Origin of the sequence: Nitratireductor sp. CH_MIT9313-5 (assembly GCF_037029545.1) — a bacterium.
GTDB lineage: Bacteria > Pseudomonadota > Alphaproteobacteria > Rhizobiales > Rhizobiaceae > Chelativorans.
The window spans coordinates 1-113,843 of sequence record NZ_JAYMER010000010.1; the positions used below are offsets into that span (position 1 = coordinate 1).

Consider the following 113,843-nt stretch of genomic DNA (forward strand, 5'->3'; position numbering starts at 1 on the left):
GCCGCTTAAGATGAAAACCCTGATGAGCCAGAGCCTCCACTAGATCAGGCCGCCGAACTGCTCAAAACCTCTGACGACGGACAGTATCGCCTGTCAGCAGCTTCAGGGCTTCTACTTTGCACGCCCACTCAATCCGGCAGATCTCGCACACTATTTCATAGATCATTTCCGCAAGACCAAGATGCGTGTTGCGGATGTTCCAGGTGAAGCAGACCAAGAGCTGATCGAAGCGCCTGGCGCAGCCTGATCCCGACTCTTCTGATCTTGCCCAGCCAGCGCCCCATTTGGCCGCTAAGCGCCGGACAACATCAGAAACATTTCGGGAATACACAATGAGCCAACGCAACTTTCGGCGCGCCGCCTTTGCCTTGAGTACCCTTGCCTTCACGGCAGCATTGCCGACGCTTGCTCAAGCCCAATGCGGCAGCGCCTCTTGGTATGCGCTGACATCCACGACAGCATCCGGTGAACGCATGAACCCGGCCGCAATGACGGCAGCCCACCGGAAACTGCCTTTTGGTACCAAGATCAAGGTTACCAATGCCGCCAATGGCAAAGCCGTCGTCGTTCGCATCAACGACCGCGGACCTTTTGCCAAAGGTCGAATTCTCGACCTCTCGAAGGCAGCCGCATCAAAGCTCGGCTTTATCAGAGCCGGCCACACCAAAATCTGTCTTGAAGCTGTGAAATGAGCCCGGCCGGGATCGGTTCCATCCGATCCCGTCTGATGCTTCAAACAACCACTGCGGGATCAAGCCTTCCATTGACGGGCATGTCGATGAGAAACAGCTTTCCCGCCTCGGGGTCAGCGCCGCGAGCGGCTTCGTCCAATCCCGCAGCCGCGGATGTAACAGCAAGCCGCTCGGCGTTGTCTCCTATAAAGACCGGACAGGTGGCCTGTCGTGCGGGAATGGTGACCGAGCGCAAGAACTGACCATCCGGTGACCATGCATCCAGCCGTGCACCGCCCCAGCGCGCATTCCAGACCGTGCCCTCCGCATCACAGACTGATCCGTCTATGCCGCCAACCATCTCGTTTCCTTCGACGGTTAGGATGGGCTCATCGACCGGCAGGCCGGTATCCGGGTTGCACGCAACGCGATACATACGGTTTGAACGGGTATCGGCGAAATAGGCGATCGCACCATCCGGCGAGAAACAAATCGAATTGGGTATCGTGATGCGTGGATAGAGCTGCCTCAGTTCGCCCGCGCGATACCAATAAATCGCTCCGGCCTCATCCTCGGCATTCTTGCCCATGGTCCCGAACCAAATGGCGCCACTCGGATGCACGCGTGCATCATTGGAGCGGGTCTGCGGGTTGTCTTCTTCTGCCGCACAGAGAACTTCCCACTCACCAGACTGGCGATTGCGCAAGTGCAGTCCATGCTCTGTCACGAACAACTGCTTTTCATCATCCACCCGCGCGATGGCGCTGGCCAGGAAGGGCAGTTCCAGAACATTGGTCTCGTGGCTTGCCAGATGCAGGGAGTGCAGGCGGCTTGCAACGATGTCAAACCAGTAGAGCGTTTGCGTTTCGGCCTCGTAGCTTGGCCCCTCGCCAAGCTCGCAAACGGTCTCGCAAAGCACGGATACGGCTGGTTCACTCACAGGATGCCTCCATCCACGATCATTGTCTGGGCCGTCATGCCGCTTGCGGCCTTCGACGCCAGGAACAGGCACGGACCGACCATGTCTTCCGGCTCAAGCGTACGCTTCAGACACTGGCGTTCAAGGGTGTTTTCGACCCCTTCCTTCGTGACCCAAAGCTCCTTCTGGCGCTCGGTCATCACCCAACCGGGCGCGATGGCGTTGACGCGGATGCCGTGCGGCCCCAATGCGCCTGCCAAGCCCTTCGTCAAACCGACAATGCCCGCCTTTGCCGCCGTGTAGGCGGGCATGGCATGGTGGTTGAGCATGTAGGACGTCGAGGTGAAATTGACGATGGCGCCGCGTCCGGCCGCCTTCATGCCGCCAACCACAGCCTGGACCGCAAAGAATTGCGGCTTCAGATTGATGGCGTGATTGTTGTCCCAATATTCAGGAGTTACCGCCTCGATCTCGTGACGGTCGTCCCAGGCGGCGTTGTTGACCAGCACCATGACCGGTCCATGAGCCTGTTCGGCCTTGGCAGCCGCCTCCTTCAGCGCGTCAATGTCACGAAGGTCGGCCTTGAGAAAAAGGGGCGTACGCGCGTAGCGCTTTTGGAGTGTTTCGCAGAGGTTGCGACTTTCATCTTCGGCAATGTCGATAAATGCGACCTTGGCACCCTGGGCGACAAACCCCTCGGTCAAGGCTGCGCCAATTCCTGAACCGCCTCCGGTGATCAGTACAGACAAGTCCTTGAGATCGGAATACTTCGTTTCCGGCTCCATGCGCCCCTCCTCGTTTGGAATGTAAACGGCACGAATGGCCGCCTGCGCACCGGTTCTAATCAACCGCGCAGCATTTGTCAGGCTCTCTCGGGCGAAACTAGCGGATCATTGCGTGCGGCAGTGGCGGCTTTGTACGCATGTTGCGGAGATTCTGGCGCAGAAAGGCCGAGGTATCTTCCGCGTTGCATGGCTTTCCGAACAGATAACCCTGTCCACCGGCACAGCCGAACTCCACAAGCCGTGCGGCCTGTCCTTCTTCCTCAATGCCCTCTGCAACGACCTCCATGCCCAGTCCCTCGCACATGGCAAGAATGGCACGAATGATGTGCTCGGAAGGACGGTCGTCAAGGATGGATGAGACGAAGGCGCGATCGATCTTCAACTTGTCGAAGGGGAAATCGCGCAGACGCCCCAGGCTCGACTGTCCTGTCCCGAAATCATCAAGCGAGACGCGGATCCCCATGCTCTTCAGCTCATGCACGATCTTTTCGGCCGATGCCGGATCGGTCATCAGGCCCGTCTCGGTGATCTCGATCTCCAGACGGCGTGCACTGAAGCCGGTCCGCTCCAGGATAGACAGCACCTGAAGGCCGGTATTGTGGTCGACCAGCTGTGAAGGCGACAGGTTGAAGGAGAGGAAGAGATGTTCCGGCCAATCGCGGGCTGCCTCGGTTGCTTTCCTGAGTACCAGTTGCGAAAGCTGGCCTATGATGCCGCGTTCTTCGGCAATCGGGATGAAGACGCCGGGGGAAACGAAGCCCAGATCACGATCAGTCCAGCGCGCCAGCGTCTCGAAGCCGATCGTTTCGCGGGTCGCCAGATCAACAATGGGCTGGAAATGCGGCTCGACCTCGCCGGCAGCTACGGCCCGGCGCAGTGCCTGCTCGATGCGGGTGACGCGTTTGGCGGCTTCCTCCATCTCGCGGGTATAGACGACCACCCGCCCTCGTCCCGAGCGCTTGGCCTGATAGAGGGCCGTTTCGGCCTTGTTGACCAGAAGGTCGGCTGTTTCTTCCTCCGAGTAATAGAGGGAGCAACCGGCCGATGCCGAAAGGCGGGCAGTGCGGTAGCCGATGTCATAGGGTGCCGACAGGATTTCAATCAGCATCCGCACATGGTCTTCGGCGGATTCCTCGCTAAAGACCATGGGATACAGCACCGCAAATTCATCCGCGCCGATGCGCGTCACGGTGGAGTGGTCATCCATTGCAGCCCGAAGACGCATTGCGACCTGTTGCAGGATTTCGTCGCCAGCGCTGCGCCCGAACAGATCGTTGATTGGCTTGAAGCCGTCGAGATCAAGAATGGCTATGGCGAAGGGAGCGGGATCGTCAGCACGATCTGCGATCAGCCGTCCCACCTTGTCATAGAAACGGCGCGCATTTCCCAGACCGGTCAGATGATCGGTCAGCTGCAACTCTTCTCCCGAAAGTGCAGAGGCTGAAGCAGCCTGGCTGGAAGGCATGATTTGTTCCTGCTTCTCATTTGTTACCGGTAACAATGAAGGCGAAATATTGACGAAACGTATCGCCCATAACAATTTCGTGAGATTTTCTTCGCTGGTGAATTTTTCGCCCGCGTTGCGGGCCTTTTTCGCGAAGCTGCCCTCCTTGACACGGAGGGTGCGGCGGCGTCATCTGCCGCCCAGTTTTCACGGAGCCTGCACGATGTCTTTGAAGATCGCATTCCAGATGGATCACATCTCCACCGTCTCCATCGCCGGTGACACGACATTTGCACTGGCCCTGGAAGCGCAGGCACGGGGACATCAGCTCTTTCACTACACGCCAGACCGCCTGTCGCAGCTTGGTAAAAAGGCGCTGGCCGTCCTTGAGCCGATGGAAGTTCGTGACGTCCAAGGCAATCACTTCACGCTCGGCGAAGCCCGGCAGATGGATCTGGCGGAAATGGACGTGGTGCTCTTGCGCCAGGACCCGCCCTTCGACATGAATTACATCACCACCACCCACATACTGGACCTGATCCACCCCCAGACACTGGTGGTCAATGATCCGGCATGGGTGCGCAACAGCCCGGAAAAGATCTTCGTCACCGAATTTGCAGATCTGATGCCTGAGACGCTGATCACCCGCGATGCGGAGGCAGTGAAGGCCTTCCGCAAGGAGCACGGGGACATCATCGTGAAGCCGCTCTACGGCAATGGCGGCGCGGGCATATTCCATCTGCAGGAAGCGGACCGCAACCTCTCCGCACTGCTCGAAATGTTCATGCAGGCCTTTCGCGAGCCGTTCATCGTGCAGCGCTATCTGAAGGAAGTGCGCGGCGGCGACAAGCGCATCATCCTGATCGAAGGCGAACCCGTCGGTGCCATCAACCGCGTACCAGCAGAGCACGATTCGCGCTCCAACATGCATGTGGGTGGCCGTGCGGAAGCGACCGAACTGACCGAGCGCGAGCGGGAAATCTGCGCACGCATCGGACCTGCACTGCGCGAGCGCGGCTTTGTGCTGGTTGGGATCGATGTGATCGGTGACTATCTGACCGAGATCAATGTGACTTCACCCACAGGCGTGCGCGAGGTGCAGAAATTCGGTGGAGCGGACATCGCAGCACTCTTCTGGGATGCCGTTGAGAAGCGTCGACAGGCCTGACCGCAACGAGCGCAGCCACGCAATATCTCCACTTCTACGAGAAGTTTGTTCCCATAACGTTCTTGCACCGACCCGCCTGACGTGCTTTCATCGCGCCGATTGCAACCACTTGTTGGCTGCTTGGGAGAGACCGGGGGCGGTTTGGGATGGTATCGCGGGTTAGAACGATCGCGTTTCAGGGCATCGAGGCAGTGCCTGTTGATGTGCAGGTCATGGTCGCGCCCGGAAAGATGGGCATGCAGATCGTGGGCCTTGGTGACAAGGCGGTGGCCGAAAGCCGGGAGCGGGTGCAGGCCGCACTTCATGCATCAGGCCTCTCCATGCCGCCCAAAAAGGTGACGGTCAATCTCGCGCCTGCCGATCTCCCGAAAGAAGGCAGCCATTATGACCTGCCCATCGCACTTGGCCTCATGGCAGCACTGGGTGCCATACCGTCCGACGCGTTGGAAGATTACGTTGTATTGGGCGAACTTGCGCTTGATGGCGGTGTGGCGCGGGTGGCAGGCGTGCTGCCCGCCGCCATTGGCGCAAATGCAATGGGCCGAGGTCTGATCTGTCCGCACGCCTGTGGCTCTGAAGCTGCATGGGCCGGTTCAGACATAGACATTCTGGCACCGCGCAGCCTGATCGCGCTGGCCAATCATTTTCGTGGCACGCAAGTGCTTTCGCGTCCTGAAGCCGCACTTGGGCCCGCGGCAACCGCGCTGCCCGACCTTGCGGACATCAAGGGGCAGGAGAGTGCGAAGCGCGCGCTGGAAGTTGCCGCCGCCGGAGGTCACAATCTTCTGATGGTCGGGCCACCCGGAGCGGGCAAGTCCATGTTGGCCCAGCGACTTCCCTCGATCCTGCCGCCGCTGGAACCGAAAGAGCTTCTGGAATGTTCCATGGTGGCTTCCATCGCAGGCGAACTGGCGGACGGACGTCTCACCGATCGGCGCCCATTCCGCGCGCCCCATCACTCGGCATCTATGGCTGCGATGGTTGGCGGTGGCACACGCGCCCGCCCCGGAGAGGTTTCGCTCGCCCATCACGGCGTGCTTTTCCTCGACGAACTGCCCGAATTCACGCCGCAAGTGCTCGATTCCCTGCGCCAGCCGCTGGAAACCGGTGAATGCGTGATCGCGCGCGCCAGCCACCGCGTCAGCTATCCCGCACAGATCCAATTGATTGCAGCGATGAACCCCTGTCGCTGCGGCATGGCAGGCGAGCCAGGCCATCGCTGCGCCCGCGGCCCGCGTTGCCAGAGCGAATATCAGGCGAGATTGTCGGGTCCCTTCCTTGACCGCATCGATCTGCGCATAGAGGTTCCGGCCGTTACCGCCGCAGACCTGATCACGCCTGGAAAAGCCGAGCCCAGCGCGCTGGTGGCCGAACGCGTTGCCATGGCGCGGCACATGCAACGGCAGCGTTTCGTGGAGCGCGGCTTGCCCGGCTGGACGACCAATGCACGCTGCTCTGCAGCGCTCATCGAAGAGGTTGCCGTTCCCGACAGGGACGGTGTGGCGCTTCTGCAGGAAGCAAGCGAAAAGCTGGCTCTCTCCGCCCGCGCCTATCATAGGGTCCTGAAGGTGGCACGTACCCTTGCGGACCTTGATGGTTCCGAACATCTCGGCCGCATCCATTTGGCAGAGGCAATCGGTTATCGCATGGCCGCGGGAAAAGTTGCGCAAGCCGCCTGAGTGAACCCTCTCGGTTACCTTACCCGAGGTGCACAATACACAGCCGCACGGGTCTGGCTGCGGAGGGCCTTGCGGTTTCGAGAGAGTGTGAAGCCGCACAACTCATCTCTGGCTCCGGCGAAGTGACAAGCGGCAGATCAAGAGCGCTTCGGCCTTCTGATACTGACGCGCTGTTGCCAACCCCTTTCGCCGGCATTCACTCTACAGGTAGCTGGCCGAGGCAACGAACTATTGCCTAACCGCAATAGTAGGCGCGCACGCCTCCCCGCCCGGGCTTCTCTTGACGACCCCTACAAGACATCCCGGTGGCCTTGTCAGGCAGCGCAACCGCTTGCTGTTTGCGGAGAACGGTCGGGCCCCTGCATAGCGTTAGACTCCGGAGCGATGGCTTTCGGTGTAAAGCGAGCGCGCCCGGGCCGAGAGCGAGTGCGGAGCGCTTCGGTGGTATTGGCAGCTCCGATGAGCTCGATTGCATCCATTTGACAAGGCAACGAGCTGTCGCATGGCCGCAAGGAAAGGGGGTGCAAGCTCTTAAGGTCACACGAGGCAGCCTGCCAAGTTCGGCCAATCGCTGGAAAGCTTCTGCAGTGCGTGTCTGCCGCTTGTGGCTCGTCCATTGGCAGTTCTCACCTCAAATACTGGAGCTACAAGACTGGCCGGTCAATTACATCCGGGGTTATCGGCGATTACCGTTCTGAAGTTTCAGATGAAGTGCGAGAACCTTCGCCTTCTCTCAGATCCAGAACGCAAACTTCTTCTGATATATTTGTTATACTCATTTGATTTTTAGGGCTAGGACTGACGGCATATCTGCTGACGATCAGAGGCTCCCGCAAGCAGACTGCAGCTTGCGTGTATAGTGTCGAGTTCGTCCTGAAGATCCGGAGGGTTTCGCTGCCTCTGCAAGATGACGTGCCGGAAGCACCTTCCGATGCACTTGATCTGGTTGGCTTCCTTGGCGAACGTGTCCAGGCCGTGAAGGAACTGCTCTCGCCTCACGGTCGGAAACGGCTGCCTCGGCAAGCATCGACCCGTGGCTTAGGATGTAGTTTCAGCAAGCAGCTTGGGGTCCAGGACTGACCCCATCCGTCTCCTTCAGAGCATAACGCGGCATCTCTCTCCAGCGTGAGGTGCAGCTTCGATGAAGCTGTATCACCGATGCTATACCAGCAGGGCAGGTTGGATCTGCGCCTGGCACTGTCCACGCGCCGAAAGCGATGTTGGAAATTGCTCTCGATCGCCAATGGCCCTCGTTGCGGGCCAAGGTGAACATTGCTTGCCTCTATCCTTTTATGCCCGCGCCTTGTTTGCAGTTGGCATTCCAACTGAAGCGGGGAGGCGCAGTTCTGACCGCAGCCTCACGCGTGAAGTGCCGTCGCTGCTCCAGATCTGGTAAAAAGCGCATCAGCGCCCTGTCGGAGTTGATATATCTCCGGTTTGGGAGCTTGTTCCGAGCGCAGAGCAGGCCGATGCGGCCAATGCGCAATCACCGCTATTGAAAAAAGGGCGCAGCCTGGCTGCGCCCTCTCTGCCCCACCCATTCAACGGATGAGCTACTGTCGCACTGCACCAACAAGTGGATTGGTGCTTTCGCGCAGGCTCACCCACTGCCCCGTATGCTCGCTCGACTGGCGCTTCAGGAAGCGATAGCCGGTCTGATTCCAAAGGCGAACATCATTGCGCAGATTGTCGAGAATGAAGTCGCCCTTGTCGGTGCGCACGGTCAGCACCGCATGGCCCTCTCCGTCACGCTTGCGGACGACCGTGATCAGGAGATTGCCCAGCGAGATGCCCGCACGATTGAGCATGCGGCGCTTCTCCAGAACGAAATCCTCGCAATCACCCACACCCTTGACCGGATAGGTCCACACCTCTTCACGACCATAGATGTCGATATCATTGAGAGGCTTCACCGCCCGGTTCACGCGGCTATTCACCTGCTGCAGCTTGCGCATCAAACCGTTTGTCATGCGCGCAGGCTGGATCTTGCCGACGCGCATGGCACATTCTCGTGGATTGGCCTTGCAAAAATCATAGTGGCCGATCGGCTGTGAGGTTTTGCCCCCGGTGGCCAAAGCGGATGTTGCGCCGGCACTGCCTGCCGACAAGGCACTTATGACCAATGAAAACGCAACTGCAAACCCAACCCTCTGAGAAGCCATTCCGCCGCTCCCAATTTATTTAGTTTCTTAACACTAAGTTAAGGAACCAAACGGAGGGGCTGTCAATTAGAGTGGCGGATTAATGTGCCTTTTGCGGCTGAAAGGCGGGTGGAAACAGTTCATCCCACAGCATTGTTGCATAAATGCTATAGATTATTGCCGTGCCTGAAGCTGATATTTCGCATTTACACCAGAAAGTAGCGAATCAAGAGGGATGACTACAAAACCACCCCGTTAACCTTTATTAATCATGACTGTTCATGAAGCTTATTATTCGGGGTGCAATGCTTTCTTTGAACCGACTTCCGTTGAAAACGCCATAATGCCCCACTTCGGGCTGCAGGTGATGGGCGCGTTTGGCTTGGGAGAGATTTCTACACAGCTCATGAGCGGCGTGGGTCTGCCCTACACCTGAGATGTCATCCATTTCACCCTCGACGGTCATCAGAGCCGTATTTGTGACCGCGGAAGGATCGACTGGTTCCCCGCGATGCGTCATCGCGCCGTTCGGCAGAGCGTGGCTGATAAAGACCGTTTCCACCGTCTGGAGATAGAACTCGGCCGTCAGGTCCATCACCGCAAGATACTCGTCATAGAACTCGCGGTGCTTCTCAGCAGGCTCGCCGTCATTCTTCACAAGGTGGAGAAAGAACTCGCGGTGCGCGTTGAGATGACGGTCGAGATTCATGCTCATGAAGCCTGAAAGCTGCAAAAAGCCTGGATAAACATCGCGCATCACCCCGGGATTGGGCCAGGGCACCTGCATGATGACATTGTTTCTGAACCAGTCGATGCCACGCTCCTGGGCGAGGCGGTTTACCGCGGTCGGGTTTCTGCGCGTATCAATCGGCCCCCCCATCAGCGTCATGCTGGCCGGAGCGTTCTCGTCACCGCGTGCTTCCATGAGGCTGACAGCGGCAAGAACCGGCACGGAAGGCTGGCAAACGGCCATGACATGTGTTCCTGGCCCCAGATGGGACAGCATTTCCATGACATAGTCGATATAATCATCCAGATCGAACTGCCCCTGTGAAAGCGGCACCATCCGCGCATCAACCCAATCGCTGATGTAGATGTCGGCATGAGGCAACATTGCCTCGACCGTTCCGCGGAGCAATGTCGCGTAGTGCCCCGACATCGGCGCAACGATGAGTACACGTGGCTGGTGCGGACCTTCAGCCTCCTTGCGAAAATGCAGAAGCTGACAGAAGGCCTTCTTCCAGACCACTTCCTGCCTGACAGGGACATCCTCTCCGCGGACCGTGGTCCGGTCTATGCCGAATTGCGGCTTGGCATAGCGGCGTGTCGTACGCTCGAATAGTTCGGCTGCAGCGGCCATGGAGCGGCCAAGAGGTGTAGCCGAAGCAGGATTTTCGGGATTGCCATAGAACTGGCGCATCGCTTCCGCGCAAGCACGGGCCGGCTGCAGCGCCGCATGGTTCATCTCAAAAAGGTGGTAGAACATGGTGCCCCTTTAGCAAAACCCTTCATAAAAAAGGGTTTGCGTGGCTGAGGGGCCGCTTCTTCCAACAGCTCAGCTTAATGAGGGAGGTTGGCCCGGATTTCCCGCAGACACTACCAGCTTTATGCTGCAATGCAACATACGGGCAAAACCAGCGGCTATTCGCCTATGCCTCATAGCCTTCGATGATGATGAGATCCGCCTGCGAAACCTCGCGGCGAATGGCTTTCGCGGCCTGGTACTCGGGTGAGGCATAGCAAGCGCGGGCGTGCTCCATATCCGGGAACTCGATCACCACATTGCGGCTTCTGCCCGAGCCCTCCATCACCTCATAGTCGCCGCCACGGATCACAAAGCGGGCGCCATAGCGCTCGAAGGCAGGCTTGGCGGTGGAGACATAATCCTTGTAGCGTTCCGCATCTCGAACATCGACACGGGCGATCCAATAGGCTTTCGGCATTATCGCCCCCTTCAGGCTGCTGCTTCCATCTCGGCAAGAATGGCGCTTGCTGCCGCCCTGGGGTAATCCGCAGCAATAATTGGGCGGGCAACCACGAGATGGCTTGAACCAGCGGCGATGGCATCGGCGGGCGTTACCACACGCTTCTGGTCGCCACGCGCCGCACCGGCGGGCCGGATGCCCGGCGTGACCACGGCAAGTTCATCGCCCACAATGGCGCGTACCGCCTTTGCTTCCGCAGCCGAGCACACAAGTCCACCCATGCGTGCTTCACGCGCCTGACGGGCGCGGCGCAGGACAAGTTCTTCCGGTGAAATGCTGTAGCCTGCATCTTCCAGATCGGCCGCGTCCATGGAGGTAAGAACACTGACGCCAAGAAGGCAAAGGCCAGACCCTTTGGCTGCCTCGACCGCGGCCTGCATGGCCTTGGGATAGGCATGGATGGTCAGCATCGTCATGCCCATCTTCGCAATGTTCTCGACTGCCTTGGCAACGGTGTTGTCGATATCGAGCAGTTTCATGTCGAGGAAGACCTGCTTGCCGTCAGCAGCAAGATCGCGCGCGAATTCCAGGCCACCGGCGAAAGCGAGCTGATAGCCAACCTTGTAGAAACCAACTGCATCGCCCAACTGATTTACCATGGCTTCAGCTTCAGCCACGGTCGGGATATCCAGCCCCACGATCAGCCGGTCGCGCATGTCAGCCGTCATAATTCAAGTCCTTCTCTGCCGTACCAGGCTCGCTGCTTCCAGAAGCGCGCGGCAAGTGGTTGCCATTTTTTTGGAGGTTGCTTCATCTGTCAGATTGCCTGCCTCGTCGAATGCCTCCTGCGCACGCCCTACGGAACATTGGGCAGAGACGATTTCGGCCTGGCAATGCACCAGAACCGCGCGCAGGTGGTTGGCTGCGCGGATGCCCGCGAAGGCACCGTTCGAGGATGAACATATGGCCCCTGGTTTGCCGGAGAATGCACGAATGGCGCGGCCGGAACTATCCTGCTTCACACGGCTGATCCAGTCGATCGCGTTCTTCAGAAGCGGAGGCAGCGAGGCATTGTATTCAGGTGTGGCAATGAGAAAGCCGTCATGCGATGCCACCAGCGAGGCGAGCTTGACCGCATTGTCGGGTACGCCCTTCTCACGCTCGAGATCCTGATCGAATATCGGCAGCGGGTAGTCGGCGAGTGAAATGCGGGTGACTTCCGCCCCCTGCAGGGCCAACTCACGCGTGGCGGCATCTGCTGTGATGCCGCTTAATGCGTGAGCGCGGATTGATCCGGCGAAAACGAGTATGCGTGCCGTCACGACCGCTCCTTTCAGCTTCCTGGCAGCCGGTATAGTAGCTGCCGGATGCAATGCAAGCCGTACAGATCAACTCAGCTGCGCAGATCCCGGCGATAGACCCAAAGATGCGCCGGCGGAATGTTGCGCACGACAAAGTCGAAACGCTCAACGCTGTAGCTGCCCCGATTGGCCGGTATTGGAGAAAGCGCCCCATAGGTGATTTGCACCACGGGTCTGCCGGCAGGCATCAGGTCCAGCAACTGCTCAAGCAGCGCCACGCGCTCTTCGGGCGGAAAGTTGAGCATCGGAATGGCCGAGATGACGCTGTCAAACCGGCGGCGGCCTTTCCAAGGCGCCAATACCTTATCAAGTTCGAACGCGCTGCCGTGGATGAAATTTACGCCCGGCATGTCGGACTTCAGGCGCTCTACGAAATCCGCCGAATATTCGACTGAGATCAGGTTTTCCGGCTTCACGCCGCGTTCGAGTATGGCCTTGGTGATGACGCCAGTGCCCGGCCCCAATTCCAAAACTAGGTCCTGCGTGTTTTCAGTAATGACAGAGGCCATGCGTCGGGCCGTGATACCGCTGGTCGGAGCGATAGCGCCAACCGCCTTGGGCTTGTCCATCCAGCCGCGGAAAAACCGCAACTCTTCGTCAAACCGCTTGGCGAGCGACTTGCGCATCCCGGTATCTTTACCCATTCATGTCCTCTCCCAAATCGCGCGCTCCGCACCCTACTCGCTGAATGACTCGAAGAAGTCCTTCATGCGCGAGAAAAAGCCGGTTGATTGCGGGCTGTTCTCCTTAGAAGATATTCTTTCAAACTCTTCAAGCAAGTCCCGCTGTTTCTTGTTCAGGTTCTGCGGCGTTTCTACGGCGACCTGGATGTAAAGATCACCAACCTGCGGCTGGCGCAGAATGGGCATGCCCTTGCCGCGCAGGCGGAACTGACGGCCGTTCTGCGTGCCTTCCGGCACTTTTACGCGTGTCTGCGTGCCGTCCAGTGTTGCAACCTCGAAGGCACCACCAAGGGCTGCTGTCGTCATGGAGATGGGAACCTTGCAGTAAAGATCGGCGCCGTCGCGCTGAAAGAATTCGTGCGGCTTAACAGAGAGGAAAATATACAGGTCCCCCGAGGGGCCACCGCGCAAGCCCGCTTCGCCCTCGCCAGCAAGGCGGATACGCGTTCCGTCCTCGATGCCGGCTGGAATATTGACCGAGAGCTGACGCTCCTCGGTGACGCGGCCCTGGCCGGAGCACTTGGCGCAAGGATCCGAAATCGTCTGGCCGCGGCCATGACATTGCGGGCAGGTGCGCTCGATGGAGAAGAAGCCCTGTGCCGCACGCACACGGCCGGAACCGTGGCACAGGCCGCACTGGCTTGGAGAAGTGCCGGGTTTGGCACCGGAGCCTGAACATTCGTCACAGGCAATGGAGGTCGGAACATGGATCTGGGCGGTCTTGCCGGTGAAGGCCTCCTCCAGACTGATCTCCATGTTGTAGCGAAGATCGGCGCCGCGGTCGCGGCTTGCGGAACGGCGCTGGCGCGCGCCCATCATGTCGCCGAAAATATCCTCGAAGATGTCGGCAAAGCCGCCACCGCCGAAGCCTTGGCCGCCGCCCATGCCACCATTCTCGAAGGCCGCATGGCCAAAGCGATCATAGGCCGCACGCTTCTGTGGGTCGCGCAGCGTCTCGTAGGCCTCGTTGATTTCCTTGAACTTGCGCTCCGCCTCTTCATCACCGGGATTGCGGTCCGGGTGATACTTCATGGCGAGCTTGCGAAATGCGCTCTTAAGTTCTTTCTCGTCGGCGTTTCGCGACACGCTGAGCGTCTCGTAAAAGTCTGCCTTCATGAATTTGCGACTCGCTGGTTAAGCGGGAGCGATTGCCGCTCCGTGTTTCGTGCACGCAATTTAGGTATCGCTGCAGGCGAATGCCATAGTTTCCGTGAGATTGCCAGCCGATCACGGCCTGCTTGCGCTCACAGACCTGGAGAAACCGCACCTTTGGGCTTGTGCAAACCAGACCAGACAAGAAGCCGGTCCGCGATCCGGTTCTCAAAAAGCACGAAGGAAAGGATCGCCACCCCCACCGTGATGACCATTACCGCCGCGACATAGACGAAGAAAACGCCTGCGGGCGCCCCAAGCAGGTACTTGTTCCAGATGTAGGAGAAAAAGATGCTCTCGGTGACCGGGTGCCACAAATAGACGCCGAATGAGACTGCAGCCGCAGGGCGAAGAAACGCCGGATAGGTATATCTTTCAGGCTCGACCAGTTCGGCAAGCGCCGCCAGGTAGACGGCCAGAGCAAGTACGGCGATGGAAACATAGACACTGATATCGAGCGTCATCAGCATGCAGGAGACAAGAAGCGCAATCCACGCCGCGAGACGGCTGCCGGAGCTGTGCAGCGGCCATTTGCGTGCCAGCATGGCAAGCAGAGCACCAAGGGCGAAATCCGCGAAGACCCTGTATGCGCCCCAGGTGTCGGCATAGACCCAATGCGTCTCGGGCATCAGCCCGCTGGCAACTAGAAATTCGAGGCCGCCATAGCTGGCAATCGTCATCAATGCCAGGCCCGCCAGCCCGGCAATCCGCCATGCAAGTGCCAGGATGGGCAGGAGCAGATAGGCCAGCCACTCGCCCGACAGTGACCAGGAAACGTAATTGAATGTCAGATTGTCGTTCAGGCCCCAGCCCTGCATGAGCAGGAGATTGGTGAGAAGCGTTTCCCATTGAAACAGATCCAGTCCGCCACCCGTGTTGGAAAGGCCCAGCTCCACGGCCAGACCCACAGCCACAAAGTAGCTCAGTGTCACAAGATGCAGCGGATAGAGGCGGACGAGGCGCTTGAAGAGGTATGCTCCATAAGCGCGCGCTTCCAGCACACGTTCGCCGTAGCGATCAAAGATCAAAAAACCGGAGATGATGAAGAACAGGTCGAGTAGCGGGCGCAGCAGCTCCAGACCATCCTTGACCCAAAGGGCGTCGGACGGCGCAAAATGCCCGAAGTGATAGAGCATGATCAAGAGAGCGGCCATGAACCGCCAGATCTCGAACAGGCGATAGCGGATCATCTGCAGCCCCGGCCTGACGTAACGGGAGCGGATGATCTGCCACAAATGTTAATTCCAAGATAAAGGCCCGGCTGCTCTCGCAACCGGGCCCGCATAGTACTTGTCGGAAACGACTTAGGCTGACTTCTTGTCGTCCTCGTCGATTTCTTCGAAGTCGGCGTCGACCACGTCGTCGTCCTTCTTGGCCTCGCCGGCGGCATCTGCGGAAGCGTCTGCTTCGGCAGCTTCCGTCTGCTGGGCCTCATACATGGCCTGACCGAGCTTCATCGAAGCTTCGGCAAGGGCCTGGGTCTTGGCAGTGATGGCTTCGGCGTCTTCGCCTTCAAGAGCCGTCTTCAGCTCGGCGATGGCGTTTTCGATGGCCTTGCGGTCTTCCTCGGAAACCTTGTCGCCGTAGTCCTTGAGCGACTGCTCGGAGGAGTGAACGAGGGCTTCACCCTGGTTCTTGGCTTCAACCAGCGCACGACGCTTCTTGTCGGCCTCGGCATTGGCTTCGGCGTCCTTGACCATCTTCTCGATATCATCGTCGGAAAGACCACCGGAAGCCTGGATGCGGATCTGCTGCTCCTTGCCGGTGCCCTTGTCCTTGGCCGAGACATTCACGATGCCGTTGGCGTCGATGTCGAAGGTCACCTCAATCTGCGGCACGCCACGCGGTGCGGGCGGCAGGCCCACGAGGTCGAACTGTCCGAGCATCTTGTTGTCGGCAGCCATCTCGCGCTCACCCTGGAAGACGCGGATCGTCACGGCGTTCTGATTGTCCTCAGCCGTCGAGAAGACTTGGCTCTTCTTGGTCGGAATCGTGGTGTTGCGGTCGATGAGACGGGTGAACACGCCGCCCAGCGTCTCGATGCCCAGCGAAAGCGGGGTCACGTCGAGAAGCAGAACGTCCTTCACGTCGCCCTGGAGAACACCGGCCTGGATGGCCGCGCCCATGGCAACGACCTCATCGGGGTTCACACCCTTGTGCGGCTCCTTGCCGAAGAAGTTCTTCACCGTCTCCTGAACCTTCGGCATGCGGGTCATGCCGCCGACCAGAACTACCTCGTCCACTTCACCGGCATTCAGGCCAGCATCCTTGAGCGCTGCCTTGCAGGGCTCGATGGTGCGCTTGATGAGATCCTCGACGAGGCTCTCGAATTTTGCGCGGGTGAGCTTGATTGCAAGGTGCTTGGGACCCGACTGGTCTGCCGTGATGAAGGGCAGGTTCACTTCCGTCTGCGACGAGGAGGAAAGCTCGATCTTGGCCTTTTCGGCAGCTTCCTTCAGGCGCTGCAGAGCCAGCTTGTCGGCCTTCAGGTCGATGCCGTTTTCCTTCTTGAACTCGTCGGCGAGGTAGTTGACCAGACGCATGTCAAAGTCTTCACCGCCAAGGAAGGTGTCACCATTGGTGGACTTCACCTCGAACACGCCATCGCCGATTTCGAGGATCGAAACGTCGAAGGTACCGCCGCCAAGATCGTACACGGCAATCGTCTTGCCGTCCTTCTTGTCGAGGCCGTAGGCGAGCGCCGCAGCAGTCGGCTCGTTGATGATGCGAAGGACCTCAAGACCGGCGATCTTGCCGGCGTCCTTGGTGGCCTGACGCTGGGCGTCGTTGAAGTAGGCCGGAACGGTGATGACGGCCTTCTCGACCTTCTCGCCAAGATAGGACTCGGCCGTTTCCTTCATCTTCTGAAGGATCATCGCGGAAATCTGCGAAGGCGAATATTTCTCGCCATGGGCCTCGACCCATGCGTCACCATTGTCGGCTTTCACGATCTGGTAGGGGACAAGCTTCTTGTCCTTCTCCACCGTCGGATCCTCGAAGCGACGACCGATCAGACGCTTGATTGCGAACAGCGTGTTTTCGGGATTGGTGACCGCCTGACGCTTTGCCGGCTGGCCTACGAGACGCTCATCCTGGTCGGAAAAAGCGACGATGGACGGCGTGGTACGCGCGCCTTCTGCATTCTCGATCACCTTGGCGTCCTTACCGTCCATGACGGCGACGCAGGAATTGGTGGTTCCAAGATCGATGCCGATTACTTTTGCCATTTTCTTCTCTCCACTAAGCAGACCGTCAGGACCCATTCAGGCGTTCCAGGCGACAGCCCCTGTCACAAGAAAACCCGCGGCGCGCAGGGTTTTGTCCCGCGTCAGTCCGCGACGTTGCGGCGTATATAAGAACCGTCATTTTATTGCGCAAGGCGATGAATGGCAGGAAATCCATCCGCGATGGGTGAACAGCCCGGTGTTTTTCCGCCAGCCGACACTGGTTACGAGGTGCTTAACACCGAACGTAAAATCACGACACCTGAAGTGACCTCATATTCAGACGAGTAATGCAACTTCCGCGCTAACAATATCTGTGTGCGGGAGTTGAAATGCGAAGCTTGAGGGCGCTTTGCATTGCCGCGTTTGCACTTGCGGCGAACGTTGCGAATGCATCACCTTTCATAGGCAGCCTGGCTGCCGGTGCGGTTCAGCAGGTTGTGCAGGAAGCGGTAGCGATGCCTTTGGCAAGGCGGCAGCTTGAAATTCCAACCGCCACCCGCATCGGTGCCGATATCGAAGCCAAATGTCTTGCGCTCGGGATCTATCACGAGGCACGTGGGGAAAGCGTTGCGGGCCAGGCGGCTGTCGCTCAGGTCATCCTCAACCGGGTTCGTTCAAAGGTCTATCCATCGAGCATCTGCGGGGTGATCTACCAGAACGCCTACCGGCTGAACCGCTGCCAGTTTTCCTTCACCTGCGACCGGGTCTCCGATATGCCGCGCAATGCGCGCGCATGGCAGAAGGCCTATGCGCTTTCGAAGGCAATGCTGTGCGCAGATTGCGACATGGCGGAGCGCGAAATTCTGGAGAGCATCGCGCCGTTTCACCGCGCAACGCATTATCACGCGACCTATGTGCGCCCGGTCTGGGCGCGCAAGCTGCGCCATGTAGGTCGGATCGGTACCCACATCTTCTTTGAAAGCGACCGTGTGCTGAAGCGGATGTGAGGCCAGACGGCGCTCAAACCGTCTCCCAGCCCTCATGCTCGCCGGCGCGGAAGATGGCGTCGATGAAGCGCTGGTTCTTCACCGATTCTTCCAGCGAGAAAAGCTGGACCTCTTCACCCTTCACGGCCTTGGCAAAGGCTTCTGACTGCAGGCGGTACTGACGGGTGTCGCCGAAGCGGAATGTCGTGGAGGTGCCATGCGTCAGGTCATGCAGGATCACGCGATCATCGCCATAGACACGTGAATTGAACGGCGTATCAACCTCGATGAAGCCCTTGTCGCCATGGAACGCCATGGTCTGGCGGGCAGCCATCTGGGTGGAGACGTAGAAGCTCAGTTCGAAGTCACCGCAATCCGCTTTGACGCTTGCATAGATATCGGTACCGAATTTCGGATCGCGCTCGACAACCGCCTGAACTCGCTGCGGCTCCGTCTTCGTCACGAAACGGGTGGTCACGGTCGGATAGACGCCGATATCCGGCAGGCCGCCACCGCCGAGCTCGGGCCGGTTGCGCATATTGTCGGGATCGACATTGTGATAGGTGAAGGCACCCTGCACATGGCGCAAGCGCCCGATCGCGCCGCCCGCGATCAGGTCATGCACCTTCTGCCATTGAGGGTGATAGGTCACCATGAAGGCCTCGGACACCACTACCTTGTTGCGGTCGCGCGCCTCGATCACCGGCTTGATATCGTCAGCATTCAGCGCGAGCGGCTTTTCCACCAGCACATGCTTGCCGGCATCCGCGGCCTTCACCGCCCACTCGACATGCTGGGACGTGGGAAGCGGAATATAGACCGCATCCACCTCTTCACTTGCCAGAAGCTCATCATAGGATCCGAAGACATGGGGAATGCCGAAACGGTCGGCCACCACCTGCCCGCGCGCAGCATCGCGGCTGGCAATAGCGGTCACCACATTGTCTTCGGCATCGATGATCTGCGGTATCACCTGATCCCGACCGATCTTGGCCGTCGACAAAATTCCCCAACGCAGCATGACTGCCTCCCTTATTCGTACAAATCAGCCGCGCAGCGAGCCGCCGGTTTGCTTGCCCACATTCTGGACGATCTTGCCCGCCAGCGCTTCGAAGTCCTCATCGGTCAACGTCTTGTCGCTGGGCTGGATGGTAACCTCGATCGCAACGGACTTCTTGCCTTCACCGAGCGACGCACCTTCAAAGATATCGAAGACATTTACGCCGGTGATCAGCTTCTTGTCGGCACTTGCCGCGGCGCGCGTGATGGTGGCTGCTTCCACGGTCTTGTCGACCACGAAGGCGAAATCGCGTGTGACAGCCTGAAGCTGCGAGATTTCCAGCTTTCCGCGCGAGCGCGTCGCCTTCTGCTTCGGCTCGGGAATCGCATCAATGAAGACCTCGAAGCCGCAGAGCGGGCCATCCACATCCAAAGCTTCCAGCGTCGAAGGGTGGAACTCGCCGAAGGTTGCCAGGATGATCTTCGGTCCAAGACGGATCGTGCCTGAACGGCCCGGATGGTACCAGGACGGGGCTTCCGCCACGACCTGCAGCTTGTCAGCCGGTGCGCCGCAGGCTTCCAGCACGGCCAAAGCATCTGCCTTGGCGTCGAACACGCCGACCGGCCCTGCATTGCCTGACCAGTCGCGGCCCTGACGTTCCATGTGAGCGGTGCCGCGGCGCACGCCGGATGCGACACGACGCTGGCCCTTGGGCGCGTCGCTCTCATAGGTGCCCGAGACTTCGAACATTGCGATGTCGGCACGGCCGCGATCCACATTGCGCTGCACAGCCTTCAGGAGACCCGGCAGCAGCGATGGCCGCATGTCGGACATGTCGGATGCGATCGGGTTCGACAGGCGCAGATTTTCCGCACCACCGCCGAAAAGTTCGGCTTCCTTGGCCGAGACGAATGACCAGGTCAGCGCTTCTGCCATGCCGCGCACAGCCAGCGCACGGCGCGCGAGGCGCGTGCGGATCTGGAGTGTGGTCAGGATACGGCTGTTCACCGCGCCAAAGGATGGCAGCGGCTCGGGTTTGATCTCGTTCACGCCATTGATGCGCAGAACCTCTTCAACGAGGTCGGCCTTGCCTTCGACATCGGGACGCCAGGAAGGGACCGAAACCGTTGCCGTTCCGCCATGATCTTCAACCTTGAAGCCAAGGCGAGTGAGAATGTCGGCGGAAGTCTTCGGCTCGATCTCGATGCCGCCCAGCCGGGCAACTTCCGAATAGGGGAAGGAGATGGTCTTGGGCTCGTGTGGCTTGTAGCCCTCGACCTGCCGCTCGCTTGCCTCACCGCCGCAGATTTCCTGCACAAGGCGCGTTGCAAGCTCCAGGCCATCCACCATGAATTCCGGATCAACCCCCCGCTCGAAACGGTAGCGTGCATCGGTGATGATGCCGAGCGCACGACCGGTGGACGCGATATTCATCGGGTCCCAGAGAGCCGATTCAATCAGCACGTCGGTGGTGTTCTCGTCACAGCCGGAATGCTCGCCACCCATGATACCGGCGATGGATTCAACGCCATTATCGTCCGCAATGACGCACATGTCGGAGGTCAGCTCATATTCGCGCTCGTCAAGCGCAAGCAGCTTTTCGCCGTCCTTAGCGCGGCGCACGGTGAGGTTGCCCTTCACCTTGGCCATGTCGAAGACGTGGAGCGGGCGACCGCGGTCGAAGGTGATATAGTTGGTGATGTCCACCAGCGCGTTGATCGGGCGCAGGCCGATCGCCATCAGGCGCTGCTGCATCCATTTCGGTGACGCGCCGTTCTTCACGCCGCGCACGGCACGCAATGCAAAGCCGGGGCAGAGTTCCGGCGCCTCGATGGCAACCTTGACCGGCGTGTCGCCGCTGCCGGAAACGGCCGCGACGCTGCCAGGCTTCAGCTTGCCCAGACCTGCTGCGGCAAGGTCACGCGCAATGCCGTAGACACCGGTCGCATCCGGACGGTTTGGCGTAAGTCCGATCTCGATGACCGGATCGTCCAGCTTGGCCCATTCGGCAAAGGCTGTTCCGACAGGCGCATCCTCGGGCAGATCGATAATGCCTTCATGGGCGTCGGAAAGAAGTAGCTCGCGCTCCGAACACATCATGCCGTGGCTTTCCACACCACGGATCTTGCCGACCGACAGCGTGACATCGATGCCCGGAACATAGGTGCCTGGTGCGGCGAAAGCACCAACGAGGCCTGCGCGGGCATTGGGAGCGCCGCAGACGACCTGAACCGGCTTGCCCTCGCCCGTATCCACCGAAAGCACCTGCAGCTTGTCGGCATCGGGATGCTTTTCCGCACTCAAAACCTTTGCGATGCGAAACGGCTTGAGCGCGGACTTGTCGTCCACCTCCTCGACCTCAAGGCCGATCTCGGTCAGCTTGGCCACCACCTCTTCAAGCGTGGCGTCGGTTTCAAGGTGATCCTTGAGCCAGGAGAGCGTGAATTTCATTCGTCTGTCTCGCGTCGTGAAAGCGGAGCTGAGGATATATTGAGCTCCATGAGGAATAGTCTTTTAGATGAGTTTGTTCAGGCTGCGCGTTGCGGCTCTGTTGCCCCGGGCGCTTTCCAACCGAGCAATACGGCTTTCACCGAAATGCCGTCGTCGAGGTCGGGCCACCATATGCCTGCGAATTCAAGTTCCGCTTTCGCACGTTGGCTGGGTTTAGCCTTGTAGAGAAATGGATACCACCAGAGTGGAGCGCGAATCTGCCGGCTGTCAGCGAGCGTGATGTAAAGGAACGTGTCATCGCATTGCACCGATACAGGACGCATGGCCTCCGTTTCAAAGTCCGAAGAAGTCATTCCATGCTCCAATCCATCTTTCGCGATGCTTTGCCACGACATCCTGGAGAGCCTTCATTTCCCGCTCATTATAACCCCGAACATAGGCAACCTCCAAACTGTGCAGCCAGATTTTCGCTGAAGCCCCGTCTTTTGCGATATGTATATGCGGTGGCTCATACATATCGGATGAATAGAAACGAAACTTGTAGCCTCTCCACTCGAGCAGCGTTGGCATAGCCTAGCTGCTCAATCCACCAAACAAAGTCGGCATGTCGAGCGGGCGGAAGCCGTAGTGCTCGATCCAGCGCAGGTCGGCATCGAAGAAGGCGCGGAGATCAGGCATGCCGTATTTCAGCATGGCGATACGGTCGATGCCCATGCCCCAGGCGAAGCCTTGATAGACGTCGGGATCAAGCCCTGCATGGCGCAGAACATTGGGGTGGACCATGCCGCAGCCCAGAATTTCCAGCCAGTCCGAGCCTTCGCCGATGCGTACCTCGCCCGGCGTCGAGCGGTCGCACTGGATATCGAGTTCGAAGCTCGGCTCGGTGAAGGGGAAGAAGGACGGGCGGAAGCGCATATTGATCGAAGGCACTTCGAAGAACGCCTTGCAGAACTCCTCCAGCACCCATTTCAGATGGCCGACGGTTGAGGTCTTGTCGACGACAAGCCCTTCGAGCTGATGGAACATCGGCGTGTGGGTGGCATCGGAATCCTGGCGATAGGTCTTGCCCGGGATCACGATACGGATCGGCGGCTCCTGCGCTTCCATCGTGTGGATCTGCACCGGCGAGGTGTGCGTGCGCAAAAGCTTGCGCTCGCCTTTTTCATCCGGCGGGAAGAAGAAGGTGTCGTGCATCTCGCGGGCCGGATGGCCTTCCGGGAAATTCAGCGCCGTGAAGTTGTAGTAATCGGTCTCGATATCCGGGCCTTCGGCGATGGAGAAGCCGAGGTCGCCGAAGATGGCGGCAATCTCGTCGATGACCTGACTGATCGGATGGATACGTCCGCGCTCGGCCGGGGCCTGCGGCACGGGCAGCGTGATGTCCACGCGCTCGCGCTCCAGACGTTCGGCAATGGCGGCCTCACGCAGCACTGAGCGGCGGGCGGCAATCTCCTCCATCACGCGGTTCTTCAAACCGTTGATCGCCGGACCCATTTCCTTGCGCTCTTTGGGCGACATGGAACCAAGCGTCTTCAGCTTTTCGGAGACGGAGCCCTTTTTGCCGACGGCCGCCACACGTACGGCTTCCAGGGCCTGCTCATCCGCGGCATTTGCAATCTCGTCGAGGATCGATTTTTCCAGTTGCTCGAGATCAGTCATCGTCTTTCCTTGAACCGCCCGTCTTCGGCGCTTCGGTGCGCCGGTGAATTTGCCTGCCACTGACTGCCCCGCAGCGGCCCGTATTTCAACCCCGCGCGCGCTCAAGGCAAGTCCTCAAGGGATGCGCGGCGTACGCAATTTCGCACCAGTCAAAGAAAAACCCGCGCCGGCAGAACCAGCGCGGGTTTCCCTTAAATCATCAGCTTGGGGAAGCGCTGGCTTAGGCTACAGCGCTTTCAAACTGGTTCGGCGTCGTGTCTTTCAGGTATTCGAGCGCCGTCTTGGCCTGCTTCACCAGCGCGCCAAATGCCTGCGGCTCGTGGATGGCCATGTCGGACAGGACCTTGCGGTCGATCTCGATACCAGCCTTGTTCAGACCGTCGATGAGGCGGCCATAGGTCAGGCCATGCTCACGTGCAGCAGCGTTGATACGCTGGATCCACAGAGCGCGGAAATTACGCTTGCGCGCCTTGCGGTCGCGGTAAGCATACTGCATCGACTTTTCGACCGCCTGCTTGGCGACACGAATGGTGTTCTTGCGACGGCCATAAAAGCCCTTGGCGGACTTCAGAACCTTCTTGTGCTTGGCGTGGGCGGTTACGCCCCTCTTTACGCGTGCCATTGCATGATCTCCTTAAATCTCGTCCGCTTTAATCAGAAGCTGTAGGGCATGTATTTCTTGATGATCTTGGTGTCCGGTTCGGACAGGACCATCGTGCCCCGCGCATCGCGGATGAACTTGTTGGAACGCTTGATCATGCCGTGGCGCTTGCCAGCAGCACCGACCTTGACCTTGCCGGTGGCGGTAACCTTGAACCGCTTCTTGACCGAAGACTTCGTCTTCATCTTGGGCATTTTGCTTCTCCGTTTTATGCGCTCGAACCCGTTTGTGTTCGGCCACCGACTTGCGGGGACATTGAACCGGAAATCGAGCATTTTCAGCATTTGGAACCGACACGGCATGCCCTGCCGGCCGGTTCGGGACGCGGCGTTATAGCGACAGGGAAAGCGGTACGCAACCGGATTCAGTGTCGCTGAACTCAAGAAAGAGCGAACCACCGTCCAAGGCGATCCGCTCTTTCATGTCTTGAAGATCGGGCGGCGCTGATCAGCGCGGCGCCAGGACCATCATCATCTGACGGCCTTCGAGCTTCGGCTCGGCCTCGACCTTGGCAATCTCTTCCACCTCTTCGCGTACGCGATTGAGCAGCTTCATGCCCAGTTCCATATGGGCCATCTCACGGCCACGGAAGCGCAGGGTCACCTTGACCTTGTCGCCAGCCTCGAAGAAACGCCGCGCAGCCTTCAGCTTCACCTCATAGTCATGGGTGTCGATGTTCGGACGCATCTTGATCTCCTTGATCTCGACGGTCTTCTGCTTCTTGCGCGCTTCGGCTGCCTTCTTCTGGCTCTGGTATTTCAGCTTGCCCAGATCGGTGATCTTGCACACCGGCGGTTCGGCATTCGGCGAAACCTCCACGAGGTCGAGCCCGGCATCCTGTGCAATACGCAGGGCTTCGTCAGTCGGGACGACGCCGCGATTGTTGCCTTCGTCGTCGATCAGCTGGACGCGCGGTACGCGAATCTCGCGGTTGGAGCGCGGTCCTTCCTTGACCGTAGGAGGCGCTTTGAATGGTCTGCGAATGGTCGTTGTCTCCTCAAATCATTGACGGATCTTGTCTACCCGGCGCAGCAGGTTGTCGCCTATGTGCGTTTTGCGGGATGGCTGTCAATAGCATAAGCATAGGCAAGAATCACGCTGCAAGCGCTATGTAGTGGCTGATTTTGTGCGCAAAAGGGTTCAAATTTCGATTCAACAGTCATGGAGAGTGCCGTGTCGGGAAGCGAGTTGCGACAGATCGAGGTGGATGGAACGCGCATCGCGGTGCGCCATCGCACCGGCGGCAGCCCCGGTCTCGTCTGGCTTGGCGGCTATCGATCCGACATGTGCGGCACGAAGGCCGTTGCGCTTGATGAATGGGCGGAATCGAAGCAGCTTGCGATGACGCGCCACGACTATTCCGGCCATGGTGAATCCGGCGGTGCATTCGAGGATGGCACGATCTCACGCTGGCTTGACGAAAGCCTTGCGGTCTTCCGTGAATTCACGTCCGGCCCCCAGATCCTTGTCGGATCGAGCATGGGCGCGTGGATTGCGCTGCGCATGATCCAGGAACTGCACAAGGCAAATGATGGAGCACGCATCGGAGGCCTTCTGCTACTTGCACCTGCTCCCGATTTCACGACCGAGCTGATGGAGCCTCAGCTCAGTGACGGCCAGCGCAAGATGCTGGAGGAGGAAGGCGTGCTGCGCGAGCCGTCCGACTATTCCGACGAGCCCAACATCTACACGCGCGCGCTGTTCGAAGATGGTGCGAAAAACCGCGTTCTTGACGGCATCATCGACACGCATTGTCCGGTTCACATCCTGCAGGGCATGAAGGATCCCGATGTGCCTTATGCTCATGCGATGAAGCTGGTCGAACACCTGCCCGCCGATGACGTTACCCTTTCCCTCATCCGGGACGGCGATCACAGGCTTTCACGCCCTCAGGACATCGAGATGATCCTGCGTGTCGCGGAAGGATTGATCGAGCAGGTGGAGAAGCGAGCGGGATAAACAGGAGGTGCGATTTGAGCGCGTTTACCTTGAAAACGCTTTATTCGCCCCCCATCTCATTCATGCGGCCGCGCCCGACTGAACGTGATTTGAGGAACCGTGAAATGACCAATTCTGCACTTATCCGTCCGGCGTGGACGCCGGCGACGATTGCCCTGATGGTGATCGGCTTCATGCTGTTCTGGCCGCTTGGCCTTGCGATGCTTGCCTATATTCTGTGGGGCGACCGCCTGAACGCATTCAAGAGCGATGTAAACCGCGCCACCGACGGCCTGTTCTCCAACTTCAAGCGCGCATCCCAGACCTATGCGTCGACCGGCAATGTCGCGTTCGACGACTGGCGCTCAGCCGAGCTGGAGCGCCTTGAGGAAGAACGCCGCAAGCTCGACGCCATGCGCGACGAATTCGATGAATATGTTCGCGAACTTCGTCGTGCCCGTGATCGTGAAGAGTTCGATCGCTTCATGAACGAGCGCAAGGCCGGGCGCGGAAACCCAGTTACCGAGGCCGGTGACGCGAACTGATTTCGCGACAACCAGCTCAAGCACATCGAGAACGGCGCCTTGGGGCGCCGTTCTTTTTTTTGGAGCAGCAAACTGTTCCCGTAGCAATGACTTGCATTATCATCACGAGATGATTCCCCGGATGCTGAAGCGCGCTCCTTCGCGAAAACCTGTCCCGCCAGAAGATCGGCACCTCGAGGTGCTCGGCCGATCCGTGCCACTGCGCGTGGTCGAAAATGCGCGCGCCAAGCGGCTGACGCTCAGGATCATTGCCGGGGGACAGCTGCGCGTGACCATTCCGCCGGGCATTACCGCCCATCAGGTGAATGATTTCGTTGAACGCCATCGCGGGTGGCTGGAAGAGCGACTGAAAAAACTTCCAGAACATCCCGTGGTTCGCTCCGGCGTCAAGATACCCATCAGGGGCGTGCCGCATCTGATCCGCCATGAGCCGGGGAAACGGGGCACCGTGTCCGTGGACGAAGAAGAGGGTCAGAAGCTTTTGATCGTCTTTGGCGATGAACGCCACCTGCCCCGCCGCATTGCCGACTTCCTGAAAAGGGAAGCCCGCAAGGAGATCGAACCGCTGGTGGCCAAGCATACACAAGTGGTCGGCCGACCGGCCAAGGCTGTTCGTTACAAGGACACGTCGAGCCGTTGGGGCTCATGCACCTCTGACGGGGTCTTGTCCTTTTCCTGGCGCATCATGATGGCACCGCGTCCCGTAATCGATTATCTCGTCGCGCATGAAGTGGCGCATTTGCGCGAGATGAACCACGGTCCACGCTTCTGGAAGCTGTGCGGGGAACTTTGCCCCGATACCAAGCGCTGCAAGGACTGGCTGAAGCGTAACGGGACGGCATTGCAGGCGATACGGTTTTCGGAGTGAGTAGTGAGTAGGCGGCGCGGATGGCAGCGCAAGCGGGATGCCTCACTTCCCACTATTTTACCATTCACTATTCACACCATAAGCGTTTCGTGCGAACTCCAGTGCCCATGACACTCGACATCAAGATATGCGGATTGAAGAGCCGCGAGGCCATTGCCACGGCACTGGATGAAGGTGCCAGTCATATCGGCTTCATCTTCTTCGAAAAGAGCCCGCGCCATCTCGAACCGGTGCAAGCCGGCTTGCTGCGCGATGCGGCTTCGGGAAAAGCCAAGGTCGTGGCTGTTACGGTCGATGCCGATGACGCCGCGCTCGACGAAATCGTCTCGGCCGTAAAGCCTGACATGCTGCAGCTTCACGGCCAGGAAACGCCTGAGCGCGTTAAAGCCGTGAAACATCGCTACAATCTGCCGGTGATGAAGGCCTTCGCCGTTCGTGAGGCGGATGATCTCGACAAGATCGAGCCTTACAAGTGTGTTGCCGATCGCTTCCTTTTTGATGCCAAGGCGCCGAAGGGGTCTGAACTTCCCGGCGGCAATGGCGTTGCCTTTGACTGGACACTTCTGGCTCGCCTTGACGAAAGTGTGGACTACATGCTTTCCGGTGGCCTCAATGCGGGCAATATCGCCGACGCGCTGAGCGTGGCGAAACCGGCTGGTCTCGATATATCGTCTGGCGTGGAAGACGCGCCCGGCGTAAAGAGCCAGCAGAAGATACGCGAATTCTTCCGCGCCGTTCGCGCCGCGGTCTAATCATTCAGGGAGGCGGGCATGAACAAGCCGGCTCAGCCAAATTCATTTCGTACCGGTCCCGACGAGCAGGGCATGTTCGGCATTTTCGGCGGACGCTTTGTCGCCGAGACACTGATGCCGCTCATCCTCGATCTGCAGGAGCATTGGGATGCGGCCAAGAAGGATCCCGAGTTCAAGGCCGAGCTCGAGCATCTGAACAAGCACTATACCGGCCGCCCCTCGCCCGTTTATTTCGCCGAACGCCTGACGGAGCATCTTGGCGGTGCGAAGATCTACTTCAAGCGCGACGAGCTGAACCATACGGGCAGCCACAAGATCAACAATTGCCTGGGCCAGATTCTGCTTGCCAAGCGCATGGGCAAGACCCGCATCATCGCGGAAACGGGTGCTGGCCAGCATGGCGTGGCATCGGCAACGGTTGCTGCCCGTTTCGGCCTGCCATGCGTTGTCTATATGGGCGCCACGGATGTCGAGCGCCAGGCACCGAATGTCTTCCGCATGCGCCTGCTGGGCGCGGAAGTGAAGCCGGTTTCCTCCGGTCACGGCACGCTGAAAGACGCCATGAACGAGGCGCTGCGCGACTGGGTGACCAATGTCGAGGATACCTATTACCTGATCGGCACGGCTGCAGGCCCCCATCCCTATCCGGAACTGGTACGCGAATTCCAGGCCGTGATCGGCAAGGAGACAAAGGAACAGATTCAGGAGATCGAAGGCCGCCTGCCGGATATGCTGGTGGCGGCAGTGGGCGGTGGCTCCAACGCGATCGGGCTCTTCCACCCCTTCCTTGACGACAAGGATGTGCAGATTGTCGGCGTCGAAGCTGGCGGCAAGGGTCTGGAAGGCGAAGAGCATTGCGCTTCGCTGACGGCTGGCAGGCCCGGCGTCCTTCATGGCAACCGCACCTATCTGCTTCAAAACGAGGACGGTCAGATCAAGGATGGCCACTCCATCTCTGCCGGTCTCGACTATCCGGGTATCGGTCCCGAACACTCCTGGCTGCGCGAGACGGGCCGCGTCGAATATGTGCCGATCCGCGATGACGAGGCATTGGAAGCCTTCCAGCTTCTGACCCGCCTTGAAGGCATCATTCCCGCGCTTGAACCCAGCCACGCGCTGGCCGAGGTCATCAAGCGGGCGCCGAAGATGGGCAAGGACCAGATCATCGTCATGAATCTGTGCGGCCGCGGCGACAAGGACATCTTTTCCGTCTCCAAACATCTTGGCATGGATGTGAGCTGATGACTGGCTTCATAGACATCTGGGTAACCTGTCCGGACCGGGATGTGGCCGGCAAGATTGCCAAGGCGACGCTTTCGGAGCGGCTCGTTGCCTGTGCGAATATCTTCGGCACGGTTTCCAGCATCTATCACTGGAAGGGCGCGATCGAGAGCGAGGAAGAAGTGCCGCTTCTGCTAAAGACGCGGGCGGAGCATTTCGATGCGGTGCGCAAGCTTGTTCGCGAGCACCACACCTATGATGTGCCCGCCATCGTGGCCACGCCCATCACAGAAATCGACAGTGACTATGCGGACTGGCTCCGCGACGAGACGAAAGACCCGGCATGAGCGAGACGCGTATCGACCGCCGCATGGCGAAGCTGAAGGCGGAAAACCGCCCTGCCCTTGTGACCTATTTCATGGGTGGCGACCCCGACTATGATACCTCGCTATCGGTCATGAAGGCACTGCCGAAGGCCGGCAGCGACATCATCGAGCTTGGCATGCCATTCTCCGATCCGATGGCTGATGGTCCGGCTATCCAGGCGGCAGGCCTGCGCGCGCTGAAGAACGGTCAGACGCTGAAGCGGACGCTGGAGATGGCCCGCACCTTCCGCGAAGAAGATGACGAGACGCCGATCGTCATGATGGGCTACTACAATCCCATCTATATCTATGGCGTGGACAAGTTCCTCACCGATGCGAAGGCGGCTGGCATTGACGGATTGATCATTGTCGATCTTCCGCCGGAGATGGATGAGGAGTTGTGCATCCCGGCCCTCAAGGCTGGCCTCAACTTCATCCGTCTGGCGACACCGACCACGGACGACAAGCGTTTGCCGAAGGTGCTCGAGAACACCTCCGGCTTCGTCTACTACGTCTCGATGACCGGCATCACGGGCTCGGCACTGACCAATGTGCAGAAGGTTGGCGGGGCGGTGAGCCGCATCAAGGCCCATACGCCTCTTCCAGTTTGCGTCGGTTTCGGCGTAAAGACAGCCGCCCAGGCGCGCGCCATTGGTGCGGAAGCGGATGGCGTCGTGGTGGGGACTGCCATCGTTAATGCAGTTGCAAATGTCATCGGACCGGACGGAAAGACCACTGCCGATCCCGCAGAAGCGGTTGCAACCCTGGTGCGAGGTCTGGCAGATGGTGTGCGAGAAGCCCGGCTGACGGCAGCCGAGTAAAAGTTAGAACGGTTTTCTGGGGAGCCTTGTGCTTCCTGTGTGTCTGTGAAGGAAGGCGACGGCCATGAACTGGATCACGAGCTATGTGCGGCCGAAAATCAACTCCATGCTGGGTCGGCGCGACATGCCGGAGAACCTCTGGATCAAGTGTCCGGAGACCGGCGAGATGGTCTTTCACAAGGACCTTGAGGAAAATCAGTGGGTCATCCCCGCTTCCGGTCACCATATGCGCATCTCGGCCAAGGAGCGTCTGCGCTTCTTTTTCGATGAAGGCAAATACGAGACGCTGGACAATCCCAAGGTAACCGTCGATCCGCTGAAATTCCGTGACGAGCGCCGCTACACCGACCGTCTGCGCGACGCGAAAGCCAAGACGAATATGGAGGATGCAATCCTCAATGCGGTCGGCACCATCCATGGCCAGAAAATCGTCGCCACCGTGCAGGACTTTTCCTTCATGGGCGGCTCGCTCGGCATGGCAGCCGGCGAGGCTATCGTGAAGGCGTTCGAAACCGCAGCCGAACGAAAGCTTCCACTGGTTCTGTTTGCAGCATCCGGTGGCGCGCGCATGCAGGAAGGCATCCTCTCGCTCATGCAGCTTCCGCGCACCACGGTCGCGCTTGATCGCCTGAAGGAAGCGGGTCTGCCTTACATTGTCGTCCTGACCAATCCCACGACGGGCGGCGTGACGGCGTCCTACGCCATGCTTGGCGACATCCACATCGCCGAGCCGGGCGCCCTGATCGGCTTTGCCGGACCGCGCGTGATCGAGCAGACCATCCGCGAGAAGCTGCCGGAAGGCTTCCAACGCGCCGAATATCTCAAGGAACACGGCATGGTCGACATGGTCGTTTCCCGCCTTGAGATGAAGGATACGGTTGCCCGCCTCGTCAAGATCCTGCTGAAGGTCGAAGAGAAGGTGGAGCTTCTGCCCCCAGCCTCGGAAAGCTCTGAAGCAGTGAAGGTGGAAGCCGAAGCGGTGCCAGCCGAAAAGACCAAAAACGAAAATCGTCCCAGCGCTTGACTCGCGATATTGACCCTGGGGCATCGGAGGCTTGCCCATGAGCCGTGCGGCGGCGGCGATCGAAGAGTTGATGAAACTTCATCCGAAGGGTTTCGACCTTTCACTGGAGCGCATCAGCCGCCTTCTGGAGCGATTGGGCAATCCGCAGGACCGCATGCCGCCGGTAATCCATATTGCCGGCACCAATGGCAAGGGCTCTGCCTCCGCCTTCGCGCGGGCGCTTCTTGAAGCTGGCGGCAAAACCGTACATGTCCATACCTCGCCCCATCTTGTAAACTGGCATGAGCGCTACCGGCTCGGTGCGGATGGCGGAGGCAGACTGGTCGCAGACGATGTGCTGGCTGATGCGGTGGAGCGTGTCGCCGCGGCAAATGACGGTGAAAGCATCACCGTTTTCGAGATCCTGACGGCGGTCATGTTCGTGCTCTTTTCCGAGCACCCCGCCGATGCGGCCATCGTAGAGGTGGGGCTTGGCGGGCGGTTTGACGCGACAAATGTCATCCATCACCCGGCTGTCAGCCTCATCATGCCCGTTTCACTGGATCACGAGGCCTATCTGGGCGACCGGGTGGAGCTGATTGCGGCAGAAAAGGCTGGCATCATCAAGACGGGTCGTCCCGTTGTCATCGGCCAGCAGGAATGGGATGCAGCGCGGGACGTGCTCGTAGCTACTGCCGAGCGTCTTCGCTCACCCATGCGCGTCTATGCGCAGGATTTCCTCGCTATCGAGGAAAACGGGCGAATGGTTTATCAGGATGAGGAAGGCCTGTTTGACCTTCCACTGCCTCGCCTGCCCGGCCGCCACCAACTGGCCAATGCTGCCGCTGCCATTGCCGCCGTGAAGGCCGCTGGTTTCAACGTGACCGCCGAACAGGCGGAAAGCGCGATGGGAACCGTCAGCTGGCCTGGCCGACTGCAGCGCCTGAATGGCGGAAGGCTTGTCGATATGGCACCGGCAGATGCGGAAATATGGATAGATGGAGGGCACAATCCGGGTGCGGGTTCGGTCATTGCCGAAGCGCTGGCCGGCGAAGAAGAACGACGCTCCATGCCGCTCTTCCTGATCGCCGGAATGCTGAACACCAAGGATCAGACCGGCTATTTCCAATCATTCGCCAGCATTGCGCGCCATGTCTATACGGTGCCGGTGAAGAACAGCGATGCAGGTGTGCCTGCAGATGAGCTGGCAGTGCGCGCTTCCGAGGCGGGTCTTTCGGCAGAGCCCGTGGCAACTGTCGAAAACGCGCTCAAGCTGTTACGCGAAACAGGTGGCGACGGCGAAGCGCCGCGCATCCTGATCTGCGGCTCTCTCTATCTGATGGGCGAGATTCTGGCAGCGAACGGAACGCCACCGGAATGAAAAAAGCCCGGCGACAAGGCCGGGCTCCTCTCGAAAAACTGGCGCGCTGATCAGGCGACTGCGCCGCTGACCCATGCTGAGAGTGCGGTCTTCGGAGCAGCACCAACCTTCATGTCGGCGACTTCGCCGTTCTTGAACATCAGAAGGGTAGGGATGGAACGAACGCCATACTGGGCGGCAAGCTCCGGGTTCTCGTCGATGTTCAGCTTGGCGATCTTCACCTTGCCGTCGAGTTCGTTGGAGATCTCTTCGAGTGCCGGGGAAATCATCTTGCACGGACCGCACCACTCGGCCCAGAAATCCACCACTACCGGCTCATTTGCCTGCAGCACGTCGGACTGGAAGTTGTTCTTGTCAACGGTGACGGTGGCCATGAGCCTCTCCTTGTCGTCATCAATTAAGCTGGAAGCGCATGTGGGGCATCCGCCCCACCTGTTCAAGTCCATATTTTTCACGCTCACGTGAGTCCCGCAAGGGCTTCCTCCATCGCTTCCGCACTGACTTCGATCAGCCGCGGCGCTTCGGTGAACAGGAGCGCTGCACAAATCTCGTGGTCGGGATAGAGCGGCTGCAGGAGACGGGCATAGAGCGCCATCTGCGCGATATAGGCCTTGGGCACTTCACCGATGTCGCGCGGGGGTGGGCGGTTGGTCTTGTAGTCCACGATCAGAACCTTCTTGTCCTGAACCACCAGCCGGTCGATCTTGCCGGCGACTGCGCGCTGTCTCCCTGCAAGTCTGATCTCGCCCATAAGGGAGACTTCCGCGCGCGATGCGGTCGAGAAAAGAGGCTTGAAGGTCTCGTCTTCCAGAATACCCAGAACCGACTCCACGGCAGCCTTGCGCTCTGCCTCACTCCAGGATGCGCCGGTGCGGGCGATATGACGCTGTGCAGCAGCAGCGCGTTGTTCTTCAGGCATGTCCGGCAAAAGCTGCAACAGGCGGTGCATGGCAGTACCCCGCTCCATGGCCCTGTTCGGCTTCTGCTCCGGCCCCAGCACGGGAGATGCCTGCGGCGGCGCGGAATTCGCATCCGGTTCGATCAGCGCGAATGCGCCGGACGGGCTCAAGGGCCGCGGCAGTTCGGCAGGACGCTCCAATGCATCGCTGAAATGCGCCGGCAATTCAAATGATGCTGCGTCCTTCCGCTCTTCCTGCTCCACCTCAAAGGGCGGTGTGGGCGTGACGCGGTAGCGCAGCACAGGTGCGCAATCGGTCGGTTCGTCACGCGTTTCCACGTCTTGCGATGCCGCGAAGGCATCCCTCACCATGTCGTGCCATGTCGGTTCGCTCGAAGCCTGCTTTCCCCGATAACCGCAGACGATGAGGCGGTCTTCGGCACGCGTCATGCCGACATAGAGCAAACGCCGATACTCTTCTTCGGCCTTGCCGGCGAGTTCCGCATCAATGGAACGGGAGAGGCTGTTTGCCAGGCTTGAATCACCGCGCCACAGATAAGCGGGAAGAGGCTCTTCGTAGGGGCGCTGCCTGAGCATGAACGGCATCAGCTCCGGTCTGTGGCTGTGGGTGAAAGCCTTGCTGCCGGGGTCCACGAGGAAAACGACCGGTGCTTCCAGACCCTTTGCCGCATGAACGGTCATTATGCGCACTTCGTCGCGGGCCTGATCCATCTCACGCTTGATCTCCGGCGCTGCTCCGCCAAGGACCGCCAGAAGGGCCTCAAGGCCCACAACACCGCTGCGCTCACTTGCCAGACAGTAGGACAGAAACTCGTCGAGTATGTCATTGGCCTCATGGCCAAGTCGTGCGACGAAGCGCTGACGCATTCCCGGCAGACGATCCGTGCCGGTGAGGATTTCGCTATAGAGCTCAAAGACGGGGCTGAAGCCTGCCTTGTTCTGCCAACGGTCAAGCGTCTCCACCACACTGGCCAGCCACGGCTCCTGCTGCGCGCGCCGATGGAGCGCCTGATACAGCGAATTGGACTTGCCGCGTTTCCACCCGATGCGAAAAAGATCATCATCGCCCAGACTGAAGATCGGGCTTTTGAGAACCGCTGCCAGGGAAAGATCATCATGCGGCTGGAGAAGGAACTTGCCCAGCGCCAGCAGGTCCTGCACGGCGATATGGGCTGTCAGGCGCAAGCGGTCGGCGCCGGCAACGGAGACATTGCGCTCCTTCAGGCTGCGCGAAAGCGCATGCACAAACCGGTCACGCTTGCGCACGAGAACGAGAATATCGCCCGGCTTGAGGCGGCGCTTCTTTCCTTCGAGAACCTCGCCATCCTTCAGCCACTGGCAGATGCGATCCGCCATGAGTTCGGCCAGGCGTGCGGCAGGAGCAGAGGTGTGGTCAACGGCCTGGGTCCAGTCGTCCGGCTCCTCGACCGTTTGTGGCGTGAGAGACTGCCATAGCTCGACATAGCCCGGCGCATTGTCCCGCACGGCCTTGTGTTCGAGCGGTTCGGGATCACGGGTAAGGCCGCGACGGGCTTCATCACGGGCAAACACGGTGTCCACGGCGCTCAACACGTCATAGGTGGAGCGGAAGGAGTGGGTCAGGCGGACGCGCTCGAACTGCGCTCCTGCTTCGCCAACCTGCCGTCCGAATTCCATGCCGCTTTCGGCGAAAGCGGCGGGTTCAGCACCCTGAAAGGAGTAGATGGACTGTTTCTCGTCACCCACCGCGAAGATGGTGCGCTCCACATCTTCCCGAGCGCCCTCGCCTGCGAAAAATTCTGCGGTAAGCATGCGCACGATCTGCCACTGCTCGGGGCTGGTATCCTGAGCTTCGTCAATCAGGACGTGATCAATGCCGCGATCAAGCTTGAACTGTACCCAGGGTCCCACATCCTGCCGCGCGAGCAGGTTGACGGTCCGCATGATGAGGTCATTGAAGTCGAGAAAGCCCCGCGCCTGCTTGAGCCGCTCATAGCGCGAAATCAATGCGTCCGCGATGGTCAGCGCCGAACGCGTGGCCTGCAGCATCGCGAACTGGTTGAGGCGGTCGATGTCCTGCTGGATCAGTTCCGCCGCAGCGCAGTAACGCTCGTAGATGCCCGGCAGAGCTGTGCGCAGAGCCTTCTTGAAAGTCTTGTCAGCATAAATCTCACCCTTTCCGGTCAACATCGCCCCGGCAAAAAGCTTGAGGCGCCGCGCAGGATCTTTTTCAGCATAGGCCGCGATGGCCGTTTCACCGATCTGCTTCAGAAATTGCTTCGCATCCGTCTCTTCGGCATGCGCCATGATTTCCCGGAAATCGGGCTCGGCGAAACCGGGATAGGGCCAGTTTCTCGCCGCGATGGCGTCGGCCGTCTCTTCGGCTGAAAACCCATATGCTTCGAAGAGTTCGGCATAGGGTTCGGGTGGCTGACCGATCCTGTCGATGAATCGGCGCAGCTTTTCGCGCTTGCTCACCACTTCGGCCAAAAGCTTGTCCAGCCCGGTTTCACCTGCCCGATCTATGACTTCGGCGAAGGCGTCGGCCAGATTTGCCTCGGCACCTGATGCGATATTGCCGAGGAGGTCGCGTCGTGCCTCCGCTATCAGCGCCTCTTCCATCTGCCCGTCAAGAAGCTCGAAATGGCCAGCGATGTTCGCTTCCAGCGGGAACTGGTGGAGGATTGCCTCGCAAAAGGCATGGATGGTCTGGATCTTCAGGCCGCCCGGCGTTTCCAGGGCGCGGGCGAAAAGCCTGCGCGCGCGGGCGATGGTCGCTCCATCGGGTTTTCGTCCTTCGGTGGCCTCAATGTTCCTGGCCAGTTCCTGATCATCCATCAGGCTCCAGCGTGCCAGGGTGCCGAAAACGCGGTTTGCCATATTGGCCGCAGCGGCGCGCGTATAGGTCAGACACAGGATGCGCGAAGGGTCCGTTCCTTGCAGCAAAAGCCGGATGACGCGCTGGGAGAGAACATGCGTCTTCCCCGAACCGGCATGGGCGGCCACCCATGCGGAGCGTGCGGGGTCGGACGCCATGGACTGAAGGCGAATGGTCTCGGGCGGAATGCGCAGCTTGTCGCTCATTCGCCACCATCCCCATTGGCATCATCGCCGCCGGCAGACCATTCGAGCACGCGGGCCAGATGATCGTAATAACCTTCGGTATCACTTTCCTTGAATGGCAGCGCTCTGGAGAGATAGCCGTGGTCAGGATTATCATAATAGGCGAGAAGGCGCTGGAGACGCTGCCAGGATTCTTCGGCCAGCTCAGCTGCCGTCTTGTCTGCCCCCTTCACGGAGAGCACCGAGTCGCCCTTCACCTCACCCTTTGCCTTTAGGCGCACATAGAGGAGGTCTTCCGCCTCCGGCGCTCCAAGTTCAAAGAAGGCACCCCGCGCCAACAGCGCCGCTTCAAGCGGAAGCTGCGGAGCCAGAAGGCGATAGGCCTGCGTGGTGCTGGGGTATGAGCCGGTTTTGTAGTCGATGATTTCCGCACTGCCATCAGTGCGGATGTCGATGCGGTCAGCCCTGCCTGAGAGCGTTTTCTCTCCCTGAACAACGACCTTGCCTGCCACCACCTCCACATGGCGTGCCGCGACATGCCTCGCGCGCTCGCTCTCCCAGCGAATGAACTCCCCCGCCGTACGCTCGAAGCGCGGCCACCATACGGCTTCGACGTCGGCTGGAAGTGCGGCCGCTGCAAACAGGTCGCGACCTGCCTGCAGAAGCTCTCCAAGCGCTTCAGGCCCTGCCGGATCTCTGCTTGTGGCGATGAAATGCTCCAGAATGTCGTGAAAAAGGTTGCCGCGCTCTGCCGCTCCCGGATCTCGGATGAGGGGGTCCAGGGGATAGAGCCCGAGTATGCGTCGGGCAAAGATGGCGTAGGGATCGCGCCGGAGCGTTTCGACTTCCGTCACGGAAAAATGCGTTGGCCTTGCCTCGATGGGCGGTTTGGGTTCGGGGCGTTTGACGAATGGTTCACGCCCCGCTGCTTCCAGATGGTTTGTCCAGGCAATGAAACGCTCCCCACGGTGGCGCAGTTCGTTGGCGGCTTCTTCACCGATACAGGCGGTCAGGCGTTGAAGCCATCTTGATGCAACTGCCGGGGCCTCGCCTGCGCGCGATGCCCTCGAGAGAATGACCTCGGGCGCACCCATCGCCATCATGAAATCATGGGCGGAGAGACCGATGCGCCGCTCCGGCGGTTCAAGCTCAAGATCCGACTTCATGACGCGGGACAGGAAACGGTCGGATGCCGGTACCTGCGGCCATGAACCTTCGTTCAACCCGCCCAGAACCATGACATCCACGTGCTGCAGACGTGCCTCCAGCGTGCCCCAGATGGAAACACGCTGATCGGCGCCAGGCGAGGGTTTCACCCCTTGCCCTGCGCTCAGCGCGCCGTAAACATCCTGCCACTCATCTGCCTGAAGCTCAAGTGGCGCTTCGGTGGAGACAAGCTTCGACAGGAAGCTGGCAAGCGCTTCGCCTGCATCTCCGCCATAAATGGCGTCCAGCTTTCCGTCCTGGGAGCAGCCCAGCGCCTCCAGGGCTTCAACGCTTGTACGCGCAATCTCTGACAAGGCAAGATGGCTTCCACGCAACGCCGCCAGCGGTCCAACGGCCTCTACGAGGCGCTTCAGCACGTCACGTGCGGCTTTAGCATCCGCTTCGCTGAACCTTTCCATCCAGAACGGCTTTCTTGGCGCAGCAGCCCACATTTCAAGCCGCTCTTCGAAAAGCTGATCGAGGCTTGCAATATCGGGTCGCCCCGTACCGCCACGCAGAGCGACCAGTTCCACCCACTCCACGGCATGTCGCGTCTTGCTGCGCGGCAATGACAGGTGAAGCAGGGGGTGCTTCAGCAGGCTGATGATCGGGATTGGGTCGCCGGGGCGCATCGACGCTTCCAGAAGCAGGCGCAGCAGTGTCGCGGGAGGCGTCTCGGAAAGTGGGGTTCCTGCGGAATCGTCGGCCTCGATGCCGAAGCGGCGCAATTCGGCTGCCACGCGGCGGGCAAGAGTCCGATCAGGCGTCACCAGCGCGGCGGTACGCCCTTGGGTCGCAATGGCGTCACGCAGCGCCACTGCAATGGCGAAAGCCTCCTCACGCTGGCTCGCCGCTTCAATCAGGCTCACACCATCAAGTGCCCCATCGGCCAATGTCCTGGCTATGAAGGGGCGGAGCTCGGCCCACAGATCAGTAGTGTCTGCCGGGCGCATCGCTTCTGCCATCAGCCTTCGGCGCGCCTCGAGTGCGGGCGACGGTTCTGCCAAGACCGCAATGTCCTGCTTCTGCATGCGGATGGAGGTGACGAGTTTTTTCAAACCGAACTGGGGATGACCGCAGGAGGCTGGCGACATTGCAGCATCCAGCGATGCCCAGGAATTATCATCCAGCGCCGTATCAAAACCTGGCAGCACCACTGCGCCATCGGGCAGGCGCGCAATGACGCCCAATAGTCTGGCGGTTGCCGGGATCGAGCCCGTCGAACCGGCTGCTATGACAGGACCCTGATGCCGCCCCTCACGCAACCGCTCGGCTTCGGCATCCAGCATGGCATTGCGGTGCGCCGCAGGATTGGAACGATCATAGGCTGCAAGCACATTGGGCCAATGGCTTGTGACGATGGAGAGGAAATCCAGCGTTACCTGCCACCAGCCGGCAAGTTCACGTGGAACAAGATCAGACAGGCGCGACCAGTCGGCCTGTTCGTTTTCGATCTCATCCATCAGATTGGCGAGGTCTCTGGCCAGCCAGAGGCCATCGGCCAGCGTTGCGGGAACCACCACGCCCTCCGCAAAACGTTCCGCCACATGCGCAGGCACGCGCGCTTTCCACGCCTGCACCAGCGGTCCGAGCAAGAGAATGCGGTCGAGGTGGGACATGGGCGGCGCAAGATCGAGCGCGGCCTGACTGCCTGTCGGGTCGAAGTCAGCGAGGTCGCTTTCGAATTCACCCAAAGCCCGGATCACCGGCAGGATTGCAGACCGGCCTCCCAGCCGATCTAGAAATGCACTGCGCAGGGCGCGCACCGCACGTCGTGTCGGCAGATAGATCGTTACATCGGACAGAGAGAGCGGCGAACCGTCATAATGAAACCCCTCGACAAGCTTACCCGAGAGCAGCGCGTCGACCAGCGTGGGCAGAAACGGAACGCCTGGCGGAATGGTGTGAACATTGGGCTTCTGGCGCAGCATCAGCCGCCTCTGATCTGCCTGATGGCCTGTTCGGCCGGGGCAATTGCATCGGGAGTGCCCACGGTGATCCAGTGTCCCTGCAGGGTCAGCCCGAAGAGCCGCCCAGCCTTGATCGCCCGATCAAAATAGATGTTGAGGGAATGCGGTTCTGCCAAAGCATCGGCGAATATCGCCGGGTTTACGATGCCGGACCCGGCATAGATAAAGCCGCTTGCACTATCGCCTGCGCGGCTTATGGGCATGGCAACTTCACCACCGGCCCGCTCCAGAACGAAGTCGATCTTGCCGCTATGGCCAGTCGCATTTTCCGGCGCGACCAGCAGAAGCAGCATATCCATCCGCGTTGGATCCCATGCTCGTGCCAAGCGCCTCAGATTAAGGCCTTCCTCATCAAGCCAGAAAGTGTCGGCATTCAGGATGTAGCAAGGTTCGTTTCCCAGAAGAGGAAGCGCCTTGACCAGACCGCCGGCGGAATCGAGCAGTTTTTCGCGTTCATCTGAGATGGTGACGGTCGGTGAGCGGCGCCCGGCCAGATGCGCTTCCATCTGTTCAGCCAGATGATGCACATTCACCACCGTTCGGCTGACACCTGCGGCCTGAAGCGTATCAAGGCCCCAATCAATCAAGGGTTTGCCGCCAACCTTGATAAGCGGCTTCGGCGTATGCTCCGTCAATGGGCGCATCCGCATGCCCAAGCCTGCGGAGAGAACCATCGCCTTTTGGGGCACTTCAGTCATGTTCGTCCTCATCCAGCAGGCGATGTGTCGCGTAGAAGTCGGCCAGTTCAACAAGCGCTGGATGCTGCAGCGCCTCGCGCAGATATGCGAGGATACGCGGCAGATGTTCAAGATATCCAGGCTTTCCGTCGCGACGGCACAATCTGACAAAGGTACCAAGGAGCTTGGTATTGCGCTGGGCTGCGGTCAGGGCGAACGCCTCTTCCAGATCAGCCCTGACGAATGCTTTATCACTTCTCGCGGCACAATAGGCGTCCACCATGCTCTGGCGAAGCGCCAGAGGAATATCGACGCGTGCATCGAAGGCCAGTGATGCGAGATCATAAGCTGCGGGACCGCGTACCGCATCCTGTACATCAATCAGACCCAGACGGGCGTCACCCTCCTGCTCTGCCCGCCAGATTATGTTTGGGGAATGATAATCTCGCAGCACCAGGCTCTGCTCTGCGTCCGCCAACCGGTCGAACAATCGGTGCCAAATCGCAAGAAATTGCTGACGCTCCTCCCCCGAGACATCCCGATTGAAGCGGTAGGGCAGATACCAGTCCAGGCAAAGCTCGATTTCCATCCCCAGCGCCTGCCGGTCGTAAGGCGGCAGCACATGCTCTCTCTGCTCATCCACTGCAAAACGGTTCGGCCAGGTCTTCTGATGGAGGCGCGCCAGCAAAGCGGCAGCAGCCTCGTAGCGCTCGGCGACGGGCTCACCGTTTTCCAGAAATGAACCTGTGCCCAGGTGTTCGATCAGGAGAAATCCGTCGTCCAAAGACTGGGCGTAGATTTGCGGGGCGGAAAATCCGTTAGCGCGAAGGCCGTTTGCTATTCCCACGAACGCCGAAACTGATTGCGCCAGACGTGCAATCTGACTGTAAGGCTTCCCGTCACGTACCAGCGGTTCATCCAGACGCGCAGGCGCATCCATGAGGATGGCGGGCTCCCGCCCCTCTGTCTGAATGGTTTCATAGGCACGGATCGATGCGTCACCCAGCAGAAACCGACGCACGGCGCCGGGACGACCTGACTCGTGCAAAAATTCGCGAATGGCAAAACTGTGCGCGAGTCGCTGGCTGGTATCCTCGCGCGCAGTGATCTTCGCCTCACGCCCCTCACCTGCTTCCTGAAGGGTGATCGAAATGTTTGCCTTCAGGCCCTCTCCGGCACGCTCCGCCCATTCGATAAGCAGTACCCCGTCGTGCTGAACCTCATCGACGCCCAACTCGTCGAGTTCCTCCGGATCGCCGAGCCGGTAGAGATCGAGGTGATAGACCGGGATGCGCAGATCGTATTCCTGAACCAGCGTATAGGTGGGGCTGGGCACTTCGAGTGTTTCGTCAGCCGCGATAGCGCGGATGATGGCACGGGCGAGCGCGCTCTTGCCCATGCCGAGATCGCCTTGGAGAAAAACGATGTCGCCCGGTTTCAATACTGCGGCGATATCATCACCCAGACGTGCGGTGGCTTCGTCGTTCTCCAGGTGACGGATAAATTCCCGGCCCCGCATCAGGCTCTATTCCGCAGCTTCGCGAACGCCCTTGGGCACGAGGGGAAAACGGCAGGTCACGGTCGTGCCGCGGCCTTCGCCCGTGTCGATCTGCACCGTTCCGCCATGGAGTTCGACAAAGCTTTTCACGATTGAAAGACCGAGGCCTGCGCCACGGCGACGCCCGCCATTGCTGCGCGGCTCGAAGCGACGGAAAATCGTCTGCAGAACTTCAGGTGACATGCCTGGCCCTTCATCATGTACCTGGAAGGCAATCCCGTTTCCGGTATCATTTGCCGTCATCGTGATGCGGCTGCCTTCAGGCGCATGATTGGCCGCATTGGACAGCAGATTGTAGAGGATCTGGCGAATGCGGTTTTCGTCTGCGTGAAACACCGAGGGCGCATTTTCGGCATGCAGGTCGAGCATGATGCCGTGCTCGCGTAAACGCTCCGAGATCAGCTCTGCCGCCGACTGCATCGTCTCGCGGATCGGAACCTCGCCAACCTCAAGCTCCATTATACCGGCATCCACGGTTGCCAGGTCGAGAATGTCGTTCACGACCGTCAGAAGCATGGACGAGGATGATCCAATGTGATCGACATATTCGCGCTGCTTCTGGCTGAGCGGTCCGGTCGTCTCGAGCGCAAGCAGCTCGGTGAAGCCAATGATGTTTGTCAGAGGCGAGCGCAGTTCGTAAGACACATGCTGAACGAAATCGTTCTTCAGCTTGTCTGCCCGCTCCAGCGCCTCGTTCTTTTCTTTCAGCGCCCGTTCGACATTCACACTGTCGGTGACGTCGACGAAGGTCATCATCACCTGACCGTTCGGCAGATGGATGATCGCGTAAGAAAGGATCGTGCCATCATTGAGCTCGGTGCGCCCATGGCTGTCGCGGCGCTCGTCGTCGAAGCCGGTTGCGGCGGCAACGAAGTCGTCCCACGGGCTCTCCAGGGCTGCACCATCACATGCGGCCTTGAGGATCGAGATATGGACGTCGCTTTCCACCAGACGCTCCGGAATGTTCCAAAGCGTACGGAATGCCGGGTTTGACAGACGCAGACGACCGTCGGGGCCGAAAACGGCCACACCTTCAGCGAGATTGTCGAGCGTTTCGCTCTGCACCCGAACCACGGTGTTGTAGCGCGTTTCGAGATCGATCTTCTCGGTGAGGTTTTCAAAGATCCAGGTCACGCCACCCTTCGGCTGCGGATTGGCGATGACACGGATTGTGCGTCCATCAGGCAAATGCCACCAATGCTCTTCGGGCTCGACGGCGCGATAGGCTGCAAGGAGCTGTTCCTTCCAGCGACGCCATTCGGGCTGCTCCGCCAGTTTGCCATCCGACCTGAGCCGGTCGAGAAGGAGAGCGTTTTCCGGGGAGTTGTCGAGGAAGCCAGCTTCCAGTCCCCAGAGCTTCTGGAAGGCCTGATTGTAGAAGCGCAGCTTCTGGCCGTCATCGAATATGGCAACGGCGGTGGTCAGCTGGTCGAGTGTGTCCGCGTGATTTCTGACCGTGCTTTCATATTCGCGCTCAAGTGTTTCGATCGCGCTGGTGTCAAAAGCGATACCGGCACTGCCTTTTTCGCTGACAACATCGGTTACCGTGAAGGCGCGACGATCACCACCAACCACCGTTGCCAGCCGCGCGGAGAAGGAGGACTGGACGGAATGAACCTTAGCGATTTCCTCCCGCGCATTGGTCGGTAGAAACTCGCGCTGTTGCGTCACAACCTCATCGCCGCTGGCGATATCGACGGCACGTGCATAGGCCTGGTTCACCCATTTCAGCGCGCCGGTTTCGTCGCGCAGCCACATGGGGGTTTCCAGAACCTCTGCCAGATCCAGAAGGCTCTGGTGATCCTGCAGGATGCGCTGGTGCTCCAGCTTCAGCCGGGCATTCTGGCGCTGTGTTTCCGAAAGAGATAGGAAGCGCACAACGGCATGAAGCGCCGATTTGCGCCCCTGCGCTTCCAGGAGCAGTCCCTCGCGCGTCTCCAGAACCAGTTCAAATGGTTCACCATCTACGCGGAGAGCCTTGATGGCGCGGTCCAGGCTCGCAGCCGATTTGGCGGTCAGCCAGCGACCGAAGGCAAGGAAGGTGCTGCGCTCCAGCGGCGCGCCGCTTTCTGCCGACAATTCACCGACCACGGAAGGCCGGGCGCCCTCACCTGTCCAGAGGACAATGCGCTGATCCTTCAGATTGAGAAGCGTTTCCGAGCGCGCCAAGGCGTTTGTGAGTTCCGCAACACGTGACTTCAACGCCACATTTTCCGCTGCCGTGCGCTGGCGAAGGCGGATCAGAGCGATTGCGGACAGAAGCGCTGCCCCAAGAACACCGGCAACGATGGAAAAATGAATGACTTCAACCACACCTACGGACAAGGAGCCCAGGCCCGGGATCTCGACGGTGTTTTGTGCCTTTGCAACTGCAGGTGTGAGCATGCTGCCGCCGAGCGCCAGCGAAAGCGCCCGTGCAAATCTGCCGCCCTTTTTGCATCTACGGCCTTGAAGCCTTGCGCCCCCGCAGTCTTGCGGGTCCAGCCCCGGCATATGATCCACCTCTCCGCCGCTCGAAATTCCGGCCACCCCGTTCACGCCCAACCGCTACTTACCGTGGCACCCCTCGAATCACCGCACTGTACCGTCCCGAGGATTCCTCGTGAAGAAGGGCGCACGACAAAAATCGCGCGCCCTTCGGGCTGAAATGCCCCAGAATCAAGATGTTGGGGTACGAGCCGATAAACCTAGTATCTGTAGTGGTCCGGCTTGAAGGGTCCTTCCGGGCTCACGCCGATATAGGCAGCCTGTTCTTCCGACAGGGTGCTGAGCTTGGCACCCAGCTTGTCGAGATGCAGGCGAGCCACCTTTTCGTCGAGGTGCTTGGGCAGCACATAGACCTTGTTTTCGTAGTTTTGCGGACGCGTCCAAAGCTCGATCTGCGCAAGCACCTGGTTGGTGAAGGACGCCGACATGACAAAGCTTGGGTGTCCGGTGGCATTGCCCAGATTGAGCAAACGGCCTTCCGACAGAAGCAGGATGCGCTTGCCATCGGGGAAGGTGATCATATCGACCTGCGGCTTGACATTGGTCCACTGCAGGTTGCGCAGGGCCGAGACCTGAATCTCGTTGTCGAAATGGCCGATATTGCCGACGATCGCCATATCCTTGAACTTGCGCATATGGTCGAGAGTGATGACGTCCTTGTTGCCGGTCGTCGTGACGATGATATCGGCATCCGGGCCTGCCTCGTCCAGGGTCACGACCTCGAAGCCGTCCATGGCTGCCTGAAGTGCGCAGATCGGGTCGACTTCCGTCACTTTCACACGTGCGCCGGCACCGACCAGCGACTGCGCACAGCCTTTGCCCACATCGCCATAACCACAGACAATTGCGACCTTGCCAGCCATCATCACGTCGGTGGCGCGTCGGATGCCATCGACCAGCGATTCCTTGCAGCCATATTTGTTGTCGAATTTCGACTTGGTGACGGAGTCGTTCACATTGATGGCAGGGAAGGGAAGCAGGCCCTTGTTCTGAAGCTGGTAGAGACGGTTGACCCCGGTTGTGGTCTCTTCCGTCACACCCTTGATCGCGTCACGCTGGCGCTTGAAGAAGCCGGGCGTCTCAGACATGCGCTTCTTGATCTGCGCGAAGAGGATTTCCTCTTCCTCATTGCCCGGATTGGACAGCACATCCTCACTTTCCTCGGCGCGTGCACCCAGAAGGATGTACATGGTGGCGTCACCACCATCGTCTAGAATCATGTTGGACGGCTCTCCGTCGTCCCACTGGAAGATCTGGTCGGTGTAGGACCAGTATTCCTCAAGGGTCTCACCCTTGACCGCGAAAACCGGGATGCCTGTTTCGGCGATGGCAGCCGCTGCGTGGTCCTGGGTGGAGAAGATGTTGCAGGAAGCCCAGCGCAGCTCGGCGCCCAGTTCGCGCAAGGTCTCGATCAGCACAGCCGTCTGGATGGTCATGTGCAGCGAGCCGGAAATGCGCGCGCCTTTCAGCGGCTTGTCTTCGCCGAATTCGCTGCGGCAGGCCATCAGGCCTGGCATTTCGGTTTCAGCAATCTCGATTTCCTTACGGCCCCAGGGGGCGAGCGAGATATCTGCAATAATGGAAGATCCGTGGGCCATTCAAGCGCTCCAATTCCGCGGTTGCGGCAGAAATGCCGCCATAAACATGGAAGCCTGCCTAGCAGAAAGCAGTGCGTGCGACAACGGACATAAAGAAATCTTTATTCGTGCATATGGAGTGAAAGAGGGGCGGGCTGAACTAGACTTCTTCGCCGAAGCGTTCGGCTATCAGCGTGCCCAGAGCATCGAGCACTGCTTCAGCCTCGGGACCTTCAGCCTTGACCTTGATGCTGCATCCGAGGCTCGCGGCCAGCATCATCAGGCCCATGATGGATGTGCCTCCCACCGAGATGCCATCCTTTTCGACCGAAACCCTGGCGTCATAGTCTTCCACGAGCTGGACGAATTTTGCCGAAGCGCGTGCATGCAGGCCCCGCTGGTTCACGATTGAAAACGTGCGCTCATGCATGGTGGTGGCAACGGGATTGGGACCGGCACTCATTTTCCGTTCAGGACCTGACTTGCGACATTGATGTATTTGCGCCCGGCGGACTGCGCTTCTTCAAGCGACTGCTTCATGTCGTTGCCTGCGCGGATGCTTGCGAGCTTGATGAGCATAGGCAAGTTCATGCCTGCCACCACTTCAACACGCCCCGGTGCCATGACAGAGATAGCGAGATTCGAGGGAGTGCCGCCGAACATGTCGGTCAGGATGATGACGCCGGAACCGGTGTCGGCCCGGCCGACGGCATCGACGATATCGCGCCGACGTTGCTCCATGTCGTCTTCAGCACCAATGGACACGGTTTCCAGGTTTTCCTGACGGCCCACCACGTGTTCAACTGCATGACGAAATTCTTCTGCCAGTTTGCCGTGGGTGACGAGTACGAGGCCTATCATGTGCCGGTCACCTTCTTATCGTATTTAGCGCCTACCCTTGGTAGGCTTGGCGCATTCCCTTCAAGGGACATGATGCACGAGGCTGCCACGTCAATCTGCTCCACGAGTTCCTGTCCTGCACGAAATGCAAGACAGCATCATCCTGCCTCACGACAAGAGCGCTATCATGTCAACGCACAAGTCGTTGACAAGCCCCTAACTGCTGCAATTTGTCCGAGGTGACGGTCAGGCTGGAGACTGTTCGGACCAGACCGAGTGGCCGAGACGAGCCAAAATGGCTAGAGCGCTGCCTGCGGCGTCTTCTCGGGGCAAGGTCAGCTTTCCGATGGATACGCCGCATATCTGAGTTGCGGCATCATCATCCGGCATCCTTTCAGCCTGCTCCCTGGCCACCAATTCGACAGCCAGATCCATCACGGCAGCGTGGATGTTGCGGGCTGCGGCGAGACCAAATCCCCGCATTTCAATAAGGCCGGAAATCTCTGCTGGCGCGCGAACGACAAGATGTTTGCCCTTGGCCTCGGGCAGAACCTGGTCGTCGGAGACAAGCAGGCACGGTAGATGCAGCAATCCGCACTGCAAATGCAGGGCATGGGCGAGGCGGCTTTTTCCCGATCCGGATGCGCCCATGATCAAAACACCCTTGCTGCCGACTACAAGTGCCGTGGCGTGAAGATTGCGCATCCGCCTAGCCGACATTGTCAGCCGGAAGTGTCACGACGAAGCGGGCCCCGGCATAGTCACCGGGTTTAGAGCCTTGGATATTCTCCGCATTCAGCGTTCCACCATGAGCTTCCACGATCTGTCGGCTGATGGACAGGCCAAGACCCGAGTTCTGCCCAAAAGCCTCGCCTGCCGGGCGATCCGTATAGAAACGCTCGAATATCCTCTCGATATTCTCGACGCGGATGCCAGGCCCGTTGTCCTCCACCGTCAATATGATGCGAGTGGGGGTGCGGGTGAGATGGAGGGCAATGCGTCCCCCTTTTTCCGGAACAAAGGAGCGCGCGTTCTCGATAAGATTTGTGATGACCTGTCCCAGGCGCAGGTCATGCCCGGAAACAAAGCACTTCTTGTTGGCAAGCTTGGGATCAGCCGAGAAGGTGATGTCTACCTTCTTCTTGTGCTTGCCACCCATCTCCCGAGAAGTGCGTACAAGATCTTCCACGAACTGCTTGAAATCAAAGCGCTCGGCATCCTCACGTACAAGCTCGGCATCGAGACGCGAGGCATCTGATATATCGCTGATCAACCGATCCAGTCGGCGGACATCATGCATGATGATTTCCAGAAGGCGCTGGCGGGATTCCTCGTTTTTCGCCAGAGGCAGGGTCTCGACCGCACTGCCAAGGGAAGTAAGCGGGTTTTTCAATTCATGCGCCACATCAGCCGCAAAGCTTTCAATGGCATCAATGCGCGCATAAAGCGCCTTGGTCATGTCACCCAAAGCGATGGAGAGATTTCCGATCTCATCCTGACGGTGGGAGAAGTCGGGGATTTCCTCGCGGGTACGCACGCCGCGACGGACGCGGATCGCGGCGGCAGAAAGACGGCGCAACGGATTTGCTATGGTTGAGGCGAGGAGCAGGGAGAGTATCGCCGTTACCACTGCCGCAACGCCGAATACACCGAGAATGGCGCGTCGTTCTTCGGCAACGATCTCGTCGTAGTCGCCCTGCCTTGAAAGCTGAACAGCACCGAACACGGCACGAAAGCGCTGGATCGGCACGGCCACGGAGATGATGGTTTCGCCGTTTTCTGCCTGCCATTCCTGATAGGCGGGCGTGCCGGTGGTCAAGGCTGTGATGACTTCCGGATAGGCAGTGCCGCTGCCGCCGGGGACCTCCTTATAGATGGGAAAATTGTTGAACCTGAACAGGCGCGACAGCCATTGGCGAGCCCGGCGCAGAAAATCAAGCGGCTCGTCTTCCACTGAAGGCAGGTCGTAACGAAAGACCTGGCCGCTTGACGAATAAACCTTGGAGTCGCTCAGGAGATTGCCGTCCGGATCATAGACGCGCGCGCGGGTCCGCGGCGAAGAGATCAGACGCTGTAGCAAGGGCGCGACCTGTTCCGGATTAATCGTGAAATCCAGACTGGACAGATCATTGCTGCCCGGCCGCATGCTCTGGCCTGCCTGGAGCTCCAGCAGTTTCTCCGGATTTATCATCACCGCATCCGGCTCGACGGTAGCCGCGCTGGCGATGGCGCTTGCGACGATGCCACCTTGCGTGCGCAGGCTCTCGATCTGAGCCTCGATCAGACCGGTACGGTACTGATTGATATATAGAACGCCGACGACCAGAACGCCGATGGCGGCGAAGTTCAGCGTCAGAATGCGTCGGGTCAGGCTGGAAAAAAGATAATGGCCGAGCATGCGCCGCAAGGGGACGGCCAGGCGGCTGGACAGCCATGAAGACTGGCGTCGCGTGCCCGCTTCGCCTGCCCGCTTCTCGCGGGAGCGCGTCTCGCCCTGTCGCTCCATAGCCGTCATATGCCGCTGATCAAGCCTCGCGGAAGCGGTAGCCCACGCCGTACAGCGTCTCGATCATGTCGAAGTCGCTGTCCACGGCCTTGAACTTCTTGCGCAGGCGCTTGATGTGACTGTCGATCGTGCGATCGTCCACATAGACCTGCTCGTCATATGCCGAATCCATCAGCGCGTCGCGGCTTTTCACCACGCCAGGGCGCTGGGCGAGGGAATGGAGAATAAGGAATTCCGTCACCGTCAGCGTGACGGGTTCACCCTTCCAGGTGCAGGTGTGGCGCTCTTGGTCCATGACGAGATGGCCGCGCTCCAGGGAGCGGCTCTGCTTCTCGGCCTGCTTTGACGCAACCTCGCGGGTGGCGCCGCGGCGGAGGACGGCACGAACGCGCTCTGCCAGCAGGCGCTGGGAGAAGGGTTTGCGCACGAAATCGTCTGCGCCCATCTTCAGCCCGAACAACTCGTCGATCTCGTCATCCTTGGAGGTCAGGAAGATCACGGGGATATCGCTCTTCTGCCGCAGACGACGTAGAAGCTCCATGCCATCCATGCGCGGCATCTTGATGTCCAGAATAGCCAGATTGGGCGGACGTGTGGTCAGGCCCTCAAGTGCCGATGCGCCATCGGTATATGTCTCGACGCGATAACCTTCCGACTCCAGCGCTATGGAGACTGAGGTCAGGATGTTGCGGTCGTCGTCAACAAGCGCAATCGTTGCCATATCATTTGGCTCCCTCATGAGCATATGTCCCTTGCGTGCTTCGGTGCATCGCAGATGCAGGACAAATTGGGTACAAAATGTGGCACATTCTCCCGGCCAAGTCACTCCAATGCTTCCGGCCGGGCATGCGGCAGCTCAGACCCACACATGGGGTTGTCGCGCAACTATTACAGGCCTGACCAATCTATCTAAACGATTTAAACGATTTTGAATTTTTTTAAATCGATTAAACGTTTGATATTACTATGCTTTTCTGTTTCTGACCAAGGGGCAGAACATCACAGTTTCTGCGAATTTCCGTGCAGCGACCCGGTAACCCCTTGATTGGAAAGACTATGAACGAGTTCGGCCAGCGCAATCCCGTTAACGGGATAGAAAAACAGCTCCTGAAGACGACAGGCGGCGTTTTCTATAATCTGACCGAGGGTCAGCTCTATCAGGAAGCCATTGAGCGCGGCGAGGCACGCATTTCGGCGCACGGCGCTCTCGTGGCGGAAACCGGGCAGCACACCGGTCGCTCGCCGAAGGACAAGTTCATCGTCCGTGATGGGGATACGGAGGATGCAGTCTGGTGGGACAACAACAAACCGATCACGCGAGAGCAATTCGATACACTTTTCGCCGACTTTCAGGAGCATGCCGCTGACCGCGACCTGTTCGTGCAGGATCTGATCGGTGGTGCAGACAGTGAAAATGCTCTTCCCACCCGTGTAGTAACGGAATATGCGTGGCATTCGCTGTTTATCCGTAACCTGCTGATCCGACCCGAACGCGCAGCACTGGCTGATTTCGTGCCGAGCATGACCGTCATTGATCTACCCTCGTTCAAGGCTGATCCTGCGCGTCATGGCTGCCGTACGGAAACGGTCATCGCGATGGATCTGACGCGCATGATCGTTCTCATCGGTGGTACGTCCTATGCAGGCGAGATGAAGAAGTCGGTCTTCACAGCGCTCAACTACCTGTTGCCCAAGCGTGGCGTGATGCCGATGCACTGCTCGGCAAATATGGGCGATGAAGGTGATGTCGCCGTGTTCTTCGGATTGTCCGGCACCGGCAAGACAACGCTTTCCGCAGATGCAAGCCGCACGCTGATCGGCGATGACGAACATGGCTGGGGCGAAGACGGTATTTTCAATTTTGAGGGCGGCTGCTACGCCAAGACCATTCGCCTTTCCGAAGAGGCAGAACCAGAAATCTTCGCCACGACCCGTCGCTTCGGAACGGTTCTGGAGAATGTGGTACTGGATGAGAATGGCATCCCGGACTTCGATGATGGTCGTCTGACCGAGAATACGCGCTGCGCCTATCCGCTGCACTTCATCCCGAATGCCAGCGAGACGGGCAGGGCAGGACAGCCAACGAATATTGTCATGCTGACGGCCGATGCTTTCGGCGTGATGCCGCCCATTGCAAGGCTGACACCGGCCCAGGCCATGTATCACTTCCTCTCCGGCTACACGGCCAAGGTGGCCGGCACGGAGAAGGGTGTGACCGAGCCCGAGGCTACCTTCTCCACCTGTTTTGGTGCGCCTTTCATGCCGCGGCATCCGTCCGAATACGGCAACCTGTTGCGCGACCTGATCGCTCGCCACAACGTGAATTGCTGGCTGGTGAATACCGGATGGACGGGCGGTGCCTATGGAACGGGCAAACGCATGCCGATCCGCGTGACGCGCACACTGCTGGGCGCAGCCCTCGATGGCTCGCTCAACGGCGCCGATTTCCGTCTCGACCCGAATTTCGGCTTCGAGGTACCGGTTGCGGTGCCCGGTGTTGAATCCGGCATCCTGGACCCGCGCTCAACCTGGGCCGACCCGGCTGCATATGATGCGCAGGCACAGCGCCTCGTCAGCATGTTCGTCGAAAATTTCGCACGCTTCGAAGCGCATGTGGATGCAGAGGTACTTCAGGCTTCACCGGGGCTGCGCGAAGCAGCCTGAGGTCTTCAAAAACAAGACGCACTAAGCCCGGCATCCTCGTTGCCGGGCTTTTCTTTTGCCGCAGGACGACCCATGTTGCGGCTATGGCAGAGCGGCTGGAAATACGTCCCAATATCGTGATCGAGCCGGAGGAGCTTGAAGAAAGCTTCATCCGTGCATCAGGGCCGGGCGGGCAAAATGTGAACAAGGTGGCGACTGCAGTTCAGCTCCGCTATCGGCTCCGTGACGCCCATCACCTGCCTGAGCGTGTGCGCGAACGTGCGCTGAAGCTGGCTGGAAGCAAGGCCACGAAAGACGGCGAGATCGTCTTCGAGGCCAGCCGTTATCGCACGCGCGAGCAAAATCGTGCAGATGCGCGTGGCCGCCTTGTGGATCTGATGAAACGGGCGTCGGAGCCTCCGCCCAAACCCCGCAAGAAAACAAAGCCCACCAAAGGTTCCATCGAACGTCGGCTGAAAGCCAAAACGGGACGGGGCAATGTGAAGAAGCTGCGAGGCAAGGTCAGCCTGGATTGAACGCGTCGGATCAACCTTAGTGACGCTGCGTCTCTGGCGCGGTTGTGAAGTTCAAACACGCGCAATAGACTTCGTTTTGCGGTTGAAACATTTCTTGGCTACACGTCAAATGCACCCCCGCGATTCATATCAGGAGATATTCAATGGGCATTTTCGATTTCGTCAAATCCGTCGGCAAGAAAATTGGTGTGGTTGACGACGAGGCTCCGGAGCCGGACGCGCTGAAGAAGGAGCTCGACTCCCACAAGCTCGGCACCGACAAGGTGGAAGTGGAAGTACAAGGCGACAAGGTTGTCCTGAAGGGCGAAGTCGCAGACCAGTCTGCCTTCGAAAAGGCCGTTGTTGCAGTTGGCAACACGCTTGGCGTTTCCAAGGTGGAAGCCGGCGAGCTGAAAGTCGCCGAAGCAGCCTCGGCAGCCAAGGAGCCGGTATTCTATACCGTGCAGAAGGGCGACAATCTCTGGAACATCGCCGAATCGCAGTATGGCAAGGGCCATGGCGCGAAGTACACGAAGATCTTCGAAGCCAATCAGCCGATGCTGGATCACCCTGACAAGATCTATCCGGGCCAGGTCCTGCGCATTCCCGAGCTCGACGCCTGAAGCACCAGCACTACATGATCGGGTGCGGGTCGAAAGCCCGCGCCCGTGGCCACCGGGCACCGTGGCCGAATGCAATGAGGTGACCCATGCTCGTCCTGCCGAAGGGCGTGAAGCATATTCCGCAGTTCCTCGACATCAATGAACAGCGTGCGCTCGTGGAGGATATCCGCGACGTTGTACGCGCTGCTCCGCTTTATGTTCCGGTGATGCCCAAAACGGGCAAGCCGATGAGCGTGCTAATGACGAATTGCGGGACGCTTGGCTGGGTGACCGACAAGGAGCGGGGTTACCGCTATCAAGGCAACCACCCGGTGACCGGCCAGCCGTGGCCGGCGATGCCGGAAAGTCTTTTGCGCATCTGGAATGAAGTGGCTGGCTATCGCTATCCGCCGGAAGCCTGCCTTGTCAATTTTTACGAACCCACCGCGAAGATGGGGCTTCATCAAGACCGCGACGAAGAGGACTTCGACGCACCTGTGGTCTCCATTTCACTCGGAGATTCATGTCTGTTTCGAATTGGCGAGCGAACGCGGGGAGGGCGGACCGTGTCATTGCGCCTGGAAAGCGGTGACGTGGTCATATTGGGCGGCGAAGGGCGTGTTTGCTATCACGGCGTTGACCGGATCTATCCGGACACCTCACCGCTTCTGAAAAAACCCGGTCGCATAAATCTCACACTGAGACGCGTCACCATACCTGCCGAAACTGGCTGAAAGCGCAGCCGCCTCAGAGCTTGCGCAGCGCAACTTCCTCGATCAGATGATTGGCTCCCTTTCGCAGGATCAGGTCGGCACGCGGTCGGGTCGGCAATATGTTCTCACGAAGATTCTTCAGGTTGATATTTTCCCAAAGCTGCTCGGCGATCGCCAGCGCACTCTCGGTCGAAAGCTCCGCATAACGATGGAAGAATGAGCGGGGATCGCGGAATGCGGTGTCGCGCAATCGCATGAAACGATCGACATACCAATTATGAACGAGCTTTTCGGGCGCATCGATATAGATGGAGAAATCGAAGAAATCGGAGACCACCGGAACCGCCTTGCCGTCGGCTGGCAGCTCACGCGTTTGCAGCACATTGATACCTTCGAAGATAAGGATGTCCGGCCGGTCAATGGTCACGAACTCGCCTTCGAGGACATCGTAAGTCAGGTGCGAATAGAGAGGCGCGCGCACATTGGGCATGCCCGCCTTTATTTCTGACAGAAACTTCAGCACCGCCCCCTGATCGTAGCTTTCGGGGAAGCCTTTACGGTCCATCAGGTTGTTTTCGCGCAGCACCGCGTTCGGGTAGAGGAAGCCATCGGTGGTGACGAGATCCACCTTCGGGCTGGACGGCCAGCGCGCCAGAAGCTCCTTGAGCACGCGCGCGGTCGTGGACTTCCCGACCGCTACCGAGCCCGCGATGCCGATGATGAAGGGGGACTTCTGCGCGTCGTCTGTGGAGAAGAACATCTTGCGCTGCTGAAACAGAAGCTGGCTTGCTTCGACATGAGCGGAAAGCAGGCGTGAGAGCGACAGATAGATACGCCGCACTTCTTCCAGATCGACGGGATCATTGAGGGAGCGCAGTCGGCGAACCTCGTCCTCGGTGAGGGTGAGGGGGGTGTCTGCCCGAAACTTCGCCCAACGTTCGGCGGAAAAGAAACGGTAGGGCGAATAGCGTTCGCCTGGTGCAAGCTGGTCCATAAGCGTCTCTTTCGCCGCCAAGGCGGTCCTAGTCCCCTTGCCGCGCGGCCTTTTCCTCGATGCCTGAACGGCCGGTGCGTCGCGCCAGTTCAGCGAGCACTTCATCAAGGCTCACGCCGGATAGCGCCAATACGACCAGCCAATGATACAGGAGATCAGCACTTTCGGAAATCACGCCATCCCGATCGCCACTGACTGCGGCTATGACGGTCTCGACTGCCTCTTCACCCAGCTTCTGGGCGGCCTTTGGCGTGCCTGCCTTGAACAGCTTTGCAGTCCAGGAAGATGCATCGGCGGAATTGCCCCGCTCGGCAATTACCTGCTCCAGATCCTTCAGATCGAAATTTGCCATTGTCAGTTCTTCTCGCTCGTCGGGTCGAGGCGCATGGGTATGCCGGCTTCGGCCATGTAGCGCTTGGCTTCACCGATCGTGTAGGTGCCGAAATGGAAAATCGAGGCAGCCAGAACAGCTGCAGCACCGCCGTCGCGCACGCCTTCCACAAGGTGATCCAGCGTCCCGACACCGCCAGACGCGATGACAGGCGCGCGCACCGCATCCGAGATCGCGCGGGTCAGTTCCAGATCATAGCCGGCCTTGCTGCCGTCCCGATCCATGGAGGTCAGAAGCAGCTCCCCTGCACCGAGGTCGACCACGCGGCGTGCGAATTCAATAGCGTCAATACCGGTCGCGTTGCGTCCGCCATGGGTGAAGATTTCCCAGCGCAGTTCTTCGCCTTCTGCTGAAACGCGCTTGGCGTCAATTGCCACGACAATGCATTGATTGCCGAATTTGTCGGCGCCGCGCGCCACGAATTCCGGATCCTTCACGGCAGCCGTATTGATCGAGACCTTGTCGGCGCCGGCAAGGAGCAGTTTGCGTATGTCGCTCACCTCGCGCACCCCGCCGCCAACCGTCACGGGCATGAAGCACTCATCGGCGGTTCGCGCCACCACATCGAAAATCGTTTCACGATTGTCGCTGCTTGCGGTGATGTCGAGAAAGCAAAGCTCGTCCGCGCCCGCGGCATCATAGGCCCGTGCGGCCTCGACCGGATCTCCGGCGTCAATGAGATCGACGAAGTTCACGCCTTTGACGACACGGCCGTCTTTGACGTCGAGACAGGGAATGACGCGTGCCTTCAGGGACATGATATTCTTTCCATGACTTTCTGCCTGCATGTCATGCGGCATGGCCAAGTCAGCCCTTGGCTTCTTTCAGGATTGCAAGTGCTTCTGTGGGATCAATCCGTCCGTCATAAAGAGCCCGGCCGGAAATTGCACCCTCCAAACGCGCCGCGTCAGGCTGCGTCATGCGGTGGATATCGTCCAACGAAGCGAGGCCGCCGGATGCGATAACCGGAATTGAAACCGCATCGGCAAGCTCGATTGTCGATTCCCAGTTGATGCCCGTCAGAATGCCATCCCGGTCGATGTCGGTATAGATGATTGCCGAAACGCCAGCGCCTTCGAACCGGCGGGCAAGCTCCGTGGCGGAAAGGTCGGAAGTCTCTGCCCAGCCCTCGACGGCCACCTTGCCACCGCGCGCGTCGATACCGACCGCGATCTTGCCGGGGAATTTGCGGCAGGCTTCACGAACCAGATCAGGGTCGCGCACCGCGATGGTGCCGAGGATGACGCGGGCAAGGCCCTTTTCCAGCCACTTCTCGATATGCGCCAATGTGCGGATGCCGCCGCCAAGCTGCACTGGATTCTTCGTTGCCGAAAGAATGGCTTCGACAGCCGAGGAATTGACGCTCTCACCGGCGAAGGCGCCGTTCAAGTCCACGACATGCAGCCACTCGAAACCCTGGCGCTCGAATGCGAGCGCCTGATCCGCTGGGTCTGCATTGTAAACTGTCGCCTGGCTCATCTCGCCAAGCTTGAGGCGCACACACTGGCCGTCTTTGAGATCGATGGCGGGAAAAAGGATCATGGCTTCCACTTCAGGAAATTTGAGATCAGAGCGAGACCGAGGGCCTGGCTCTTTTCGGGGTGGAACTGGGTGCCGGCAAGGTTGTCGCGCGCAACCGCAGCGGTCACGGGCCCGCCATAGTCGGTGGTCGCCAGTACCTGTTCAGGCTCCTTCGCGGCGAGGTGGTAGGAGTGCACGAAATAGGCGTGCAGTCCGTCCGGGCCGGTCGGGATATCATTAAACAGTGGATGGGGATGTTTCACGTGAATCGTGTTCCATCCTATTTGCGGAATCTTAAGATCTGGGTTCGCGGGCTGCATCTCCTGCACGTCGCCTGAAATCCAGCCGAAGCCTTGCGTCACTTCCTTTTCAAGGCCGCGTTCGGACATCAGCTGCATGCCGACACAGATGCCCAAGAAGGGACGTGCCTTGGTGATGACCGCTTCGTTGAGGGCTTCTTCCATGCCGGAGACGGCAGCCAGCCCACGTCGGCAATCGGCGTAGGCTCCGACGCCGGGCAGCACCACGCGATCTGCCGAAGCAACCGCAGACGGATCAGCCGTCAGATCTATTTCGGCATCAAGTCCGGCTTCACGTGCCGCGCGCTCGAACGCCTTGGTGGCTGATCTCAGATTTCCCGAACCGTAATCGATTATGGCAACGCGCATGCCGCATCAGCCCTTTCTTGGATAGTCTATCAGCCCGAATGCGGCGGAGCCTGCATCCGGCGCTCGGTAGCCGGTAACAGTTCCGGCCGGGCGAAGCGCAGGTGGCTGAGCCTCCTCGCTCTCATTCTTCCATGTCACATAGCGCAGTTCCGCCTCGGCGGCATTCGCGGCATCCAGGACGCTGACAAGCCGCCAGCCGCGCCGCCGCAGATTCTGCACATGCAGGTTGCGCGCCTCCAGCCCGATGAAAAGCGATACCAGCAAGGAGAAAACCGTACCGAGCAGGGGCAATCCGGCAAAGGTGCCCAGAGCCGTGGCGGCGAGCGCGATGACCAGGGCTGCCAGCGCTTCCAGCCACATGCGATGCCAAAGGAGCCAGAATACGGTCAGCAGGAAGGCGGCGAGGGAGAAGCCATCGCGCAGAACGATCGCTTTTTCCCCTCGTTGCGTGGCTGGAGCATCCGGCTCCAGGACGAGATAGCTGGCCATTCCTGCTCCTAGCCGTTCAGGGTACCCTTGGTGGAGGGCACGGCGTCGGGCTGGCGAGGGTCAGGCTCCATCGCCGCGCGCAGCACCCGTGCCACCGCCTTGAAACAGGTCTCTGCAATATGGTGGCTGTTGGCACCATAGTGGTTGGTGATGTGCAGCGTGATGCCTGCATGCTGCGCCAGTGCCTGAAAGAATTCGCGCACCAGCTCGGTATCGAAGGTGCCGATCTTCTCGGTGGGAAACTCCACGTCAAAAACCAGGAAAGGGCGCCCGGACACGTCAACTGCAGCACGGGTCAGGCACTCGTCCATGGCCAGGTCGAGCGAGGCGTAACGCATGATGCCACGGCGCTCTCCCAGCGCCTGCGCAAGCGCGCGGCCAATGGCGATGCCGCAATCTTCCACCGTGTGGTGATCATCGATATGGAGGTCACCTTCGGCTTTGATGGTCATGTCGATGAGGCTGTGGCGGGAAAGCTGGTCGAGCATGTGGTCGAAAAAACCGACGCCGGTGGCGATCTCCGCCTTGCCGGTCCCATCAAGCGCGACCTTGACCTCGATGGAGGTCTCGTTGGTCTTGCGGCTGACTGATGCCTCGCGTGCCGAATTGCTGGCCATGGCTTTTCCCCTTGCCTGAGAAGGCCAGCCTTCTAGCAGCATGTTACCCTATTGACCAGATGAGCGATTGAGGGTGCGCTCAGCGAGCCACTTTGCAATCTGATTTGTCAAACATACATAAGCCCCTCAGCGGTAGCCGACCGCGGTGCAAAGGAGCAGAACCGGATGAGCGAAAACAATTCCATGCACGCAACGACAATTGTCACCGTGCGCAAGGGCGGCAAGGTGGTCATTGCCGGCGACGGGCAGGTCAGTCTTGGCCAGACGGTGATGAAGGGCAATGCGCGCAAGGTGCGCCGCATCGGCAAGGGCAATGTGATCGCGGGCTTTGCCGGAGCGACGGCAGACGCCTTCACGCTGCTGGAGCGGCTTGAGGCAAAGTTGGAGCAATATCCCGATCAGCTCATGCGCGCCTGCGTGGAGCTGGCGAAAGACTGGCGCACCGACCGCTATCTGCGTCGGCTTGAAGCCATGATGCTGGTTGCCAACAAGGACATCACGCTTGCGCTGACTGGCAATGGCGATGTTCTGGAACCGGAGCAGGGCGTCATGGCCATCGGCTCGGGCGGGAACTTCGCGCTGGCAGCCGCAAAGGCGCTGATCGACACCGACAAGGATGCAGAAGAAATTGCCCGGAAGGCGATGGAAATTGCCGCCTCCATCTGCATCTACACCAATGACAATCTGATCGTGGAAACACTGGATGTCGAAGGCTGACGCCATCGTCCTGAAGCCGGTCGGTCCGGAGCACTACGCACTTCTGCGGGAATGGCTTGTGCGTCCCCATGTGCAGGAATGGTGGGGTGATCCGGACGAGGAACTCGGCTTCATCAAGGACATGGTCGAAGGACGTGACACGACGCGGCCCTTCATCCTGGAATTTGAGGGCAGGGACATCGGCTACATGCAATACTGGTTCGTGGCCGACAACCGCACCCCGGCGCTGGTAGCTGAACATCCATGGCTGACGGAACTGCCAGCGGACGCTGTGGGCGTCGACATCACCATCGGTGAAGAGCAGCTCGTTTCCAAAGGCATCGGTTCGGCCGCGGTTAACGCGATGGTCACTCTGCTGCGCAGCCTTGGGCATGAGACGATCATCATTGATCCCGACCCCGCCAACAAGCGCGCCGTCCGGGCCTATGAGAAAGCCGGGTTCAAACCAATTCCCCATCTGGAGGGACGCACGCACGACGTCCTTCTCATGCAGCATCACGAGAGTAACGAGATCCATTCATGACCAATTTTTCTCCCCGCGAGATCGTTTCCGAGCTCGACCGCTTCATTATCGGCCAGAAAGACGCCAAGCGGGCCGTGGCCATTGCACTTCGCAACCGCTGGCGGCGTCAGCAGTTGCCCGACCAGTTGCGCGATGAGGTCATGCCGAAAAACATCCTGATGATCGGGCCGACGGGCGTGGGCAAAACCGAAATCTCCCGCCGGCTTGCCAAGCTTGCCGGCGCACCCTTCATCAAGGTCGAGGCGACGAAGTTCACCGAAGTGGGCTATGTCGGCCGCGATGTGGAGCAGATCATTCGCGATCTGGTCGAGGTTGCAATCGGGCTAACCCGCGAAAAGATGCGCGAGAGCGTGAAGGCGAGGGCGCATGTGAACGCCGAGGAACGCGTGCTTGAAGCGCTGGTCGGCAAGACCGCAAGCCCTGCCACCAAGGACAGCTTCCGCAAGAAGCTGCGTGACGGGCTCCTTGACGACAAGGAGATCGAGATTGAGGTTTCCGATACCGGCGGCGGTATGGGCGGCTTCGAGATACCCGGTATGCCCGGCGCCAATATCGGCGTTCTCAACATCAATGACATGCTCCAGAAGGCCATGGGCGGCGGGAAAACGCGCACGCGCAAGACGACGGTCAAGGAGTCCTACAAGTTCCTGATCGACGACGAGTCCGACAAGCTTCTCGATGAGGACGAGGTCGTGGCCAAGGCGCTGGAAAGTGCGCAGAACGACGGGATCGTCTTTCTTGACGAGATAGACAAGATAGCCGCGCGTGAGGGTGGCATGGGTGCAGGTGTATCGCGTGAAGGCGTTCAGCGTGATCTGCTGCCCCTGGTCGAAGGCACGACTGTCGCGACCAAATACGGGCCGGTGAAAACCGATCACATCCTCTTCATCGCTTCAGGCGCATTCCATGTTTCGAAGCCCTCTGATCTCCTCCCGGAACTGCAGGGTCGCCTGCCGATCCGTGTCGAGTTGCGGGCGCTGGAGAAGGACGATTTCCGCCGAATCCTCACCGAAACCGAAGCCAGCCTCATCAAGCAATATGTTGCTCTGATGGAGACTGAAGGTGTCACCCTGAACTTCACCGACGACGCCATAGACCGTCTGGCGGAAATTGCCGTCGATCTCAATGCGAGCGTTGAGAATATCGGCGCGCGCAGGCTGCAGACGGTGATGGAGCGCGTTCTGGACGATATTTCCTACAACGCACCGGATCGCTCCGGCAGCGAGGTGGAGATCGATGGCTCCTATGTCGATGAGAATGTGGGCGACATGGCAAAGAACACGGATCTGTCGCGCTTCATTCTCTAGGCACATTGCGTCGCAGCAGGGGGAATCTGCTCGACTCCGATTCCCCCTTCCCGTAAAAGCAGGGCTCCCCAAGGTCACAGAGCGGATAAACAGGTTGCGACACAGCATCGTCTTGAGCGCCCTACTTTCCATAGGCATCGTCAGTCAGGCGAGTGCAGCCACAGCCGTGCCGCCTGGCAATCGCAACGAGGTGCAGCCGAATATTCCGCGCGGATCCGCCGTGCGCACCAATGCGAACAAGACCACCTATGACAAGAAATACGAGAAGGTCCGCACGCTTCTGGAGACGGACCGCAAGCTGCAGCAGAAGATAAAGGCAACGGCGAAAGCTTACGGCATTGAACCGATCCACATGGTTGGCGCCATTGTCGGCGAGCACACCTACAATGTGGATGCCTATGACCATCTGCAGACCTATTACGTCAAAGCGGTCTCCTATCTGAAAAGCAGCTTTACATTCTCCTACGACGGGGAATTGGTGGACGACTTCATCAACCGTCCTGAGTTCGCGCCTTGTGAGGAAACCAGTGGCAGCCACGCACTCTGGTCATGCCGCGAGAGTATCTGGGAATCCCGGTTCAGGGGAAAGATGGTGGACGGCAAGCGCTTTCCGAACGATCGGTTCAGCGCCGTATTCTTCCAGCCTTTTTACGCCGGCCAGACATTTGGCATTGGTCAGTTGAACCCGTTGACCGCATTGCTGATGACGGACACCGTGAACAAGATCTCGGGTTTCGAGAGGCTGAGCCATAAGGACCCCCAGGGGGTCTACAAGGCCATTATGGATCCTGATGTATCGCTCGCCTATGTGGCAGCGACGCTCAAGCACGGGATCCAAGCCTATCGGCGCATTGCAGGCTTCGATATCAGCAAGAACCCCGGCGTTACCGCGACGCTTTACAATCTCGGAAATCCCGAGATGCGGGCAACACGGCTTGCAACCGAAAACCAGAAGCGCAAACAGCGCGGCGAGCCGATGAAACTGCCTGAAGAGAACTACTATGGCTGGCTGGTGAATGATCGGCTGGATGAGTTGCAAGAGCTCGTCGCCAAGTTCTGAGAGTTCAGTTCTTGGCTTTTGCCTTCAGCATCTTGTTGAGTTCGCCGTAAAGCCTCTCGAGCTCATCCGTGGTCAGGTTTTGGATGTTGTGCGCCAATAGATTGGCGAGTGCCGTCGCCTTTTGCGGCATTCCCGCCGTATCAACGGTTACCCGCGGATGTGAGAGTGCAGCCAATTGCTGCAATTCATCGGCCTCATCCCAGATGATGTTGAAGTAGCCAATGATTTTCTGAACCATCGGCCAGGTGGGTGGGCTGCGCCGGCCGTGCTCCAGCGCGGACAGATAGGCAGCACTCACGCCGATATCCTCGGCCATTTTCTTCTGGCTGATGCCACGCTCGCGGCGCAATTCCCGCACGCGCTCTCCGAAGGGAGTCATTTCCTTGGTCCCCGCTTTCGAAGCCTCACATAGAGCGCACCCGCGCCGCCATGATTTCTGGCAGCCTCTTCATAGCCGCCGACGATCTCACGAAAGGGGCTGGTCGCAAACCAGCGCGGAACCGATCGGCGCAGCACGCCTTCACCGCGCGAGGAAGTACCTTTTCCCGTAATGACAAGAACGTAGCGGCGGTCAGCTTCATAGGCGCGGCGCAGGAACGAGAAAAGAAGCATATGGGCTTCTTCCTGCGTCATCCCGTGAAGATCAACACGTCCCGCGATCTCGAGACGTCCGCGAGCAAGCTTGCCATAGGTAGGCCGGTCGATGTGACGCGGGTCCTGAATGGCGGGAGCGGGCGTACGTTTTGTCGTCTTGGGCGCCTGGCGGTCATCAGCAGCCGGTGTGGGAACAGGCGGCTGTGGATCGTGGCCGACCGCCTCCGGCCAGTCGGGAAAGCTTTTGCCTTCAAGTGGTTTCGTGGTGCGCGCCACGCGTCCCCACAATACCCTGTCCTCCTCGGTCAGCTTTTCCTTTTTGCGCTTCACCGTCCCGGCTCCCCGGCCAGTTTGGCGGGAAGCAGGGCAAAAAATCTGGCTTCATGCTTGATCGTGCCGGCAATCCCGCCCGCCTTATCGCCACTTCCCAGAAAAAGATCGGCCCGCGCCGGACCTATGATTGCAGAGCCTGTATCCTGTGCGATCACGAGCTGGCGAAATGGTTTGCCGGTCGGGCAGGTCAATTCCGGCGCGTCCAGAAAGAATGGCGTCGGATAGGTATGCAAAAAGCGATCGACCGCTATGGATCGAAGTGGTGTGAGTTGCACCTTGGCTGCGCCCACAGGGCCGAGCGCGGGATCAGTGGTTTCCATCTCCTGAAAGAAGATGAAAGAACGATTGCGCCACATGATCTCCTGCTGACGCTCCGGATTGGCCTTCAGCCAGGCCCGAATGCTTTGCATCGTAACTTCTTCGAGCGGCAGTTCTCCGAGCTCGGCCAGCGCTCTGCCTATTCCGGTAAAAGGATGGCCAGATTTGGCTGCGTAGCCGACCCGCATGATCTGCCCATCCGGCAGTTTGAGACGAGCCGAACCCTGCACATGGATGAAGAAGGCGTCGATCGGATCTTCCAGCCAGCAAAGCTCGAGCCCTCGGCCTGACAGCGCGCCCTCTTCTATTGCTTGTCGGTCGAAATAAGGGCCAAGGGAGCCGCTGGACGAGCGTGCAAACGCGAAACCCTTCTCCATGCCGGCGGGGGGAGATTCCGGATCAATCTTCACGAGATCACCCGGCTTTCGGTAGAGAGGGACCTTGAACCGATCGGTTGGATGTAGCGAAGCTTCGACTTCCGGCTCGTAATAGCCGGTCACAAAGCCCCCATGCCCAACTATCCTGTGCGGCCGGAACCAATACTCGAAAAATTCACGCGCCTCAGAGCGTGAAATATCGGCGGCCATGGATCGGGCCGCAGCGAATGCAGCGAGAAAGGCGGACTGCCATATGCCGAGGCTTCCGGACTTGTATGGTTTTTCGGCCGCCTTTAACGCGCTACGGCGGAAGGCGGCGAAAGCCGCAACATGATCATCATCCAGCCATGCTGGGAGATCGGCAAACCGGACCGGTTGAAACAGTGGTGAGAGCGGCGGTGTCGCCGAGCTGACGGGCGCGCGGGCGTCCACGTCAGTCCTCGGCTTCTGTCGCCACCAGTTTCCAGTTGGGATCACGCGAGCGGGTGTCGCGCGCGAAGGTCCAGACATCCTTCACTTCGGCGACGGTTTCTGGATCGCCGTCGACAATCTCGCCGCCGCGATCGCGGGTGGCCGAGATCAATTCGCTGACGATCCGCAGCGTGATATGGGCTTCCGTGCCCTTGAGCTCAGCACCGACGATGCTGGCCTTGTCGATACCGACGAATGAGGATTCGATCTTCTGGCCCTGGCGTTCCCGTTCGTCGATGGCAGCCACGAAGCCTTCGTAGACCTCCTTCGAAAGAAGGTTCTTCAATGTCCGGCGGTCACCATCGGCGAAGGACATCACGATCATCTCGTAGGCCATTTTTGCGCCTTCGAGGAATTTCTTCACATCGAATTGTGGATCTGCCTTGCGGATTGCCTTGAGCCCTTCATTGACCGGCGTGCCCGGCTGGGTCAGCGCATCGATGGCAGCGAAGCTTTCCTCAATGTCAGGCCCGGTTTGCGGAGCGGTGGAAGCGCCATTGCGCTTGGGCAGCGAGACGACATTGTCCTTGGTTTCCGCAGGTGCGGAGCGCGAGCGATTGGAATAGGGGTCGAAGGGCGGACGTTCGTTGCCCGTGCGTCGTCCCAGAACATTACGCAGCTGGAAAAAGATCACGACTGCCGCGACCAGGAAGAAAATCGTGCCAAAATCAAAAAATTGCATAGTGTTCAGCCAAACATGTCGCTCTGTCCTGAGAAGCCGGGACATTTTTCGGCTTCCGGCGGGGTAGTCCGCGTCATTTCATATAGAACGCGCCATCGAATCATTCAAATTGATTGCCATCGTTCCTATTTGGGTAAAGACGCGGCCTTAAGGTCGCATTAGCGCGAGGTTCGTAAAGAAAGTGCCGTTCTCCATCATACCTTTCATGCTTCTGGCCATTCCATTGCTGGAAATCGCCGTTTTTGTGGTCGTGGGCGGCGAAATCGGCGTGTTGGCCACAATGGGCCTGATTTTTGCCACTGCCGTAGCAGGTACCTTTCTGCTCCGCTCACAGGGCTTTGGCGTGGCGCGGCGAATCCGAGCGACAATGGAACAGGGACAGATACCCGGGCGTGACCTCGTGCACGGCATGATGATCATGGTGGCAGGCGTGTTGCTCCTAACACCCGGTTTCGTAACTGATACGCTCGGTTTCCTCCTATTTGTCCCCCAGTTTCGGGACGCGGGGTGGCGATTTTTGCGCAGCCGCATCACCATTATCACGCCCGGCGGCGAAACCCGGTCGCGATCTCGGGATCCTAATGTCATCGACCTTGAAAGCGAGGAGTATACGGCCGGACCACGTGATGACACGCCGTGGCGCAACGACAGCAGCCTGAACAAACCGCAGTGAGGCGGCGCAAACTTGTCTTGCGGATATGCCCGTGCTAGCCAACGCGACAGATTTCAAGTGGCTTAAAGCCGCGTAACGAGTGGATGAGGACTGAAGGCGGATGGCCAAGAACCCGCAGGAAAACGATCAGAACAAGGAAGCCGGTCAGCAGGCGGCAGGCAATGGCAAGCAGCCGAGCCTGAATGTGTTGACCCAATATGTGAAGGATCTTTCCTTCGAAAGCCCGGGCGCACCTCAGTCGCTGCGCAATCGCGGCGAGAAGGCTCCGGCCATCAATATCAATGTCAATGTGAACGCCAATCCGCTCGGTGGCTCGGACTATGATGTCCTTTTGACGCTCAATGCGCGCGCTGAGTCCGACAAGAACGTGATGTTCAATGTGGAGCTGCTTTACGGCGGCATCTTCCGCATCGAAGGCTTCCCGCAGGAGCACATGCTGCCGCTGCTCTTCATCGAGTGCCCGCGTCTGCTTTTCCCCTTCGCACGTCAGATCATCGCGGACGCTACCCGCAATGGCGGCTTCCCGCCGCTGATGATCGATCCGATCGACTTCGCGCGCATGTTCCAGCAGCGCATGGCTGAAGAGCAGGCCAAGTCGAAGGTACAGGCTTCCTGATCAACCGATCAGAACCGATCTCTTGCATGAAGCCGGGCAGTTGCCCGGCTTTTTGCTTTCTATTCGGCTGCTTCGAGGGTGGGGCGGATCTTGTTCCAAAGCGCATTCTCACCCATGGCCTGAACCATGGCTTCATGCGCTTCGCGCTCGCCCGCGGAAAGGCGCGACGGCAAAGGTTGAGGCCGTGGCTCTATCTTGACCTGGATCTGCCGGTCCTGACCCCGCTCCTCGGTTTCACCCGTGGATATCTCCAGGCCGAATGCAGCCTGCTTGCCACCAACGAGCTCGATATAGACTTCGGCCAGGAGCTCGGCGTCGAGCAGAGCGCCGTGCTTCGTGCGTCGTGAGTTGTCGATGCCATAGCGTCGGCAGAGCGCATCAAGCGAGTTCGGCCCCATGGGATGCTTGCGCCGGGCAATTGCGAGCGTATCCACGATCAGCGACGGGTCAACCACCGGCTGATTGAGGCGTGCGAATTCGGCATTGATGAAGCCGATATCGAAATTCGCATTATGAGCGACGAGTTTTGCGCCGTCGATGAAGGCAAGAAACTCGTCCAGTATCTCCGCAAAGACAGGCTTGTCTGCCAGATCCGCATCCGAGATCCCGTGAATGGCCTTAGCGTCGGGATGGACGGAACGCCCCTGGGCATTGATGAAGAAGTGCAGGGTACGTCCAGTGGGAAAGCGGTTATCGAGTTCGACACAGCCAAGCTCGATGATGCGATCTTCCCGTGGGTCGAGTCCGGTGGTTTCCGTATCGAATATGATTTCGCGCATTGTCCAACTCTCTGCCTACCATTCGACAATGGGGGTGAAGCGGTAGCCAATGCAAGCAGTGTCGGCTCGCAAGCGTGCCTAAAGCTGTGCAAGCTCTTTCACGATCTGCCGCACCTGATCGCGTGCATGGTCCAGCCCTTTACCGGAATCTATGACATAGTCGGCACGCTGGCGCTTTTCTTCGTCGGGGACCTGCTTTGCCAGAATGGCGGCGAATTTCTCTTCCGTCATCCCTGGGCGGGCGAGAACCCGCTGCCGCTGGATATCGGCAGGTGCAGAGACCACCGCAATCCTGTCCACACGATCAGTGCCGCCGGTCTCGAAGAGCAGCGGAATATCAAGCACGACGAGTTCCGCACCAGCCTTGCGATGCCGTTCGACAAAGGCATCAGCATCTTGGCGTACGAGCGGATGAATATAGTTCTCAAGCTTCCTGAGCGCTTCCGGGTTGCCGATCACGCGCTGGCCCAGCTTATTGCGGTCCACCACGCCATCGATCACCGTTCCGGGGAACAGCTCTTCCATCCCCTTTGCAGCGTCACCAGCATACAGGCGGTGAACGGCGGCATCTGAATCATGCACGGGAACCCCTTCTTCGGCGAACATTCTGGCAGTGGTGGATTTTCCCATGCCAATCGAACCCGTCAGCCCGAGAATGATCACTTCCCGCTCCTCAGGTCATCAATGATGCGCTGACGCAGCTCGCCCGTAACCTCGGGCTTCACGCCGAACCAGCGCTCAAACGCTGCGACCGCCTGGTGCAAGAGCATTCCAAGACCCTCAACCGTTCGCAGGCCGCGCTCCTGTGCATCGGCTAGCAGGGGAGTTTGCAAGGGAACATAGACAATATCGGAAACGATGGCGTGATCAGGCAGCGGATCAAGCGAAATGCTCAGGGGCGCTGATCCGGCCATGCCGAGCGATGTGGTATTCACCAGGAGATCGGTTGAGGCAAGCAGATCATCAAGAGCCTCCCAGCTATGCGCCGACGTCGTTCCGCCGAAACGGGCCTGAAGATCCCGCGCCCGCGCCTCGGTGCGGTTCACAATGCGGATTTCATCAAAGCCGCGCTCTTGCAGGGCATGGATCACGGCCCGGGCAGCACCGCCAGCGCCCAGCAATACGGCCGTCCTCGCGCTGTCCCAGCCCGCCATTTGCTGATCAAGATTGGCTGCGAAGCCATAGGCGTCGGTATTGGAACCGCACAGATGCCCGTTTTCGAGCCAGATCGTGTTCACGGCGCCGATCTTCTCTGCTGCTCCGTCCAGCTTTTCGACAATTTTAAATGCGCTCTCCTTGTGAGGAAGAGTGACATTGCCGCCGGCATAGCCCTGTTCGTGAAGCGTGTGGAGGAAGTGGGCGAAATCTTCCGGAGCCACGTCGATCGCCTCATACGAGCCATCCAGCTCATACTTTTCCAGCCAATATCCGTGGATCAGCGGAGACCTCGAATGCTTGATCGGGTGTCCGCAGACAAAGGCCTTGATGGGCGCTTCAGCCATCAATCAGTTTCCTTTCGCGCAGTGCCTCCAGCAGTGGCAGGAGGGGCAAGCCAATGATGGTGAAATGATCACCTTCGACTTTCCGGAACAGGTGGTTTCCAGCACCTTCCACCTGATAGCTGCCAACGCTTCTTAGGGCTGCGTCGCCGATCTCAGCGAGATAGCGACCGATAAAGCCAGGCTCCAGATCGCGCAGGGTAATATGTGCAACGGAAGTGTGGCGCCATTGAACCTGGCCCTGATGCGCCAGAACAACAGCGCTGTTCAACTGATGGGTCTTTCCCGAAAGCGTCAGAAGGTTTCGTCTCGCTTCTTCCATATCCCTCGGCTTGTGGAAGACCTGTTCCTCCAGTGAAAGTGTCTGATCGGCACCGATTACCCACGCATCGGGATGGCGCTCGGAGACATCCACCGCCTTGGCTTCAGCCAGAATGGCGGCCACATCTTCGGCGGTAGCGCCGCTTGTCAGCAATGGCGCCTCCACCGCGCGCTCGTCAATGACCGGAGCTTCGGTGGAGATTTCCAATCCCACATCCTCAAGCATCTTTCGGCGGAAGGGACTGGTGGAGGCGAGAAGGAGCGGTGCGGTGTTAAAAGCCATTTTCATCTCCGCTTGAGCGTGTTTCCGCCCGCAACGCCATGATTGCCGCTGCGGTTTCCTCGATGGAACGTCGCGTGACATCTATCAGCGGCCAACCGTGCCGTGAACAAAGCTGCCGTGCATATGCCAGTTCGCGCGCAATCGTGGATCTGTCGGTATAACTGTCGAAACTGTCTTCAGTGCGCGTGCCAAGTATCCTGTTCTGCCTGACCTGCGAAATTCGTTCGGCCGAGGCAATGAGACCCACTATGAGCGGACGCTTTGCAGTCAGTAGTTCTGGCGGCGGCGGCACATCAGGCACCAGGGGGACGTTGGCGGTCCTGATGCCGCGATTTGCCAGGTAAATGCTGGTGGGCGTTTTTGAGGTGCGCGAAACACCGATGAGCACAATGTCGGCTTCCTCGATATCATAGGGAAGCTGGCCGTCATCATGCTCCATGGTGAAATTCAGCGCATCGATGCGCCGGAAATATTCCGCGTCCAGAACATGTTGCGCCCCCACGCGACGGCCGGCCGGTGTTCCCAAATAGGATTGAAAGACGCCCAAAACCGGCTCCAGTACAGACACGGCCGGCAGCCCCATAGCCTGGCAGCGCTCGTCGATCTGGCGCGCAAGTGCCTGATCAACAATGGTGTACAGCACAATGCCTGGCTGGCGATCTATCTCTTCAAACACACGTGCCAACTGCTTTTCGGTGCGTATCAGCGGATAGATATGCTCGATCGCGCGCGCATTCTTGTACTGGGCAGCCGCAGCGCGACCCGCAGCGAGCAGCGTTTCACCCGTCGCATCCGAAATGAGGTGCAGATGGAAGAAGCTTTGAGGCTTTTGCACACGCCCTGTTCCCTGACTGTGGAGCACTGTTGATAACGCGGGAGTGCTGAATTGGCGAGGGAGCCGGTGGGGGAAAAGGTGCCGGTTAATCCACAATTCGAGGTGTCGTGGAGACGAATTTGCCCATGTGGGAATCTTTGTGGAGCTTGCACGCACTTCCACAAAGCAGGTTTTCCTGACCCGGGCCGGAACGTTTTGGCAAGTTCATGGATTCATGGAGTGAATCGAAATGATTCAGAATTTTCTCCACATGGCGGAAATTGGCTGCGACCAGTTGGGGACTTGTGTTTTCCGGCGAGAAATCGTGGAAAGGAAATAATCCACATTTCGAACAGACTCTAAGAAACAGAAAGAGTCTTCTTCGAAGAATCTTTTTTATTAGCTATTCGGAGAGGCCCGAAGTGGCGGCAACGAAATTCATGGAAGTGATGGACGGCAAAACCGTCTTTCCTCCTCCCATCTGGATGATGCGACAGGCAGGGCGTTATCTCCCGGAATATCGCGAACTAAGAGCCAAAGCGGGCAGCTTTCTCGATCTTTGCTACAATCCCGACTTTGCAGTCGAGGTAACGCTGCAGCCGATCAGACGGTTCCACTTCGATGCGGCCATTCTCTTCTCCGACATCCTGGTTGTACCGCATGCGCTTGGACGGGATCTTCGTTTCGAAGAAGGTCGTGGTCCTGTTCTGACACCGATCGAGGCGCTGGAGGTTTCTGCGCTTAAAGCCGGAGATGCCTTTCATGAAAGGCTGCAGCCGGTTTACGAAACCGTGGCCCGCCTGAAGAACGAGCTCCCGGAGGACGTATCGCTGATCGGTTTCTGCGGAGCGCCCTGGACCGTTGCCACCTATATGATCGCTGGGCATGGAACACCGGACCAGGCTCCGGGACGTCTGTTTGGCTACAGCAATCCGGAAGTGATGGACCAGCTTCTCGACAAGCTGGCGGTGTATTCGGCCGACTATCTCGTGCGGCAGGTCGAGGCAGGGGCCGACGCGCTTCAGATATTCGACTCTTGGTCAGGTGTGCTGGATGAAGCGTGTTTCGAGCGCTGGTGCGTGGCACCTGTTGCCAAGATGGTGAAAATCGTTCGTGAGCGCTGCGGCAATGTGCCGATTATCGGGTTTCCCAAGGGGGCTGGCTGCTTTGCCGACGCATATCGCCGTAAAACCGGTATCACGGCTCAGGGTCTCGACTGGACGGTGCCGATGGAAAAGGCGCGTTCCCTGCAAACCGAGGGACCGGTGCAAGGCAATCTCGACCCAATGCGGCTGCGTGCCGGCGGAGCGGCGCTGGAAGAGGGGGTTGACCTCATCCTTCAGGAGCTTGGCCAGGGACCTCTGGTCTTCAATCTCGGCCATGGTATCACACCGCAGGTTCCCGTTTCACATGTTGAAGCACTGGTGAACCGCGTCAGACAGGCTGGGGGATGAAGGCATGACGATGAGCAAGATCTTGGTGCCGGGGCTGGCACTATTGGGAGCGGTGGTCCTGTTCCTTTTCAGCGCTGAGGGTGCCTATGCCTGGGTGAAAGCTCTCCACATCATCGCCGTCATCGCCTGGATGGCCGGCATGCTGTATCTGCCGCGCCTGTTCGTCTACCACGCTGACGCGCCAAGTGGTTCCGACAAGAGCGAAACCTTCAAGATCATGGAAAGACGCCTCTACAAGGCGATCATCATGCCATCCATGCTGGCAACCTGGATTTTGGGTCTTTGGCTTGCGTGGAGAGGTTTCGGTTTTTCGGGTGGCTGGCTTCACGCGAAGATTGCGCTCGTAATTGCCATGAGTGGCGTGCACGGCTTTCTCGGCGCTTCCTTGCGGAAATTCGAGAAGGACGCCAATACGCGCAGTGCGCGCTTTTGGCGGATCATGAACGAGGTGCCGACCGTCCTCATGCTCCTGATTGTCGTTCTCGTGGCCGTGAAGCCCTTCTGAGGGCCCTTTCGCCCGATGGATTAACTTTGAAGCCCCGGCAGCGCAATCGGTTGTTGGCGGGGCTGGAACCAATTACGGCCCTTGCTCTTTGTTCATGAGAAATGTAAAAGGGCGCTTCCTTCCTTTTCACGTCCGGCTCGGTCTTTACCCGTAGCAAGTGACGCGTCGCGCCGCAGGGCGCCCTATTCCCTCATTCCTACCCATCCAGAGTCCGCACCATGCAGGAAATGAAACTCCAAGAGCTTAAGAGCAAAACGCCAACAGACCTCATCGCGTTTGCTGAGTCTCTCGAAGTTGAGAATGCGAGCATCATGCGTAAGCAGGAGCTTATGTTCGCCATTCTCAAGAAGCTATCCACTCAAGACTTTGAAATCATCGGCGAAGGTGTTGTAGAAGTTCTTCAGGACGGCTTTGGATTTCTTCGTTCTGCTTCTGCAAACTATCTTCCTGGCCCGGACGATATTTACATTTCCCCTTCGCAGATTCGCCGCTTCTCTTTGAAGACGGGCGATACTGTTGAAGGACCGATTCGCAGCCCTAAGGAAGGCGAGCGATACTTTGCTCTTCTCAAGGTCAACACGATCAATTTCGAAGATCCCGAGAAGATCCGCCACAAGATCCACTTTGACAATCTTACGCCGCTTTACCCGGATGAGCGGCTCAAGATGGAGCTGGAAAATCCTACCTCGAAGGATTTGTCCGCTCGTGTCATCGATCTCGTAGCCCCATTGGGCAAGGGACAGCGCGGACTGATCGTCGCTCCGCCTCGGACCGGTAAGACCGTCCTTCTACAGAATATCGCCCATTCGATTACGTCTAATCATCCGGAATGCTATCTGATCGTTCTTTTGATCGACGAGCGTCCGGAAGAAGTGACGGATATGCAGCGGTCTGTGAAGGGCGAGGTCGTCTCCTCAACCTTCGATGAACCGGCATCGCGCCACGTTCAGGTTGCCGAGATGGTGATCGAAAAAGCCAAGCGGTTGGTGGAGCATGGGCGTGACGTTGTCATTCTGCTCGATTCGATTACCCGCCTCGGCCGCGCCTACAACACGGTCGTACCCTCTTCAGGCAAGGTGCTTACCGGTGGTGTGGACGCCAATGCCCTTCAGCGTCCAAAGCGCTTTTTTGGCGCCGCGCGCAATATCGAGGAAGGTGGTTCGCTGACCATCATCGCAACGGCGCTGATCGATACCGGCAGCCGCATGGACGAGGTCATCTTCGAAGAGTTCAAGGGTACGGGCAACTCGGAAATCGTGCTCGACCGCAAGGTCGCCGACAAGCGTATCTTCCCGGCCATCGACATCCTCAAATCAGGCACCCGCAAGGAAGATCTTCTTGTCGCGCGTCAGGACCTGCAGAAGATTTTCGTACTGCGTCGTATCCTCGCCCCCATGGGCACGACAGACGCAATCGAGTTCCTCAGCGACAAGCTCAAGCAGACCAAGAGCAATGGCGAGTTCTTCGATTCCATGAACACCTGACGCCAAAGCATCATCTTGATTTTGCAAAAAGCGCATTCCCCACGGGATGCGCTTTTTTCTTTCTCGGCTAAGTAATTCGCCCAATTTCTTTGAGCTGATGCTCAAGTTCCCGCGTGCCATGTATGGGTGCAAGGCAACGCGTTGGCTGACAGAGCAGGGCCGTGCCATCTTGGATTTCTAACCTATTCCCGCCCGCATAAGCGCGTTGGCCGACTGCCAATGTAACATCAATCCTGCGAATATCGGGTAGCGACGCGGCAGCTTCACCCATTGTGCGATCATGCGCGGGCGTGAGCAATCTGTATTGGATCTGTGCCATATAGGCTGCGAAGATGATACCTGCACGGCCATAGGCCTGAGCATGGCTGCGCCTTAAGGCCTCCTGCGCAACTATCTCCACACCCTCTTGCAGTTTCTCGTCGGAAGTGACCGCGGCAAGTTCCGAAAGAGCGAGTATGATTTGCGCAGTCGCCGACAGCACGGCCTCATCTGCATCACCACGAATGCGCATGGGTACGTCATCCTGATCCGCAGCTTGGAGATAGTACCCTTTTCCGGACTCGTCCAAGTGATGTGCGCGCAATGCATTCTCAAAATGTTTGGCATCCTCAAGGTAGCGATGACGGCCAGTGGCAGAATGAAGAGAGAGTGCTGCACGGATCATCGCGGCATGGTCGGAGGAAAGACCGGTCTGCTGCTTGCCGTTGGGCAGAATGACATGTGGAAGGCGACCGCTGGTGCCATGCGCCCGGATCGCATCATATGCGTTTGCCGCTGCCTGCAGCCAGTCATCCCTGCGCAACATGCGTGATGCGCGGGCAATCGCGGCAATGGCCACACCGTTCCAATCCACAATGACCTTGTCGTCTCTGCCGGGAGAGGGGCGGCGTTCTCTAAGCGTGCGCAATGCTTCGCGCATCCTAGCCAAGCTATCATCGTCTGGTGAGCCTGGCTTGCGCACGAGTATTGGGTCACCTTCCCAGTTCCCTGGTGAGATCAGGCTGAAATAGGTCTCGAACTCGCCGACATCTGGCCCGAGCGCGTCTTCCACCTGTTTTGTGCTCCATGTGTAATAGGAGCCTTCTCCGCCTACGGAGTCCGCGTCCAGGCTGGCGGCGAACCCGCCTGCCTCAGCCCTCATATCCCGGATCAGCCAATCCACTGTTTCTTCAAGGCGAGTTTTATAAAATTCTTTGCCGGTGGCCGTATGGCAGTGCGTCAGGAAGTCGATCAAGTAGGCATTATCGTAAAGCATCTTCTCGAAATGAGGGACAAGCCACAAGGCATCCGTGGAGTAGCGCGCCATTCCCCCGCCGACATGATCATATATCCCACCATGGAGAAGCATGTGCCAGGTGCGCAGCACATTGGCGCGGCTGTTGGAGTTTCCATTCTCCAGCCAATCCATCCACTGAACATAGAGAAAGGGAGCGTTGGGAAATTTCGGTGCCCCCTTCAGCCCGCCATGTTCGTCGTCGCTCATTCCGTTCAAGCGCTCAGCGAAGGATTTCAGCAGGACGGCGGGCTCGGTGTTCTCGGTTCCACCTTCAGGCGAGAGTGATTTTTGTACGTGATCGTGCAGATTTGCAGAAGCATTTATAAGCTTCTCCCTGTCATTCATCCATGCTCGACTGACAGCGGACAGGACGTCCATGAAACCTGGGCGACCATATTTCGAGTGCTTCGGGAAATAGGTACCTCCCCAAAACGGCTTGGCGTCTGGCGTGAGAAACATCGTGAGCGGCCAGCCACCTTGTTCCCCCATGGCAGTCAAAGCCGCCATGTAAATCTGGTCGATATCCCCGCGCTCTTCACGGTCTACCTTTATATTTACGAAATGCGCGTTCATCAGCGCAGCCACTTCTTCATCCTCGAAGCATTCATGTGCCATCACATGGCACCAGTGACAGGCCGAATAGCCTATGGAGAGGAGTATGGGCTTGTTGTGCCTGGCTGCTTCCTTTAATGCCTCCTCACCCCAAGGCCGCCAATGAACCGGATTGTCCTTGTGCTGACGCAGGTACAAACTGCCTTCGCGTCCAAGCAGGTTCTCACGTTCCATCCAGGCCACCTATAGGTTCATCTATTGAAAAGGTAGCGCGCTTTGCTTCTCGGGCAAAATACTAGCGATACGATCTTCGCACTCTCCACGGGGCAACTCCCATCCGGTATTGCGGTTGTCCGTGTTTCAGGGAACCTGACATTTCCGATGGTCAGAGCGCTTTGTGGTTCCTTGCCGCAAGCACGGCAAGCGAAACTCGTGCAGCTGAAGGATGAAGATGGCCGTCTGATCGATCACGGACTCTGTCTCATATTTCCCGCTCCTCACAGTTTTACAGGCGAAGATTGTGCCGAGTTTCAGGTCCACGGCGGCAAGGCTGTCGTTAACAAATTGTTGGAAGTACTGGGCCGTCAACCTCATTGCAGAATGGCGGAGGCCGGAGAATTTGCGAAACGCGCGTTTCTGAATGGAAAGCTCAACCTTACTGAAGCCGAAGCGCTGGCCGACCTTATAGACGCGGAGACCGAAGCGCAGCGGCAATTCGCACTCAGCAATCATACTGCAGCACATGAAGCGCTTTATGAAAGCTGGAGGAAGAAGCTCCTCCATATACGCGCGTTCATGGAAGCTGAACTTGATTTTGCCGACGAGTCTGACGTGCCTGAAGATGCTGCATCATGGATCTGGGGGGACCTGCAGGCACTGCAGCATGAGGTTCAACAGCATATTGATGGATATCGGGTGGCGGAGATCATTCGGGAGGGTTTCCGCATCGCACTCATAGGCGCTCCGAATGCAGGGAAGTCTACTCTGCTCAATCACTTGGCCAAGCGCGAGGCCGCGATCGTGTCTTCGATACCGGGGACCACCCGGGATGTTATCGAGGTTTCCCTGGATCTGCGTGGATACAAGGTGATCTTGTCCGACACTGCCGGTATCCGAGAGGAGGCGGACGAAATCGAAGTCATAGGTATAGAGAGGAGCGTTTACGCTGCCGAAAATGCCCAACTCATTCTACATCTGTTGGATTCGCGTGACCCCATACCAGTGCTTGCGGATGAAGATGAACGGGTACTTTCGATCGGAACCAAAACCGATCTGGCGCCTGCGCCCGCGAACTGTCGGCTGGGTATATCGGTCCACACAAATGTTGGGATCGAGCAGCTTATCGAACTCATGACCACTAGATGCGAAGCATTAGCGAAATATACCGCAGCAGTTTCGCCTTTCCGCCAGCGACATGTGAAGGAACTGCGCCACGGCGAACTCGCCATAACGCGTTCTCTTGAACTGGGACGTCAGGGACATCTCGAACTCGCTGCTGAAGAAATGCGAGAGGCTTCAAACGCGCTGGCTCGGATATGCGGGAAGGCGGATGTTGAAGAGCTGCTTGGCGTGATTTTTTCCAGTTTTTGTGTCGGTAAATAGTGACTCACGTGAAACATTGCCGGGGAGCGTCCGCAATCAATGACTCACGTGAAACACCGTCTGAATGGCTCAGACGGGCGACGCGTGGATTCACGTGAAACATCGGGGTAACGCCGAGCAAGGTTTCACGTGAAACTTGACATCTTGACCGCACCACATTCTGGAGCCAAACAGACCTCGAACAATTTTGGAGTTTCTTTATGGCTCGGATATTCGATGTCATAGTTATCGGTGGTGGACATGCCGGCTGCGAGGCAGCCGCTGCATCAGCTCGTGCTGGCGCCACAACAGCACTGCTTACCCTCGACAAGAGCACGATCGGCGTCATGTCCTGCAATCCAGCCATTGGAGGCATAGGCAAAGGGCAGCTTGTGCGCGAGGTTGATGCGTTGGACGGCCTTATGGGACGTGTGGCGGATCAGGCAGGAATTCAGTTCCGCCTGTTGAACCGGCGAAAGGGGCCCGCTGTGCGCGGCCCGCGAACGCAGGCGGATCGACGTCTCTACAAAGAGGCGATGCAGCGAGCCATTGCTGAACAGGAGAATCTGGAAGTCATCGAAGGTGAGGCGCGGGCTGTCAACTACAGTGGCGGTCGGGTGCAGTCGGTAACGACTGATGCAGAGATATTGCACACCGGTGCCGTGGTTCTGACGACCGGAACATTTCTCCGCGGTTTGATCCACATTGGTGAGAGGAAGTTTGAAGCTGGCCGTATGAATGAACCGGCCGCTAAGAGTTTGTCCGCATCTCTTGAAAGTCTTGGAATGCATCTCGGCCGCCTTAAAACAGGAACGCCGCCAAGGCTTGATGGCCGTACCATCGCATGGGACAGGCTGGAGAGGCAGGAAGCAGATGAAGAACTGGTTCCATTTTCGCTTCTGACCGAGTCCATCACAGTTCCGCAGATTGCCTGCGGGATTACGCGTACCACATCTCAGACACATGAGATCATTCGCCAGAACATTCACCGTTCTGCGATGTATTCGGGCGCGATCGAAGGTGTTGGTCCAAGATATTGCCCTTCGATCGAAGACAAGATCATGAAGTTCGGTGACCGCGACGGGCACCAGATATTTCTCGAGCCGGAGGGCTTGGATGACGATACCATCTATCCGAACGGTATATCCACTTCACTGCCGGAGGATGCCCAGCACGCATTGCTGAAGACAATCCCGGGACTGGAAGATGCGGTTGTGCTGCAGCCTGGCTACGCAATAGAATATGATCACGTCGATCCACGCGAACTCGAGCATAGTCTGGAATGTCGGCGCTTGCGCGGCTTGTTCCTGGCCGGGCAGATCAACGGTACGACTGGCTATGAGGAAGCTGCCGCTCAAGGGTTGCTGGCAGGCATCAACGCTGCACGTCGAGCTTGTGGCAGCGAACTGGTGCATCTTGATCGTTCAGAAGCCTATATTGGCGTGATGGTTGATGATCTGGTGCGTCGTGGCGTTAGTGAACCCTATCGGATGTTCACCTCGCGCGCAGAGTTTCGGCTGACGCTTAGGGCGGACAATGCTGATTTGCGATTGACACCATTGGCTGAGAAATGGGGGATCGCAGGTAAAGCGCGGCGCGAGCGTTTTACCGAACTGTCCGAGCGGCTTGATGATGCCAGGAGAATGGCGGAGTCACATACCCTCACGCCAAATGAAGCAGAGAACTATGCGATAAAGCTCAACAAGGATGGGGTTCGACGGACCGCTCTCGATCTGCTGGCGCAGGTCGATGTTGGTGTGCAGCGACTGTCTGAGATATGGCCAGAGTTTGGTGATCTGGATCCCCGAACAGCTGAATTATTGGAGACCGAGGCGCGGTACGCGGTCTATCTTGATCGTCAGAAAGCCCAAGCGGACGATCTCAAGCGTCAGGGGCAGGTGGTATTACCGACCGATCTGGACTACCGAGCGATTGCGGGTCTCTCCAATGAACTAAAAGCCAAGTTGGAAATCGCCAAGCCAGGAACTGTTCGTGAGGCAGAAACTGTCGACGGAATGACACCTGCTGCTTTGGCGCTGTTAGTGGCGGCCGCTCGGCGGCATAATGCGGAGCGCGCGGCTTGAGTGATCGTTACGAACGGCTTGTCAAGATAGCTGGACCGGTTTCACGTGAAACATTCAGTCGACTCGAAGCTTTTGAACAGAAGTTTTTGCATTGGTCGAAGAGCATAAACCTGGCTGCTCCCTCAACGCTCCCCTATCTATGGGAACGCCATATTCTCGACAGCACGCAATTGCTGACTCACGTGAAACATGCCCGCAAGCTGGTAGATATCGGTTCTGGTGGTGGGTTCCCAGGAGCGATTCTTGCAATTCTTCTGGCGGGGAAAGCTGAAGTGCATCTGGTTGAAAGCAACCGCAAGAAAGCAGCGTTTCTGACCACGGTTCTTCATGAAGTCGGAGCTCCAGCGCGCGTCCACGCACGAAGAATCGAGCAAAGCTATGAGCTTGTGGGGCAACCTGATGTCGTCACCGCTCGTGCTTTGGCCCCGTTGAAACTTCTGCTGGAACTTTCGGAACCCTGGATTTCAGGTGGTGCATCGGCATTCTTCCATAAAGGCCGGGATTACCAACAGGAAATCGAAGAAAGCGATACCTTGGATCGATACGATCTGTTAATACATCAGGACCTGGTTACCAAAGAAGGTGTGATTCTTCAGCTTTCTGGGAAGCAGCAGGTGGCTGCGCCGGGGCAGTGAAATAGGCGAGCAGGTGTTGCTGATCTATGGACAAGTCCACACGCATAATTACCGTTGCCAATCAGAAGGGTGGAGTGGGAAAGACCACGACAGCCATCAATCTCGCGACTGCATTGGCTGCAATCGGAGAGCGGGTGCTGGTCGTTGATCTGGATCCGCAGGGCAATGCCAGCACCGGCTTGGGCATAGATCGCCAAGTTCGCCAGCTTTCCTCGTATGACGTGCTTACGGGAGGAACTGATGTTCCTACCGCTGCAATGGAGACGGCGGTACCCGGTCTTTCCATAGTGCCGTCAACGCTGGACCTTCTGGGAATCGAGATGGAAATCTCGGAGGCCCCGGATCGGGTGCTGAAATTGCGGAATGCGTTGCGCAATTCAGGACCGCTGAATTTCAGCTATGTGTTGATCGACTGTCCGCCGTCCTTGAACCTGCTCACCCTGAATGCCATGGCGGCCGCGGATTCAGTCCTTGTGCCACTTCAGTGCGAGTTCTTCGCATTGGAGGGCTTGAGCCAGCTCCTCGAGACAGTGGAGCAGATTCGCGGCTCCATTAACCGGCAGCTTGGAATCCAGGGAATTGTCCTGACGATGTATGACCGGCGGAACAATCTCGCCAATCAGGTCGTCGAGGATGTCCGCGCCTATATGGGTGATGCTGTTTACGAAACTGTCATCCCGCGCAATGTTCGCGTCTCCGAAGCGCCTTCCTACGGCAAGCCTGCGATCCTTTACGATCTGAAGTGTTCCGGTAGCCAAGCCTATTTGCAACTGGCATCCGAAGTCATCCGCCGAGAGCGCCGCCTTCAGGCTGCTTGAGTTTTGTTTTGAGGACAGTGACGACCCATGAATGAAGATCCCTCACGCAAACGTCTTGGCCGCGGTCTTGCAGCCCTGATCGGCGAAATGGACAAGCCTGATGCGCCTGAACAGGCTCCTGTTCGCGCTGACCGTTCAGCGCCGATCGAATTCGTTTCGCCCAATCCACGCAATCCACGTCGCCATTTTGCGGAGGAAGAGCTTGAAGATCTTGCTCAATCCATTCGCGAGCACGGTATTGTTCAACCGGTCGTTGTTCGTACCGCCGCGCAAGGGCGTTACGAGATCATCGCGGGTGAACGGCGGTGGCGTGCGGCGCAGAAGGCAGGCCTGAGCGAAGTACCGGTCATCATTCGAGATGTTGATGACAAGGCCGCGCTGGAACTCGCAATAATTGAGAATGTTCAGCGCTCGGACCTCAACCCCCTTGAGGAAGCGCGCGGCTATCAGCAGCTCATGGATGAGCACAATTACACGCAGGCAGATTTGGGGCAGGTGATTGGCAAGAGCCGCAGCCATGTGGCAAACACATTGCGCCTGCTCAAGCTACCCGAAGCCGTGACCGACATGATCGTGGATGGTTTGCTTACTGCAGGTCATGCCCGTACCCTTGTAAATGCCGATGATCCGGCGGGTCTTGCAAAGCGAATAGTTGAGGAAGGCCTTTCGGTACGCCAGGCGGAGGCATTGATGGCGGAGCCGGACGCAGCTTCATCACCCAAGGAGAAGGTGAAGCGCGAGAAGGACGCTGACACGGTATCTCTAGAGAAGCTCCTCACCGATACAACCGGGCTCAAGGTTGCAATCAATCACAAGGCCAAAGGCGGCGAAGTAAGGATCGCCTATAAAAGTCTTGAACAGCTTGATGAGCTTTGTCGGCTTCTTCAGCGCTAATTAGTCAGCTAATTATTTCTATTGCTCTGCGTTCTCGCCCAGCGGAGACCGTGGAAACCTGGCCGGATTGCTCAATAGCATCCTGCCAGGATCGCGCTTAGGGGCCGCACTAATTTGCGCATGCTCCATGCCAAAGTGAGCTAACTGGTCAGCGCGCCCGCTTCGCCTCTACCGACAGGGCGAGCAGTGTCTGTCTGCTGATCGCGTCGGAAAGTGCCTGATTTTGTCGACTTTTGAGGATTCCAGCCTGTAATCTGCTCGCAGCCTGATCAAGGCGCTCTACACTCCACTTTGCCAAAGAGGCTTCAACGGCGGGCTTTCGGGAGAAGAAGATCGGGGGCCGCGCAGCAGCCATGGCAGCACTTGCGGATTTACCTTCGTTCTCCATCTGGCCACGCAAAAGCATAAGCAGATGAACCTGGCGCAGCGCCGCTGCAAGCAGAAGGAAGGGCGGATTGCCGCCTGAGATATGGCGGGCGAAGTATCGATCAAACAGGTCCATCCGCCCCGTGAGGACTGCGTCCACACATGCATCGGCAGGGCTGGCTGCCACATCCCCGATGACGGCCTCGATATCCTCTGGCTGCACTTCTTCCCTGCCGTGGCAGTAAAGCGCCAGCTTCTCGAGTTCGCTGCGAGAGGCCAGCCGGTCTGCGCCAAGGCTGGCTTTCAGAAACTGCCGTGCCTCCATCGAAAGACGCAGTCCTGCCGAGGCCATCACCTCTTCGATCAAACCATCAAGGCCACGACCATCATCTGCGTAGCAGGGCAAAGCCATGCCTGCCCCTGAGCGTTCCACCGCAACGCGCAGCGGTGCGCTCTTCTTCATATCTCCACCTTCGATGAGTACGAGACAGTCGGTCGGCGGCTCATCAAGCAGGGCCTTCAGCTCGCTCGTCAAAGCGGCGCTATTCCCAGCATTGCGCAGCCATACGAGGCGTTTGGTTGCGAACATGGGCACCGTGCGAACCTCGTCGCTCAAACGCCCTTCCTGCTTTTCGATCTCGCTACCGTCCAGCTTGATGACGGTGAACGGGTCATCAAGCGGCAGTCCGGTTGTGCGTGCGAATTTCTGCGCCCTTTCGCTCACCAGCCCGCGATCTGGACCATAGATGAGAACAACTGCCGCAGCGGTATCCGGACGCGCAAGCCAGCGGTCCACTTCATGCGCTTTCTTCTGTGCCATGAGCCCTGCTTAACGCACAGCCACTGCTAGCGGAAGAGTTTCAGTTGTACATCGACAGGCGTGCCACGCGATCATCGAGACGTCCTGCAGCTACCGCAACGCTTGATCAGGATGCGGGGTGCAGCTATTTGCTTGGCGAAGATGTCAATAGCAGCAGCGAAGCCACCGTCAGGAGGTGCCAGAGGCTGATTCGGACGGGGGCCGGGAATGAACAAGCGGAAGATGCGGGAATTTACCCGTCGCCACTGGTTTCCCGTCGCCGGCTTCGTGGTCTCCGTATTTCTTGCCGTCTGGTTCAGTCTCACCTTTCTGGCAGAAGCGATCTATTTCAATGATGAGCGGCACCAGTACGAGCCGCTCAAACCCTGGATGACCCCCCGCTATGTCGCACTGTCATACGATCTGCCGCGTGAGGTGGTGCTTCGCGCATTCGAACTTGATCCCGAGGGACCGCCGCAGCGTCTCAGGTTGGGGCAGATCGCGCGCATGAACGGTCTGACGCTTGAAGAACTGACCGAGCGCTTGCATGAGCAGGCAAAAGAATACCGGGAGAGCACCAGTGACTGAGATTGTTCTGGGCCTGATCCCGGTCTATGGCCTCTTCGTGATCTTCGTGATCGTGTTTCTGGCCTGTACCGGCATTCCCATGCCCTCGTCGATCGTGGTGTTGACGGCGGGTGCATTGGCAGCGGCCGGCGACCTTGCTTTGTGGCACGTGCTTCTCGTGGTCATCTGCGCCTATCTGCTTGGCGACCAGATCACCTATAATGCAGGGCGCATGTGGGGACCGGCATTGATTGCGCGGCTGCGCCGCAGAAAGCGCATGCGACCGGCTATAGAGCGCAGTGAGGCTCTTCTTGAAAAGCACGGTTCACTGGCGATTTTCATCAGTCGAACCGTGTTGAGCCAGGCGGGGCCATATGTCGGTTATGTGAGCGGATCTCTGGAAATGGGGTGGCGGAAATTCACCGCCATGGCTGTTCCGGCAGCTGTGCTTTGGACACTGGCCTATGCGCTGCTTGGATATATGTTTGCAGGCGAACTGCCCAAGGTTTCCGATCTCGTCGCCGCGATGCTTCTGGTGGGTGCAGCATCGCTTTCCGCGCTCGCATTTGCCGTCTGGATCGCGCTGTTGTGGAGACGCTTTGAAGCCTCAGACGAAGAGGCGGCCCCTTCGCCAAGCTTTGCCCGGAAATAGAAAGCGCTGACCAACCCAGAAAACACAAAAGCCGCGGCGAACCGCGGCTTTTTGCGTTTTGAAACTGGAGCGGGCGATGGGATTCGAACCCACGACCCCAACCTTGGCAAGGTTGTGCTCTACCCCTGAGCTACACCCGCTCGCCAGCGGTAAACACCGCGAGCGGCGCCTATATGGCTGAACTCGGAGGGGAATGCAACAGGGAATTTCATGGGAATTTCACATTGGCGCAAATTTTTGGCTCAGCGCGTTGGACGCCAAGGCGCGTTACAAGCCAAGGAGGCTTGAACTCACTGCATTTCTGTCGGAACAAGGGCTGAGCAGGGAAAAGAACATGTCAGAGAAGACCGCGCTTTTATTCGAGAAGTTCAAGGCACTTTCCATCGAAGTCACCACCTACGAGCATCCGCCCCTGCACACGGTCGAAGAATCGCAGGCGTTGCGCGGGAGCATCGCGGGCGCGCATACGAAGAACCTGTTTCTGCGCGATCGCAAGGGTGCGCATTTTCTCGTTACCGCGTTGGAGGATGCTGAAATCGATCTCAAGAGCATCCACCACATCATCGGCGCGTCCGGCCGGGTTTCCTTTGGCAAGCCGGATGCGATGGAGGCCTATCTGGGAGTCCGTCCTGGTGCCGTCACACCGCTTGGAGTTCTCAATGACGAAGGGGGGCAGGTGAAAGTCGTCCTGGACGAGGATTTGATGCGTCACGACATCATCAACGCCCATCCCTTGCACAACGAGGCAACGACCAGCATCGCGCGGGTCGATCTCATCCGCTTTCTTGAAGCGGTGAACCACTCCCCTGCAATCTTGAAAGTTTCTCGATAATCGCCACTTTCGCGATATCGGATATCCCTTGGCTGCATAAGCAAAACTGAAGGTCAGGCATGAGCACCCCAGATAACCCGTTCGGCAGTTCGGCTGCCAATGCGCCTCAGGCGCGTTTCCAGGAGGAGATGTCTTCACCGCAGACCGTCAATCTCGATGGGAATGGAGGAGGGGCCGGAGCGCTGGTCAAGGATAGCTCGACCGCCGCTTTCCAGTCGGATGTCATCGCCGAGTCGCGTCGCCAGCCGGTGTTGGTCGATTTCTGGGCACCCTGGTGCGGGCCCTGCAAACAATTGGCACCAATGATAGAGAAAGTGGTTGCCGAGGCTCGGGGCAAGGTAAAGCTCGTAAAGCTTAACATTGATGAGCATCCTGCCATTCCGGGGCAGCTTGGCATTCAGTCGATCCCTGCTGTCATTGCCTTTGTTGACGGCCAGCCGGTGGATGGCTTCATGGGAGCCGTGCCTGAATCCCAGATACGTCAGTTCATCGACAAGCTTTCAAAAGGCGGCTCCGATCCGGTACAGGATGCGCTGGAAGCGGCGAAACAGGCGCTCGACCAGGGGCAAAGGGACCACGCTGCACAGATCTACTCCGCCATTCTCCAGCAACAGCCAGATCAGCCGGATGCGCTCGCAGCCATAGCCCAGATGCTGTACGACGCCGGTGAGAAGGAGAAGGCCGAAGAGATGTTGAGCCGGATCCCTGCAGAGAAGCAGGATCTGCCGGCAGCAGCCAGCCTGAAGGCACGTATCGCACTTGACGCGCAGGTCGCGGAGCTCGGCGATCCGGTTGCACTTGAAGCGAAGGTCGAAAACGATCCCACCGATCACGAGGCGCGGTTCAATCTCGCCCTTGTCCGCAATGCCCAGGGGCGAAAGGATGAAGCGGCGGATCACCTTCTCGCCATCATGAAGGCTGATCGTCAGTGGAACGAGGATGCCGCCCGCGTGAAGCTGCTCGAACTTTTCGAAGCATGGGGCATGACGGATCCTGCGACTTTGTCTGCAAGGCGCAAGCTTTCCTCTCTGCTGTTTTCCTGAAGCTGGCACATGCAGGCTTGGTTTTCTCCCCGCCTGCACCAGATTAGTGGGCACCGGGTCAGGCCCGCTAGAATTTGGAGTATGGCTTGAAGGCTGGAAACCGTCATTATCGATCTGCTGCCGATTTGCCGGATATCGTACCTGTCTTTCCGCTGGCAGGTGCGCTCCTTCTGCCTGAAGGCCTTCTGCCTCTGCAGATATTCGAGCCACGCTATATCGAGATGCTTGATTATGTGCTGGCCACACACCGGCTGATTGGCATGGTGCAGCCCGAACAGAATGATGAGCAAGGTGAGGTTCCGCTGCGCGCGATCGGATGTGTTGGGCGCGTCACTTCCTTCTCCGAGACCGGAGATGGTCGCTACCGTATCACTCTGGAAGGCATAAGCCGGTTCAGGATCCTGGAGGAAGTTGCTACTGACCGCCCGTTCCGTCTATGCCGAATCGAGGCCTTCGCTGGCGACTTCCAAGCCGATGACACTGCGGGAAGCGTTGATCGCGCAGGGCTGATGCGGGCCTTCCAGGACTATCTTGAAGCACATGATCTGGAGGCGGACTGGGAGGGGGTACAGCGTGCCGAAAACGCGGCTTTGGTCAATGCGTTGTCGATGATGGCACCTTACGGGCCGGAGGAAAAGCAGGCGCTTCTGGAGGCGCCCGATATTCGCCACCGTGCCGATACACTGGTTGCCATTACCGAGATAATGCTGGCACGTGAGAGTGCGGACGGCAAAAAGCTGCAATAGTGCGGACTGTGCAGGGGAGTGGCGGTGCAATGGCCGATGAAGCGGGAGAGACAGCGCCGGGCGGAAGGGCAGAGCCCCTCATGGACCGCAAGATGCTTGAGCTTCTCGTTTGCCCGTTGACCCGTGCACCTCTCAAATGGGATCCGGAAGCTTGCGAATTGATCTCGCGCCATGCCGGGCTTGCCTATCCTGTTCGCGATGGCGTTCCCATTCTCCTCGTCTCGGAAGCGCGCCGGCTGGACGATACGCAATAGCTGCTGCCGGTCCTCAGGTGGCCGTTTGCGCGCTCAGACACCATTTTCCTCAATCAGTGAAAATTCCTTCCCTTTGGCATCACGCCAGCGGCTGACCGTGCCGCGGCCTGCTTGATCTCGGTTTCCTCACGCGCTCTCTCCATGATGATGCGGCGTGTGCGCTGCGTGGGACGTGTGCGGTGATCTTCGGCAACGGGACGCTTCACTTCGTCGGTCTGCATCAATGCCTCGATCTGCGGGCCGTGATCTACCAAGTTGCTTAGTCGACTGGTCAGATCTTCCACCTTCTCGGCGACGACATGGATCACGCCTGAAGCCTTTTGCACCTTTCCCGTGACCTTGATGAAGCGTGCACCGAGAATTTGCGGGCGGAACAGCTCGAAGGTTTTTGGCCACACGATCAGATTGGCAGTTCCGGTCTCGTCCTCGATCGTGACAAAAATCACGCCCTTGGCAGAGCCTGGCCTCTGGCGGATCAGAACCAGTCCGCTCACTGCCACTCTTCGCCCATTGGGAGCCTGTTCGAGATGAGATGTGGGCAAGACCCTTTCCTCTCGCAATTGGTTGCGCAGGAAGGAAACGGGATGGGCCTTCAGCGAAAGGCCAAGAGCTCGATAATCATGAACAACATGTTCGCCAAGCGGCATGACCGGCAGACGCATTTCCGGCTCGTGATCGTGCAGAGGCTGGTTGTGCTGCTGAAAAAGCGGGAGCCCTTCGGCTGCAGACTTCGGATCAAGAGCCTGGACTGCCCAAAGTGCCAACCGTCTGTCCAGACCGAGGGAGCGGAAGGCGTCAGCTTCGGCAAGTCGTGCAAGCACGGCTCGGCTGAGGCCGGAGCGTAGCCAGAGATCGCGAACCGAATCGTAGCCGCGCTCGCGACTTGCCACGAGCTTCTCTATATCAGCCTGACTCAAGCCCTTGATCTGACGGAAGCCAAGCCGCACCGCATGGCGGCACTTGATGCTGCCAGCCATCTCTGCATGCTTGGAAGCGATATTTCGAACACGGTACCCTGCCTCTTCCAGGAGGCAGTCCCAGTCGGAGTGGTTGACGTCTATTTGCCGTATCTCCACCCCATGCTCGCGGGCATCACGGACCAACTGCGCAGGCGCATAAAACCCCATGGGCTGAGAGTTGAGGATCGCAGCGCAGAAGACGTCCGGATAATAGGCCTTGAACCAGCAGGAGGCATAAACCAGCAAGGCGAAGGAGGCTGCATGACTTTCGGGAAAGCCATATTCGCCGAAGCCCTCGATCTGGCGAAAACAGCGTTCGGCAAAGTCGCGCGGATATCCACGAGAAACCATGCCGTCGATCATCTTCTGCCGCATGGCCCCGATTGTGCCGACGCGCCGGAATGTTGCCATTGCACGACGGAGCTTGTCGGCTTCTCCCGGTGAAAAACCACCGGCCTCCACGGCAATACGCATGGCCTGTTCCTGAAAAAGCGGAACACCGAGCGTCTTGCCCAGAATGTTGCGCATCTCCTCGGTCTGGTATTCGGGCTGCTCCTTGCCTTCGCGCCGCCGCAGATAGGGATGTACCATGTCGCCCTGGATCGGGCCGGGGCGCACGATGGCCACTTCGATCACGAGATCATAGAACTCACGGGGTCGCAGGCGGGGCAGCATGGACATCTGCGCACGGCTTTCGATCTGGAAGACCCCGATCGTGTCCGCCCTGCAGATCATGTCATAGACAGGGCCTTCTTCCGCCTTGCGTGAAGAAATATCCGCCAGCGAGAGCGGCATGTCGTAGTGGTCCTCAAGAAGTGTGAAGGCGCGCTTGAGGCAGGTCAGCATGCCAAGCGCCAGAATATCCACCTTGAGGATGCCCAAAGCTTCCAGGTCGTCCTTGTCCCATTCCACCATCTTGCGTTCTTCCATGGCGGTTTGAACAATCGGCACGATCTCGTCCAGCCGGTCGCGGGTGATGACAAAGCCGCCAACATGCTGGGAAAGATGGCGGGGGAAGCCCATGATCTGGTTGGCAAGCGCCATGAGCTTGGCGGTCAGCGGATCATTCTGGTCCAGGCCTGCAGCGCCTGCCTCGCGCTCGCCAATCTCGGCTGTCGACCAGCCCCAGATGGAACCTGAAAGGGCAGCCATGGCATCTTCGGAAAGTCCCAGCGCCTTGGCCACTTCGCGAAGGGCGGAGCGTGCGCGATAGGTAACAACCGAAGCCGCAAGGGCGGTGCGCCGGGCACTGTATTTCTCATAGATATAGGCGATGATTTCCGGACGCCGCTCATGCTCGAAATCGACATCGATATCCGGCGGTTCATTGCGTTCGGGCGAGATGAAACGCTCGAAAAGATGGTCGATGATGTCGGGGCCGACATCCGTGATGCCCAGACAGAAGCAGATGATGGAGTTGGCAGCCGAACCCCGGCCCTGGCACAGAATGCCGCGCGATCGGGCGAATGCGACGATGTCGTTCACTGTCAGGAAGTAGCGCGCATAATTCATCTGCGCGACGATGTTCAGCTCATGCTGCAGCGTCTGGCGCACCTTTTCCGGCATGCCCTGCGGCCAACGGCGGTCAGCTCCCTCCCAAGTCAGCCGCTCAAGCTCCTCCTGCGGGTCTCGGCCGCCCGTGGCCTCATCCGGATAATTGTATTTCAGCTCCTCGAAGGAAAATTGCAGCTCGCCTTGAAAGCGGAGTGTCTCGGCCAGCGCATATTCATGGCCGCGAAAGAGGCGAGCCATTTCCGCGGCACCTTTGAGATGACGTTCTGCATTGGGATGAAGGGCAAAACCTGCATTGGCAATGGTCGTGTTAAGCCGCGTGGCAGTCAGGACGTCCTGCAGCGGACGTCGGGCAGCTGTGTGGTAAAGCGCATCATTGGTTGCCATCAGCGCTATGGACATCTGCCGGGCTAACAAGGCCAGTTCTGCCAGACGAAAACGGTCGTCACCTCCATAGTTCGGTGCGAAGGCCAATCTCAATGCATCGTGAAAAGGCTTCAGGCAGAGGATCACCTCTTTCAGGTGAATAAGGGGCTCGCTGGCGGGAAGCAGTGCAAGCGACAGCTCTTCGCCCCATTCCAGAAGGTCGGTCAGAAGAAGATGAGGTGCGCCTTTTTCTCCGCGCAGATTGGCGGCTGTAAGCATGCGGCACAGATGCCCCCAGCCCTTGCGGTTGCGGGGATAGGCAAGAATATCCGGCGTGTCGTCCGAAAAGACGAGGCGGCAGCCCGGATGATAGGCAAGACCGGCTTCGCGAGCGGCCAGCCAGCCCCGCACAGTTCCCGCAACCGTGTTTCTATCGGCTATGCCAAAGGCGTGGAGACCCAGGCGGTTTGCCACCACCGCCAGTTCTTCCGGGTGTGAAGCGCCTTCAAGGAAGGAGAAGTTGGAGCGGATGCCGAATTCCGCAAAGGGCGGCAGCGCTTCATTCTGACGGGGTGGAGCCGGGTCGTTCATGGGAAAAAGCCATGCATGAACCAGCGCGGATGGCTTTCACCCTCACCATAAAATCCCTCCCGATAAAGCCAGTAACGCCGCCCTTCGGTATCCTCCACCCGGAAATAGTCCCGCGCGGGAGGCGCGCTGGCGCGCCACCATTCACCGGCAATGCGTTCTGGCCCTTCCGCGCGGGCCACGCGGAAAAGCGCCCGACGCCAGCGGAAGGAAAAAGGCGGCCCTTCGGGAATCTCGGCTGCAGCTTCCACAGGCTCCGGCCGTGTCAGCAGACGGATCGGACGGATTGGTGAATGGGGCTGCGCCGAAGAGGCTACAGGTCGGGCCTGGGCAAAGCGGGCAAGCGAAATTGCGCGCTCGGGCTGGTGGCTTGCCTGCCTTTCAGGGATTAGGATGGCGCTGCTTCCAAGGCGGGCACTGATGCGGTCTGCCAGAAGCGCCAGACCTTCGCCCTCGTTCTCCTCACGTCCCGCAAGATCCCCTTGGTGGGTCTTGAAAGGGGCAGAGGCCGGCACGGCAAGGCGGACAAGATCGAACCCATAGCCGGGGTCAAGGCTTTCCCCGATGCGGGCGAGCTTTTCATGGAAAAGCCGCGTGATGGCTATCGGGTCGCGCATCGGACGTGACGTGCCGATGGAAATGCGACTGACGGCGCCATCCACCCGGAAAAGGGCCAGCTGGAGTTGGCGTGCCCCTTCGTCTCGCTGTTCGAGATCCTCCTTCAAGGTGGTTGCGAGCATGCGCAGAAGGCTTTCAATCTCCTCCAGGGTCCCGATCGGCTCGGAAAGATGCCGTTCCACGGAAAGGGGGCTTACGGGCAGGCGTGGCGAGATGGCCTCTTCGATATTGCCCAGTGCTTCGTCGATGCGGTTTGCCAGCTGGCGACCGAAGCGACGCACGAGCGGAGCGCGAGGCGCATCAAGAAGGGTTGCGATGGTTCTAAGCCCCACGCTTTCCAATCCCGTCACGGTCTTTTCGTCCAGCCTCAGCGCGGCCAGGGGGAGGGGATTGAGGGCCTCAGCCTCGCATCCATCGGCAATTTCACCCGGGGGAGGGGCAAAACGGGCAGCAGCCCAGGCGGCACCTGGTGTCGAAGCCAGCCCGGTGCGCGTGTCGAAGCCTTGCTGGAGAAGTCGTTCGGCAATCTCCTCCAGCATGCGGCTTTCACCGCCGAAGAGGTGGGCGCAGCCGCTGATGTCGAGAAAGAGGCCGTCGCCCTCATCGCAAAGCGCCACCAGCGGGGTGTAGCGGTCGCACCAGTCCGCCAGACCTTCCAGCAGGCGCTGGTCGGCCTGCCGATCAGCTTCGATCACCTCCAGAGACGGGTGCGTGGCACGTGCATCGGCAATGCCCATTCCCCGTCTTAATCCTGCAGCCTGTGCCTTTTCATCAAGCGCACTGACGCGTTGGGCATTGTTCTGGCGCTCGCTGATGACAAGCGGCAAGGCTTCAGCCGGAGCGGCGCTCATCCGCCAGCGGGCTCCGTATCTGCGGCGCAGAATGCGGTCCGTGGAAAGGCGCGGAAAGTACAGAGCCAGTATGCGACGTCTTGGCTGTGTTCCGGTTGCCTTGCCCCGGTGCTGTTCTTTCCTGAAAAGTGAAGTCATCTGCGTTCCATTCCAGCCAATGGGTTCCGGTTCTGCCGGAGCGGCTTTTTCTCAATTCCACGCAGAAAGCAGGGGGGCCGATGGATCGCGGCAGGGCCTCGCCGGCAATGTGGCGGAAACGGGAGGGGGCAGGGGAGATGCAAAGCCTGACAAGAGCCGCACTGGGTTGCCCGCTTCCTTCACTCGAACCGGAATGACGGATGAGAAAGAGGGGCATGAAGGCTTGCTCCGCACGATGGCGAAGCCGCCGCGTGGCGGTCAGATCAAGTCGGCCGGGATTACCCCTCAACTCCAGGAAAATGGCGGAGAAAGTTCCTGCTTTGAGTGCTTCCTCGGCAATCCAGAGCGCATCTTCAAGCTTTGGAGCATGAGCCAGGAGAAGCTGCTCCGCGGGCTGGGCGAAGAAATGTTCAAGCCCCAGCGCATAAGGGAGACCTGTTTCGAAAAAGACCTCATCAAGCCCCACCCACAAGACCCACCGCGGGTCGCGCAAGGCCTTGCGGCACGCTCTTGCAGCCAGGGCAAGCGCAAAACCGCTCACAGCGCCGCTGTCCCTGCTCTGCCTGCCGGAAATATCCACCAATGTAGGTTGCTGGTCCCCCAGGGCGACATCAAGTGCTTCCGCTCCGGTATTGATCGCCAGACAGGGACGGCCATTGCGACGCAGCACCGTGCGACCGCTCTCAGAGTCCGGCTCCAGCTTTTCAGGCAGCTGCCCTTCAATCTGGGCTATCTTCTGACGCAAGGCATAAAGGGTGCCCTGCGCCATGACATCAGGTGTCATGCCGTCCACTCCGGCTTATTTGTTCCTGTTATGTTCCTATCGATTCCAGAGGGTCGTCAGAGAGTCAAGAAGGATTTTATTCCTCTTCACTGTGAGGAGAGATAAAGCTGTAAAGATGAGTTGATCGCCATCCCCGCTTTCCACATGTCCGCCCCACAACATTTAGGGCTCTACAGCTGGGTTTACGTCAACTTCTTGACGTAACGAAACGAGTCGCTTTTCGTATAGCTGCTTAGCGCGACGGGACCGGGGTGACTTACAGCTGGTACCTGCAATATCCCCCGGCCGCCACTTTGGCCCGCTAGCTGGCGTACCCGCTATGGGTGCCTTCGGAGCCGCCGTCGGGGCTCCGTCGTAGTGGGGGCGGCTTGGTGCTGGGCTAGGGCTTCCGATCCATCGTCCAGTGGGTTCAACTCCCACCGCCTCCACCGTATCCACGATGACAAATTTCATCGGGAATTTCCAGACTTCTCTTAGGAGAGGGAAGAAAGCTTATTGTAGTATCTCAATTCCCGAGCGTGCTGCCTCTCGAAAGTTCGGTGTGAAACCGCTATATGGCCCCTCAACAGGACTAGTCATGGCACGCATTTATCAAACCCGAGCATGGTACAACCAGCTTTCCCCTTCCGTTTCCGAAATGGAACTCATGGCGCTGGAGACCTATGCCAATCTGCCCCAGGATTTTCGTGATCTCACGGGCGAGATCGTCATCCAGATCGCGGAATTTCCAAGCGAGGAGATCATGGATGATCTCGCGCTGGAAACGCCGTTCGACCTTCTGGGCCTGTTCGAAGGGCGTGGAATAGCCGAGCGCTGGAACCCTGCCACCGGCGAGGGGCCCAACCGCATCACGCTCTTCCGGCGCGCAATTCTCGATTACTGGGCGGAGAATGAAGAAACACTGGGCGACATCATCGCCCATGTGCTCATTCACGAAATCGGCCACCATTTCGGGCTGTCGGATGACGATATGGCCACAATCGAGGAAAATGTTGCCTGAGATCCGTCCATAGAAAGCCTTGGCCGACCTATGGCTGCACCATCCGGGTTTTCGACAGGCAGAGCCTGAGCGTTCGGAACATGTAGAAAATCAACCCGATACCCAGGGTCAGAACGGTGATCACTATCCATAGAAGGATATGGCCGAACATACCGCCCAGCCCCAGCTCGCATTGCAGCCGGCCGATACGCTCGCCATTCGCATTGACCACATAGGTCTTGTTGATGATCGCCCGGTAGAAATAATAGGTCGCGAAATATAGCCCTAGGCCAAGCGTCAATACGGATATTATCACCCATAGGATAATATAAAGGATGGCACTTAGGAGCGAGTATTCGCATTTCAGAGAAATGTCCGAAATCTTGCTCAAGGCAATAGTCTGATCGCCATACTCAATATTTGAAGCCATAATTGTCTTTCTTGAAATCAACATTGAAAAAGAAAGTAATTATGGATGGGGGCAATGGCGAAGACAAGACCTATTGCTGTCCCAGCTTCATGTCGGGTGTATATTCCTTGCCGGGCACGTCCTTGACCACGGCCTGACCACAGCGCATCACGCCTTCCTTGGCGTCCCAGGCATAGGTCGGGCTGCCGTAAAGCTCCCAGCCCTTGTTCAGGGCTGCCGTTACCTTGTGGCAGAAAACGGCGTCATCGACTTCGGTCAGCAGGCGGTAAAGTTTCATTCTTCACTCTCTTCGGCTTCTTCCACGGCGCGGGCCTGGGCGAGCAGAACCTCTGCCTGCTCCAGATGCAGCCGTTCCAGCATTCGTCCGTTCAGCGAAACGACATTCGTATCCGCATTTTCGGGGCGGGAGAAGATCTCAACGATCTCTCGTGCTTCCATCACTTCCTGTGCCGTCGGCGCGAAGATCGCATTTGCGGGATAGATTTGAGAAGGATGGATGAGCGTCTTGCCGTCATACCCCATTGCGCGGGCTTCAGCGCATTCTCGGGCTACCACCTCCATATCGCGGAAATCATTGGCAACGCCGTCGATGGCTGCAATCCCGGCAGCGCGGGCCGCTACGACGATCTGCAGGAGAAGCGGGCGCAGCACGTCACGATCTGACGAGGCGCGCAATTCCTTCACAAGGTCGTTGGTTCCGGCGACCAGGCAGTCAAGCCTTGCAGCCGGGTTGCTGCCCAGAGCCGCGATGGGTCCGGCATTGATCAGGGCCTGAGGCGTTTCCATCATCGCCCAGAGCTTGAGCGTGGGCGGTGCATCCATCTCATCCAGCGCCTCGTCGGCACTCAGGATATCGCTTGGGCCATTGACCTTGGGCAGCAAGATCGCATCGGGTTTCATGCCGCGCGCGGCGATCAGGTCGTCCGTTCCCCACTTGCTCGACAAGGCATTGATCCGCACCACGGTCTCACATGCCGGTCGGGCGTCGGACAAGAGAAATGCGCGCAGCCGTTCTCGCGCCGCAGCCTTCTCAGCAGGCGCGACGGAATCTTCCAGGTCGAAGATAACGGCATCGCAATTCAGCGACCCGGTCTTCTCCATGGCTTTGGGATTGCTGGCAGGGCAGTAAAGGACCGACCGCCGCAGCTTGAAGGACGCGATTCTCATCGTTGCATTCATGATCGAGATACACCTTCTGCGCAAGTGGGCTTGCCGGGCTTTGCCTTGCCGCAAAGCTCGTGTAAATGATGCTGTGAGAGGAGTACCGCCGCGTACGCCTCACCGGATATCAATCAAGGTCTGTAACATGAACAGCTTCACCACGCTTACCGGCGTCGCCGCCCCGCTGCCAATCGTCAATGTCGATACCGACATGATCATCCCGAAGGATTATCTCAAGACGATCAAGCGCACCGGCCTTGGCAAGGGGCTGTTTGCCGAAATGCGCTACAATGAGGACGGATCGGAGAATCCGGACTTCATTCTGAACCAACCTGCCTATCGCAATGCGAAGATCCTGGTTGCAGGCGACAATTTCGGTTGCGGTTCAAGCCGCGAGCATGCGCCCTGGGCGCTGGCCGACTTCGGCATCCGCTGCGTGATCTCGACCAGCTTTGCCGACATCTTCTACAACAACTGCTTCAAGAACGGCATTCTGCCCATCAAGGTCTCGGAAGAAGAGCTTGAGAAGCTGATGGATGATGCCGAGCGCGGCTCCAATGCGACGCTGACCGTCGATCTGGAGAAGCAGGAGATACACGGTCCGGATGGTGGCGTGATCACATTCGAGATCGATGCGTTCAAGCGTCACTGCCTGCTCAATGGGCTTGATGATATCGGTCTGACCATGGAAAAGGCGCCCGCTATCGAAGCATTCGAGGGCAAGTATTCAGAAACCCGTCCCTGGGCCTGATCTTTCATGAGCAAGCGTCGGCTGTTATCGACTGGCTCGCCGTTCGAGAAGACGGCTGGCTACAGCCGGGCGGTGGTTGATGGCGAGTGGTGCTTCGTGTCCGGCACCACTGGCTATGACTATGCAAGCATGACCATGCCCGAGAGCGTGGAAGAGCAGACGCGAAACTGCCTCTCCACGATTGAGCGCTCACTCAACGATGCCGGATTTTCGCTGCCGGATGTAGTGCGAGCCCGTTACCATGTCACCGACCGTGCCTATGTGCCGAAGGTCTTTCCCATTCTGGGGCAGGCTTTTGGTGACATACGTCCCGCCGCGACCATGACCATCTGCGAGCTGAACGAGCCGGAGATGAAGATCGAGATCGAAGTGACGGCATTGAAGCGCGATCGCGTCAACTGACCGGACTGGCGTACCGCGCGGTTCTCCATGGGCCTTGCGCCCAATCGGGTCCCTCGCTAGCAAGAGTGCGATCAAATTTCCGCACAGTGAGGCACCTATGGCAACGCGCAAGCTTCTTCTTCTTCCCGGCGACGGCATTGGCCCAGAATCCATGGCCGAAGTCCGCAAGCTCATCGACATGATGAACAGCGATTTCGGTGCTGGCTTCGAGACAGAGGAAGGGCTTGTCGGCGGTATCGCCTATGACACCCATGGCCAGTCGATATCCGATTCCGATATGGACAAGGCCATGGCGGCCGACGCCGTTCTTTTCGGCGCTGTCGGTGGTCCGAAATGGGATGGCGTGCCTTACGAGGTTCGTCCGGAAGCCGGTCTCCTGCGTCTTCGCAAGGAGATGGAGCTTTTCGCCAATCTGCGTCCTGCCATCTGCTATCCGGCCCTTGCAGCATCCTCTTCCCTGAAGAAGGAAGTGGTTGAGGGGCTCGACATCCTGATCCTGCGCGAACTCACCGGCGGCGTCTATTTTGGCGAGCCAAAGGAGATCATCGACCTTGGCAACGGCCAGAAGCGCGGTATCGACACTCAGGTCTACGATACCTTCGAGATCGAGCGGATTGCAGGCGTGGCCTTCGAGTTGGCGCGCACGCGTTCCAACAAGGTCTGCTCGATGGAAAAGCGCAATGTGATGAAGTCCGGCGTTCTTTGGAACGAGGTCGTCACGGCGACGCACAAGGCGAAATATTCCGATGTCGAGCTGACCCACATGCTGGCCGATGCCGGCGGCATGCAGCTCGTTCGCTGGCCCAAGCAGTTCGACGTGATCGTGACGGACAATCTGTTCGGCGACATGCTGTCCGACGTTGCAGCCATGCTTACCGGTTCGCTTGGCATGCTGCCTTCGGCCTCGCTTGGTGCGCCTGATCCCAAGACGGGTTCGCGCAAGGCGCTTTACGAGCCGGTGCATGGTTCGGCGCCGGATATTGCAGGTCAGGGCATTGCCAATCCGATCGCCATGATCGCATCCTTCGCCATGTGCCTGCGCTATTCCTTCAACATGGTCGAGGAAGCTGATCGGCTGGACAAGGCCATTGCCGGCGTTCTGGACGATGGTCTGCGTACCCGTGACCTGATGTCGGAGGGCATGAAGGAAGTGGGCACCGTGGAAATGGGCGATGCCATTGTCGCGAAATACAAGGCGCTCGACGCCTGATAACGTTGTCTGGCGGCGGGGGCAGCACCCCTGCCGCCGGGCAAGCGCGTTGACTTCCCGAAGATTCGCCTTAAAACAACGCTCGTGAACGGAGACCTTTTGTCCATGCGCGCAATCGAAGCGCTTGCACAGGCCGACATGACGAGTGTTATCGGGAACGATGACGCAGCGCTCCGCTTTACCAAAACGACAGCCAAAACGACCGTCAAAACGGTCTGACCTTTCCTGGCTGCTCGTTCCCTCCCCGAGCCAGTCGGGGAAGGTGAAACCCGCCGGGCCAGCGGGTGAATATTCCAAGCCACACGGAGAGGGACAGGAGAAAGAACCACTATGGGTTTCAAGATAGCTGTCGCCGGCGCGACCGGAAATGTCGGGCGCGAAATGCTGAACATTCTGGAAGAGCGCGGCTTTCCCGCTGATGAGGTAGTGCCGCTTGCCTCCAGGCGTTCGGTCGGACAGGAAGTGTCTTATGGTGACAGGACGCTGAAAGTTCAGGCACTCGAAAATTACGATTTTTCCGACACGGATCTCTGCCTCATGTCGGCAGGTGGTACCGTTTCCAAGGAGTGGTCGCCGAAAATCGGCAAGGCAGGCTGTGTAGTCATCGATAACTCATCCGCATGGCGCTATGACCAGGATGTGCCGCTGATCGTTCCTGAAGTGAACCCGCACCACATCGAGGGTTTCAGCAAAAAGAACATTATCGCCAACCCGAATTGCTCGACCGCACAGCTCGTCGTGGCGTTGAAGCCTCTTCACGACGCTGCCACGATCAAGCGCGTTGTCGTCTCCACCTACCAGTCGGTTTCCGGCTCGGGCAAGGAAGGCATGGACGAGCTTTTCGAGCAGACGCGGGCGGTCTTCGTTGCCGATCCGATCTCGGCAAAGAAGTTCACCAAGCGCATCGCTTTCAATGTCATTCCTCACATCGACGTCTTCATGGAAGACGGCTACACGAAGGAAGAATGGAAGGTTCTGGCCGAGACCAAGAAGATGCTTGATCCCAAGATCAAGGTCACGGCGACCGCAGTGCGTGTTCCCGTCTTCATCGGGCATGCCGAATCGGTCAATCTCGAATTCGAGAAGCCGATCACCGCTGACGAGGCGCGAGACATCCTGCGCGAGGCGCCTGGATGCCAGGTCATCGACAAGCGTGAAGACGGTGGTTACATCACACCGTACGAAAGTGCAGGCGAAGACGCGACCTATATCAGCCGCATTCGCGAGGACGCGACGGTTGAAAACGGGCTTGCCTTGTGGGTTGTCTCCGACAATCTGCGCAAGGGTGCTGCACTCAACACGGTCCAGATTGCCGAGCTTCTGGTGGCCAAGGGGTTGATCAAGCCTCGCAAGGAAGCTGCCTGATCGGCAAGTGTTTTGAAAGGCGCGGTTTCATCCGCGCCTTTTTTCTTTGTCTAAAGCGGAGAACCAGCCATGGCCAAGCAGGCGCTTCTTGTCATTGATGTTCAGAACGATTTCTGCCCCGGCGGTGCGCTGGCGGTCGAGGATGGCGATAGCATCGTGCCGATCATCAATCGCATGATGGACGATTTCGACCATGTGATCCTGACCCAGGACTGGCATCCGGCAGGCCATTCTTCCTTTGCATCAAGCCATGAAGGCAAGACCCCGTTCGAGCTCGTGACCATGCCTTACGGGCAGCAGGTGCTTTGGCCGGATCATTGTGTCCAGGGCACGGAGGGTGCTGCGTTCCACGCGGATCTTGAAGTGGATCGTGCCGAGCTGATCATCCGAAAGGGATTTCGGCCGCAGATCGACAGCTATTCGGCCTTCTTCGAGAATGATCATGCCACGCCCACCGGACTCGCCGGATATCTGAGCGAACGCGGCATCACCTCGCTCGTTTTGGCCGGGCTCGCTACCGATTATTGTGTCGCCTATTCCGCGATTGATGCGAAGAAGCGCGGATTCGAGGCGGAGGTGGCACTGGATGCCTGCCGCGGCATTGATCTCGATGGTTCGCTGGAGCGCATGAAGCGGGAAATGCAGGACGTAGGCGTGGTGTTGCGGTAGCAGCGTTTCACGTGAAACGCTAAGCGCCTGATTCTATTTCACGAATCAGATCAATGAGATGAGCCTTCAACCCAGCCCGGCATAGCGGCTGATCAGGCTTGGATCCTTGCGCAAAGCGCTGGCCTCCACGGTCTCACGAATACGACCGTTCTCGATGAAGGACACCCGGTTTGCTACCTTCAGCACCGTATCCGCCCGCTGCTCGACCAGAAGGCTGGTGACACCTTCATTGCAGAGCGCGGTGACCGTCTCGCGGATACTGGCAACGGCTGATGGCATGAGGCCCTCCATCGGCTCGTCCAGAAGAAGAACCTTCGGCTCAAGGCAAAGCGCGCGCGCCATTGCCAGCATCTGCTGCTCGCCGCCAGACAATGTGCCCGAGCGCTGCTTCAGTCGTTCTTTCAGTTTCGGGAACAGCTCCAGCACCTTTTCGCGGGCGGCAGGGCCTGTTCTTCGTGTCATCAGGCCGATCTCAAGATTTTCAGCCACCGTGAGTTCGGCAAAGAGCCTTCGCCCCTGAGGCACATAGCCGAGCCCCAGGCGCGGGACCTCATGGGCAGGAAGCTCAGAAATCTTCTGGCCATCCAGTGTTATCTCACCGCTGGACAGCGGTAGGAGGCCCATGATGGTTTTCAGAGTTGTGGTCTTGCCCGCGCCGTTGCGGCCAACCAGGCAGTGCACCTCCGCCTGACGTGTCTCAAGGCTCAAGCCATGCAGCACCTGCACATCGCCATAGCCCGCCGTCACATTGTCCAGCCTGAGAAGCCCGCTCATGGCTGTTCCCCCAGATAGGCGCGCTGGACGTTGGCATTCGCGCGGATTGCCGCAGGCGTTCCTTCCGCGAGAACGCGCCCCTGATCCATCACCGTGATTTTCTCGGCAAGCGCCATGACCACATCCATATTGTGCTCGATGAGCAGGATCGTTGTGGTCGCGGCGATCTGTCGGATCAGGATGATGAAGCCTTGAGTCTCGCTTTCCGACAGGCCTTGCGTGGGTTCATCCAGGATGAGGACGCGGGGTTTGAGTGCGAGACCCATGGCAACTTCGAGCAAGCGCTGGTGGCCATAGGCCAGATTGCCTGCCAATTCGCCGGACCGTTCTCCAAGCCCCACCCGCACCAGTGCTTCGTGAGCACTATCATTCAATCTGCGGCTGCTCAGATTGAGAAAGGAATTGGTTCGGGCCTGTGATTGCACTGCCAGAGCCACATTTTCCAGCAGAGTGAGGTTGGGGAAGATCGATGTGATCTGGAAGGTGTAGCCGATACCGAGGCGCACACGCTGATGCGCAGGAAGCCTGGAAATGTCCCTGCCATCGAGCCAAACCTCACCACTGTCGCTGGCGATGCGGCCGCAAATCAGGCTGACAAAACTCGTCTTGCCCGCGCCGTTGGGGCCGATGATGGCGCGGATCTCACCCTCTTCGAGGTCGAAATCGACATTGTCGACGGCGCGCACTCCGCCGAAGCTGCGTGAGAGGCCGCGTGTGTGGAGAATGGTCGCGGTCATGGCAGCCATGGCAGCCACCTCGCTCTGACCGTGCCCAGTATGCCGCGCCTGAAAAAGAGCACGAGGAAGATCAGCACCAGCCCCACCACCAGCAGATGCGCCGTCGTGTGGCTGGAGGCGATATCGATGACATAGAACATCACCAGTGTACCCAGAAGGGGCCCGAGTGTTGTTGCGGCACCTCCGAGCAGCACCCAGAGCAACGGCAGGATCGAGTATTGCGTGCTTGCCAGTGTCGAGCCGACATAGCCGAAAAGCACCGCATATGCCGCACCGGCTGCGGCACAGATCATGCCGGAGATTGCGAGAGCCACCAGACGGTTGGCAAAAACATTGAAGCCGAGCATGCGCATGCGCTCATCATTTTCACGTATGGCAATGAGCGCACGCCCATAGCCTGACCGGATAATGAAGAGCGTGAACAGAAGCACGAGCGAGAACAGCGCAAGGCCAGCCAGATAGCGTGTTGAGGGATCACTCAAATCGAAGGTCGCACCCGCAAATTCGAGGCTTCGCACCTCCTGTTGCAGGATCAGTCCTTCCTCACCGCGCGTATAGGTCGTGAAATAGAGCGTCGTCAGATAGAAAACCTGCGAGAACATCAGCGTGACGATCATGAAGGCGACGCCGCTGGTGCGCAGCGCGAGTGCGCCGACGACCAGTCCAAGCAGCAAGCCTGCACCTATACCCGCACCGAAAGCGGGCCAGATGCTCCAGTCCAGATGATAAATGGTCAGGCCCGCCCCATAGAGGCCGGCTGCAAAGAACATGGCGTGGCCCAGGCTCAAGAGGCCCCCATAGCCGAAGGTGAGATTGTAGCCCATGGCGAAGACCGCCAGCACCAGAACGCGCGAGACCACGCCGCGATGATATTCGGGCAGGAGCCAGTTTGCTGCCAGCAATGCCGCTATGACCGCAAGATGCAGCAGAAGCGATTGGGGGGAGGGGAGCAGCCGAACCTTCATCGCGCGGCCGTTCCAAAAAGGCCCTGCGGGCGGAAGACGAGAACCAGCGCAACGAGTAGCGTGGCCAACATTTTCGCAAGCGTTGGCGAGAAGAACATGGAGATGATGCCGTCGGAGAGCCCGATCAGCACGGCGGCCACCACCGTGCCGCGCAGCGAGCCCAGCCCTCCGATAATAACGACGATAAAGGAAAGGAGCAGCGGCTCCTGACCCATGAGATAATGGGCCTGCCGGATGGGTACGACCAGAACGGCCGCGATCGCTGCCAGTGCGGCACCCAGCGCAAAAACTGCCGAATAGACACGACGGACCGGGATTCCAAAAGCCTGTGCGGTTTCGCTGTCATACTGGGTTGCGCGCATGATCAGGCCGATGCGGCTGCGCATCATCAGGAGCGCCGTCAGGCCCACAAGCAGGATTGACGCGCCGATAACCGCAAGCTTGTAGCCGGAATAGCCGAACCAGGGCAGTTGAATGCGCCAGGTGAAGGGCGCTTCGACGGGGCGCGAATCCGCTCCGTAGTAGGTCAGTGCGAGCTGCTGGATGATGTAGAGCAGGCCGATGGTCGCAACGATGGTGGCTTCGGGCTCGTATTTCAGCCGCGACAGAACCAGCCTGTCGGACAGCCAGGCAATGAGAGCCACCACAAGCGGGCTGAGAGCAAGGGCGAGCAGGAAGCCAAGGGCCGGATCGCCCGCAACAAGGCTTGAGAAATACCAGGCGAGAACTGCGCCGAGCATGAAGAACTCGCCATGGGCCACATTGACCACGCGCATGACCCCGAAGACCAGGGAGAGGCCAAGCGCCATCAGGCTCAACACCGCGGCGGTGACGAGCCCTTCAAGCGTTGCAAGCAACAAGTAGGGTCCAAAACCCATGGCGGATCAGAAGGACTGTGTGGTGTAGTCGGCTTCTGCCTCGTAAAGCCCGTCCTCGACGCTTGTGCGGTGGACCACGTTCAAACGACCGCCTTCGAGCTTCGAGATGCTTTGCTCGCCGAATGCCTGGTGGATCTTGCCATTGAAGATCTTGCGGCCTTGCGGATGCTCGCGCCCGGCTTCCATTTCATCCATCGCCTCGGTGGCTTCGATCAGCTTTTGCCGATCCTGCGGGCCCTGATAGTTGGCGGCTTCCATAGCGCGCTTGATGATGAAGAGCGTTTCCCAGCAGCCGAACATATGGGCGTTGGTGGAGACGTCATTGGCGTCATTCACGCTGGCGCCTTCGTCGTTGATGCCGACCGTCTTGCGGTAGAAATCCACATAGTCAGGCTGATCAGGCTGGGCATAACGCGGCATGCCTTCCCAGAAATGGCTGCCGTCGAGGAATTCGAGGCCCGGGCTATTGATGTTTACCGCTTCCAGAGAGTCGATGAAGCCGAAGAGCTGCGGGCCGGAATTACCGAAGAACTCGCCCAGTTCCTTCACGAAGGTGAGGACGGCGGGGCCCACCATCACGTGGTAGATCACGTCTGTGTTGCGCGGGATCTGCGGCAGGTAGCGGGTGAAGGAGGTTTCCGTCGGCGGTATTGCGACCTTGGCGACCACCTCGCCGCCCTGCGCCTGGATGGCAGGCTCGAAGAAATCGCGGTGGTCGTGGCCAAAGGCATAGTCCGGATAGACCAGCGTGACCTTCTTCCCCAGATTGTCTGCGATCCACGGCGCGACCGAACGGACCTGCGCCTTGACGTCGGTGATGCCGGGCTGGAGGCAGTAGCGGTTCAACTTGCCGGAGGCGACGTGGTAGCCTTCGCTTACCACGTAATAGGGCATCTTCAACTCACCAGCCGCCGGGGCGGAGCCAACCACGACGTGGCTGAAGAGGGTGCCATACACAAGGTCGACCTTGTGCTGATTGGCGAATTTCTCGACCACTTCTGCGCCACGGGCAGGGTCCGTGCCATCATCCTCGATGACGATCTCCAGCGGACGGCCATTGATGCCGCCAGCCTCATTGATGAGCTTGGCCGCGGCCATGGTGGTGCGCTCGTACCAGCGGCCATAGGACGCGCCGATGCCGGTTCTGTGGCACTGGAAACCGATGCGGATGGGCTCGGAGCTTTGTGCCGGAGCGTATCGCATGAAGCCTGGGGCGGCGATGAGACCGGTGCTGGCGCCTAAGCCCTTCAACACCGAACGACGGGAAAAAGGGGTGGAGATGCCATTGCTGGTCATTGCACTGCCTCCTGGGCTTGCTGGCTGCAGCGTTTCGCGCTGCAGCAAATCAATCGGGGTGCAACGTAAACCATCTCAGCCGATGCTTGGCAATATGACAGGTTTACCTTGCGTCAGCGCATCATCCGGTGGTGGGCGAGGAAAGCAGCCAGAGCCCCAGGAGCGTGTAGAAGATCATGAGAACGGCCATGGGGACCTGGCTCCTGAAGGCACGGGCAGCTGTTCCGTAGTGGCGAAGCGCGAGGGCGTGGGCGAGCGCCACGGCCAGCACGTGGCCGCCCACAATGGCGATTGCCTGCGCATTCCAGATCAGTTGTGCTGCATGTGCACCGAGCACGACACCGGCGCGGACGTGGTAATCGGCGGTCCCGAAAAGGTTCAGCCCAGTGGCAAAGGGGTCGGATGCAGCGACGAAAGCGTATTGCAGGTTGACCAGCATGACCACGAGGTAGTGCGAGAAGTGATAGGCAAGCGCGATCGGGATCAGCGCCCAGATGAGCAGGCCTGCCGCGCGCATGGGCGCGCGCCCATCAGCCATGCGATCTCCCGCATAAACGGCTGCAAGAAAGCACATCGCAAAACCTGCCCAGGCGCCAGACAAGCCAAGGGAATTCGGTAACAGGAGTGCCGTACGGCCGGGATAGAGCAGAGGATTCGTGCCGATCATGTGAAGCCAGGTGAAGGTCTTCATGAAGCCGTCGAAGGAGATATAGGCGATCAGCAAAAGCACGAAGGCGATGCCGCTCAAGGGTAACGGGTGCACGCGGGATAGACGGCCGCCCGGCATTGTCAGGGACAGCTTCTTGCCTCGGCCAATGCCCGTTGAGGCCAGGGGCGACAAGCGGGCTGCGGTGCGGAAGAAGATGCCCAAGAACTCACCCCTCGCCATCCAGCGACGGTGTCCAAAGGCGAAGATGCCGGCCATGGTCAGTACGAAATAGGCGGCGGTGAACATTGCCAGATGCCGTGGGTCATCCGGTGCGGGGTAGACCAGTTCCAGCCAGGCGAAGCAGTACAGGAAAAGCGTGGCTGGCCAGTAGCCGACCCATCGTGGCAGGCGCAGGTTCAGACCGGGTTTTCCGATTGCCCGCCAGAGGGCTGTCCAGGGATTGAGCCAGTTCCAGATATCTCCGACAAGAGCATGAAGCAGCGGCAGCGACAGCCAGAGCAACGTCCATATCAGCAGGGGAAGCGGATTGGCGAGCGGGTCACGGCTGCCGAACCACCCCGCCGCCAAGCCAATGATCAGAAGTGGCAGTGATAAAACGCTGATAACCCAAGGTGGCAGAGTAGATATATCACTGATATGCAATTTGTGCGCGAAAACCTTCGTCAGCACCTGCGGCGGCAGAGCCAAGAGCATCAGGAAGCTTGCCCCCACCGTCAGTGCGCCGCCCCAAAGATAGAGATGCGTGGGGAGCAGCAACACGTGACCGCGCTCCGAGGCATGGGCCAGAGCATAGGCGGTCATCAGGCAGAAGAGGGAGAAGGCGGCGAGAACTCTGGTCATTGCGCCATCATCCCTTTCCGACGACAAAAGAAAAGGGCGCGCAAGCCATGCTCGCGCGCCCTTCCGTGAAAATCTGAAACAAACGATCAGGCTGTCTGGGTCACGAATTTCGTGACGAGATAGGCTTCGATCGCCTCTGAACCGCCTTCGGTGCCGTGGCCGGAATCCTTGATGCCGCCGAAGGGTACTTCCGGAAGGGCCAGACCATTGTGGTTGATTGTGGTCATGCCCGCTTCAACGCGCATGCCAAGCTGGTGGGCCGTGTCTGCCGAACCGGTAAAGGCGTAGGATGCCAGACCGAAGGGCAGGCGGTTTGCCTCGTCAATCACCTCGTCCAACGAGGAGAAACGGCTGAATACCGCAACAGGGCCGAATGGCTCTTCATTCATGATGCGCGCCTTGGTGGGCACATTCGACAGAACGGTTGGCTCGAAGAAGTAGCCCTTGTTGCCGATACGGCGACCACCCGTCTTGACCTCTGCACCGTGGTCGACAGCATCCTGGATCAGCTCCTCAAGGGCCGGAATGCGCCGTTCATTGGCGAGCGGTCCCATCTGAGTGCCTTCTTCCAGGCCGTTGCCGACATTGATCGCCTTGGCGGCAGCCGTAAAGCTTTCCACGACCTCATCATAGACAGGCTCTTCCACGAGGAAGCGCGTCGGGGACACGCAGACCTGTCCGGCATTGCGGAATTTGGAAGCCGCCATGACCTTTACCGCCTTGTCCAGATCGGCATCCTTGAAAATCATCGCGGGCGCATGGCCGCCAAGCTCCATCGTGGCGCGCTTCATGTGCTGGCCGGCAAGGGCGGCCAGATGCTTGCCCACCGGTGTGGAGCCGGTGAAGGAGATCTTGCGGATGGTTGGGTGCGGTATGAGATATTCCGAGATCTCGGCAGGCACGCCGTAGACCAGGTTGATCACGCCTTCAGGAATACCGGCGTCGGCGAAAGCGCGGATGAGTTCTGCCGGAGAGGCCGGCGTTTCTTCCGGAGCCTTGACGATGATGGAGCAGCCCGCTGCCAATGCACCGGAAAGCTTGCGCACGACCTGGTTGATGGGGAAGTTCCAGGGCGTGAAGGCTGCGACCGGGCCCACAGGCAGCTTCAGGGCCATCTGGGTAACGCCTGCAACGCGGCCGGGAATGATCTGGCCATAGGTGCGGCGGGCTTCCTCGGCGAACCAGTCGATCACATCGGCGGCGGCCATCGTTTCCATCTTGGCTTCCGCGCGCGGCTTGCCCTGCTCGCGGACCATGATCCCGGCGATGGAATCGCTGCGCTCGCGCAGGATTTCGGCTGCCTTGCGCATAAGCTTGGAGCGTTCGAACGCCGACTTTGCGCTCCAGGTCCTGAATCCTTTTTCGACCGCCGCAAGTGCGTCATCAAGATCAGCCTTGGTTGCGTGCGCGACCTTGCCGATGACCTCTTCCGTTGCGGGATCAAGCACATCAATGGTCTTGCCTTCCGCTCCGGCGCGCCACTGGCCGTCGATGAACAGTTGCGTGTCGGGATATGCGCCGTTCTGTGCCATGATAATCCTTTACTCGTTGTCATTTCAGGCAAAGCTGCCTGACCGTGCCACTTGCATATGGGCAGAGAGATGGTGGGTTGAAACCCGGACCTCTGACGAGGTGGGTCGATAATTCATGAAAAAGGGCGGGACATTTATGAACGCCCGCCCTTCTCACATCAATAGAGTTCGCCGCTTGCGCGCCTTGCCTTGAAGTCTTTCGTTTCCTTGACGACGACCCCGGACAGGAGCAGGAGGCCGATCAGGTTGGGAACGGCCATCAAGCCATTGAAGGTGTCAGAGGCGGCCCAGACCAGATCAAGCGTGACGATCGTGCCCATCAGAACCGATGCCGTGTAGACGATGCGGTAGAGAATGATCGCCCTGGCGCCGAACAGATATTCGAAGCACTTTTCGCCGTAATAGCTCCAGCCGAGAATGGTGGAGTAGGCGAAGAAGATAAGGCCGAAGGTCACGATCCAGCCGCCCGGACCCGGCAGAAGCGCATCGAAAGTGCTGGTGGTCAGGGATGCACCCGTTTCGCCGTCCATGTAGAAGCCGCCCATCACGAGCACGAGGCCGGTGATCGTGCAGACCACGATCGTGTCCAGAAAGGTGCCTGTCATGGAGACCAGCGCCTGACGAGCCGGATGATCTGTCTTGGCTGCAGCGGCTGCGATCGGTGCGGAACCCATGCCGGCCTCGTTCGAGAATACGCCGCGTGCCACGCCGTAACGGATCACCGCACCCAGCGCACCACCTGCCACGGCCTCACCGGTGAAGGCGTCGGTGAAGATCAGGCTGAAGGCAGGCAGCACCTGGTCGAGATTCATCAGGATGATGACCAGCCCGCCGAGCACATAGATGACCGCCATGAAGGGAACAACGACCGAGGTGACACGGGCAATCGAGCGGATGCCGCCAAGGATCACGACCGCCGTCAGCGTCGTCAGCACCACGCCAGTGATCCAGGTGTCGATGCCGAAGCTTGTCTGGATGGACTGCGCAACCGAGTTCGACTGCACGGAGCTGCCGATGCCGAAGGCGGCAACGGAGCCGAAGATGGCGAAGAGAACGCCGAGCCACTTCATGTTGAGGCCGCGCTCGATGTAATACATCGGGCCACCCGACATCTGCCCGTTTTCATCGACGACGCGGTATTTCACTGCGAGCAGACCCTCTGCATATTTGGTCGCCATGCCGAAAACGGCCGTGACCCACATCCAGAAGACGGCACCAGGGCCACCGGCGACGACGGCTGTCGCAACGCCAGCGATGTTACCCGTGCCGATTGTAGCGGCGAGTGCCGTCATCAGCGCCTGGAAATGAGTGATGTCGCCGGGATCGCGGTTCTTCGGATGACCGCCGAAGGCCATCTTGAGCGCGAGCGGCAGCATGGAAAACTGCAGGAAGAAGAGGCGCAGGGTCAGGAAAACACCCGTGCCGACGAGAAGCGTCAGCATATAGGGGCCCCAAACCCATCCTCCCACAACATTGAAAAACTCAGTCAGACCCGCCATGGAATCCTTCCATATCCTCCGGTTGAATCAGAGCCCGCATAGGCTTGATCCGGTCCTTTGAGTCAATGGGCCAGGTGGGACGGCCAGATGGCAGAGCCGTTTTGCGGGATACTCAGGCGAACAGATCCTCACGAATTGGCCAGATGGGCCGCGCCAGCTTCTGGTAGCCTGCGGTTTTCGGGTCGTGCGGATAGCATCCCTCGACCACCGCATAGACAATTTCGCCGGCAATCGGCGCGAAGCCTGCGTGAAAATGGTTGGTCGACTTGATCAGAAGCGCCTGCTTGGCACTCGGATCAACACCCAGATTGGAGAAAATGTCCGGCTCGAAGGTCTGTGTACGGTTGGTGTTCAGGATGATGTCGATCTCGGTCCCAACCAGGCGGATGAGCGCTGCGGGACCAAGCGTCACGCGGCTTTTGCCGAAGCTTTGCCAGCCATCCCTTGCCAGTTTTCGGATCTCGAATGTTCCATCAAACGGCTGGCCACTGGCCGCATTGGCCTTGCCGCCGATGCGCATGTCCAGCACCGTCCCTTCGCCTGCGCCATGGGCAAAGGCTACCGCCTGCGGGTCCCAGATCGTTGCAAGTCCGAAATTGCGGACCCCTGCATCGACCAGAGCGTGAAGGAGAACGGTGTTGTCGCCGGCCGTCCCCCCGCCGGGATTGTCCCACATATCGGCAATGACCACCGGCTTTCCGTTCAAGGGGCCAGCCTTTGCCCGTGCGACAGCCTCGTCCACCGTGATGGTTTCCATCTTGGTCGTGCCGCGCATGGCGCGCACTTCCTGGCCGAGCCTTTCAGCCAGGGCGTCGCCTTTGTCCGGCGCGTTGTCGGATACCACGATCACCTGGGTCCCAAGTTCGGGCACATCACCGGCCATGAAGCCGTGGATCAGCGAGACGGAGAGGATGTCGTCCTTCCCCTGAAGCGCCTGCATCCGGTCCACGAAGGAACGCATGGGCTGGCGACTGGTCGGGAAGACATCGATCATGCGGCAGTCGAAAGTGGAGATAACGGGGCTGATCTCGCCTCGTGCGGCACGCAGGGCGAGATCAACCACATGCTCCGCACGTTCCACAAAATCCGTATGGGGGAATTCGTGGAACGCGGCGAGTATGTCGGCTGCCGCCACGCGTTTCTTCGTGAGATGGCTGTGGGGATCAAGTTCGGCTGCCACGATGACATCCGGTCCCACGATCTCGCGCACGCGCGCCAGCAGATCGCCCTCGCAGTCGTCGAGCCCGCGGGCTACCATCGCGCCGTGCAGGCCGAGCACCACGCAATCCACCGGCATGGCAGCGCGCAGCTGGTCGAGGATTTCGTCACGAAGCTCCTCATAAACATCGAGGCGCACAAGCCCCCCAGGCTCCGCCCAGGTGGCTGTGCCCTCGAGCAGGGTGAAACCTTCCTCCTTGGCGCGCTGGCGCAGCACCGGGATGGGCGCCGAGCAAAGCGTTGGTGTCTCCGGATGCTCGCCAGGACCGGCGTAGAAAGCCATCTCGAATGCTTCCCGGTCGGTGGGCACCGGCGAGAAGGTGTTTGTCTCGGTGGCTAGTGACGCCGTGAATACGCGCATGAGGCTAATGTCCGGTTCGTGTTCTGCTTAGAGCGGCTTGTAGGCGACCGCTTCCACCTCGATCTTGATGTCGAGCATGAGGCGGGATTCCACGGTCGTGCGCGCTGGCGGGTCCTTCGGGAAATATTGCGCATAGGCAGCATTGAACGGGCCGAAGTCGCGGGCGTCCTCGATCCAGACAGTGGTTTTCACGACGTCCTCGAGCGAGCAGCCTGCAAGTTCGAGGGCGGCCTTCACGTTCTTCATCACCTGATGCGTCTGCTCCGTGATGCCTCCGACAACAACAATGCCGTCTTCACCCACAGGAACCTGGCCCGATATATAGACGAAGTCGCCCGCCCGCACGGCTGGGGAAAGGGGGACGTGGGAGGTGCCAAAGCACTGCTTGGTCATGTGGAGTATCCTTCTTTTTCTATTTGACTGCGCCAATCGCCAGACCGCGCACGAGGTAGCGCTGCAGCCAGGCAAAGACGATTGCGACGGGGATGGTGGCGACGAAGGTTGCTGCCATCACGTGGTGCCATTCGACCGTGTATCGACCGGCCACCAGTGAGAAGATCTGGATCGGCAGCGTGTAGCTCTCCTGCCGACGCAGCATGGTGAGTGCGATCACGAACTCGTTCCAGGCATTGATGAATGAGAAGATGGCCGTCACCGTCATGGCCGGAAGGGCCAGCGGCAGGAACACCATCACCAGTGCCTTGGCGGGGCTTGCGCCTTCGATCCAGGCGGCTTCTTCCAGATCCTTCGGGATGGTCGAGAAGTAGCTTTGCAGCATCCATACGGTGAAGGCCACGTTGAAGGCGCCGTAGACGAAGACAATCGAATTGATGTTGTCGAGGAGTCCCAGCCAGACCACGAGGCGGAAGAGGCCGATTACCAGCACGATTGGCGAAAGCATCTGCGAGACAAGCAGGAACTGCCGGAAGAAGCCCTGACCCTTGAAGCGAAAGCGGCTCATCGCATAGGCGGCGGGGATGGAGACCGCAAGCGCCAGCATGGTCGACAGAACCGATACATAGACCGAGTTCCACAGCGCATTGCCGAAATTGGTCACCGCCCACATGTCGATGAAGTTGCGCCAGGCGGGTTCCTGCGGCCACCAGGTGGGTGCAAGTACCTCGTTCGAAGGCTTGATCGCTGTGATGAACATCACTGCGAACGGAAAGAGGATGAGGATGATCAGGGGGGACAGAAGCAGCCAGTAGAGCAGCGACTTCTTCAGCTTCTTGTTCATTTGCTGTCCCTCCGCATTGCAAGCGAGACATAGAGGATGGTGAAGGCCAGCAGCAGCGCAAACATCATCACTGAAAGGGCCGAAGCCTCACCAAGCTTTCCGAAGCGGAAGCCCAGCTTGTAGAGATAGGTGACCAGAATGTCGGTGGAGTTGGCCGGACCGCCCTGCGTGGTCGCCCAGATGATGGGGAAGGAGTTGAACACGTAGATCATGTTGAGCACGATCGAGATGTTCAGGAAGGGCTTCATCAGGGGCAGGGTGATTTCACGAAATGTCTGCCAGCGTGAGGCGCCTTCGAGCCGCGCCGCCTCGTAAAGATCGTCTGGGATCGAGGACAGCCCACCGAGGAAGATCGTTGTGGTGAACGGGATCGTCACCAGAATGCCGATCATGATCTGGACGGGGAAGGCCGTGGATGCACGGGCAAGCCATTGGATGTTCTGGTCGATAAGCCCGAGATTCTGCAGGCCCGAATTCAGCATGCCGCTCTCACCGCTCAGCGCCCAGCGCCAGACGATAGCGGTCATTGTCAGCGACACTGCCCAAGGCAGCATGATGATGACGCGCGCGATGGAACGGCCGTAGAAATCGTCATTCAGGATCATCGCGACCGGGACGGAAACCAGCAGCGTGCCGATGACGATGCCGCCGGTCCATATGGCCGTGCGCCAGAGTGCACCCAAAAAATCGGGATCCGTGAAGACGGCGATATAATTCTCAGCGTCGTTGAAACCGCGCAACTGGCCGAAGCGGTTCACCTCGTTCAGCGAAATCAAACCGAGCTGATAAAGCGGCCACAATATGATGAAGGCAGCCAGCAGGAAGCCCGGCAGGATCAGCACATAGGGATTGGTCAGGGGCGAGCGGATCATGGTCCCGTTTCGGTTCGCGCTTAAAGCGGTTTGCGTTCAGGAGAAGGGACATGCGCGCGAGGCGCGCGCATGTCATTTTCGGCAGGGGTTCAGTTGCCCAGGATGCCGTTGATTTCCTCGGCGGCTGCATCAAGTGCAGCTTTCGGTTCGGCATCGCCAAGGTAGATTTTCTGAACGGCGTCCGAAGTCTTCGCCGCGATTTCCTCCCAGCCCGGAATGACCGGAGCGAAGCGCGCGTCGGGCAGAAGATCGGTGAAGGCCTTCAGATCGGCGTTGTCGGCAAAGGCCGGCTGCTTGGCCACTTCCGGATTGACTGGCAGGAAGCCTTCACCCTCGGTGAATTTCGCACGCCATTCGGTGGTGAAGAGCATGTCGAGGAATTTCCAGGCGAGCTCCTTGTTCTCGGAATTCTCGAACATGATGATGGAGTCGGTCACGCCATAGGTGCCGCGGTCGCCGTCAGGTCCTGCAGGGATCGCAGCAACGCCATATTCGAGATCGGGGGCCTCTTCCTTGATCTGGTTGGACAGGAAGGGCGCGGTGATCATCATGCCGACCTTGCCCTGCTTGAACAGGTTCTGCACATCCTCGCGATTATAGGAGGTGACGCCCGGCTGCGTGGCACCGGAATCGATCAGCGACTTGTAGGTCTCGGCCGCCTTGTAGGCCGCCTCGCTGTCGAGGCCGGACGTGCCGTCATCTTCGACGAGTTCGCCACCATGGGCCCAGAATGCATAGTAGAAATAGACGTCGGTCTCGATTTCCTTGCCCTGCAGGCCAAATCCGGCAATGTCATCGCCAAGGGCGCTGATCTTTTCAGCCGCTGCAGCAAGCTCTTCCCAGGTGTCGGGAACTTCCTCGATGCCGGCCTGCTCGAACAGGTCCTTGTTGTAATACATTGCACGTGCGGAGGCTGCGATGGGCAGGCCGTAGGTCTTTCCGTCCATCACCGAAGGCTCAAGGAATACCGGAAAGAAGCGGTCCTTGAATTCATCGGACATATATTCGTCGAGCGGTGCAGCGATCCCCTGTTCCACGAAGTCGATCAACCAACGGGTACCGATGATCGACAGATCGGCATTGGCGCCACCGGAAATGTCGGTGGTCAGCTTCTGGAGCAGGACATCCCATGGCACGACCTCAATCTGGATGTCGGCGTCAGGGTTGGCTTCCTCGAATGCCTTGGCAGCCTCTTCGAAATAGGGGCCGGTCTTGGAGCTGTATTCAGCAACGGTGACGCGGACCGTCTCTGCCGCTGCCATGCCTGCAAGCGACAGGAAGGCGGCTCCTGCAAGTGCAGTGGTGAATGCGAGTTTTCTCATAATTCGTCTCCCGGTTTCCTCTCTAGGGTTTGCACGAATTCCAGCCCGCTCATTTCTTGTTCTTGTTTGCAGAGCAGGCGCCGGTCACTCGAACCAGTGATGTAATTTTTTTACATAATTTCAGATTAATCAAGGAAAATCGCTGGATCATGTTGCTAAATTACGAAAATTCGGCAAACACTAGAATGAACGGGCCGGATCTTCGCGGTGGATTTGCCCGAGGGGAACAATTCGAATCCGCACCAAGCGGACTGGAGAAGAATCTTGGA

At 58.8% G+C, this 113,843-nt stretch carries 112 protein-coding genes, 1 tRNA gene and 1 pseudogene (1 of these 114 running past the window's edge); 44 read left to right on the forward strand and 70 right to left on the reverse strand.

The genetic code is table 11. The features are described 5' to 3' along the window. Positions 1–332: 332 nt before the first annotated feature. A complete protein-coding gene (locus tag WA367_RS01250) occupies positions 333–692 on the forward strand; it encodes a septal ring lytic transglycosylase RlpA family protein (RefSeq protein ID WP_336055496.1) in 360 nt (119 codons plus the stop codon). Positions 693–732: 40 nt separating this feature from the next. Here the strand turns inward: WA367_RS01250 and WA367_RS01255 are convergent, their stop codons facing one another. The 3 genes from WA367_RS01255 to WA367_RS01265 form a co-directional block, all read right to left on the reverse strand. Then, the gene (locus WA367_RS01255; protein ID WP_336054991.1) at positions 733–1,611 is read right to left on the reverse strand and encodes an SMP-30/gluconolactonase/LRE family protein; all 879 of its coding nucleotides are present in this window, start codon (positions 1,609–1,611) and stop codon (positions 733–735) included. Further along, positions 1,608–2,375, reverse strand: coding sequence for an SDR family NAD(P)-dependent oxidoreductase (locus WA367_RS01260; RefSeq protein WP_336054992.1), 768 nt, complete (start codon positions 2,373–2,375; stop codon positions 1,608–1,610). The genes WA367_RS01255 and WA367_RS01260 overlap by 4 nt, the downstream gene beginning before the upstream one ends. Positions 2,376–2,472: 97 nt before the next feature. Continuing rightward, the gene (locus WA367_RS01265) at positions 2,473–3,840 is read right to left on the reverse strand and encodes a putative bifunctional diguanylate cyclase/phosphodiesterase (protein WP_336054993.1); all 1,368 of its coding nucleotides are present in this window, start codon (positions 3,838–3,840) and stop codon (positions 2,473–2,475) included. Positions 3,841–4,042: 202 nt separating this feature from the next. On the opposite strand from WA367_RS01265, the gene gshB reads away from it, so the two are divergent. Further along, positions 4,043–4,987: a glutathione synthase gene (gene gshB / locus WA367_RS01270; protein WP_336054994.1), complete on the forward strand. Its 945-nt coding sequence runs from the start codon at positions 4,043–4,045 to the stop codon at positions 4,985–4,987. A 146-nt stretch (positions 4,988–5,133) separates the two neighbouring features. Continuing rightward, the gene (locus WA367_RS01275; protein WP_336054995.1) at positions 5,134–6,666 is read left to right on the forward strand and encodes a YifB family Mg chelatase-like AAA ATPase; all 1,533 of its coding nucleotides are present in this window, start codon (positions 5,134–5,136) and stop codon (positions 6,664–6,666) included. A 1,553-nt stretch (positions 6,667–8,219) separates the two neighbouring features. On the opposite strand, the gene WA367_RS01280 is transcribed toward WA367_RS01275, so the two are convergent. The 9 genes from WA367_RS01280 to dnaK all read right to left on the reverse strand — a co-directional run bounded on the left by WA367_RS01280 (position 8,220) and on the right by dnaK (position 17,155). Then, on the reverse strand, positions 8,220–8,828 hold the full coding sequence (locus WA367_RS01280) for a transglutaminase-like cysteine peptidase (RefSeq protein WP_336054996.1): 609 nt from the start codon (positions 8,826–8,828) through the stop codon (positions 8,220–8,222). 244 nt (positions 8,829–9,072) lie between these two features. Next, positions 9,073–10,293: a polyhydroxyalkanoate depolymerase gene (locus WA367_RS01285; RefSeq protein WP_336054997.1), complete on the reverse strand. Its 1,221-nt coding sequence runs from the start codon at positions 10,291–10,293 to the stop codon at positions 9,073–9,075. Between the two features lie 163 nt (positions 10,294–10,456). Then, entirely contained in the window at positions 10,457–10,750 is a 294-nt protein-coding gene (locus WA367_RS01290; protein ID WP_336054998.1) for a DUF1330 domain-containing protein, read from the reverse strand. An 11-nt stretch (positions 10,751–10,761) separates the two neighbouring features. Continuing rightward, positions 10,762–11,460 (reverse strand): orotidine-5'-phosphate decarboxylase, encoded by a 699-nt coding sequence (pyrF, locus tag WA367_RS01295; RefSeq protein WP_336054999.1) that lies wholly within the window; start codon positions 11,458–11,460, stop codon positions 10,762–10,764. 3 nt (positions 11,461–11,463) lie between these two features. Further along, complete coding sequence (locus WA367_RS01300) at positions 11,464–12,054, reverse strand: NADPH-dependent FMN reductase (RefSeq protein WP_336055000.1); 591 nt, start codon at positions 12,052–12,054, stop codon at positions 11,464–11,466. A 71-nt stretch (positions 12,055–12,125) separates the two neighbouring features. Then, positions 12,126–12,737, reverse strand: a complete 612-nt coding sequence (pmtA, locus tag WA367_RS01305; RefSeq protein WP_336055001.1) for a phospholipid N-methyltransferase PmtA — start codon at positions 12,735–12,737, stop codon at positions 12,126–12,128. 33 nt (positions 12,738–12,770) lie between these two features. Continuing rightward, positions 12,771–13,892 carry a molecular chaperone DnaJ gene (dnaJ, locus tag WA367_RS01310; protein ID WP_336055002.1) on the reverse strand — a complete coding sequence of 374 codons (1,122 nt, stop codon included), beginning with the start codon at positions 13,890–13,892 and terminating at the stop codon, positions 12,771–12,773. A 128-nt stretch (positions 13,893–14,020) separates the two neighbouring features. Then, positions 14,021–15,163 carry an acyltransferase family protein gene (locus WA367_RS01315; RefSeq protein ID WP_336055003.1) on the reverse strand — a complete coding sequence of 381 codons (1,143 nt, stop codon included), beginning with the start codon at positions 15,161–15,163 and terminating at the stop codon, positions 14,021–14,023. 69 nt (positions 15,164–15,232) lie between these two features. After that, on the reverse strand, positions 15,233–17,155 hold the full coding sequence (gene dnaK, locus WA367_RS01320) for a molecular chaperone DnaK (protein ID WP_336055004.1): 1,923 nt from the start codon (positions 17,153–17,155) through the stop codon (positions 15,233–15,235). A gap of 515 nt (positions 17,156–17,670) precedes the next feature. On the opposite strand from dnaK, the pseudogene WA367_RS01325 reads away from it, so the two are divergent. Further along, positions 17,671–18,102: pseudogene (locus tag WA367_RS01325) on the forward strand (cell wall hydrolase); the annotation flags it as partial. A gap of 13 nt (positions 18,103–18,115) precedes the next feature. Here the strand turns inward: WA367_RS01325 and WA367_RS01330 are convergent. The 8 genes from WA367_RS01330 to infC form a co-directional block, all read right to left on the reverse strand. After that, positions 18,116–19,102 carry a Gfo/Idh/MocA family protein gene (locus WA367_RS01330; RefSeq protein ID WP_336055006.1) on the reverse strand — a complete coding sequence of 329 codons (987 nt, stop codon included), beginning with the start codon at positions 19,100–19,102 and terminating at the stop codon, positions 18,116–18,118. A gap of 24 nt (positions 19,103–19,126) precedes the next feature. Next, the gene (gene pheT / locus WA367_RS01335; RefSeq protein ID WP_336055007.1) at positions 19,127–21,532 is read right to left on the reverse strand and encodes a phenylalanine--tRNA ligase subunit beta; all 2,406 of its coding nucleotides are present in this window, start codon (positions 21,530–21,532) and stop codon (positions 19,127–19,129) included. Positions 21,533–21,609: 77 nt separating this feature from the next. Next, positions 21,610–21,927: a DUF2442 domain-containing protein gene (locus tag WA367_RS01340; RefSeq protein ID WP_336055008.1), complete on the reverse strand. Its 318-nt coding sequence runs from the start codon at positions 21,925–21,927 to the stop codon at positions 21,610–21,612. Further along, a complete protein-coding gene (locus WA367_RS01345; protein ID WP_336055009.1) occupies positions 21,866–22,102 on the reverse strand; it encodes a DUF4160 domain-containing protein in 237 nt (78 codons plus the stop codon). The genes WA367_RS01340 and WA367_RS01345 overlap by 62 nt, the downstream gene beginning before the upstream one ends. A 3-nt stretch (positions 22,103–22,105) precedes the next feature. Then, positions 22,106–23,191: a phenylalanine--tRNA ligase subunit alpha gene (gene pheS, locus WA367_RS01350; protein WP_336055010.1), complete on the reverse strand. Its 1,086-nt coding sequence runs from the start codon at positions 23,189–23,191 to the stop codon at positions 22,106–22,108. 220 nt (positions 23,192–23,411) lie between these two features. After that, positions 23,412–23,813, reverse strand: a complete 402-nt coding sequence (gene rplT / locus WA367_RS01355) for a 50S ribosomal protein L20 (protein ID WP_336055011.1) — start codon at positions 23,811–23,813, stop codon at positions 23,412–23,414. 32 nt (positions 23,814–23,845) lie between these two features. After that, positions 23,846–24,046: a 50S ribosomal protein L35 gene (rpmI, locus tag WA367_RS01360; protein ID WP_336055012.1), complete on the reverse strand. Its 201-nt coding sequence runs from the start codon at positions 24,044–24,046 to the stop codon at positions 23,846–23,848. Positions 24,047–24,299: 253 nt separating this feature from the next. Continuing rightward, positions 24,300–24,836 (reverse strand): translation initiation factor IF-3, encoded by a 537-nt coding sequence (gene infC, locus WA367_RS01365; RefSeq protein WP_336055497.1) that lies wholly within the window; start codon positions 24,834–24,836, stop codon positions 24,300–24,302. Positions 24,837–25,013: 177 nt separating this feature from the next. Here infC and WA367_RS01370 point away from each other — a divergent pair, with 177 nt between their 5' ends. From WA367_RS01370 to WA367_RS01410, 9 genes are all read left to right on the forward strand, one after another. Next, a complete protein-coding gene (locus WA367_RS01370) occupies positions 25,014–25,811 on the forward strand; it encodes an alpha/beta hydrolase (RefSeq protein WP_442935511.1) in 798 nt (265 codons plus the stop codon). Positions 25,812–25,915: 104 nt separating this feature from the next. Further along, on the forward strand, positions 25,916–26,335 hold the full coding sequence (locus WA367_RS01375) for a DUF2852 domain-containing protein (RefSeq protein ID WP_336055014.1): 420 nt from the start codon (positions 25,916–25,918) through the stop codon (positions 26,333–26,335). Between the two features lie 121 nt (positions 26,336–26,456). Beyond that, a complete protein-coding gene (locus WA367_RS01380) occupies positions 26,457–27,203 on the forward strand; it encodes a M48 family metallopeptidase (protein ID WP_336055015.1) in 747 nt (248 codons plus the stop codon). A gap of 107 nt (positions 27,204–27,310) precedes the next feature. Continuing rightward, positions 27,311–27,955: a phosphoribosylanthranilate isomerase gene (locus WA367_RS01385; RefSeq protein ID WP_336055016.1), complete on the forward strand. Its 645-nt coding sequence runs from the start codon at positions 27,311–27,313 to the stop codon at positions 27,953–27,955. An 18-nt stretch (positions 27,956–27,973) separates the two neighbouring features. Next, on the forward strand, positions 27,974–29,197 hold the full coding sequence (gene trpB, locus WA367_RS01390) for a tryptophan synthase subunit beta (protein WP_336055017.1): 1,224 nt from the start codon (positions 27,974–27,976) through the stop codon (positions 29,195–29,197). Beyond that, entirely contained in the window at positions 29,197–29,523 is a 327-nt protein-coding gene (gene cutA, locus WA367_RS01395; RefSeq protein ID WP_336055018.1) for a divalent-cation tolerance protein CutA, read from the forward strand. Before trpB ends, cutA begins: the two co-directional genes overlap by 1 nt. Next, positions 29,520–30,362 carry a tryptophan synthase subunit alpha gene (gene trpA / locus WA367_RS01400; RefSeq protein ID WP_336055019.1) on the forward strand — a complete coding sequence of 281 codons (843 nt, stop codon included), beginning with the start codon at positions 29,520–29,522 and terminating at the stop codon, positions 30,360–30,362. The genes cutA and trpA overlap by 4 nt, the downstream gene beginning before the upstream one ends. Before the next feature lie 64 nt (positions 30,363–30,426). Further along, a complete protein-coding gene (gene accD / locus WA367_RS01405; RefSeq protein ID WP_336055020.1) occupies positions 30,427–31,386 on the forward strand; it encodes an acetyl-CoA carboxylase, carboxyltransferase subunit beta in 960 nt (319 codons plus the stop codon). A gap of 37 nt (positions 31,387–31,423) precedes the next feature. Further along, positions 31,424–32,746: a bifunctional folylpolyglutamate synthase/dihydrofolate synthase gene (locus WA367_RS01410; protein ID WP_336055021.1), complete on the forward strand. Its 1,323-nt coding sequence runs from the start codon at positions 31,424–31,426 to the stop codon at positions 32,744–32,746. Positions 32,747–32,796: 50 nt separating this feature from the next. Here the strand turns inward: WA367_RS01410 and trxA (WA367_RS01415) are convergent, their stop codons facing one another. The 12 genes from trxA (WA367_RS01415) to WA367_RS01470 form a co-directional block, all read right to left on the reverse strand. Beyond that, positions 32,797–33,120, reverse strand: coding sequence for a thioredoxin (trxA, locus tag WA367_RS01415; protein ID WP_336055022.1), 324 nt, complete (start codon positions 33,118–33,120; stop codon positions 32,797–32,799). 83 nt (positions 33,121–33,203) lie between these two features. Continuing rightward, entirely contained in the window at positions 33,204–36,728 is a 3,525-nt protein-coding gene (gene addA / locus WA367_RS01420; protein WP_336055023.1) for a double-strand break repair helicase AddA, read from the reverse strand. Further along, positions 36,725–39,844, reverse strand: a complete 3,120-nt coding sequence (addB, locus tag WA367_RS01425; RefSeq protein ID WP_336055024.1) for a double-strand break repair protein AddB — start codon at positions 39,842–39,844, stop codon at positions 36,725–36,727. Before addB ends, addA begins: the two co-directional genes overlap by 4 nt. Further along, entirely contained in the window at positions 39,844–40,581 is a 738-nt protein-coding gene (locus WA367_RS01430) for a nucleotidyltransferase family protein (protein ID WP_336055025.1), read from the reverse strand. Before WA367_RS01430 ends, addB begins: the two co-directional genes overlap by 1 nt. Continuing rightward, positions 40,574–42,079, reverse strand: a complete 1,506-nt coding sequence (tsaE, locus tag WA367_RS01435; RefSeq protein WP_336055026.1) for a tRNA (adenosine(37)-N6)-threonylcarbamoyltransferase complex ATPase subunit type 1 TsaE — start codon at positions 42,077–42,079, stop codon at positions 40,574–40,576. Before tsaE ends, WA367_RS01430 begins: the two co-directional genes overlap by 8 nt. A gap of 6 nt (positions 42,080–42,085) precedes the next feature. Next, a complete protein-coding gene (locus WA367_RS01440) occupies positions 42,086–44,611 on the reverse strand; it encodes an ATP-binding protein (protein WP_442935512.1) in 2,526 nt (841 codons plus the stop codon). Positions 44,612–44,805: 194 nt separating this feature from the next. Next, complete coding sequence (gene ahcY, locus WA367_RS01445; protein ID WP_336055028.1) at positions 44,806–46,203, reverse strand: adenosylhomocysteinase; 1,398 nt, start codon at positions 46,201–46,203, stop codon at positions 44,806–44,808. 139 nt (positions 46,204–46,342) lie between these two features. Then, positions 46,343–46,645, reverse strand: coding sequence for an HPr family phosphocarrier protein (locus WA367_RS01450; protein ID WP_336055029.1), 303 nt, complete (start codon positions 46,643–46,645; stop codon positions 46,343–46,345). Then, positions 46,642–47,043, reverse strand: a complete 402-nt coding sequence (locus tag WA367_RS01455; RefSeq protein WP_336055030.1) for a PTS sugar transporter subunit IIA — start codon at positions 47,041–47,043, stop codon at positions 46,642–46,644. The genes WA367_RS01450 and WA367_RS01455 overlap by 4 nt, the downstream gene beginning before the upstream one ends. A 225-nt stretch (positions 47,044–47,268) precedes the next feature. Then, positions 47,269–47,727 carry an HPr kinase/phosphorylase gene (locus WA367_RS01460; RefSeq protein WP_336055031.1) on the reverse strand — a complete coding sequence of 153 codons (459 nt, stop codon included), beginning with the start codon at positions 47,725–47,727 and terminating at the stop codon, positions 47,269–47,271. 4 nt (positions 47,728–47,731) lie between these two features. After that, positions 47,732–49,528 (reverse strand): stimulus-sensing domain-containing protein, encoded by a 1,797-nt coding sequence (locus tag WA367_RS01465; protein ID WP_442935528.1) that lies wholly within the window; start codon positions 49,526–49,528, stop codon positions 47,732–47,734. Positions 49,529–49,547: 19 nt separating this feature from the next. Next, positions 49,548–50,249: a response regulator transcription factor gene (locus WA367_RS01470; protein ID WP_442935513.1), complete on the reverse strand. Its 702-nt coding sequence runs from the start codon at positions 50,247–50,249 to the stop codon at positions 49,548–49,550. A gap of 335 nt (positions 50,250–50,584) precedes the next feature. Here WA367_RS01470 and WA367_RS01475 point away from each other — a divergent pair, with 335 nt between their 5' ends. The 4 genes from WA367_RS01475 (at position 50,585) to WA367_RS01490 (ending at position 54,022) form a co-directional block, all read left to right on the forward strand. Next, positions 50,585–52,192 (forward strand): phosphoenolpyruvate carboxykinase, encoded by a 1,608-nt coding sequence (locus tag WA367_RS01475; RefSeq protein WP_336055034.1) that lies wholly within the window; start codon positions 50,585–50,587, stop codon positions 52,190–52,192. Positions 52,193–52,275: 83 nt separating this feature from the next. Further along, complete coding sequence (arfB, locus tag WA367_RS01480; RefSeq protein WP_336055035.1) at positions 52,276–52,707, forward strand: alternative ribosome rescue aminoacyl-tRNA hydrolase ArfB; 432 nt, start codon at positions 52,276–52,278, stop codon at positions 52,705–52,707. A 143-nt stretch (positions 52,708–52,850) separates the two neighbouring features. Continuing rightward, positions 52,851–53,309 (forward strand): peptidoglycan-binding protein LysM, encoded by a 459-nt coding sequence (gene lysM, locus WA367_RS01485; protein ID WP_336055036.1) that lies wholly within the window; start codon positions 52,851–52,853, stop codon positions 53,307–53,309. An 86-nt stretch (positions 53,310–53,395) separates the two neighbouring features. Next, positions 53,396–54,022: an alpha-ketoglutarate-dependent dioxygenase AlkB family protein gene (locus WA367_RS01490; RefSeq protein ID WP_336055037.1), complete on the forward strand. Its 627-nt coding sequence runs from the start codon at positions 53,396–53,398 to the stop codon at positions 54,020–54,022. Between the two features lie 13 nt (positions 54,023–54,035). Here WA367_RS01490 and coaA read toward each other — a convergent pair whose 3' ends face one another. From coaA to hisB, 7 genes are read right to left on the reverse strand one after another with little or no spacing between them, the layout of a single operon-like run. Further along, positions 54,036–54,995 (reverse strand): type I pantothenate kinase, encoded by a 960-nt coding sequence (gene coaA / locus WA367_RS01495; RefSeq protein ID WP_336055038.1) that lies wholly within the window; start codon positions 54,993–54,995, stop codon positions 54,036–54,038. 28 nt (positions 54,996–55,023) lie between these two features. Beyond that, positions 55,024–55,347, reverse strand: coding sequence for a phosphoribosyl-ATP diphosphatase (locus WA367_RS01500; protein ID WP_336055039.1), 324 nt, complete (start codon positions 55,345–55,347; stop codon positions 55,024–55,026). 2 nt (positions 55,348–55,349) lie between these two features. Continuing rightward, positions 55,350–56,144 carry an imidazole glycerol phosphate synthase subunit HisF gene (hisF, locus tag WA367_RS01505; protein ID WP_336055040.1) on the reverse strand — a complete coding sequence of 265 codons (795 nt, stop codon included), beginning with the start codon at positions 56,142–56,144 and terminating at the stop codon, positions 55,350–55,352. Between the two features lie 49 nt (positions 56,145–56,193). Further along, positions 56,194–56,928, reverse strand: coding sequence for a 1-(5-phosphoribosyl)-5-[(5-phosphoribosylamino)methylideneamino]imidazole-4-carboxamide isomerase (gene hisA, locus WA367_RS01510; protein ID WP_336055041.1), 735 nt, complete (start codon positions 56,926–56,928; stop codon positions 56,194–56,196). Then, complete coding sequence (hisH, locus tag WA367_RS01515) at positions 56,925–57,575, reverse strand: imidazole glycerol phosphate synthase subunit HisH (RefSeq protein WP_336055042.1); 651 nt, start codon at positions 57,573–57,575, stop codon at positions 56,925–56,927. Before hisH ends, hisA begins: the two co-directional genes overlap by 4 nt. A 6-nt stretch (positions 57,576–57,581) precedes the next feature. Further along, positions 57,582–58,064, reverse strand: a complete 483-nt coding sequence (locus WA367_RS01520) for a DUF2628 domain-containing protein (RefSeq protein ID WP_336055043.1) — start codon at positions 58,062–58,064, stop codon at positions 57,582–57,584. 8 nt (positions 58,065–58,072) lie between these two features. Continuing rightward, complete coding sequence (gene hisB, locus WA367_RS01525) at positions 58,073–58,681, reverse strand: imidazoleglycerol-phosphate dehydratase HisB (protein ID WP_336055044.1); 609 nt, start codon at positions 58,679–58,681, stop codon at positions 58,073–58,075. Positions 58,682–58,846: 165 nt separating this feature from the next. On the opposite strand from hisB, the gene hslV reads away from it, so the two are divergent. From hslV to WA367_RS01545, 4 genes are all read left to right on the forward strand, one after another. Continuing rightward, entirely contained in the window at positions 58,847–59,398 is a 552-nt protein-coding gene (hslV, locus tag WA367_RS01530; protein WP_336055045.1) for an ATP-dependent protease subunit HslV, read from the forward strand. After that, complete coding sequence (locus WA367_RS01535) at positions 59,385–59,921, forward strand: GNAT family N-acetyltransferase (RefSeq protein WP_336055046.1); 537 nt, start codon at positions 59,385–59,387, stop codon at positions 59,919–59,921. Before hslV ends, WA367_RS01535 begins: the two co-directional genes overlap by 14 nt. Next, positions 59,918–61,228, forward strand: a complete 1,311-nt coding sequence (gene hslU, locus WA367_RS01540) for an ATP-dependent protease ATPase subunit HslU (protein ID WP_336055047.1) — start codon at positions 59,918–59,920, stop codon at positions 61,226–61,228. Before WA367_RS01535 ends, hslU begins: the two co-directional genes overlap by 4 nt. Before the next feature lie 85 nt (positions 61,229–61,313). Continuing rightward, the gene (locus tag WA367_RS01545; protein ID WP_442935529.1) at positions 61,314–62,288 is read left to right on the forward strand and encodes a DUF1402 family protein; all 975 of its coding nucleotides are present in this window, start codon (positions 61,314–61,316) and stop codon (positions 62,286–62,288) included. Between the two features lie 4 nt (positions 62,289–62,292). Here WA367_RS01545 and WA367_RS01550 read toward each other — a convergent pair whose 3' ends face one another. From WA367_RS01550 to WA367_RS01565, 4 genes are read right to left on the reverse strand one after another with little or no spacing between them, the layout of a single operon-like run. After that, complete coding sequence (locus WA367_RS01550; RefSeq protein ID WP_336055049.1) at positions 62,293–62,667, reverse strand: helix-turn-helix domain-containing protein; 375 nt, start codon at positions 62,665–62,667, stop codon at positions 62,293–62,295. After that, entirely contained in the window at positions 62,664–63,212 is a 549-nt protein-coding gene (locus tag WA367_RS01555; RefSeq protein WP_336055050.1) for a Smr/MutS family protein, read from the reverse strand. The genes WA367_RS01550 and WA367_RS01555 overlap by 4 nt, the downstream gene beginning before the upstream one ends. Further along, the gene (mltA, locus tag WA367_RS01560; RefSeq protein ID WP_336055051.1) at positions 63,209–64,342 is read right to left on the reverse strand and encodes a murein transglycosylase A; all 1,134 of its coding nucleotides are present in this window, start codon (positions 64,340–64,342) and stop codon (positions 63,209–63,211) included. The genes WA367_RS01555 and mltA overlap by 4 nt, the downstream gene beginning before the upstream one ends. A gap of 1 nt (position 64,343) precedes the next feature. Then, a complete protein-coding gene (locus tag WA367_RS01565) occupies positions 64,344–65,063 on the reverse strand; it encodes a Tim44/TimA family putative adaptor protein (RefSeq protein WP_336055052.1) in 720 nt (239 codons plus the stop codon). A gap of 205 nt (positions 65,064–65,268) precedes the next feature. Here WA367_RS01565 and WA367_RS01570 point away from each other — a divergent pair, with 205 nt between their 5' ends. Then, positions 65,269–65,736: an FxsA family protein gene (locus WA367_RS01570; protein WP_336055053.1), complete on the forward strand. Its 468-nt coding sequence runs from the start codon at positions 65,269–65,271 to the stop codon at positions 65,734–65,736. Positions 65,737–65,836: 100 nt separating this feature from the next. Then, positions 65,837–66,352 carry a protein-export chaperone SecB gene (secB, locus tag WA367_RS01575; protein WP_336055054.1) on the forward strand — a complete coding sequence of 172 codons (516 nt, stop codon included), beginning with the start codon at positions 65,837–65,839 and terminating at the stop codon, positions 66,350–66,352. A 59-nt stretch (positions 66,353–66,411) separates the two neighbouring features. On the opposite strand, the gene dnaQ is transcribed toward secB, so the two are convergent. The 5 genes from dnaQ to WA367_RS01600 form a co-directional block, all read right to left on the reverse strand. Continuing rightward, positions 66,412–67,131: a DNA polymerase III subunit epsilon gene (gene dnaQ / locus WA367_RS01580; RefSeq protein WP_336055055.1), complete on the reverse strand. Its 720-nt coding sequence runs from the start codon at positions 67,129–67,131 to the stop codon at positions 66,412–66,414. Between the two features lie 78 nt (positions 67,132–67,209). After that, a complete protein-coding gene (gene coaE, locus WA367_RS01585) occupies positions 67,210–67,794 on the reverse strand; it encodes a dephospho-CoA kinase (RefSeq protein WP_336055056.1) in 585 nt (194 codons plus the stop codon). Continuing rightward, positions 67,791–68,633, reverse strand: a complete 843-nt coding sequence (locus WA367_RS01590) for a shikimate dehydrogenase (protein WP_336055057.1) — start codon at positions 68,631–68,633, stop codon at positions 67,791–67,793. The genes coaE and WA367_RS01590 overlap by 4 nt, the downstream gene beginning before the upstream one ends. Beyond that, positions 68,626–69,234: a Maf-like protein gene (locus tag WA367_RS01595; RefSeq protein WP_336055058.1), complete on the reverse strand. Its 609-nt coding sequence runs from the start codon at positions 69,232–69,234 to the stop codon at positions 68,626–68,628. Before WA367_RS01595 ends, WA367_RS01590 begins: the two co-directional genes overlap by 8 nt. Continuing rightward, positions 69,224–70,069: a pyruvate, water dikinase regulatory protein gene (locus WA367_RS01600; RefSeq protein ID WP_336055059.1), complete on the reverse strand. Its 846-nt coding sequence runs from the start codon at positions 70,067–70,069 to the stop codon at positions 69,224–69,226. The genes WA367_RS01595 and WA367_RS01600 overlap by 11 nt, the downstream gene beginning before the upstream one ends. 401 nt (positions 70,070–70,470) lie before the next feature. Here WA367_RS01600 and hemE point away from each other — a divergent pair, with 401 nt between their 5' ends. The 3 genes from hemE to rho all read left to right on the forward strand — a co-directional run bounded on the left by hemE (position 70,471) and on the right by rho (position 73,491). After that, positions 70,471–71,502 carry a uroporphyrinogen decarboxylase gene (hemE, locus tag WA367_RS01605; protein WP_336055060.1) on the forward strand — a complete coding sequence of 344 codons (1,032 nt, stop codon included), beginning with the start codon at positions 70,471–70,473 and terminating at the stop codon, positions 71,500–71,502. Positions 71,503–71,512: 10 nt separating this feature from the next. Beyond that, the gene (hemJ, locus tag WA367_RS01610; protein ID WP_336055061.1) at positions 71,513–72,007 is read left to right on the forward strand and encodes a protoporphyrinogen oxidase HemJ; all 495 of its coding nucleotides are present in this window, start codon (positions 71,513–71,515) and stop codon (positions 72,005–72,007) included. A gap of 218 nt (positions 72,008–72,225) precedes the next feature. Continuing rightward, entirely contained in the window at positions 72,226–73,491 is a 1,266-nt protein-coding gene (gene rho, locus WA367_RS01615) for a transcription termination factor Rho (RefSeq protein ID WP_336055062.1), read from the forward strand. A 67-nt stretch (positions 73,492–73,558) separates the two neighbouring features. On the opposite strand, the gene WA367_RS01620 is transcribed toward rho, so the two are convergent. Next, a complete protein-coding gene (locus WA367_RS01620; protein ID WP_336055063.1) occupies positions 73,559–75,553 on the reverse strand; it encodes a thioredoxin domain-containing protein in 1,995 nt (664 codons plus the stop codon). Between the two features lie 42 nt (positions 75,554–75,595). Between WA367_RS01620 and mnmE the strand changes: the two genes are divergently transcribed. The 5 genes from mnmE to WA367_RS01645 all read left to right on the forward strand — a co-directional run bounded on the left by mnmE (position 75,596) and on the right by WA367_RS01645 (position 81,331). Further along, complete coding sequence (mnmE, locus tag WA367_RS01625) at positions 75,596–76,921, forward strand: tRNA uridine-5-carboxymethylaminomethyl(34) synthesis GTPase MnmE (RefSeq protein ID WP_336055064.1); 1,326 nt, start codon at positions 75,596–75,598, stop codon at positions 76,919–76,921. A 200-nt stretch (positions 76,922–77,121) separates the two neighbouring features. Next, on the forward strand, positions 77,122–78,984 hold the full coding sequence (mnmG, locus tag WA367_RS01630; RefSeq protein ID WP_336055065.1) for a tRNA uridine-5-carboxymethylaminomethyl(34) synthesis enzyme MnmG: 1,863 nt from the start codon (positions 77,122–77,124) through the stop codon (positions 78,982–78,984). Further along, positions 78,981–79,619, forward strand: coding sequence for a 16S rRNA (guanine(527)-N(7))-methyltransferase RsmG (gene rsmG / locus WA367_RS01635; RefSeq protein ID WP_336055066.1), 639 nt, complete (start codon positions 78,981–78,983; stop codon positions 79,617–79,619). Before mnmG ends, rsmG begins: the two co-directional genes overlap by 4 nt. Positions 79,620–79,645: 26 nt before the next feature. Then, a complete protein-coding gene (locus WA367_RS01640) occupies positions 79,646–80,437 on the forward strand; it encodes a ParA family protein (protein WP_336055067.1) in 792 nt (263 codons plus the stop codon). Positions 80,438–80,464: 27 nt separating this feature from the next. Then, positions 80,465–81,331, forward strand: a complete 867-nt coding sequence (locus WA367_RS01645; RefSeq protein WP_336055068.1) for a ParB/RepB/Spo0J family partition protein — start codon at positions 80,465–80,467, stop codon at positions 81,329–81,331. Positions 81,332–81,479: 148 nt separating this feature from the next. On the opposite strand, the gene holA is transcribed toward WA367_RS01645, so the two are convergent. Further along, positions 81,480–82,517 (reverse strand): DNA polymerase III subunit delta, encoded by a 1,038-nt coding sequence (gene holA, locus WA367_RS01650; protein WP_336055069.1) that lies wholly within the window; start codon positions 82,515–82,517, stop codon positions 81,480–81,482. Positions 82,518–82,724: 207 nt separating this feature from the next. On the opposite strand from holA, the gene WA367_RS01655 reads away from it, so the two are divergent. Together WA367_RS01655 and WA367_RS01660 are read left to right on the forward strand one after the other, a co-directional pair. Beyond that, positions 82,725–83,084, forward strand: a complete 360-nt coding sequence (locus tag WA367_RS01655) for a hypothetical protein (protein ID WP_336055070.1) — start codon at positions 82,725–82,727, stop codon at positions 83,082–83,084. Beyond that, positions 83,077–83,715, forward strand: coding sequence for a DedA family protein (locus WA367_RS01660; protein WP_336055071.1), 639 nt, complete (start codon positions 83,077–83,079; stop codon positions 83,713–83,715). The genes WA367_RS01655 and WA367_RS01660 overlap by 8 nt, the downstream gene beginning before the upstream one ends. A gap of 65 nt (positions 83,716–83,780) precedes the next feature. Here the strand turns inward: WA367_RS01660 and WA367_RS01665 are convergent. Then, positions 83,781–83,855 (reverse strand) — tRNA-Gly (locus tag WA367_RS01665). Positions 83,856–84,049: 194 nt separating this feature from the next. Here WA367_RS01665 and WA367_RS01670 point away from each other — a divergent pair. From WA367_RS01670 to WA367_RS01685, 4 genes are all read left to right on the forward strand, one after another. Beyond that, positions 84,050–84,547, forward strand: a complete 498-nt coding sequence (locus tag WA367_RS01670) for a prolyl-tRNA synthetase associated domain-containing protein (RefSeq protein WP_336055072.1) — start codon at positions 84,050–84,052, stop codon at positions 84,545–84,547. A 59-nt stretch (positions 84,548–84,606) separates the two neighbouring features. Further along, complete coding sequence (gene trxA / locus WA367_RS01675) at positions 84,607–85,590, forward strand: thioredoxin (RefSeq protein WP_442935514.1); 984 nt, start codon at positions 84,607–84,609, stop codon at positions 85,588–85,590. An 86-nt stretch (positions 85,591–85,676) separates the two neighbouring features. Continuing rightward, positions 85,677–86,336, forward strand: a complete 660-nt coding sequence (locus tag WA367_RS01680; RefSeq protein ID WP_336055073.1) for an LON peptidase substrate-binding domain-containing protein — start codon at positions 85,677–85,679, stop codon at positions 86,334–86,336. Positions 86,337–86,416: 80 nt separating this feature from the next. Further along, the gene (locus tag WA367_RS01685) at positions 86,417–86,590 is read left to right on the forward strand and encodes a Trm112 family protein (protein WP_336055074.1); all 174 of its coding nucleotides are present in this window, start codon (positions 86,417–86,419) and stop codon (positions 86,588–86,590) included. 53 nt (positions 86,591–86,643) lie between these two features. On the opposite strand, the gene WA367_RS01690 is transcribed toward WA367_RS01685, so the two are convergent. The 3 genes from WA367_RS01690 to WA367_RS01700 are packed head-to-tail and all read right to left on the reverse strand — an operon-like array spanning position 86,644 to position 92,406. After that, the gene (locus WA367_RS01690; RefSeq protein ID WP_336055075.1) at positions 86,644–90,018 is read right to left on the reverse strand and encodes an error-prone DNA polymerase; all 3,375 of its coding nucleotides are present in this window, start codon (positions 90,016–90,018) and stop codon (positions 86,644–86,646) included. Further along, positions 90,015–91,484 carry a Y-family DNA polymerase gene (locus WA367_RS01695; RefSeq protein ID WP_336055076.1) on the reverse strand — a complete coding sequence of 490 codons (1,470 nt, stop codon included), beginning with the start codon at positions 91,482–91,484 and terminating at the stop codon, positions 90,015–90,017. The genes WA367_RS01690 and WA367_RS01695 overlap by 4 nt, the downstream gene beginning before the upstream one ends. Further along, entirely contained in the window at positions 91,465–92,406 is a 942-nt protein-coding gene (locus tag WA367_RS01700; RefSeq protein WP_336055077.1) for an ImuA family protein, read from the reverse strand. Before WA367_RS01700 ends, WA367_RS01695 begins: the two co-directional genes overlap by 20 nt. Before the next feature lie 577 nt (positions 92,407–92,983). Here WA367_RS01700 and WA367_RS01705 point away from each other — a divergent pair. Beyond that, complete coding sequence (locus tag WA367_RS01705) at positions 92,984–93,406, forward strand: metallopeptidase family protein (RefSeq protein WP_036485415.1); 423 nt, start codon at positions 92,984–92,986, stop codon at positions 93,404–93,406. Between the two features lie 28 nt (positions 93,407–93,434). Here the strand turns inward: WA367_RS01705 and WA367_RS01710 are convergent, their stop codons facing one another. From WA367_RS01710 to WA367_RS01720, 3 genes are all read right to left on the reverse strand, one after another. Next, complete coding sequence (locus WA367_RS01710; protein WP_336055078.1) at positions 93,435–93,815, reverse strand: DUF6693 family protein; 381 nt, start codon at positions 93,813–93,815, stop codon at positions 93,435–93,437. A 70-nt stretch (positions 93,816–93,885) separates the two neighbouring features. Further along, a complete protein-coding gene (locus WA367_RS01715; RefSeq protein WP_336055079.1) occupies positions 93,886–94,092 on the reverse strand; it encodes a DUF1737 domain-containing protein in 207 nt (68 codons plus the stop codon). Next, positions 94,089–94,982 (reverse strand): HpcH/HpaI aldolase/citrate lyase family protein, encoded by an 894-nt coding sequence (locus WA367_RS01720; protein ID WP_336055080.1) that lies wholly within the window; start codon positions 94,980–94,982, stop codon positions 94,089–94,091. Before WA367_RS01720 ends, WA367_RS01715 begins: the two co-directional genes overlap by 4 nt. A gap of 139 nt (positions 94,983–95,121) precedes the next feature. On the opposite strand from WA367_RS01720, the gene leuD reads away from it, so the two are divergent. The 5 genes from leuD (at position 95,122) to pncA (ending at position 99,373) form a co-directional block, all read left to right on the forward strand. Continuing rightward, positions 95,122–95,727, forward strand: a complete 606-nt coding sequence (gene leuD / locus WA367_RS01725; RefSeq protein WP_336055081.1) for a 3-isopropylmalate dehydratase small subunit — start codon at positions 95,122–95,124, stop codon at positions 95,725–95,727. Between the two features lie 6 nt (positions 95,728–95,733). After that, the gene (locus tag WA367_RS01730) at positions 95,734–96,129 is read left to right on the forward strand and encodes a RidA family protein (protein WP_336055082.1); all 396 of its coding nucleotides are present in this window, start codon (positions 95,734–95,736) and stop codon (positions 96,127–96,129) included. A gap of 97 nt (positions 96,130–96,226) precedes the next feature. Continuing rightward, positions 96,227–97,339: a 3-isopropylmalate dehydrogenase gene (gene leuB, locus WA367_RS01735; RefSeq protein WP_336055083.1), complete on the forward strand. Its 1,113-nt coding sequence runs from the start codon at positions 96,227–96,229 to the stop codon at positions 97,337–97,339. Positions 97,340–97,669: 330 nt separating this feature from the next. Further along, the gene (locus WA367_RS01740; protein ID WP_336055084.1) at positions 97,670–98,704 is read left to right on the forward strand and encodes an aspartate-semialdehyde dehydrogenase; all 1,035 of its coding nucleotides are present in this window, start codon (positions 97,670–97,672) and stop codon (positions 98,702–98,704) included. A gap of 69 nt (positions 98,705–98,773) precedes the next feature. Next, positions 98,774–99,373: a bifunctional nicotinamidase/pyrazinamidase gene (pncA, locus tag WA367_RS01745; RefSeq protein WP_336055085.1), complete on the forward strand. Its 600-nt coding sequence runs from the start codon at positions 98,774–98,776 to the stop codon at positions 99,371–99,373. A 66-nt stretch (positions 99,374–99,439) separates the two neighbouring features. Here the strand turns inward: pncA and WA367_RS01750 are convergent, their stop codons facing one another. The 13 genes from WA367_RS01750 to WA367_RS01810 all read right to left on the reverse strand — a co-directional run bounded on the left by WA367_RS01750 (position 99,440) and on the right by WA367_RS01810 (position 113,574). Next, a complete protein-coding gene (locus tag WA367_RS01750; RefSeq protein ID WP_336055086.1) occupies positions 99,440–100,147 on the reverse strand; it encodes an ABC transporter ATP-binding protein in 708 nt (235 codons plus the stop codon). Continuing rightward, entirely contained in the window at positions 100,144–100,893 is a 750-nt protein-coding gene (locus WA367_RS01755; protein ID WP_336055087.1) for an ABC transporter ATP-binding protein, read from the reverse strand. The genes WA367_RS01750 and WA367_RS01755 overlap by 4 nt, the downstream gene beginning before the upstream one ends. Next, the gene (locus WA367_RS01760) at positions 100,881–101,849 is read right to left on the reverse strand and encodes a branched-chain amino acid ABC transporter permease (RefSeq protein ID WP_336055088.1); all 969 of its coding nucleotides are present in this window, start codon (positions 101,847–101,849) and stop codon (positions 100,881–100,883) included. Before WA367_RS01760 ends, WA367_RS01755 begins: the two co-directional genes overlap by 13 nt. Then, on the reverse strand, positions 101,846–102,727 hold the full coding sequence (locus WA367_RS01765) for a branched-chain amino acid ABC transporter permease (protein ID WP_336055089.1): 882 nt from the start codon (positions 102,725–102,727) through the stop codon (positions 101,846–101,848). The genes WA367_RS01760 and WA367_RS01765 overlap by 4 nt, the downstream gene beginning before the upstream one ends. Positions 102,728–102,733: 6 nt before the next feature. Next, positions 102,734–104,023 (reverse strand): ABC transporter substrate-binding protein, encoded by a 1,290-nt coding sequence (locus WA367_RS01770; protein ID WP_336055090.1) that lies wholly within the window; start codon positions 104,021–104,023, stop codon positions 102,734–102,736. A 121-nt stretch (positions 104,024–104,144) separates the two neighbouring features. Continuing rightward, positions 104,145–105,533, reverse strand: a complete 1,389-nt coding sequence (locus WA367_RS01775) for a hypothetical protein (RefSeq protein WP_336055091.1) — start codon at positions 105,531–105,533, stop codon at positions 104,145–104,147. Positions 105,534–105,619: 86 nt separating this feature from the next. Continuing rightward, a complete protein-coding gene (locus WA367_RS01780; RefSeq protein WP_336055092.1) occupies positions 105,620–107,065 on the reverse strand; it encodes an NAD-dependent succinate-semialdehyde dehydrogenase in 1,446 nt (481 codons plus the stop codon). 158 nt (positions 107,066–107,223) lie between these two features. Beyond that, on the reverse strand, positions 107,224–108,564 hold the full coding sequence (locus WA367_RS01785) for an alanine/glycine:cation symporter family protein (RefSeq protein WP_336055093.1): 1,341 nt from the start codon (positions 108,562–108,564) through the stop codon (positions 107,224–107,226). Positions 108,565–108,676: 112 nt separating this feature from the next. Then, positions 108,677–110,143, reverse strand: coding sequence for a M81 family metallopeptidase (locus WA367_RS01790; protein ID WP_336055094.1), 1,467 nt, complete (start codon positions 110,141–110,143; stop codon positions 108,677–108,679). Between the two features lie 27 nt (positions 110,144–110,170). Next, entirely contained in the window at positions 110,171–110,536 is a 366-nt protein-coding gene (locus WA367_RS01795; protein WP_336055095.1) for a RidA family protein, read from the reverse strand. Positions 110,537–110,555: 19 nt separating this feature from the next. Beyond that, entirely contained in the window at positions 110,556–111,380 is an 825-nt protein-coding gene (locus WA367_RS01800; protein WP_336055096.1) for a carbohydrate ABC transporter permease, read from the reverse strand. Continuing rightward, positions 111,377–112,252: a carbohydrate ABC transporter permease gene (locus tag WA367_RS01805; protein ID WP_336055097.1), complete on the reverse strand. Its 876-nt coding sequence runs from the start codon at positions 112,250–112,252 to the stop codon at positions 111,377–111,379. The genes WA367_RS01800 and WA367_RS01805 overlap by 4 nt, the downstream gene beginning before the upstream one ends. Before the next feature lie 89 nt (positions 112,253–112,341). Beyond that, positions 112,342–113,574 (reverse strand): ABC transporter substrate-binding protein, encoded by a 1,233-nt coding sequence (locus WA367_RS01810; RefSeq protein ID WP_336055098.1) that lies wholly within the window; start codon positions 113,572–113,574, stop codon positions 112,342–112,344. Between the two features lie 261 nt (positions 113,575–113,835). On the opposite strand from WA367_RS01810, the gene WA367_RS01815 reads away from it, so the two are divergent. Continuing rightward, positions 113,836–113,843 carry the beginning of an SDR family NAD(P)-dependent oxidoreductase gene (locus tag WA367_RS01815; RefSeq protein WP_336055499.1) on the forward strand. Its footprint extends 751 nt past the window's final position, so only the first 8 of its 759 coding nucleotides appear in the window; its start codon is at positions 113,836–113,838; the stop codon falls past the right edge of the window.

Coding starts and splice junctions, on each gene's coding strand:
- WA367_RS01250 (WP_336055496.1), top strand. CDS start 333: ATGAGCCAACGCAACTTTCGGCGCGCCGCCTTTGCCTTGAGTACCCTT.
- WA367_RS01260 (WP_336054992.1), bottom strand. CDS start 2,375: ATGGAGCCGGAAACGAAGTATTCCGATCTCAAGGACTTGTCTGTACTG.
- WA367_RS01265 (WP_336054993.1), bottom strand. CDS start 3,840: ATGCCTTCCAGCCAGGCTGCTTCAGCCTCTGCACTTTCGGGAGAAGAG.
- gshB (WP_336054994.1), top strand. CDS start 4,043: ATGTCTTTGAAGATCGCATTCCAGATGGATCACATCTCCACCGTCTCC.
- WA367_RS01275 (WP_336054995.1), top strand. CDS start 5,134: ATGGTATCGCGGGTTAGAACGATCGCGTTTCAGGGCATCGAGGCAGTG.
- WA367_RS01280 (WP_336054996.1), bottom strand. CDS start 8,828: ATGGCTTCTCAGAGGGTTGGGTTTGCAGTTGCGTTTTCATTGGTCATA.
- WA367_RS01285 (WP_336054997.1), bottom strand. CDS start 10,293: ATGTTCTACCACCTTTTTGAGATGAACCATGCGGCGCTGCAGCCGGCC.
- WA367_RS01290 (WP_336054998.1), bottom strand. CDS start 10,750: ATGCCGAAAGCCTATTGGATCGCCCGTGTCGATGTTCGAGATGCGGAA.
- pyrF (WP_336054999.1), bottom strand. CDS start 11,460: ATGACGGCTGACATGCGCGACCGGCTGATCGTGGGGCTGGATATCCCG.
- pmtA (WP_336055001.1), bottom strand. CDS start 12,737: ATGGGTAAAGATACCGGGATGCGCAAGTCGCTCGCCAAGCGGTTTGAC.
- dnaJ (WP_336055002.1), bottom strand. CDS start 13,892: ATGAAGGCAGACTTTTACGAGACGCTCAGCGTGTCGCGAAACGCCGAC.
- dnaK (WP_336055004.1), bottom strand. CDS start 17,155: ATGGCAAAAGTAATCGGCATCGATCTTGGAACCACCAATTCCTGCGTC.
- WA367_RS01330 (WP_336055006.1), bottom strand. CDS start 19,102: ATGCTGCGTTGGGGAATTTTGTCGACGGCCAAGATCGGTCGGGATCAG.
- pheT (WP_336055007.1), bottom strand. CDS start 21,532: ATGAAATTCACGCTCTCCTGGCTCAAGGATCACCTTGAAACCGACGCC.
- WA367_RS01340 (WP_336055008.1), bottom strand. CDS start 21,927: ATGTCGTGGCAAAGCATCGCGAAAGATGGATTGGAGCATGGAATGACT.
- WA367_RS01345 (WP_336055009.1), bottom strand. CDS start 22,102: ATGCCAACGCTGCTCGAGTGGAGAGGCTACAAGTTTCGTTTCTATTCA.
- pheS (WP_336055010.1), bottom strand. CDS start 23,191: ATGACTGATCTCGAGCAACTGGAAAAATCGATCCTCGACGAGATTGCA.
- rplT (WP_336055011.1), bottom strand. CDS start 23,813: ATGGCACGCGTAAAGAGGGGCGTAACCGCCCACGCCAAGCACAAGAAG.
- rpmI (WP_336055012.1), bottom strand. CDS start 24,046: ATGCCCAAGATGAAGACGAAGTCTTCGGTCAAGAAGCGGTTCAAGGTT.
- WA367_RS01370 (WP_442935511.1), top strand. CDS start 25,014: ATGGAGAGTGCCGTGTCGGGAAGCGAGTTGCGACAGATCGAGGTGGAT.
- WA367_RS01375 (WP_336055014.1), top strand. CDS start 25,916: ATGACCAATTCTGCACTTATCCGTCCGGCGTGGACGCCGGCGACGATT.
- WA367_RS01380 (WP_336055015.1), top strand. CDS start 26,457: ATGCTGAAGCGCGCTCCTTCGCGAAAACCTGTCCCGCCAGAAGATCGG.
- WA367_RS01385 (WP_336055016.1), top strand. CDS start 27,311: ATGACACTCGACATCAAGATATGCGGATTGAAGAGCCGCGAGGCCATT.
- trpB (WP_336055017.1), top strand. CDS start 27,974: ATGAACAAGCCGGCTCAGCCAAATTCATTTCGTACCGGTCCCGACGAG.
- cutA (WP_336055018.1), top strand. CDS start 29,197: ATGACTGGCTTCATAGACATCTGGGTAACCTGTCCGGACCGGGATGTG.
- trpA (WP_336055019.1), top strand. CDS start 29,520: ATGAGCGAGACGCGTATCGACCGCCGCATGGCGAAGCTGAAGGCGGAA.
- accD (WP_336055020.1), top strand. CDS start 30,427: ATGAACTGGATCACGAGCTATGTGCGGCCGAAAATCAACTCCATGCTG.
- WA367_RS01410 (WP_336055021.1), top strand. CDS start 31,424: ATGAGCCGTGCGGCGGCGGCGATCGAAGAGTTGATGAAACTTCATCCG.
- trxA (WP_336055022.1), bottom strand. CDS start 33,120: ATGGCCACCGTCACCGTTGACAAGAACAACTTCCAGTCCGACGTGCTG.
- addA (WP_336055023.1), bottom strand. CDS start 36,728: ATGAGCGACAAGCTGCGCATTCCGCCCGAGACCATTCGCCTTCAGTCC.
- addB (WP_336055024.1), bottom strand. CDS start 39,844: ATGCTGCGCCAGAAGCCCAATGTTCACACCATTCCGCCAGGCGTTCCG.
- WA367_RS01430 (WP_336055025.1), bottom strand. CDS start 40,581: ATGACTGAAGTGCCCCAAAAGGCGATGGTTCTCTCCGCAGGCTTGGGC.
- tsaE (WP_336055026.1), bottom strand. CDS start 42,079: ATGCGGGGCCGGGAATTTATCCGTCACCTGGAGAACGACGAAGCCACC.
- WA367_RS01440 (WP_442935512.1), bottom strand. CDS start 44,611: ATGCCGGGGCTGGACCCGCAAGACTGCGGGGGCGCAAGGCTTCAAGGC.
- ahcY (WP_336055028.1), bottom strand. CDS start 46,203: ATGGCCCACGGATCTTCCATTATTGCAGATATCTCGCTCGCCCCCTGG.
- WA367_RS01450 (WP_336055029.1), bottom strand. CDS start 46,645: ATGAGTGCCGGTCCCAATCCCGTTGCCACCACCATGCATGAGCGCACG.
- WA367_RS01455 (WP_336055030.1), bottom strand. CDS start 47,043: ATGATAGGCCTCGTACTCGTCACCCACGGCAAACTGGCAGAAGAATTT.
- WA367_RS01460 (WP_336055031.1), bottom strand. CDS start 47,727: ATGCGCAATCTTCACGCCACGGCACTTGTAGTCGGCAGCAAGGGTGTT.
- WA367_RS01465 (WP_442935528.1), bottom strand. CDS start 49,528: ATGGAGCGACAGGGCGAGACGCGCTCCCGCGAGAAGCGGGCAGGCGAA.
- WA367_RS01470 (WP_442935513.1), bottom strand. CDS start 50,249: ATGGCAACGATTGCGCTTGTTGACGACGACCGCAACATCCTGACCTCA.
- WA367_RS01475 (WP_336055034.1), top strand. CDS start 50,585: ATGAACGAGTTCGGCCAGCGCAATCCCGTTAACGGGATAGAAAAACAG.
- arfB (WP_336055035.1), top strand. CDS start 52,276: ATGGCAGAGCGGCTGGAAATACGTCCCAATATCGTGATCGAGCCGGAG.
- lysM (WP_336055036.1), top strand. CDS start 52,851: ATGGGCATTTTCGATTTCGTCAAATCCGTCGGCAAGAAAATTGGTGTG.
- WA367_RS01490 (WP_336055037.1), top strand. CDS start 53,396: ATGCTCGTCCTGCCGAAGGGCGTGAAGCATATTCCGCAGTTCCTCGAC.
- coaA (WP_336055038.1), bottom strand. CDS start 54,995: ATGGACCAGCTTGCACCAGGCGAACGCTATTCGCCCTACCGTTTCTTT.
- WA367_RS01500 (WP_336055039.1), bottom strand. CDS start 55,347: ATGGCAAATTTCGATCTGAAGGATCTGGAGCAGGTAATTGCCGAGCGG.
- hisF (WP_336055040.1), bottom strand. CDS start 56,144: ATGTCCCTGAAGGCACGCGTCATTCCCTGTCTCGACGTCAAAGACGGC.
- hisA (WP_336055041.1), bottom strand. CDS start 56,928: ATGATCCTTTTTCCCGCCATCGATCTCAAAGACGGCCAGTGTGTGCGC.
- hisH (WP_336055042.1), bottom strand. CDS start 57,575: ATGCGCGTTGCCATAATCGATTACGGTTCGGGAAATCTGAGATCAGCC.
- WA367_RS01520 (WP_336055043.1), bottom strand. CDS start 58,064: ATGGCCAGCTATCTCGTCCTGGAGCCGGATGCTCCAGCCACGCAACGA.
- hisB (WP_336055044.1), bottom strand. CDS start 58,681: ATGGCCAGCAATTCGGCACGCGAGGCATCAGTCAGCCGCAAGACCAAC.
- hslV (WP_336055045.1), top strand. CDS start 58,847: ATGAGCGAAAACAATTCCATGCACGCAACGACAATTGTCACCGTGCGC.
- WA367_RS01535 (WP_336055046.1), top strand. CDS start 59,385: ATGTCGAAGGCTGACGCCATCGTCCTGAAGCCGGTCGGTCCGGAGCAC.
- hslU (WP_336055047.1), top strand. CDS start 59,918: ATGACCAATTTTTCTCCCCGCGAGATCGTTTCCGAGCTCGACCGCTTC.
- WA367_RS01550 (WP_336055049.1), bottom strand. CDS start 62,667: ATGACTCCCTTCGGAGAGCGCGTGCGGGAATTGCGCCGCGAGCGTGGC.
- WA367_RS01565 (WP_336055052.1), bottom strand. CDS start 65,063: ATGCAATTTTTTGATTTTGGCACGATTTTCTTCCTGGTCGCGGCAGTC.
- WA367_RS01570 (WP_336055053.1), top strand. CDS start 65,269: ATGCTTCTGGCCATTCCATTGCTGGAAATCGCCGTTTTTGTGGTCGTG.
- secB (WP_336055054.1), top strand. CDS start 65,837: ATGGCCAAGAACCCGCAGGAAAACGATCAGAACAAGGAAGCCGGTCAG.
- dnaQ (WP_336055055.1), bottom strand. CDS start 67,131: ATGCGCGAAATCATATTCGATACGGAAACCACCGGACTCGACCCACGG.
- WA367_RS01590 (WP_336055057.1), bottom strand. CDS start 68,633: ATGGCTGAAGCGCCCATCAAGGCCTTTGTCTGCGGACACCCGATCAAG.
- WA367_RS01595 (WP_336055058.1), bottom strand. CDS start 69,234: ATGGCTTTTAACACCGCACCGCTCCTTCTCGCCTCCACCAGTCCCTTC.
- hemJ (WP_336055061.1), top strand. CDS start 71,513: ATGAGCAAGATCTTGGTGCCGGGGCTGGCACTATTGGGAGCGGTGGTC.
- rho (WP_336055062.1), top strand. CDS start 72,226: ATGCAGGAAATGAAACTCCAAGAGCTTAAGAGCAAAACGCCAACAGAC.
- WA367_RS01620 (WP_336055063.1), bottom strand. CDS start 75,553: ATGGAACGTGAGAACCTGCTTGGACGCGAAGGCAGTTTGTACCTGCGT.
- mnmG (WP_336055065.1), top strand. CDS start 77,122: ATGGCTCGGATATTCGATGTCATAGTTATCGGTGGTGGACATGCCGGC.
- WA367_RS01640 (WP_336055067.1), top strand. CDS start 79,646: ATGGACAAGTCCACACGCATAATTACCGTTGCCAATCAGAAGGGTGGA.
- WA367_RS01645 (WP_336055068.1), top strand. CDS start 80,465: ATGAATGAAGATCCCTCACGCAAACGTCTTGGCCGCGGTCTTGCAGCC.
- holA (WP_336055069.1), bottom strand. CDS start 82,517: ATGGCACAGAAGAAAGCGCATGAAGTGGACCGCTGGCTTGCGCGTCCG.
- WA367_RS01655 (WP_336055070.1), top strand. CDS start 82,725: ATGAACAAGCGGAAGATGCGGGAATTTACCCGTCGCCACTGGTTTCCC.
- WA367_RS01670 (WP_336055072.1), top strand. CDS start 84,050: ATGTCAGAGAAGACCGCGCTTTTATTCGAGAAGTTCAAGGCACTTTCC.
- trxA (WP_442935514.1), top strand. CDS start 84,607: ATGAGCACCCCAGATAACCCGTTCGGCAGTTCGGCTGCCAATGCGCCT.
- WA367_RS01685 (WP_336055074.1), top strand. CDS start 86,417: ATGGACCGCAAGATGCTTGAGCTTCTCGTTTGCCCGTTGACCCGTGCA.
- WA367_RS01690 (WP_336055075.1), bottom strand. CDS start 90,018: ATGAACGACCCGGCTCCACCCCGTCAGAATGAAGCGCTGCCGCCCTTT.
- WA367_RS01695 (WP_336055076.1), bottom strand. CDS start 91,484: ATGAGCGCCGCTCCGGCTGAAGCCTTGCCGCTTGTCATCAGCGAGCGC.
- WA367_RS01700 (WP_336055077.1), bottom strand. CDS start 92,406: ATGACACCTGATGTCATGGCGCAGGGCACCCTTTATGCCTTGCGTCAG.
- WA367_RS01705 (WP_036485415.1), top strand. CDS start 92,984: ATGGCACGCATTTATCAAACCCGAGCATGGTACAACCAGCTTTCCCCT.
- WA367_RS01710 (WP_336055078.1), bottom strand. CDS start 93,815: ATGGCTTCAAATATTGAGTATGGCGATCAGACTATTGCCTTGAGCAAG.
- WA367_RS01715 (WP_336055079.1), bottom strand. CDS start 94,092: ATGAAACTTTACCGCCTGCTGACCGAAGTCGATGACGCCGTTTTCTGC.
- WA367_RS01720 (WP_336055080.1), bottom strand. CDS start 94,982: ATGAGAATCGCGTCCTTCAAGCTGCGGCGGTCGGTCCTTTACTGCCCT.
- leuD (WP_336055081.1), top strand. CDS start 95,122: ATGAACAGCTTCACCACGCTTACCGGCGTCGCCGCCCCGCTGCCAATC.
- WA367_RS01730 (WP_336055082.1), top strand. CDS start 95,734: ATGAGCAAGCGTCGGCTGTTATCGACTGGCTCGCCGTTCGAGAAGACG.
- leuB (WP_336055083.1), top strand. CDS start 96,227: ATGGCAACGCGCAAGCTTCTTCTTCTTCCCGGCGACGGCATTGGCCCA.
- WA367_RS01740 (WP_336055084.1), top strand. CDS start 97,670: ATGGGTTTCAAGATAGCTGTCGCCGGCGCGACCGGAAATGTCGGGCGC.
- pncA (WP_336055085.1), top strand. CDS start 98,774: ATGGCCAAGCAGGCGCTTCTTGTCATTGATGTTCAGAACGATTTCTGC.
- WA367_RS01750 (WP_336055086.1), bottom strand. CDS start 100,147: ATGAGCGGGCTTCTCAGGCTGGACAATGTGACGGCGGGCTATGGCGAT.
- WA367_RS01755 (WP_336055087.1), bottom strand. CDS start 100,893: ATGGCTGCCATGACCGCGACCATTCTCCACACACGCGGCCTCTCACGC.
- WA367_RS01760 (WP_336055088.1), bottom strand. CDS start 101,849: ATGAAGGTTCGGCTGCTCCCCTCCCCCCAATCGCTTCTGCTGCATCTT.
- WA367_RS01765 (WP_336055089.1), bottom strand. CDS start 102,727: ATGGGTTTTGGACCCTACTTGTTGCTTGCAACGCTTGAAGGGCTCGTC.
- WA367_RS01770 (WP_336055090.1), bottom strand. CDS start 104,023: ATGACCAGCAATGGCATCTCCACCCCTTTTTCCCGTCGTTCGGTGTTG.
- WA367_RS01775 (WP_336055091.1), bottom strand. CDS start 105,533: ATGACCAGAGTTCTCGCCGCCTTCTCCCTCTTCTGCCTGATGACCGCC.
- WA367_RS01780 (WP_336055092.1), bottom strand. CDS start 107,065: ATGGCACAGAACGGCGCATATCCCGACACGCAACTGTTCATCGACGGC.
- WA367_RS01785 (WP_336055093.1), bottom strand. CDS start 108,564: ATGGCGGGTCTGACTGAGTTTTTCAATGTTGTGGGAGGATGGGTTTGG.
- WA367_RS01790 (WP_336055094.1), bottom strand. CDS start 110,143: ATGCGCGTATTCACGGCGTCACTAGCCACCGAGACAAACACCTTCTCG.
- WA367_RS01795 (WP_336055095.1), bottom strand. CDS start 110,536: ATGACCAAGCAGTGCTTTGGCACCTCCCACGTCCCCCTTTCCCCAGCC.
- WA367_RS01800 (WP_336055096.1), bottom strand. CDS start 111,380: ATGAACAAGAAGCTGAAGAAGTCGCTGCTCTACTGGCTGCTTCTGTCC.
- WA367_RS01805 (WP_336055097.1), bottom strand. CDS start 112,252: ATGATCCGCTCGCCCCTGACCAATCCCTATGTGCTGATCCTGCCGGGC.
- WA367_RS01810 (WP_336055098.1), bottom strand. CDS start 113,574: ATGAGAAAACTCGCATTCACCACTGCACTTGCAGGAGCCGCCTTCCTG.